The organism is Streptomyces sp. NPDC001339 (assembly GCF_042895955.1).
In the GTDB taxonomy this organism is placed as follows: domain Bacteria; phylum Actinomycetota; class Actinomycetes; order Streptomycetales; family Streptomycetaceae; genus Streptomyces.
The window spans coordinates 454,539-568,899 of sequence record NZ_JBIAWT010000005.1; the positions used below are offsets into that span (position 1 = coordinate 454,539).

104 protein-coding genes, 2 tRNA genes and 1 riboswitch (2 of these 107 only partly in view) are annotated in these 114,361 nt (G+C 69.9%); of the genes, 53 read left to right on the forward strand and 53 right to left on the reverse strand.

Features of this window, described 5'->3' with window-relative positions; all coding sequences use genetic code 11:
- Together ACFY12_RS17410 and ACFY12_RS17415 are read left to right on the forward strand one after the other, a co-directional pair.
- On the forward strand, positions 1–652 hold the 3' portion of the coding sequence (locus ACFY12_RS17410; protein ID WP_390716632.1) for an SDR family oxidoreductase. The gene continues 281 nt to the left of window position 1, outside the view; only the last 652 of its 933 coding nucleotides appear in the window; its start codon lies beyond the left edge, outside the window; its stop codon occupies positions 650–652.
- Between the two features lie 74 nt (positions 653–726).
- On the forward strand, positions 727–921 hold the full coding sequence (locus ACFY12_RS17415; protein WP_390716633.1) for a hypothetical protein: 195 nt from the start codon (positions 727–729) through the stop codon (positions 919–921).
- 205 nt (positions 922–1,126) lie between these two features.
- Here ACFY12_RS17415 and ACFY12_RS17420 read toward each other — a convergent pair whose 3' ends face one another.
- Together ACFY12_RS17420 and ACFY12_RS17425 are read right to left on the reverse strand one after the other, a co-directional pair.
- On the reverse strand, positions 1,127–4,549 hold the full coding sequence (locus ACFY12_RS17420; RefSeq protein WP_390716819.1) for a S41 family peptidase: 3,423 nt from the start codon (positions 4,547–4,549) through the stop codon (positions 1,127–1,129).
- A gap of 282 nt (positions 4,550–4,831) precedes the next feature.
- A complete protein-coding gene (locus tag ACFY12_RS17425) occupies positions 4,832–5,731 on the reverse strand; it encodes an alpha/beta fold hydrolase (protein WP_390716634.1) in 900 nt (299 codons plus the stop codon).
- Between the two features lie 243 nt (positions 5,732–5,974).
- On the opposite strand from ACFY12_RS17425, the gene ACFY12_RS17430 reads away from it, so the two are divergent.
- The 4 genes from ACFY12_RS17430 (at position 5,975) to ACFY12_RS17445 (ending at position 8,484) form a co-directional block, all read left to right on the forward strand.
- The gene (locus ACFY12_RS17430; RefSeq protein WP_390716635.1) at positions 5,975–6,379 is read left to right on the forward strand and encodes a VOC family protein; all 405 of its coding nucleotides are present in this window, start codon (positions 5,975–5,977) and stop codon (positions 6,377–6,379) included.
- Positions 6,380–6,608: 229 nt separating this feature from the next.
- A complete protein-coding gene (locus ACFY12_RS17435; RefSeq protein WP_390716636.1) occupies positions 6,609–6,926 on the forward strand; it encodes a WXG100 family type VII secretion target in 318 nt (105 codons plus the stop codon).
- Complete coding sequence (locus ACFY12_RS17440) at positions 6,926–8,140, forward strand: DUF4258 domain-containing protein (RefSeq protein ID WP_390716637.1); 1,215 nt, start codon at positions 6,926–6,928, stop codon at positions 8,138–8,140. The genes ACFY12_RS17435 and ACFY12_RS17440 overlap by 1 nt, the downstream gene beginning before the upstream one ends.
- Complete coding sequence (locus ACFY12_RS17445; RefSeq protein ID WP_390716638.1) at positions 8,137–8,484, forward strand: hypothetical protein; 348 nt, start codon at positions 8,137–8,139, stop codon at positions 8,482–8,484. Before ACFY12_RS17440 ends, ACFY12_RS17445 begins: the two co-directional genes overlap by 4 nt.
- A gap of 129 nt (positions 8,485–8,613) precedes the next feature.
- Here ACFY12_RS17445 and ACFY12_RS17450 read toward each other — a convergent pair whose 3' ends face one another.
- Together ACFY12_RS17450 and ACFY12_RS17455 are read right to left on the reverse strand one after the other, a co-directional pair.
- Positions 8,614–8,835 (reverse strand): DUF397 domain-containing protein, encoded by a 222-nt coding sequence (locus ACFY12_RS17450; protein WP_390716639.1) that lies wholly within the window; start codon positions 8,833–8,835, stop codon positions 8,614–8,616.
- The gene (locus tag ACFY12_RS17455) at positions 8,828–9,703 is read right to left on the reverse strand and encodes a helix-turn-helix domain-containing protein (RefSeq protein WP_390716640.1); all 876 of its coding nucleotides are present in this window, start codon (positions 9,701–9,703) and stop codon (positions 8,828–8,830) included. Before ACFY12_RS17455 ends, ACFY12_RS17450 begins: the two co-directional genes overlap by 8 nt.
- A 450-nt stretch (positions 9,704–10,153) precedes the next feature.
- Between ACFY12_RS17455 and ACFY12_RS17460 the strand changes: the two genes are divergently transcribed.
- The 4 genes from ACFY12_RS17460 (at position 10,154) to ACFY12_RS17475 (ending at position 12,832) form a co-directional block, all read left to right on the forward strand.
- On the forward strand, positions 10,154–10,414 hold the full coding sequence (locus tag ACFY12_RS17460) for a hypothetical protein (RefSeq protein ID WP_390716641.1): 261 nt from the start codon (positions 10,154–10,156) through the stop codon (positions 10,412–10,414).
- Between the two features lie 36 nt (positions 10,415–10,450).
- A complete protein-coding gene (locus ACFY12_RS17465) occupies positions 10,451–10,669 on the forward strand; it encodes a hypothetical protein (protein ID WP_390716642.1) in 219 nt (72 codons plus the stop codon).
- Between the two features lie 373 nt (positions 10,670–11,042).
- Positions 11,043–11,942, forward strand: a complete 900-nt coding sequence (locus ACFY12_RS17470; RefSeq protein ID WP_390716643.1) for a hypothetical protein — start codon at positions 11,043–11,045, stop codon at positions 11,940–11,942.
- Positions 11,943–12,028: 86 nt separating this feature from the next.
- Positions 12,029–12,832, forward strand: coding sequence for a HEAT repeat domain-containing protein (locus ACFY12_RS17475; RefSeq protein WP_390716644.1), 804 nt, complete (start codon positions 12,029–12,031; stop codon positions 12,830–12,832).
- A gap of 106 nt (positions 12,833–12,938) precedes the next feature.
- On the opposite strand, the gene ACFY12_RS17480 is transcribed toward ACFY12_RS17475, so the two are convergent.
- From ACFY12_RS17480 to ACFY12_RS17495, 4 genes are all read right to left on the reverse strand, one after another.
- A complete protein-coding gene (locus ACFY12_RS17480; RefSeq protein ID WP_390716645.1) occupies positions 12,939–13,388 on the reverse strand; it encodes a hypothetical protein in 450 nt (149 codons plus the stop codon).
- 155 nt (positions 13,389–13,543) lie between these two features.
- Positions 13,544–14,869, reverse strand: a complete 1,326-nt coding sequence (locus ACFY12_RS17485; RefSeq protein ID WP_390716646.1) for a hypothetical protein — start codon at positions 14,867–14,869, stop codon at positions 13,544–13,546.
- Between the two features lie 3 nt (positions 14,870–14,872).
- Positions 14,873–15,616 (reverse strand): ATP-binding cassette domain-containing protein, encoded by a 744-nt coding sequence (locus tag ACFY12_RS17490; protein ID WP_390716647.1) that lies wholly within the window; start codon positions 15,614–15,616, stop codon positions 14,873–14,875.
- A gap of 83 nt (positions 15,617–15,699) precedes the next feature.
- A complete protein-coding gene (locus tag ACFY12_RS17495; protein ID WP_390716648.1) occupies positions 15,700–16,098 on the reverse strand; it encodes a hypothetical protein in 399 nt (132 codons plus the stop codon).
- Positions 16,099–16,556: 458 nt separating this feature from the next.
- On the opposite strand from ACFY12_RS17495, the gene ACFY12_RS17500 reads away from it, so the two are divergent.
- From ACFY12_RS17500 to ACFY12_RS17515, 4 genes are all read left to right on the forward strand, one after another.
- Entirely contained in the window at positions 16,557–17,747 is a 1,191-nt protein-coding gene (locus tag ACFY12_RS17500) for an energy-coupling factor ABC transporter permease (RefSeq protein WP_390716649.1), read from the forward strand.
- A gap of 1 nt (position 17,748) precedes the next feature.
- Complete coding sequence (cbiQ, locus tag ACFY12_RS17505; RefSeq protein ID WP_390716650.1) at positions 17,749–18,516, forward strand: cobalt ECF transporter T component CbiQ; 768 nt, start codon at positions 17,749–17,751, stop codon at positions 18,514–18,516.
- Between the two features lie 23 nt (positions 18,517–18,539).
- Positions 18,540–19,316, forward strand: a complete 777-nt coding sequence (locus tag ACFY12_RS17510) for an energy-coupling factor ABC transporter ATP-binding protein (RefSeq protein ID WP_390716820.1) — start codon at positions 18,540–18,542, stop codon at positions 19,314–19,316.
- A 174-nt stretch (positions 19,317–19,490) separates the two neighbouring features.
- Positions 19,491–20,744, forward strand: coding sequence for a serine hydrolase domain-containing protein (locus ACFY12_RS17515; RefSeq protein ID WP_390716651.1), 1,254 nt, complete (start codon positions 19,491–19,493; stop codon positions 20,742–20,744).
- 118 nt (positions 20,745–20,862) lie between these two features.
- On the opposite strand, the gene ACFY12_RS17520 is transcribed toward ACFY12_RS17515, so the two are convergent.
- From ACFY12_RS17520 to ACFY12_RS17535, 4 genes are all read right to left on the reverse strand, one after another.
- Positions 20,863–21,714, reverse strand: coding sequence for an EamA family transporter (locus ACFY12_RS17520; protein WP_390716652.1), 852 nt, complete (start codon positions 21,712–21,714; stop codon positions 20,863–20,865).
- A gap of 100 nt (positions 21,715–21,814) precedes the next feature.
- The gene (locus tag ACFY12_RS17525) at positions 21,815–23,470 is read right to left on the reverse strand and encodes a penicillin-binding transpeptidase domain-containing protein (protein ID WP_390716653.1); all 1,656 of its coding nucleotides are present in this window, start codon (positions 23,468–23,470) and stop codon (positions 21,815–21,817) included.
- Between the two features lie 364 nt (positions 23,471–23,834).
- A complete protein-coding gene (locus tag ACFY12_RS17530) occupies positions 23,835–24,020 on the reverse strand; it encodes a hypothetical protein (RefSeq protein WP_390716654.1) in 186 nt (61 codons plus the stop codon).
- Between the two features lie 226 nt (positions 24,021–24,246).
- Positions 24,247–26,028: a dolichyl-phosphate-mannose--protein mannosyltransferase gene (locus ACFY12_RS17535; RefSeq protein WP_390716655.1), complete on the reverse strand. Its 1,782-nt coding sequence runs from the start codon at positions 26,026–26,028 to the stop codon at positions 24,247–24,249.
- 211 nt (positions 26,029–26,239) lie between these two features.
- Between ACFY12_RS17535 and rsmI the strand changes: the two genes are divergently transcribed.
- The 6 genes from rsmI to ACFY12_RS17565 all read left to right on the forward strand — a co-directional run bounded on the left by rsmI (position 26,240) and on the right by ACFY12_RS17565 (position 31,914).
- Positions 26,240–27,127: a 16S rRNA (cytidine(1402)-2'-O)-methyltransferase gene (gene rsmI, locus ACFY12_RS17540; RefSeq protein ID WP_390716656.1), complete on the forward strand. Its 888-nt coding sequence runs from the start codon at positions 26,240–26,242 to the stop codon at positions 27,125–27,127.
- 261 nt (positions 27,128–27,388) lie between these two features.
- Entirely contained in the window at positions 27,389–27,817 is a 429-nt protein-coding gene (locus tag ACFY12_RS17545; protein ID WP_390716657.1) for a hypothetical protein, read from the forward strand.
- 130 nt (positions 27,818–27,947) lie between these two features.
- A complete protein-coding gene (locus ACFY12_RS17550; protein ID WP_390716658.1) occupies positions 27,948–28,826 on the forward strand; it encodes a TatD family hydrolase in 879 nt (292 codons plus the stop codon).
- Positions 28,827–28,976: 150 nt separating this feature from the next.
- Entirely contained in the window at positions 28,977–30,131 is a 1,155-nt protein-coding gene (locus ACFY12_RS17555; RefSeq protein WP_390716659.1) for a ubiquitin-like domain-containing protein, read from the forward strand.
- Complete coding sequence (gene rsmA, locus ACFY12_RS17560) at positions 30,128–31,012, forward strand: 16S rRNA (adenine(1518)-N(6)/adenine(1519)-N(6))-dimethyltransferase RsmA (protein ID WP_390716660.1); 885 nt, start codon at positions 30,128–30,130, stop codon at positions 31,010–31,012. The genes ACFY12_RS17555 and rsmA overlap by 4 nt, the downstream gene beginning before the upstream one ends.
- Complete coding sequence (locus tag ACFY12_RS17565) at positions 31,009–31,914, forward strand: 4-(cytidine 5'-diphospho)-2-C-methyl-D-erythritol kinase (RefSeq protein ID WP_390716661.1); 906 nt, start codon at positions 31,009–31,011, stop codon at positions 31,912–31,914. The genes rsmA and ACFY12_RS17565 overlap by 4 nt, the downstream gene beginning before the upstream one ends.
- 274 nt (positions 31,915–32,188) lie before the next feature.
- Here the strand turns inward: ACFY12_RS17565 and ACFY12_RS17570 are convergent, their stop codons facing one another.
- From ACFY12_RS17570 to ACFY12_RS17590, 5 genes are all read right to left on the reverse strand, one after another.
- On the reverse strand, positions 32,189–32,818 hold the full coding sequence (locus tag ACFY12_RS17570) for a Uma2 family endonuclease (protein WP_390716662.1): 630 nt from the start codon (positions 32,816–32,818) through the stop codon (positions 32,189–32,191).
- Positions 32,819–32,875: 57 nt separating this feature from the next.
- Positions 32,876–33,640, reverse strand: a complete 765-nt coding sequence (locus tag ACFY12_RS17575; RefSeq protein ID WP_390716663.1) for an alpha/beta hydrolase — start codon at positions 33,638–33,640, stop codon at positions 32,876–32,878.
- 56 nt (positions 33,641–33,696) lie between these two features.
- Complete coding sequence (locus tag ACFY12_RS17580) at positions 33,697–34,065, reverse strand: hypothetical protein (RefSeq protein ID WP_390716664.1); 369 nt, start codon at positions 34,063–34,065, stop codon at positions 33,697–33,699.
- Positions 34,066–34,216: 151 nt separating this feature from the next.
- Positions 34,217–34,603: a hypothetical protein gene (locus ACFY12_RS17585; protein WP_390716665.1), complete on the reverse strand. Its 387-nt coding sequence runs from the start codon at positions 34,601–34,603 to the stop codon at positions 34,217–34,219.
- Complete coding sequence (locus tag ACFY12_RS17590) at positions 34,600–34,884, reverse strand: hypothetical protein (protein WP_390716666.1); 285 nt, start codon at positions 34,882–34,884, stop codon at positions 34,600–34,602. The genes ACFY12_RS17585 and ACFY12_RS17590 overlap by 4 nt, the downstream gene beginning before the upstream one ends.
- A gap of 144 nt (positions 34,885–35,028) precedes the next feature.
- Here ACFY12_RS17590 and ACFY12_RS17595 point away from each other — a divergent pair, with 144 nt between their 5' ends.
- Positions 35,029–36,837, forward strand: coding sequence for an ABC-F family ATP-binding cassette domain-containing protein (locus ACFY12_RS17595; protein WP_390716821.1), 1,809 nt, complete (start codon positions 35,029–35,031; stop codon positions 36,835–36,837).
- A gap of 291 nt (positions 36,838–37,128) precedes the next feature.
- Positions 37,129–37,881: a response regulator transcription factor gene (locus ACFY12_RS17600; protein WP_390716667.1), complete on the forward strand. Its 753-nt coding sequence runs from the start codon at positions 37,129–37,131 to the stop codon at positions 37,879–37,881.
- A gap of 46 nt (positions 37,882–37,927) precedes the next feature.
- On the opposite strand, the gene ACFY12_RS17605 is transcribed toward ACFY12_RS17600, so the two are convergent.
- Together ACFY12_RS17605 and ACFY12_RS17610 are read right to left on the reverse strand one after the other, a co-directional pair.
- Positions 37,928–38,224, reverse strand: a complete 297-nt coding sequence (locus tag ACFY12_RS17605) for a hypothetical protein (protein ID WP_390716668.1) — start codon at positions 38,222–38,224, stop codon at positions 37,928–37,930.
- Between the two features lie 59 nt (positions 38,225–38,283).
- Complete coding sequence (locus ACFY12_RS17610; protein WP_390716669.1) at positions 38,284–39,978, reverse strand: sodium:solute symporter family protein; 1,695 nt, start codon at positions 39,976–39,978, stop codon at positions 38,284–38,286.
- 302 nt (positions 39,979–40,280) lie between these two features.
- On the opposite strand from ACFY12_RS17610, the gene ACFY12_RS17615 reads away from it, so the two are divergent.
- The 4 genes from ACFY12_RS17615 (at position 40,281) to ACFY12_RS17630 (ending at position 44,841) form a co-directional block, all read left to right on the forward strand.
- The gene (locus tag ACFY12_RS17615) at positions 40,281–41,396 is read left to right on the forward strand and encodes a galactose-1-phosphate uridylyltransferase (protein WP_390716822.1); all 1,116 of its coding nucleotides are present in this window, start codon (positions 40,281–40,283) and stop codon (positions 41,394–41,396) included.
- Positions 41,393–42,388 carry a UDP-glucose 4-epimerase GalE gene (gene galE, locus ACFY12_RS17620; protein WP_390716670.1) on the forward strand — a complete coding sequence of 332 codons (996 nt, stop codon included), beginning with the start codon at positions 41,393–41,395 and terminating at the stop codon, positions 42,386–42,388. The genes ACFY12_RS17615 and galE overlap by 4 nt, the downstream gene beginning before the upstream one ends.
- Positions 42,385–43,566, forward strand: coding sequence for a galactokinase (galK, locus tag ACFY12_RS17625; RefSeq protein ID WP_390716671.1), 1,182 nt, complete (start codon positions 42,385–42,387; stop codon positions 43,564–43,566). Before galE ends, galK begins: the two co-directional genes overlap by 4 nt.
- Before the next feature lie 408 nt (positions 43,567–43,974).
- Complete coding sequence (locus tag ACFY12_RS17630) at positions 43,975–44,841, forward strand: LuxR C-terminal-related transcriptional regulator (RefSeq protein WP_390716672.1); 867 nt, start codon at positions 43,975–43,977, stop codon at positions 44,839–44,841.
- Positions 44,842–44,930: 89 nt separating this feature from the next.
- On the opposite strand, the gene ACFY12_RS17635 is transcribed toward ACFY12_RS17630, so the two are convergent.
- The gene (locus ACFY12_RS17635) at positions 44,931–45,860 is read right to left on the reverse strand and encodes an SDR family NAD(P)-dependent oxidoreductase (RefSeq protein WP_390716673.1); all 930 of its coding nucleotides are present in this window, start codon (positions 45,858–45,860) and stop codon (positions 44,931–44,933) included.
- A gap of 281 nt (positions 45,861–46,141) precedes the next feature.
- Positions 46,142–46,639, reverse strand: a complete 498-nt coding sequence (locus tag ACFY12_RS17640; protein ID WP_390716674.1) for a MarR family winged helix-turn-helix transcriptional regulator — start codon at positions 46,637–46,639, stop codon at positions 46,142–46,144.
- Positions 46,640–46,803: 164 nt separating this feature from the next.
- Here ACFY12_RS17640 and ACFY12_RS17645 point away from each other — a divergent pair, with 164 nt between their 5' ends.
- Complete coding sequence (locus tag ACFY12_RS17645; protein WP_390716675.1) at positions 46,804–47,625, forward strand: trans-aconitate 2-methyltransferase; 822 nt, start codon at positions 46,804–46,806, stop codon at positions 47,623–47,625.
- Between the two features lie 281 nt (positions 47,626–47,906).
- Here the strand turns inward: ACFY12_RS17645 and ACFY12_RS17650 are convergent, their stop codons facing one another.
- From ACFY12_RS17650 to ACFY12_RS17685, 8 genes are all read right to left on the reverse strand, one after another.
- A complete protein-coding gene (locus ACFY12_RS17650) occupies positions 47,907–48,455 on the reverse strand; it encodes a hypothetical protein (RefSeq protein WP_390716676.1) in 549 nt (182 codons plus the stop codon).
- 188 nt (positions 48,456–48,643) lie between these two features.
- A complete protein-coding gene (locus ACFY12_RS17655) occupies positions 48,644–49,279 on the reverse strand; it encodes a hypothetical protein (RefSeq protein ID WP_390716677.1) in 636 nt (211 codons plus the stop codon).
- A 15-nt stretch (positions 49,280–49,294) separates the two neighbouring features.
- The gene (locus ACFY12_RS17660; RefSeq protein WP_390716678.1) at positions 49,295–50,386 is read right to left on the reverse strand and encodes a hypothetical protein; all 1,092 of its coding nucleotides are present in this window, start codon (positions 50,384–50,386) and stop codon (positions 49,295–49,297) included.
- A 38-nt stretch (positions 50,387–50,424) separates the two neighbouring features.
- Complete coding sequence (locus tag ACFY12_RS17665; RefSeq protein ID WP_390716679.1) at positions 50,425–51,642, reverse strand: WXG100 family type VII secretion target; 1,218 nt, start codon at positions 51,640–51,642, stop codon at positions 50,425–50,427.
- Between the two features lie 87 nt (positions 51,643–51,729).
- Positions 51,730–52,020 (reverse strand): hypothetical protein, encoded by a 291-nt coding sequence (locus ACFY12_RS17670; protein ID WP_390716680.1) that lies wholly within the window; start codon positions 52,018–52,020, stop codon positions 51,730–51,732.
- A gap of 294 nt (positions 52,021–52,314) precedes the next feature.
- On the reverse strand, positions 52,315–52,971 hold the full coding sequence (locus ACFY12_RS17675; RefSeq protein WP_390716681.1) for a hypothetical protein: 657 nt from the start codon (positions 52,969–52,971) through the stop codon (positions 52,315–52,317).
- A gap of 256 nt (positions 52,972–53,227) precedes the next feature.
- Positions 53,228–53,917: a TetR family transcriptional regulator gene (locus ACFY12_RS17680; protein WP_390716682.1), complete on the reverse strand. Its 690-nt coding sequence runs from the start codon at positions 53,915–53,917 to the stop codon at positions 53,228–53,230.
- A 22-nt stretch (positions 53,918–53,939) separates the two neighbouring features.
- Positions 53,940–54,953 (reverse strand): acyl-CoA desaturase, encoded by a 1,014-nt coding sequence (locus tag ACFY12_RS17685; RefSeq protein WP_390716683.1) that lies wholly within the window; start codon positions 54,951–54,953, stop codon positions 53,940–53,942.
- Between the two features lie 385 nt (positions 54,954–55,338).
- Here ACFY12_RS17685 and ppc point away from each other — a divergent pair, with 385 nt between their 5' ends.
- Positions 55,339–58,104 carry a phosphoenolpyruvate carboxylase gene (gene ppc / locus ACFY12_RS17690; RefSeq protein ID WP_390716684.1) on the forward strand — a complete coding sequence of 922 codons (2,766 nt, stop codon included), beginning with the start codon at positions 55,339–55,341 and terminating at the stop codon, positions 58,102–58,104.
- A gap of 85 nt (positions 58,105–58,189) precedes the next feature.
- Here ppc and ACFY12_RS17695 read toward each other — a convergent pair whose 3' ends face one another.
- The 7 genes from ACFY12_RS17695 to ACFY12_RS17725 form a co-directional block, all read right to left on the reverse strand.
- Positions 58,190–58,714, reverse strand: a complete 525-nt coding sequence (locus tag ACFY12_RS17695; RefSeq protein WP_390716685.1) for a hypothetical protein — start codon at positions 58,712–58,714, stop codon at positions 58,190–58,192.
- Positions 58,715–58,820: 106 nt separating this feature from the next.
- A complete protein-coding gene (pth, locus tag ACFY12_RS17700) occupies positions 58,821–59,411 on the reverse strand; it encodes an aminoacyl-tRNA hydrolase (protein WP_390716686.1) in 591 nt (196 codons plus the stop codon).
- Between the two features lie 118 nt (positions 59,412–59,529).
- Entirely contained in the window at positions 59,530–60,111 is a 582-nt protein-coding gene (locus ACFY12_RS17705; protein ID WP_390716687.1) for a 50S ribosomal protein L25/general stress protein Ctc, read from the reverse strand.
- 236 nt (positions 60,112–60,347) lie between these two features.
- Positions 60,348–61,322, reverse strand: a complete 975-nt coding sequence (locus ACFY12_RS17710; RefSeq protein ID WP_066933071.1) for a ribose-phosphate diphosphokinase — start codon at positions 61,320–61,322, stop codon at positions 60,348–60,350.
- Between the two features lie 71 nt (positions 61,323–61,393).
- Positions 61,394–62,851, reverse strand: coding sequence for a bifunctional UDP-N-acetylglucosamine diphosphorylase/glucosamine-1-phosphate N-acetyltransferase GlmU (glmU, locus tag ACFY12_RS17715; protein ID WP_390716688.1), 1,458 nt, complete (start codon positions 62,849–62,851; stop codon positions 61,394–61,396).
- A 127-nt stretch (positions 62,852–62,978) separates the two neighbouring features.
- A tRNA-Gln gene (locus ACFY12_RS17720) sits at positions 62,979–63,053 on the reverse strand.
- Positions 63,054–63,082: 29 nt separating this feature from the next.
- Entirely contained in the window at positions 63,083–63,940 is an 858-nt protein-coding gene (locus tag ACFY12_RS17725; protein WP_390716689.1) for a hypothetical protein, read from the reverse strand.
- 155 nt (positions 63,941–64,095) lie between these two features.
- Between ACFY12_RS17725 and ACFY12_RS17730 the strand changes: the two genes are divergently transcribed.
- On the forward strand, positions 64,096–65,655 hold the full coding sequence (locus tag ACFY12_RS17730) for a sensor histidine kinase (protein ID WP_390716690.1): 1,560 nt from the start codon (positions 64,096–64,098) through the stop codon (positions 65,653–65,655).
- 156 nt (positions 65,656–65,811) lie between these two features.
- Here ACFY12_RS17730 and ACFY12_RS17735 read toward each other — a convergent pair whose 3' ends face one another.
- Together ACFY12_RS17735 and ACFY12_RS17740 are read right to left on the reverse strand one after the other, a co-directional pair.
- Complete coding sequence (locus ACFY12_RS17735) at positions 65,812–66,375, reverse strand: SUKH-3 domain-containing protein (protein ID WP_390716691.1); 564 nt, start codon at positions 66,373–66,375, stop codon at positions 65,812–65,814.
- A 33-nt stretch (positions 66,376–66,408) separates the two neighbouring features.
- A complete protein-coding gene (locus ACFY12_RS17740) occupies positions 66,409–66,906 on the reverse strand; it encodes a YwqJ-related putative deaminase (protein WP_390716692.1) in 498 nt (165 codons plus the stop codon).
- Between the two features lie 379 nt (positions 66,907–67,285).
- On the opposite strand from ACFY12_RS17740, the gene ACFY12_RS17745 reads away from it, so the two are divergent.
- The 6 genes from ACFY12_RS17745 to ACFY12_RS17770 all read left to right on the forward strand — a co-directional run bounded on the left by ACFY12_RS17745 (position 67,286) and on the right by ACFY12_RS17770 (position 77,193).
- Positions 67,286–68,296: an SMI1/KNR4 family protein gene (locus tag ACFY12_RS17745; protein ID WP_390716693.1), complete on the forward strand. Its 1,011-nt coding sequence runs from the start codon at positions 67,286–67,288 to the stop codon at positions 68,294–68,296.
- A 5-nt stretch (positions 68,297–68,301) separates the two neighbouring features.
- Positions 68,302–71,250, forward strand: coding sequence for an SUKH-4 family immunity protein (locus ACFY12_RS17750; RefSeq protein WP_390716694.1), 2,949 nt, complete (start codon positions 68,302–68,304; stop codon positions 71,248–71,250).
- Between the two features lie 278 nt (positions 71,251–71,528).
- On the forward strand, positions 71,529–72,668 hold the full coding sequence (locus ACFY12_RS17755; protein WP_390716695.1) for a cellulose-binding protein: 1,140 nt from the start codon (positions 71,529–71,531) through the stop codon (positions 72,666–72,668).
- A 206-nt stretch (positions 72,669–72,874) separates the two neighbouring features.
- Positions 72,875–76,447, forward strand: coding sequence for a transcription-repair coupling factor (gene mfd / locus ACFY12_RS17760; protein WP_390716696.1), 3,573 nt, complete (start codon positions 72,875–72,877; stop codon positions 76,445–76,447).
- 54 nt (positions 76,448–76,501) lie between these two features.
- Positions 76,502–76,756: a type II toxin-antitoxin system Phd/YefM family antitoxin gene (locus ACFY12_RS17765; RefSeq protein ID WP_390716697.1), complete on the forward strand. Its 255-nt coding sequence runs from the start codon at positions 76,502–76,504 to the stop codon at positions 76,754–76,756.
- Positions 76,753–77,193, forward strand: coding sequence for a PIN domain-containing protein (locus tag ACFY12_RS17770; RefSeq protein ID WP_390716698.1), 441 nt, complete (start codon positions 76,753–76,755; stop codon positions 77,191–77,193). The genes ACFY12_RS17765 and ACFY12_RS17770 overlap by 4 nt, the downstream gene beginning before the upstream one ends.
- Before the next feature lie 27 nt (positions 77,194–77,220).
- Here the strand turns inward: ACFY12_RS17770 and ACFY12_RS17775 are convergent, their stop codons facing one another.
- From ACFY12_RS17775 to ACFY12_RS17795, 5 genes are all read right to left on the reverse strand, one after another.
- Complete coding sequence (locus ACFY12_RS17775) at positions 77,221–78,720, reverse strand: DUF2079 domain-containing protein (protein WP_390716699.1); 1,500 nt, start codon at positions 78,718–78,720, stop codon at positions 77,221–77,223.
- Between the two features lie 535 nt (positions 78,721–79,255).
- Positions 79,256–79,441 (reverse strand): hypothetical protein, encoded by a 186-nt coding sequence (locus ACFY12_RS17780; RefSeq protein ID WP_390716700.1) that lies wholly within the window; start codon positions 79,439–79,441, stop codon positions 79,256–79,258.
- A 38-nt stretch (positions 79,442–79,479) separates the two neighbouring features.
- Positions 79,480–79,725: a hypothetical protein gene (locus ACFY12_RS17785; RefSeq protein WP_390716701.1), complete on the reverse strand. Its 246-nt coding sequence runs from the start codon at positions 79,723–79,725 to the stop codon at positions 79,480–79,482.
- Positions 79,726–79,992: 267 nt separating this feature from the next.
- Complete coding sequence (locus ACFY12_RS17790) at positions 79,993–80,310, reverse strand: hypothetical protein (protein WP_390716702.1); 318 nt, start codon at positions 80,308–80,310, stop codon at positions 79,993–79,995.
- 143 nt (positions 80,311–80,453) lie between these two features.
- A complete protein-coding gene (locus ACFY12_RS17795) occupies positions 80,454–81,704 on the reverse strand; it encodes a helix-turn-helix domain-containing protein (protein WP_390716703.1) in 1,251 nt (416 codons plus the stop codon).
- A gap of 252 nt (positions 81,705–81,956) precedes the next feature.
- Between ACFY12_RS17795 and ACFY12_RS17800 the strand changes: the two genes are divergently transcribed.
- The 3 genes from ACFY12_RS17800 (at position 81,957) to ACFY12_RS17810 (ending at position 84,401) form a co-directional block, all read left to right on the forward strand.
- Positions 81,957–83,210: a helix-turn-helix domain-containing protein gene (locus ACFY12_RS17800; RefSeq protein WP_390716704.1), complete on the forward strand. Its 1,254-nt coding sequence runs from the start codon at positions 81,957–81,959 to the stop codon at positions 83,208–83,210.
- Positions 83,211–83,369: 159 nt separating this feature from the next.
- On the forward strand, positions 83,370–83,840 hold the full coding sequence (locus tag ACFY12_RS17805) for an NUDIX hydrolase (protein ID WP_390716705.1): 471 nt from the start codon (positions 83,370–83,372) through the stop codon (positions 83,838–83,840).
- Positions 83,841–83,858: 18 nt separating this feature from the next.
- The gene (locus ACFY12_RS17810) at positions 83,859–84,401 is read left to right on the forward strand and encodes a GntR family transcriptional regulator (RefSeq protein WP_390716706.1); all 543 of its coding nucleotides are present in this window, start codon (positions 83,859–83,861) and stop codon (positions 84,399–84,401) included.
- A gap of 108 nt (positions 84,402–84,509) precedes the next feature.
- On the opposite strand, the gene ACFY12_RS17815 is transcribed toward ACFY12_RS17810, so the two are convergent.
- From ACFY12_RS17815 to ACFY12_RS17830, 4 genes are all read right to left on the reverse strand, one after another.
- On the reverse strand, positions 84,510–84,998 hold the full coding sequence (locus ACFY12_RS17815) for a hypothetical protein (protein WP_390716707.1): 489 nt from the start codon (positions 84,996–84,998) through the stop codon (positions 84,510–84,512).
- A 105-nt stretch (positions 84,999–85,103) separates the two neighbouring features.
- A complete protein-coding gene (locus ACFY12_RS17820) occupies positions 85,104–85,991 on the reverse strand; it encodes an alpha/beta fold hydrolase (RefSeq protein ID WP_390716708.1) in 888 nt (295 codons plus the stop codon).
- Between the two features lie 43 nt (positions 85,992–86,034).
- Positions 86,035–87,243, reverse strand: coding sequence for a beta-ketoacyl-[acyl-carrier-protein] synthase family protein (locus tag ACFY12_RS17825; RefSeq protein WP_390716709.1), 1,209 nt, complete (start codon positions 87,241–87,243; stop codon positions 86,035–86,037).
- Between the two features lie 32 nt (positions 87,244–87,275).
- The gene (locus tag ACFY12_RS17830) at positions 87,276–87,506 is read right to left on the reverse strand and encodes an acyl carrier protein (RefSeq protein ID WP_390716710.1); all 231 of its coding nucleotides are present in this window, start codon (positions 87,504–87,506) and stop codon (positions 87,276–87,278) included.
- A 325-nt stretch (positions 87,507–87,831) separates the two neighbouring features.
- Between ACFY12_RS17830 and ACFY12_RS17835 the strand changes: the two genes are divergently transcribed.
- Both ACFY12_RS17835 and ACFY12_RS17840 read left to right on the forward strand, forming a co-directional pair.
- The gene (locus tag ACFY12_RS17835; RefSeq protein ID WP_390716711.1) at positions 87,832–88,470 is read left to right on the forward strand and encodes a SurA N-terminal domain-containing protein; all 639 of its coding nucleotides are present in this window, start codon (positions 87,832–87,834) and stop codon (positions 88,468–88,470) included.
- A 274-nt stretch (positions 88,471–88,744) separates the two neighbouring features.
- Positions 88,745–89,770, forward strand: coding sequence for a nucleoside triphosphate pyrophosphohydrolase (locus tag ACFY12_RS17840; protein ID WP_390716823.1), 1,026 nt, complete (start codon positions 88,745–88,747; stop codon positions 89,768–89,770).
- Between the two features lie 18 nt (positions 89,771–89,788).
- Here ACFY12_RS17840 and ACFY12_RS17845 read toward each other — a convergent pair whose 3' ends face one another.
- Positions 89,789–90,934, reverse strand: coding sequence for an MFS transporter (locus ACFY12_RS17845; RefSeq protein ID WP_390716824.1), 1,146 nt, complete (start codon positions 90,932–90,934; stop codon positions 89,789–89,791).
- 342 nt (positions 90,935–91,276) lie between these two features.
- Between ACFY12_RS17845 and ACFY12_RS17850 the strand changes: the two genes are divergently transcribed.
- The 10 genes from ACFY12_RS17850 (at position 91,277) to ACFY12_RS17895 (ending at position 103,802) form a co-directional block, all read left to right on the forward strand.
- Positions 91,277–92,182 carry a LysR family transcriptional regulator gene (locus ACFY12_RS17850; RefSeq protein ID WP_390716712.1) on the forward strand — a complete coding sequence of 302 codons (906 nt, stop codon included), beginning with the start codon at positions 91,277–91,279 and terminating at the stop codon, positions 92,180–92,182.
- A gap of 276 nt (positions 92,183–92,458) precedes the next feature.
- Complete coding sequence (locus ACFY12_RS17855; RefSeq protein ID WP_390716825.1) at positions 92,459–93,676, forward strand: cytochrome P450; 1,218 nt, start codon at positions 92,459–92,461, stop codon at positions 93,674–93,676.
- A gap of 286 nt (positions 93,677–93,962) precedes the next feature.
- Positions 93,963–95,348: a transglycosylase family protein gene (locus ACFY12_RS17860; protein WP_390716713.1), complete on the forward strand. Its 1,386-nt coding sequence runs from the start codon at positions 93,963–93,965 to the stop codon at positions 95,346–95,348.
- Between the two features lie 230 nt (positions 95,349–95,578).
- Positions 95,579–95,788: riboswitch (cyclic di-AMP (ydaO/yuaA leader) on the forward strand.
- Positions 95,789–95,795: 7 nt separating this feature from the next.
- On the forward strand, positions 95,796–96,488 hold the full coding sequence (locus ACFY12_RS17865) for a transglycosylase family protein (protein ID WP_390716714.1): 693 nt from the start codon (positions 95,796–95,798) through the stop codon (positions 96,486–96,488).
- A gap of 464 nt (positions 96,489–96,952) precedes the next feature.
- Positions 96,953–98,233: a phosphopyruvate hydratase gene (gene eno / locus ACFY12_RS17870; protein ID WP_390716715.1), complete on the forward strand. Its 1,281-nt coding sequence runs from the start codon at positions 96,953–96,955 to the stop codon at positions 98,231–98,233.
- A gap of 134 nt (positions 98,234–98,367) precedes the next feature.
- On the forward strand, positions 98,368–98,820 hold the full coding sequence (locus ACFY12_RS17875; RefSeq protein WP_066933003.1) for a septum formation initiator family protein: 453 nt from the start codon (positions 98,368–98,370) through the stop codon (positions 98,818–98,820).
- A 70-nt stretch (positions 98,821–98,890) separates the two neighbouring features.
- Positions 98,891–99,448, forward strand: a complete 558-nt coding sequence (locus ACFY12_RS17880) for a DUF501 domain-containing protein (RefSeq protein ID WP_390716716.1) — start codon at positions 98,891–98,893, stop codon at positions 99,446–99,448.
- The gene (locus tag ACFY12_RS17885; protein ID WP_390716717.1) at positions 99,445–100,392 is read left to right on the forward strand and encodes an exopolyphosphatase; all 948 of its coding nucleotides are present in this window, start codon (positions 99,445–99,447) and stop codon (positions 100,390–100,392) included. The genes ACFY12_RS17880 and ACFY12_RS17885 overlap by 4 nt, the downstream gene beginning before the upstream one ends.
- 506 nt (positions 100,393–100,898) lie before the next feature.
- A complete protein-coding gene (locus tag ACFY12_RS17890) occupies positions 100,899–102,287 on the forward strand; it encodes an NAD(P)/FAD-dependent oxidoreductase (RefSeq protein WP_390716718.1) in 1,389 nt (462 codons plus the stop codon).
- Positions 102,288–102,494: 207 nt separating this feature from the next.
- On the forward strand, positions 102,495–103,802 hold the full coding sequence (locus ACFY12_RS17895; protein ID WP_390716719.1) for a class I SAM-dependent methyltransferase: 1,308 nt from the start codon (positions 102,495–102,497) through the stop codon (positions 103,800–103,802).
- Between the two features lie 61 nt (positions 103,803–103,863).
- Here ACFY12_RS17895 and ACFY12_RS17900 read toward each other — a convergent pair whose 3' ends face one another.
- Both ACFY12_RS17900 and ACFY12_RS17905 read right to left on the reverse strand, forming a co-directional pair.
- Positions 103,864–106,398, reverse strand: coding sequence for an ABC transporter permease (locus ACFY12_RS17900; protein WP_390716720.1), 2,535 nt, complete (start codon positions 106,396–106,398; stop codon positions 103,864–103,866).
- 48 nt (positions 106,399–106,446) lie between these two features.
- Positions 106,447–107,229 (reverse strand): ABC transporter ATP-binding protein, encoded by a 783-nt coding sequence (locus tag ACFY12_RS17905; protein ID WP_390716721.1) that lies wholly within the window; start codon positions 107,227–107,229, stop codon positions 106,447–106,449.
- Positions 107,230–107,701: 472 nt separating this feature from the next.
- Here ACFY12_RS17905 and ACFY12_RS17910 point away from each other — a divergent pair.
- Positions 107,702–107,783 (forward strand) — tRNA-Leu (locus ACFY12_RS17910).
- Between the two features lie 201 nt (positions 107,784–107,984).
- On the opposite strand, the gene ACFY12_RS17915 is transcribed toward ACFY12_RS17910, so the two are convergent.
- Both ACFY12_RS17915 and ACFY12_RS17920 read right to left on the reverse strand, forming a co-directional pair.
- Positions 107,985–109,154, reverse strand: coding sequence for a glycosyltransferase (locus ACFY12_RS17915; protein WP_390716722.1), 1,170 nt, complete (start codon positions 109,152–109,154; stop codon positions 107,985–107,987).
- Positions 109,154–111,952, reverse strand: a complete 2,799-nt coding sequence (locus ACFY12_RS17920) for a CDP-glycerol glycerophosphotransferase family protein (protein ID WP_390716826.1) — start codon at positions 111,950–111,952, stop codon at positions 109,154–109,156. The genes ACFY12_RS17915 and ACFY12_RS17920 overlap by 1 nt, the downstream gene beginning before the upstream one ends.
- A gap of 767 nt (positions 111,953–112,719) precedes the next feature.
- Here ACFY12_RS17920 and ACFY12_RS17925 point away from each other — a divergent pair.
- On the forward strand, positions 112,720–113,604 hold the full coding sequence (locus tag ACFY12_RS17925; protein ID WP_390716723.1) for a Bax inhibitor-1/YccA family protein: 885 nt from the start codon (positions 112,720–112,722) through the stop codon (positions 113,602–113,604).
- Positions 113,605–113,798: 194 nt separating this feature from the next.
- On the opposite strand, the gene ACFY12_RS17930 is transcribed toward ACFY12_RS17925, so the two are convergent.
- A complete protein-coding gene (locus ACFY12_RS17930) occupies positions 113,799–114,026 on the reverse strand; it encodes a DUF4287 domain-containing protein (protein WP_390716724.1) in 228 nt (75 codons plus the stop codon).
- A gap of 98 nt (positions 114,027–114,124) precedes the next feature.
- Here ACFY12_RS17930 and ACFY12_RS17935 point away from each other — a divergent pair, with 98 nt between their 5' ends.
- Positions 114,125–114,361, forward strand: partial view of a hypothetical protein gene (locus ACFY12_RS17935; RefSeq protein WP_390716725.1) — the 5' portion only. It continues 147 nt past the right edge of the window; 237 of the gene's 384 nt are visible here — the first part of the coding sequence; its start codon is at positions 114,125–114,127; the stop codon falls past the right edge of the window.

The window sequence follows — 114,361 nt, forward strand, 5'->3', positions numbered from 1 at the left end:
CGCCAACGCCGGGGTGGCGACCGGCGGCCTGTTCGTCGACTCCGATCCGGTCGCCTGGAAGCGGGTCATCGAGGTCAACCTGATCGGCAGCGCGGTCACCGGGCGGGCCTTCCTGCCCGTACTGCTCGAATCCCGCGGCTACTTCCTGCAGATAGCCTCGCTCGCCGCGATCACCCCCGCGCCGATGCTCACCGCGTACTGCGCTTCCAAGTCGGGCGTCGAGGCGTTCGCGCACAGTCTGCGCGCGGAGGTCGGCCACCGGGGCGTACGGGTCGGCGTCGGCTATCTGAGCTGGACCGACACCGACATGGTGCGCGGTGCGGACCGGGACGACACGTTCCGTGAGATGCGTGCCCGGATGCCCTGGCCGTCGAACAAGACGTATCCGCTGGGTCCCGCGGTCGACCGGCTCGTCGCGGGCATCGAGCGCCGTTCCGCGCATGTCTACGGGCAGTGGTGGCTGCGCGGGATGCAGTCGCTGCGGGGTTGTCTGCCGGCGCTCATCGGGACGGTGGGCCAGCGTGAGGTGCGGCGGTTCGGCGAGCGGCTGGACGGAGTGCGGATCGGTCTGGTCGGCGCGGGTGGGGAGGCGGACGAGAAGGCGCGCGCCGCCGCACATGTGGAGGGCGTCACGGAGGGTACCCATCCGTGATCGAAGTGCGAGCAATGTTCGGGCGTGTCACGCTGGTCGAGGCCCAACCCCACACCTCACTAGGAGTGAACAGCATGGGCATAAGGGACCAGTTCCAGGACAAGGCCAACGAACTCAGGGACCGGGCGCAGCAGGCACAGGAGAGTGCGGAGCGGCAAGGTCAGGGCCGACGGCCCCAGAGTCAGGGCCAGAGTCGTAGCCGGACCGCACCGGACCCGATGGACGAACTGCGCGAGGAGCAGCAGTACCGCTACGACGACGAGACCTGATGCGGCCGTCCTGAAACACCATGCGAACCTGAAACACCATGCGAAATGCGAAACGGCGATATGGGGCAGTGCGAGCAGGGCGCACCCGGTTGATCGGGTGCGCCCATCGTCATGTTCCCTGAGCTGTTGGGGAGTTGGCGCTATCTATTCGGGCTGCTATTCGGGATTCGGGTTGTTGGGGAGTTGGCGCTGTGCCCCCTCTGCCTCATGCCCCCTCCGCCTCCGAATCCGCCGTGCTCCCATTCCGTGCCGCCCCGTTCCGCGGTGGCAGTGCGGGTCGCCGCCGGTCCGGTACGTCCGAGAGGTCCGGAGGTGTCGCCGCCGGGTGCCGCTCCAGCAGATCCAGTGCCGTACGCACCGCCACGCCCAGTGTCGGCTGCCGCCCCTCGGCCCAGTGCAGCGGCGAGCGCAGCGCCTCGATGTCGACCTCGACGCCGTGGTTCTCCACGCCCCACCCGTAGAGCCGGAACCACGCCGCGTTCATCGGGACGGTGATCGCCGTCCCGTCGGCGAGCCGGTGCCGACCGGTCATCCCGACCACCCCACCCCAGGTGCGCATCCCGACCACCGGGCCGATGCCCTGCAACTTGAAGGCCGCGGTGATCATGTCGCCGTCGGAGGAGGTCATTTCGTCGGCGACCGCGACGACCGGGCCGCGCGGGGCGTTGCTGGTGTACGAGACCGGCTCGGCGTCGCGGGTGAGGTCCCAGCCCATGATCGTGCGGGTCAGTTTTTCGATGACCAACTCGGAGATGTTGCCGCCGGCGTTGCCCCGGACGTCCACGATCAGCGCGGGCCGGGAGACCTCCTTCCGCAGATCGCGGTTGAACTGGGCCCAGCCTGAGCCGCCCATGTCGGGAATGTGCAGATAGCCGCACTTGCCGTCGCTCAGCTCCCGTACCACGGCACGGCGTTTGGCGACCCAGTCCTGGTAGCGCAACGGCCGCTCGTCGACCAGCGGGACCACCGCGACGCGGCGGGCATGGCCGTTGCGTTCACCTTCACTTTCACGTTTCCCGTCACTGCCGCCGCCTTCACCTTCACCTTCACCTTTCCCGTCACCGTCGTCGCCGCCTTTGCCGTTGCCGTCCGGCGGGAAAAAGGTCAGCTCGACGGTGGTGCCGCCGGCCGCGGCCAGCAGCGGATACGGCCCGGTCAGCGGGTCCACCCGGCGGCCGTCGACATGCGTGAGCTCGGCGCCCTCGCGGATGCCCGTACCGGCCAGCGGTGAGCGGGCCTTGGGGTCCGACGACTCACCCGGCAGGATCCGCTGCACGATCCAATGGCCGTCCCTGCACACAAAGTTGGCGCCGAGCAGGCCGATGGCGCGCTGGTAGTGCGGTGGCCCCTCGTTGCGCCGGGCGCCGGTGACATAGGCGTGCGAGGTGCCCAGTTCGCCCAGCACCTCGCGCAGCAGATCGGCGAACTCGTCGGGGGATGCGACCCGTTCGACCATGGGCCGGTACTGCGCCAGCACCGCGTCCCAGTCGATTCCGCACATCTGCGGATCCCAGAAGTACGCCCGGATGATCCGGCCCGCCTCCTCGAACCCCTGGCGCCACTCCGCTCCCGGATCGACGTCGTGCAGGATGCGCCGCAGATCCAGGTAGACCGTGGAATCGCTGTCCGACGGCTCGGTGGCCGGTATGGCCCGCAGCTCACCTTCATCGTTGACGACCAGCCGGGTGCCGTCGCCGCTGAGCGCGAACCCGTCCAGGGAGCTGGTGAGTTCGGTGCGCCGCGCCTTGGTGAGGTCGAAGTGTTCGAGGGTGGGCCGGCTCGAGGTCTTGTCGGGGTCGGCGAAGGTCTCGCCCAGCGCGCCGGAGATGGGCCAGCGCAGCCAGACCAGCCCGCCGCCGCTGACCGGCTCCAGGGAGGAGTACTTGGACGCCGCCACCGGGAACGGTGTGACCCGGTTCTCCAGCCCCTCCACCTCCACCAGCACCGCTCCCTCCCCGGCCGTCGGCGGATTCTCGTCGGGATCCAGGCCGCCCGCCGCGGGCCGCCCTTCCGGCGACAGCGCGAAGGGGGACGGAGTGGCGGAGGACAACGGCACGAGATGAGGACGGCACCCCAGGGGGAAGGACAGATCTCCGGTGTGCACGTCGTAGACCGGGTCGAAGCCGCGCCACGACAGGAACGCCAGATAGCGGCCGTCCCGCGTGAACACCGGCTGTTCGTCCTCGAAGCGCCCATTCGTCACGTCCACGATGTGCCGGTCCGCGAGCCGGGCCATCTTGATCTGCCGCAGCGAACGGCCGATCCCCGGATGCGACCAGGTCAGCCAGCGCGAGTCGGGCGAGAACGCCAGGTCGCGCACCGGGCCGTTGGCGGAACGGATCAATTCGGTCACCCCACCGGGCCCGGCCGCCTCCTCCTCCGCACTCCGGTCCTCCTCGGTCGGCTCTTCGCCCGGCCGGGTCACGTCCACCAGCAGCAGCCGCCCGTCGTGCGCGGCCACCGCCAGCCGTTCACCGTCCGGCGAGGAGGCCATCTCATGCACCCGGCCCACCTGCCCCGCCGCCAGCCGGCGCGGCTCGCCGGCCTCACTCGCGCGCGGGAGGTTGGTGATCTCGATGGCGTCCGCACCCTCGGCATCGGTGACGTAGGCGATCCGTCCGCTGGACCCCAGCATCTCCGGCAACCTGACCCGTACGCCCGGGGTGTCGTGGATCGTCCGGGCCGGGCCGTCGCGGTGGGTGAGCCAGTACAGGCTGCCGCGTACGCCGACGGCGCTGGCGCGGCCGGTGGCGTCCACGGCGAGCGAGGTGACGTTCGAGGCGGCCGGGACCTGGTAGCCGCGGCGTCCGGTCCGCGGCCCGCCCAGCCGCACCGACAGCTTGCGCGGTACGGAATCCCGGCTCAGCTCGTCGACGAGCCAGATGTCGCCGGCGCACTGGTAGACGATCCGTTCGCCGTCGGTCGAGGCGTGCCGGGCGTAGAAATCGGCGTGATCCGTATGCCGGCGCAGATCGGTCCCGTCCGGCAGACACGAATAGACATTGCCGACACCCTCATGATCCGACAGAAACGCGATCCGCCCGCCCACGAACATGACCGAGTCGAGATGCCCGTACAGATCCGGCAGCAGCCGCGTTCCGTGCAGCCACATCCGCCCCATCGCGCCGCCCCGGTAGCGTTTCCAGGACGCCGGCTCATGCGGCGGTTTGCCGGTGAGCAGCAGCGTCTTGTGCTCACCGTCGACGTCGGCGACCGCGATATCGGCGGCCGGTCCCCAGGGCAGCTTGCGGCCCGGGCTGCCGTCGGTCGCCAGCTTGTACGCCCAGGAGTAGTACGAGAACGGCTGGCCGTGCGAGGACACCGCCAGGATGTGACCGTCCGGCGTCCATCCGCATACGCGGGCGTCCGTGCTGCCCCAGTACGTCAGCCGGCGCGCCGGGCCGCCCTCGACCGGTGCCAGATACACCTCGGGATCCAGACTGCGCCAGCTGGTGAACGCGATATGCCGCCCGTTCGGGGAGAAACGAGGATGCCCGACCCGCGTCCGGTCCACGGTCAGCCGCCAGGCCCGCCCGGGCTCCTGCCCGTCCGGCGCGATCGGCGCCACCCACAGGTCGTCCTCTACGGCGAAGCAGAGCGTGTCGCCGTGCAGGTGCGGGAAGCGCAGGTACGAGGCTGCGCCGGGCGGGGCGGGAACGCCTGGCCCGTCCGGCCCGTTCGCCGCGTCTGGCCCGCTCGATGCATCTGGCACGTTTGGCACGCGGCGCAACTGCCCAGCCGCCGGATCACTCGCACTCGACTCCGGCCCCGGTCCGACGCCCTCGCGTGCATCGCTCACCCATCCATGGTTTCGGGAGGGCGTGGGGGCGGCAAGTCGGCCGGGTGAATATGAGCCGGGGCTGGACCTACGGGCTACGGGCTATGGGCTATGGGCTACGAGCCACGAGAGCTACGAGCCCGAGTGCGGAGTCGCGCGAGACCCAGGATGCCCAGGAGGCACAGGAAAATCGTCCGTGTCGTCAAGGAAATCGATGACCGCACGTGCCATACCCGTTTGCTCATCGTCATGAACCCAATGCCCGGCATCGGGAAACTCGACGAGTCGAGTATGTGGCCTCCGCGCGGTCATTTCCCGAGCCAGCTCCCCCGGAAGGAGCGGGCTCCTGCCACCGTGCAACACCAGGGCGGGGCACTCGGACGCAAGCCAGTCAGACCACCAATCACCCAGGCCACTCTCCTGCACCGCCATCATCTCGTCCCAGTCGAACAGCATCCGCCACTGCCCTTGACGACCGGGATCCGCAACGGCAACAGCACTCTGCATGAAGTAACCACTGTCCGGGGCACCGGCGTGCTCAATGGCACGTGCGAGTTGCGCCCGCGTCGCAGCCCTCATCGGCCACCCACGGACATCCAGCACGGGCTCAGCGATCTCCGGGCGGCACATCACCGGCCCGACGTCTTCGACAATCAGCGCCCTGACCAGGTCGGGACGCCGTGCAGCCAGCTGATACGCGGTGATCCCGCCGAGCGAGTGCCCCAGCACAACGACGGGTGCCACCCCCAGATGCTCCACAAACCGGACGGCATCCTCGACGAAGTCCTCACGCGTGTAGCTGTCGGTGTGATCACTCAAACCGTGACCACGCTGATCCGGCGCGATCACCCGAACCCGAGACCCGAGCTCCTCAGCCAGCCCCGCGAAGATCGCCCCACGCCCGAACGCCCCGTGCAGCGCGACAAGCGGCACTCCATCACCGCCAAAATCAACGTACTTGATGTTGTGACCACCCAGACGGACCGATAAATTCTGCCGCCCGGAAAGAGGCCTTGTTGCTTCCACGTCCACGATACGACTCCTCCCGTCTCGCCTTCAGGATCAGCCACACGGGCAACCCTGACCAAGGGTCTAACTCAGCGCGTAGCCTGCGGAGTTTACGGGGCCTGGCGGAGTCGCGAGGCAGAGCGAGCGGCTCCACCACCCCCACCCACCACCCCCACCCCGAGCCCATGAGCGGCGTCTGATGCCGTGCCCGTGAAGTTTCGCCTGGTTGGGGTGGCCCGGCGAGGTGGCTGACGGCAAGATCGTCGGATGCCTTATCTCGGACTGGTGACCGTGGTCGTGCGTGATTACGACGAGGCCATCGCTTTCTACGTGGACGTCCTGGGATTTGAACTCGTGGAGGACACGCGTGTCGATGACGGGAAACGCTGGGTTGTGGTCGCTCCGCCAGGCGCCAGGGGGACGGCGGTGCTGCTGGCCCGAGCCGCAACCGGTGGGCAGGAGGCTCGTATTGGCGACCAGACCGGCGGACGCGTCGGCTGGTTCTTGAACACCGAAAACTTCGAGCATGACTATGAGCGCATGCGGGCAGCCGGCGTCGTATTCGAAGAAGCACCGCGGCACGAGCCCTACGGCACGGTTGCCGTCTTCAGGGATCTGTACGGGAACCGCTGGGACCTGATCCAACTGATCCGCGGTCGGGGAGACCGGTGACACGGGCTGAGGAGAGCGGCGGCCAGGAACCTCGGGGTGCCGAGCGTTGGCGTTGTGCCAGCGCAGATGGGTGTGCAGCGCGCTGGTCTGGACGGTGGGCCGCGTGGCTGGATTGCGCTCCCATCGGGGCGGTTGTCAGTGCCGTATGCCATCGTCACTACCTGGGAGCCGGACGCATTGTCAGCGGCTCGCGCCCAGTGACAGAAAGGCGCCAAGGGGGAGGCATCACATGACCGGCGACGGCTTTGACATAGACACCGACCAACTGAAATCCGCCGCTCCGACATTCCACCGGGAGTCCGTCGCCTTGCAACAAGCGACGGCCAAACTCCGGCACGCACTCGACGGGTTAGGGGAGCCGTGGGGTGGTGACGAGCAGGGCAAGAAGTTCGAGCACGCCTACGCGCCACACCGGGCGCAGATCGAGAAGGCCGCCGCGGCGTTGGTCAAGGGCCTGTCCAGCATCACCAAGGCCATGAACGACATGGCGGCCAACCACGAAGACGCGGACCAGTCCGCCAAGTCCGGCTTACAGGGCGGTAAGTGATGGGTGCCGCCGACAAAGCCAAGGAGATCGTCCAGGACCTCACCGGCATGTGGTTTCCGGAAGGCGACGAGGACGAACTCCGCGAAGCCGCCCGCGCCTGGCGCACGTACGCCGATGACGTCGAGGACTGCACGGCCGCCTGCCACAAAAAGGCCCAGGACGTCATCGACACCAACAAAGGCAAGTCGATCGAGGCCTTCGGGGCGTTCTGGCGCAAGTACCACGGCGGCGGCAAGGGCTACCTCGACGACGTGGCCACCGCCGCCCGCGACATGGCCAAAGCCCTGGACAAATATGCCGACCAGGTCGCCGAAGCCAAGAAGAAGATCGAACACGAACTGGAGATCGCTGGCGCGGTCCTGGTCGCCGGTACGGCCCTGGCGCTCTTCACCGGCGGCATCAGCGAGGTAGCCGCAGTAGGCGCCACCGAAGCCATCGTCGCCGCGGCGAGCACAGCTGGCATCGCCGTCTCCGCCACCGTCGCCGAGATCGCCGGAACAGTCCTGGCCACCGCCGCCATCGGCGGCATCGAAGCCATCACCGTCGACGTAGTAGTCGCCCAAGGTGGCCGGAACCTTCTCGGCGACCAACACGGCATCAATCTCGCCGAGGTCAAAGATGCTGGTGTCACTGGCATCTTGCTGGGCGGCGCCTTGGGCGGCGCGGCCCGCGGGGCCAAGGTCATCCGCGACGGCGGTGGCATCCGCCACATCCTGCCTGACGCTTCCTTTGTTAAGCCCCAGTTGGCAATGGCCGAGGGGGCGCCGGTGGCGACTGGGGGCCGTGCTGGAATGCTGCGACGCGAGGCACAGCAGCCCCATTCGACCGCTGAGCCGCGCGACTACACCGCGCGCTACCCAGTTGGCCGCCGCGGCAAGCACGAGGACACGAGCATTCGCTCGCGCGATGCGGACGATAAGGCCATCAACCGGGGCAGCAGGGAGGTCAAGGTAGCGGTTCCTGACGGTGCGACGGCCACGAATGCTCCGACAGCTATTAACGGCCGCACCTACACGGGGCACGCCTTGGACCGGATGCAGGAGCGCGGGATCATGCCGTCTGTGGTCGAAGACACGGTCAGAAACGGGGAGGTCGTTGCTGGGAAGATCCCCAATACGACAGCACACTACAATCATGCGGAAGGTGTCACGGTCATCACGAACTCTGAGACGGGTCGCGTGGTGACGGTTGCCGGAGGGATCATCAAGCAGTGAACAGTGAAATGGAATGGTGGGCAAACCAACGCCACCTCGTGGAACACAGTCTGGCGAGATTTGAGCGCGAACAAATGTCCCTCAAAACCCTGGCTGACGACCTGATGTCCTTTTCGCAGTCCTTTTCTGACCGCGGAGTGGAGGCCTTGGGAGATTTGTCCGCTGACTTGCAGATGTCCCCAACCGAATGGTTGGAGAAATTCCAGTCTGCCGCCTTTGGGGTGGAAGTCATCTTCTCGGTTGCCGTTGACCAGAACTGGGATGCTCTGCCTGCGGAGCAGGTGGCGGCCCTTGACGACCAACTCGAAGCGTTGGCAGACCTTCTCTCGCGCCTTCCTGCATAGCACCTCTGACGAGGGACCATCCTCTTCGTGGTAGGCAAGTGAGGCCTCGGCGTAACGGGCTGTTGCTCGGCGGATGGCTCTCGCGTACCCACGAGGTCGCGACGGTTCCCTAGCAAGAGAACGGGATTCTCAGCCGTCGGCCGAGATGGCCCGGACTGTGTCGATGAATGACGCGAATGCCGCCACTGGGAAGGTCAGCGCGGGGCCTCGCCGGTGTTTGGAGTCGCGGACGGCGATTCGGCCGTGGAAGTCCGCCACCTCCACACATTCGTTGCCCTCGCCTCCGCTGTGGCTGCTTTTGAACCAGGCGGTGGCGGGTATCCCGGTGCGGGACGGCGAGCGATCAGTCATGGGACAGCTCCTGACGTGCTGTGGCCAGCAGCCGCAACGACGCTGAGGTGTCGGCTGCTTGCGAGCGAAGGTAGTCGAACGTGAGTTTATAGGCGGCCACGTCTTCCGCGTCGTCGAGATACAGGCCACGCCGCCGCATCTCGATGTAGACCACGGCCATGGAGTTGAGCGGGTTCCGTTCGTCGTTCCGGCCCAGGATGACGAAGTGGCCAGCACCGGCCGCATGGGCTCCGGCGCTGAACGGCAGGATTTGGATCTCGACGGCAGGGCTCTGTGCCACGTTGTAGAGGTGGTCCAACTGCCGTGCCATGACACCCGCGTTGCCGACGGTGCGGCGAATCACGGCCTCGTCCAGCACAACCCACAGGTGCAGTGCGGGTTCCCGGCGGAGGATGCCCTGGCGTTGAATCCGGGCTTCCACCATGTGCTCGATCACATCGTTTGGGCTGCGGACCTCGCGTGCCTGGTGGATGGCGAGGGCGTACTCCCGGGTTTGGAGTAGGCCGGGGATGACGGTGTTTGCGTAGAGGTGCTCGTACTCGGATTCGTGCTCGAAGGAGACCAGCGGGTCCATCCATTCCGGAACCGCGCTGTTCCCGACCCACCAGCCGTCGGCTTGTGTCCGTGCGGCTTCCACCAACGCGTCGCGCTCACTCTCGGATGCGTCACAGGCATCGGCGATCGCCTTCACCGTGGCCCACCGGATCCGGGCGCGGTCCTGCCACATCTCGTAGCGGCTCACCGTCGCCTTGCTGACGCCGGCCCGCTCAGCAACCTGCGCTTGGGTCAGGCCGCATCGTTCACGCAGCGAGATCAGGCCACGGGCGATCTGCATGCGTCCGGCCGGGCCTGTCAGTGTCGCGGTCATCCTTGCCCTTTCCTTCCTGCTCGCCGTTGATCTGCGGCGTCCAGTGATGGATCAACGCGGCGAGCGTATGCAGCAAGAGCTGGCACGGGTGGGTCGTCCGCCGTGCGTCACCCACATTGGTGAACTCTCCTCACGAGTCAGCCATTCATTGGACTCCAATGAGAAGCTTCTCATGAGTCCATCACCTGCTTCTTGCAAGGGAGTTGAGGTCATGCCGGGAAAGAGTGTGCTGATCATTGATCGACTACGGTCGTGGTTCGCCCCGCGTGGCCGACATCGGGCCGATCCACTGAGCCACCCTCCCCGCTCTTCCTGCGCTGCCAGGCCGAATGCCGTGATGCATGCAGTCCGGCGCCCGGGCCCGTACGCCACAGATGCCCCGATCGACGGGCGGGGAACGGCCATGGTCCGCCCGTACCTGCTCACCTGCGAGCAGTGGGAGGTGGCGCGGTGAACGGCGATAGCGCCTCGTTGCGGCGGTTGCCGTGGACCGGTGAAGACGGCAGGCCCTGCTATCTCTCCACGGATGGCGACGGGCCGCTGTCCCGGCTCGCTGACCGAATCGAGGCCGCACAACTCGGCCCGTCGGACCGGCTGCTCGGTCGCACTCAGGGCGAACGTGCCGGGCTCGGGAAGCGAACGACTTCTGAATCTGAAGATGGCTCCCCGGACACGACTGGCGGGGCTTCTGCTCAGCCGTCGCGTGAGTAACCCACGGCGTACCTAACCCCTTTGAGGAGACATGTCTTGATCTCACACGTCACCATCGACCAGCGCGACATCGCCTACGACCCCCGCGCTCAGCAGGCCGCGCTGCCAGTCACCATCCACGACCGTGACGGTGCGACGCGGCCGTCGGTCCTTGTCATGGACCCGGGACAGATGGAGCTGTACGCCATCCAGCTGGAGCAGGCCATCGCCAAGCGTCAAGCGTCGCGGGAATCGGTGGTCGGTGAGCGGCGTTGACGCCGACCGCCTCGGCGGCAACTGCATGCGAAGAGTCCTGACCCGGCCTTGATCGGTTTGGGCTCACGAGGGAGCCGGACGGCAGCGTCCGCCCGTGGTTCGAGCGGCCGGCGCGCGTGCTGTCGTTCGGCTGATGCCCGGGGGGGAGAGGGCCGGGAGACGACGCTCAGCGTGCGAGCAACCGATTGGTGCATGGCGGGGCAAGTCGGTCTGTGATCTACCTCTCTTTGCCGTCTCTATACACAATCGAGACGCCATGCAAAGATCATAAAGACCAACGTCGGGGCATTTAGGTGTACTTGCCCCGCTGTTATAGCTCAAAAACGAGGGAATCTCTGTGCACATATCGGCACGCCGTTCTGTCCGTACCTCGGTGATCTCGTCCATCGCCGCTCTCACCGCCGGTGCGGTCTTCGCGACCATGGCTCCCGCCCACGCCGCCACCCACGACCCCGCCGGCGATGCTGCCGCCCGTGCGAAAGCGGCCGCCCGCGCAGCCGCAGCGGCCGCCCGTGCCGCCGCGTTGGTGGACAAGGCCACGGGGGCCGCGCGGATCGCGGCTCCCCGGTCGGCTGCCGACGGAAGCCTGACGGCGGAGGCCTCGGGTACTCGGGTGGATCTGCCTGCCACCAGCGCGGGAAAGATGACGGTGACGGATCCCGCCGGGGCGCAGATCAAGATCGGCCTGCCCGGCTCGAACGCGGCGAAGGCCCACGCGTCCACCGGCGGCACCGTGGTCTATCCGCAGCTGGAGGGCGGGGCCGTGGACGTTGCCGCACAGGTCACGACGGAAGGCAGCGCGAGCGCCCTGATCACGCTGAAGGACGCGTCCGCTCCCACCGAGTACCGCTTCCCGCTGGACCTTCCCAAGGACGCCGTCCCCATCATCACCGAGGATGGCAGCCTGGTCATCGCCGACGGTACGACCGATGGTGAGGGAGAAATCATCGGGGCGTTCGAAGCGCCCTGGGCCAAGGACGACAACGGCAAGGCAGTCGCCACCAGTTACCGCCTCGACGGCAACGAACTTGTCCAGACGATCCAGACCGACAAGTCCACCGCCTATCCGGTGGTAGCCGACCCCAAGTGGTGGGACAAGACCAAGAAGTGGGCCAAGAAGGCTGGTAAGACGGCCTGGAAGTACACCAAGAAGTACGGCGTCAAGTGCGCCAAGGGCGCTTGGCACGGAGCCAAGAACCCCAGCGCGATGACCGCTCAGCAGAAGGCCGCGTTCGCCGCCTTGGGCTGCGTGTTCTTCGCGGCGAAGAAGTAGATGCTTCTTTCTTCGCCTCTCTCCGCCCACGGCGCGCGGGAATGGAGGAAGGGGAGCGGGAAGGGATGCAGGAAGGGAAGGGTGGCATGACAACCGGGAGCCTCGAAGAGGCCGAGGCTATTCTGCTCGGCGACCGGAAGAAGGAATTCTCCGGAGCTCTGCTGGACCTCCACAGGATCGGCGGCCCACGAGCGGACACCGCCGTCATGCGGTTCGTCGCGCGCATGTCCGCGCTCGACCACCTCGACGACCTGTATGAACCCGATCTCCACGGACTCGCGGTCCGGGTCGCGGCAGAGCTGGACCCGGACCGGGACGTGGAGCCCTTCCGGGACCTGCTGGAGCCCCGTCCCCCGAAGAACCGTCTGGTCCGGAAGGTCATGAGCTGGGGCGCCCTGGCGTACCCCGACACCTTTCCGCGATCGCCGTGGGGTTACACCCGGCTCAAGCGCCTGAGCCCGCCGCCCGTTGAGCGGTACACCGTGCGGCTGGGGGTGGACAGCGCCACGGTGCGTGTCTCCGCGGTCATGGCCCTGGGCGACACGGCCGATCCGGCCGCCCTCGACCCGTTGGTTGCGGTCCTGGATGATCCGTCAACTCAGCTCCGGCTGCTGGCGATCCAGTCCGTACGAAGGCTGCACCACGCCGGAGCGGCTTCGACGCTGGACGGCCACCCGGCCGAGGCCGGGCTGGTCGAGGCGCTGGGCGACCGGCGTCCTCAGATCCGGGACGCGGCCGTGCAGGCACTGATGCTGTGGGGGCGCGCAGAGCGAGTGCACCAGGCGGCTTCCACCGCCGATGCCTCGCTCGCCGAAGCCCTTCGGTGCACGCTCTCCAGGGCGGTTGATCCGCTGCCGCAGACCTGGCCGGGGGACGGTACGACCCTCTGAGAGGGCAACGACCCTCTGAGAGGGCAAGGGGAATTCGGCCGCCGCTACCGCACGACCTTCGCCCCCTGCCCGGGAGATACGGGCAGGGGGCGAAGGTCGTGGTTGCTCAGCGCAGCGCGGGGCTGCCTGCCAGCCGACTCGGGTGGTCGCGATGGGACAGGGCGATGCCTGTGGTGAGGAGGGCAAGGGCCAGTGTGGTGGCTGACGTTGAGGTAGCGGTGTCGATCGGCCAAGCCCATGGGAGGGGTTTGCTGGCCGCGTCCAGGCCCAGGAATGTGCAGAGGAACGGGAAGCTGACCGTCACGATGGGTGCGACCCGGGCGCCGAAAGCCCAGCGCGTCACCAACGCGAGCCCTGAATAGCCGGCCAGGTTTCTGGCCAGGCCGAGGCCGGAGGGGTCGTTGTCCGATACGTGGTGCAGGAGTCCGAAGGCGTATGCGGTGGCCACGCCGGACAGCAGGAGTGCGGAATTCAGGAGGGAGACGCGGCGTACGGCGGCGCCTTGGCCGGCTTTCTCTCCTCGCTCCAGGCCCATCAGGAGGCAGAGTGTGGGCAACAGGGGAATCAGGAGAGGGATGGGGACCGGGAAGGTGAAGCCGCCCACGGAACTCGGCAGGGGGATGGATGAGGAGTGGGATACGGAGGCGAGTACCAGGCTCAGAGCGAGGAGCCCTGTGTAAGGTCCGACCCACTGGACCCGGAACCACCAGATCACTGGACTTCCTTCGCCTGGACGGCCTTTGTCCGGGCGGCCTTTGTCTGGGCAGCCTTTGTCTGGGCGGTGGAAGGTGCTTTGGCTTCCAGCAAGGGCACGGTGGAGCAGTTGTGCGTGCTGGCGAGGTTGTAGGTGTACCAGCGGAGTTGGTCTTGTACGGGGAGCTTTCTCACGCTGTCGGCCAGGGCGAGTGCGTCGGGGGCCATGCCCGCGTGTGAGAGCTCCTGTGTGCTCATTCCTCCGGTGAGGGACAGCCAGGCCTGGAGCGGCTTGTACGCTTCGCCGCCGGGATAGCTTCCGTTCTTCACGCACTCGGGCAGGTTGTGAGTGAGCATGCCGGTGGCGATGGTGAGGGGCATTTCGCCGGCCGGGGTTCGATCGTCCATGGAGAGTCGGATCGAAGGCGAGGGACTGCCGCTCGTGCTGAGAGTTGTGGCGGGGTGAAGGCCTGCTGCCTGGAGGGCGCGGTATGCCGATGTGGCGCTCTCCAGGATTTCCTGGCGCTTGACTTCCTGCTCGGGCCAGAGGCACAGCTGGGGTGCGTTGCCCTCGCACCGGCTGTCGGAGCGGTCCACTGCGGGAATCGCCGTCATGGAACGGACCATGAGGACGCCGCCGAGAATTCCGCCGGATATGAGGGCAAGGGCCACTACCAGCGTAAGGAGGCGTCGGCCCAGGTGGATGAGGAGCAGGCAGGCGAGGACAACGGTGCCCAGAACGAGCATGGGTGTGGTGATGGCCCGTAGGTCCAGCGTCTGGTTCACCGTGCAGCAGTTGTTGATGCCGCCACCCGTGAGGTGGCGAAGCCAGAACGGTTCCATCGCCGGCGGATACGCCATGACGACGTAACTCACTGCAATCGCGAGGGGCAGTGCGAGGGCGTTCGGCAGTGAGATGCCCAGGACGTATCCGGCGAACGAGTAGCCGAGGATCGAGACCAGCCACATCGCCGGGAGCAGTGTGATGGTGGAGAGGAAGGGGAACTGCGATCCCGGGAGGAGGAGCACCACCGCGAGTACCATGCCTGCCACGCCCACGGCGAACACCGGGAGCAGGGAATTGACGGCGATGCGGAGAGCGGATCTGGCCGGTGCTCCCTCGTGGACTTTGGCCGTCTTCGCCCGATGGCCCTCCCATGCGCCACACGCAGCGCATATCGGCGCTATCAGGAAGAGCAGGTGGCTGGCTTTGCTGATGCTCGTCGACCAGTACCCGTTGACGTAGTTCAGCTGCTGGCTCTCCACCTGCCAAAACACCAGCGGGAGGACGACGATGAAGCCGTAGAGCGAGGCCGAGGAGCGCAACTGGCGAATCCAGGGCATGTCTTAATCATCTCCGCTAATGATGTTTCCGTACGCGGATTCAGCTTTACGCTCCGCGGACGTGTTCGGCTCCGCGTGCGCCAGGAAGTCCGATACGGATCCCTGGTGGACGCGCTGCCCGTTGCTCAGCACGATCACGGACTCGAAAATATCGGCCAGGTCCTCGGTCTGGTGGGTGGAGATCACCACCTGTACATCCTGTGCGAGGTCTTCAACGACCTTGCGGAAGGATCCGCGCTGTGCGGGGTCGAGGCCGGCCGTAGGCTCGTCCATCAGCACGACGTCGGCTCGATGGACCAGTGTCTGAGATATTCCCAGCCGCCGCAGTTGGCCACCTGACAGGTGGTGACTGGGGCGTTCGCTGAGATCGAGCAGGTTCATACGGGACAGGGCGGATGTGGACTCCGCCCAGGCATCCGCCTTGGAGAGCCCTTTGAGCCATCCTGCGTAGGCGACCTGTTCCCGGACTCGGAGGCCGGGGACCGGAGTGATGTCTTGCGGGAGCCAGCCGATACGCATGCGCCAGTCCCGTCGGTGTTTCCGGTGCGATGTGTTGATATCGCCGAATTCTATTCGGCCGCTCCACGGCGAGTGGATGCCTGCGGCCAGCTTCAGCAGGGTCGATTTACCTGCGCCGTTGGGGCCGAGGAGGACTGAACTGCCGCGATCGATTTCCAGGTCGAAGCCGGAGAAAATGGACCTGCCCTTGCGGTAACCAAAGGTGCAGTCTCTGAATGTCAGGTTCATTGATCTCTCCGGTGACGGGTGGCTGGTGACTGGGGAGGGGGCCGGGCCGGGTCACACCCTCCCCAGTGCACGTCTCAGGTGTTTCAGCCGCCGCTGATGACCGTCAACTTCTTGATCTTCAGCGTGTCGCCGTTATCGAGGTTCTCCAGCACGTAGTACCACGTGTCGTCCCTCGACAGCGCAAGGTGACTGGTGGACGTGTTGCACTTGTTCGTGAACCTGGCCAGCGTGGTGTCGGGCGCCATGGAAACGTCGTTCTTCTGGGCGATCTTGGCCGACTTGAACCCGCCGGAATTGGTGGAGCAGCCGTCGAGGCTGATGAGCTGCCAACCCGGTCCGTTGTGGTCGAAGAAGCGACGGGTTTCCTCGCCCTCCCCCCAGACGTGGTTGTTGGACTCCCACGCGTAAGCCGGCGCGCAGGTGACGAACAGTGCCGCCACGGCGCCCGTGGCAAGCGCGATGGCGTTCTTGGATATCCGCATCACAAATCCTCTCTCCCCCTGCATGAGGGACTACGGATACGCCGGGGATGAACCCCGAATCGAACAGGAGTGTTTCACGCCAAAGTTTGCACGGTCAAACGATAAGGCTCCCGGTTGGGCCCAGCCTGTTTGAATGGATGCTTTGTCCAACTCTTTGCCGCTTGTGGGTTCGTGGGTAATTTCTCTATTCCTGTGGCGCGAAGGGGGAGTTCTGTCCGTTGCGCGAGTCGGCGGGGCGGGAGGTAAGGGGGGAGAGGTGGGTTGATTGCGGTGGAGCAGGGTGAAAGTCGTTATTGCCCGGTGGTGGGTTTAATGAGTTCATTGGCTGGTGAGGGGCGTCCGGCGATGTGGTGATTCCCGCCGCGCGGCTCCAGGTTCCGCGCCTATGGCGCTCTTGCAAACGCTTTGCAGTAGCCCTCACCATTGGCTGGATTGCAGCGCCTGAGTGGAGGCATGTCATGCACGTACCCGATGGGTTCATCAATGCGCCGGTGTCGGTGGCGACCGGTGTGGTAGCCGCTGCGGCGGTCGCGGTCAGCCTGAGGGGGGCCCGGCGCGAACTGGCGGGTGTGGAGCGGGGCGTCGGGGCCGGGGCGGAGCACGGTGCCGGGGCGGGCGCGGAGCGGACGGCGCCGTTGGCCGGGCTGGTGGCGGCGTTCATTTTCGCCGTGCAGATGCTGAATTTTCCGGTCGCGGCCGGGACCAGCGGGCATCTGCTGGGCGGGGCGCTGGCGGCGATCCTCGTGGGGCCGTATACGGGTGTGCTGTGTGTGTCGGTGGTGCTGCTGATGCAAGGAGTGCTGTTCGCGGATGGTGGGTTGACCGCGTTGGGGGTCAATGTCACTGATATGGCGATGGTGACGACGGTGGTTGGCTATGGGGTGTTCCGAGGGGTGGTGAAGGTGCTGCCGCGGCGCAGGCAGTCGGTCACTGTTGCGGCGTTCGTTGCCGCTCTGGTCTCGGTGCCGGCCGCCGCGGTCGCCTTCAGTGCGCTCTATGCGCTGGGTGGGACGGCGGAGGTGCCGATCGGCAAGGTCTTCGCCGCCATGGTCGGGGTGCACGTACTGATCGGGGTGGGGGAGGCGGTGATCACCGCGTTGACGGTGGGGGCCGTGATCGCCGTACGGCCTGATCTGGTGTACGGGGCGCGGGGGCTGGCCAAGCCGCTGGAGTTGCGGATCTCGCCGCTGGCGACGGCGGGAGGCGCCTCCGAACCGGCCACCGCGGCCACCCCCACCACCCCCACCATCCCCACCACGCCGGACGCCCTCGCCGCCCCGTGTCGTCGCTCCGCCCGCCGCCTCTGGCTGGCCGGGCTGGCCGCTGCCCTGGTGTGCGCGGGCGGCCTCAGCTACTACGCCTCCACCAGCCCCGACGGACTGGAGAAGGTCGCCCATGACCAGGGCATCGACGCCAAGGCCAAGGAGCACGCGGTCAAGGACTCGCCGCTGGCCGACTACAGCGTGAAGGACATCGCCGATCCGCGGCTGGCGGGTGGCCTGGCCGGTGTCATCGGGGTCGGGGCGACGCTGGCGGCCGGGACCGGCGTCTTCGTGATCGTCCGTCGTCGCAGGAGCACGGTGGCGCCCACGGCCGGACCCACGGCACCCCGCCCGGCCGCCGAGACCCCCACCGCGGAGAACGCCTGAGATGGGCGCCGGCCATGCCCACCGGCTCTACCGGCACGCGCAATCTCCCGTGCACGCCCTGCCGGCACACTGCAAGATCGCCGCGGTCTTCTGCTTCGTCCTGATCGTCGTCGCCACCCCGCGCGCGGCGGTCTGGGCGTTCGGGCTCTACGCGCTGCTGATCGCGGCCACCGCCGCGGCCGCCCGCGTCCCCGCCGGATTCCTCCTCACCCGGCTGCTGATCGAGGTGCCGTTCGTCGCCTTCGCCGTCCTGATGCCGTTCGTCGCCGAAGGCCCGCAGGTCGACGTCATGGGCATCGGCCTGAGCCAGTCCGGTCTCTGGGGAGCCTGGAACATCCTCGCCAAGGGGACGCTGGGCGTCGCCGCGTCCGTGCTGCTCGCCGCCACCACCGAACTGCGGGAACTGCTGCTCGGGCTGCAGCGGCTGCGGATGCCCCCGCTGCTCGTCCAGATCGCCTCCTTCATGATCCGCTACGGCGATGTGATCACCGACGAGATGCGGCGGATGCGGATCGCCCGGCTCTCCCGCGGCTTCGAAGCACGCGGCGTACGCCACTGGGGCGTGCTCGCCAAGTCCGCCGGTGCGCTGTTCATCCGCTCGTACGAGCGTGGCGAGCGCGTCCACCTCGCCATGGTCAGCCGCGGCTACACCGGCACGATGCCCGTCACCGATGCCGCCACTGCGACCGCCACCCGCACCCACTGGACCCGCGCGGCCGCCCTGCCCGCCGCCGCGCTCGCCGTCTGCCTCCTGGGATGGATCCTTTGACCACCATGACCAGCATGATCAGCATGACCACCGCCTCGCACCCGTCGGCCGACGCACCGTCCCTCGCCGTCTCGGGGCTCGCCTACGCCTACCCCGACGGCCATCAGGCGCTCTACGGCGTCGACCTGACCATCGGCCGTGGTGAGCGGGTCGCCCTCCTCGGGCCCAACGGCGCCGGCAAGACCACCCTCGTACTCCACCTCAATGGCATCCTGGAGGCCGGCGCCGGCACGGTCCGTGTCGCCGGGCTGCCGGTCGCCAAGGGCAACCTCGCGGAGATCCGCCGCCGGGTTGGCATCGTCTTCCAGGACCCGGACGACCAGCTGTTCATGCCCACCGTCCGCGAGGACGTCGCCTTCGGGCCGGCCGCCGCGGGCCTGCGCGGCGCGGAACTCGCCGCACGCGTCACCGAGGCGCTCGACCGGGTCGGCATGGCGGACTTCGCCGACCGGCCGCCGCACCACCTCTCCTTCGGGCAGCGGCGTCGGGTGGCCGTCGCCACCGTCCTCGCCATGCGCCCCGAGATCCTCGTCCTGGACGAGCCGTCCTCCAACCTCGACCCGGCCTCCCGTCGCGAACTCGCCGACATCCTGCGGTCGTTGGACGTCACCGTGCTGATGGTCACGCACGACCTGCCGTACGCGCTGGAACTGTGCCCGCGCTCCGTCGTGCTCTCCGGTGGTGTGCTGGTCGCCGACGGCACCACCCAGGAGCTGCTGTGCGATGAGGAACTGATGCGCAGCCATCGGCTGGAGCTGCCCTTCGGCTTCGACCCACGGTCGGTCACCGTCCCCCGGTGACGCACCCGGTGACGTCCCCGATGACGCCCCGGCGACACTCCCTGTGACGTCCCCTGCGCCGTCCCCCGGTGACGCACCCACACCATCCGCCATGTGACGAACGCCACGGGCCGCCGCCCTGGTCATCAGCACCGATCCGGGCGTTGCACCATGGATGGGTCACGAAAGCGACGGATGAGTGGGAAGCGGGAAACAGTGGTGGACGTCCAGGGCACGGTCGAGGACGGTTTCGAGCCGGTCCGGGACGCCTTCGCAGCCAACTTCGCGCAGCGCGGAGAGCGGGGGGCGGCGGTCGCCGTCTACCGGCACGGGCGGAAGGTCGTCGACCTGTGGGCCGGTACGAAGGACGGGGACGCCGAAGGCACCGCGGATGCGGCGGATGCGGCGGGTGCAGTGGGTGCAGTGGGTGCCTCGGAGGGGGCCGCGCCGTGGGAGGCCGGTACGGCTCAGGTGATCCGGTCCGCGACCAAGGGCATCGCCGCCATCGTCCCGCTCCTGCTGCACCAGCGCGGACTGCTCGACCTGGACGCCCCCGTAGGCACGTACTGGCCGGAATTCAAGGCCGCCGGCAAGGAGCGGGTGCTCGTCCGCCACCTCCTCTCGCACCGCGCCGGCCTGCCCGTCCTGGACACCCCGCTCACCCCCGCCCAGGCCATCGACGGGGTCAGCGGGCCCGCCGCGCTGGCCGCCCAGGCCCCTGTCTGGGAGCCCGGCACGGACCACGGCTACCACGCGCAGACCTACAGCTGGCTCATCGGCGAACTGGTGCTGCGGGTCACCGGACGTACCCTCGGCACCTGGACAGCCGACGAGATATCCGGGCCGCTCGGCCTCGACCTGTGGATAGGCCTGCCGGAGGCGGAGCAGTCCCGGGTGGGCCGGATCGCCGCCGTCGAGGCGCCGCCCGCGCCCGCCGCCTCCGGCCTCCGCGTACGCCCCAAGCGGGCGGTCGCCGACGCGTACGCCGATCCCGCCTCCCTCACCAGCCGTGCCTTCGCCGCGATCTCGCCGGCGCCGGACGAGAACGCACCGGAGTACCGGGCCGCCGAGCTTCCCGCCTCCGCGGGCATTGCCACCGCCCGCTCCCTCGCCCGCTGCTACGCGGCGTTGACCGGCGCCGTCGACGGCCGGCCCCGCCTCTTCGCGCCCGCGACCCTCACCCTCGCCCGCACCGAGGAGTCCGCCGGGCTCGACCGCACCCTCCTCGTCACCACCCGCTTCGGCCTCGGCTTCATGCTGCACGGGCCCGCCTCGCCGCTGCTGGGACCGGGCTCGTTCGGCCACCCGGGGCGCGGGGGCGCGCTCGCCTGCGCCGACCCGGAGAGCGGGGTCGCCTTCGGGTACGTCACCAATGGCATGCAGCGGAACGTGACGGCGGATCCGCGTGCGCAGGCGCTGCTGCGGGCGGTTTCGCGCGTCATCGGATGACGCTCACCGGCCTCACGCCGTGTGCGGCCAACGGCCTCACGCCGTGCGTAGCCACCGGTAGCCACCGGGCTCACGCCGCGCGCAGCCACCGGCCTCACCCCATGTGTGGCCACTGGCCTCAACCCGTATGCAGCATCAGGCCGATCCCCAGCACCATCAGTGCCGCCGCGGCGATCCGTGGGGCACCGAAGCGTTCCTTGAAGAAGAGGGTGCCGATGGCGGCGCCGACGATGATCGAGGACTCGCGCAGGGCGGCGATGGGGGCCAGGGGCGCGCGCGTCTGGGCCCACAGGACCACGCCGTAGGCGATGACGGAGATGGCGCCGCCGGTCAGGCCGCGGACCGCGAACGGGCGGAGCTCGGTGAGGAGCCGGCCGCGGCGGACCGCCAGCGTGTAGCCGGGGATGACCAGGCCCTGGAGGACCAGCAGCCAGGCGACGTAGCCGAGGGACGTGCCGGAGGCGCGGACGCCGACGCCGTCGACGGTGGTGTAGGCGGCGATGGACAGGCCGGTGGCCAGCGCCGCGACGATGGCCGGCCAGTGCGGCGGGGCGCCGGAACCCCGGATGCCCCACAGGGCCACGCCGACCAGGCCCGCGGAGGCGAGGGCCACCCCGGCCAGGGCCCAGCGGCCGGGGAACTCGTGGACGAAGACGGCCGCGAGCACGGTGACGACGAGGGGGGCGGTGCCGCGGGCGATGGGGTACATCTGGCCGAAGTCGCCCAGCCGGAACGACTGCATGAGCAGCACCTGGTAGACGACGTGCAGGACGACGGAGGCCAGGAGGCAGGGCCAGGCTCCGGAGGCGGGCAGCGGCGCGACGGCGGCCAGGGCGGCGCCGCACACCGCACCGCCGCCGCCGACCAGTGTGAAGGCCAGCAGCTGGTCGCGTATGCCGTGGGCGATGGCGTTCCAACTGGCGTGGGTGACGGCGGCCATCAGGACGGCCGCGACGACGAGCGGGGTCACGACGCGCGCTCGGCGGGCACGGAAACGGTCATGGCCCGCACGCTAGCGAAAGCTGTACGGGCCATGCGATGGGGATACCGGCGGGAATCCCAGGGGCGGTTCAGCCCGCGGTGAGGATGGCGCGGACCACCGGGCCCGCGTTGCTGCCGCCATGGCCGCTGGCCGGCACGACGGCGGCCGCCGCGACGTCGTCGCGGTAGGCGGTGAACCAGGCGTTGGGCTTCTCCTGGCCGTCGACCTCGGCGGATCCGGTCTTGGCGCCGATGTCCCCGCCGACACCGGACATCGCCTCGGCGGCCGTACCGGAGGTCGCGGTCAGCTTCATCAGCGACTTCAGGCCGTCGAGGGTGGACGGCTTCATCGTGCGGGGGGCCTTGGCGAACGCCCGGTTGTCCAGCGACTGGGCGACGATGTACGGCTGGTGGAAGGAGCCGGCCCGGACCGTCGCGGCGAACGTGGCGACGTTGAGCGGGTTCATCCGCACCCCGCCCTGGCCGATCAGCGAGGCCGCCATCTGCGCGTCGCTCTGCACCGGCACCGAGCCGTCGAAGGTGGGGATGCCGGTGTTCCAGTTCAGCCCGATACCGAAGACGTCCCGGGCCTCCTTCGTCAGATCGTCGTTGCCGAGCTTCGACGCCTGCGAGATGAAGGCGTTGTTGCAGGACGCGGCGAAGCTCTGCGCGAAGGTGCCGTCCTTGATCTCGGTCTTGTTGAGGTTCTGGAACTTCCAGCCGCCGACGGTCACGAACTTGGGGCAGGGGTGCTTCTTGCCGGGGTCGGTCAGGCCCTTGTCCATCAGCAGCGCCGCAGTGACGATCTTCATCGTGGAGCCGGGGGCCAGCGAGCCCTGGGTGGCCAGGTTGAAGCCCTTGGCCGGGGAGTTGGCGAGCGCGAGGATCTCACCGGTGCTGGGCTTGACGGCGGCCGCGGCGGCGGACTTCTTGCCCTCGACGGCCTTCTCGGCGGCGGCCTGGAGCTTGGCGTCCAGGGTGGTCTTCAGGGTGCCGGGGGTGCCCTTGGAGAGCACCTTGAGGGTTTTGTCGGGCTGCTGCTCGTCGGGCTTGGCGGCCTTGGCGCGGTGGATGAACAGCTCGATGCCGGGCTTGCCGCCGGTCTTGTCGCCGTACTTGGCGCGCAGGCTGTCCAGGATCCCGGCCAGCGTCGGGTGTGCCTCGGGGGTCAGCTCGGTGCCGTTGCGGTCCACGGCCTTGATCGGCGGGGCCTCGGCCTCCCCGGTCCGCAGCTCGTCACCCTTGGCCAGGCCCGGGTGCAGCACGGTCGGCCGCCAGGCGATCTGCGGCTTTCCGGTGGTCTTGTCGCGCTGCACGGTCGCCGAGGTGCGGTACGAGTAGGGCGCCTTGGTGCCGTTGTGGTCGATCTGCGCAGTGACGGTGTACGGGACCGTGCTGCCGGACGGGGTGCCCGGTGTCACCGTCACCTTCGAGAACTTCGCCTGTTTGGCGAAGCTCTCCAGGGCGGCCTGGGCGGCCGCCGGGTTGTCCGTCAGCCCGGCCGCCGTGGCGGCGTCCCCGGACTGCCAGGCCTTCAGGAACTCGTGACCCGCCGTCTGCACCTCCTTGGCGGACGGCGGACCGGTCGGCACCGTGGGCGCGTTCTCACCCGTCTTGGCGTCCGCCGCCGTGACCTGCGTACGCGGCGTGTCCTCCGAACCGCCGAACAGCGCGAGGCCGCCCGCGACTCCCGCTACCAGGGCCGCCGATCCGCCGATCAGCCCGTACTTCACCTCTCGGCGCATGCCACCGATCCCCTCCCAGGAGCCTCGTTCGTGAATACGCACACAAGAACGTGCTTCGCACTCTAAGGGACACGGGGGAGGTATCGAATCTCGATCAGGGCACGGTCCTGTGACGCGCTGTTGTAACGCTGTGACAGAACTGTCGCACGCGCCCCGTGATTCTCCGGCGGCACACTCACCTGACGCCCGGTCATCCCAACGTGCCCACGTTCACACCCGCGGCGGACTCGGCGAACTTGGCGGACTCGGCGGACTCCGCGGGTCGGCGGACTCCGCGGGCTCGGCGGGTCGGCGGACTCCGGCGACCGGCGGCAGCGCGGACCTCACTCGTCGGCGGCCTGTTTCAATCCGTTTTCAATCCGTTTCAGTCCTTCTTCTCCCCTGTGTCGAACGAGGTTTCGCTGCCCAGGCCACCCTGACAGTCCTCGAGGACGGGGATGGTGAGGACGCTGAACTGACTGCATTCGCTGGGCTGGGCGGCGGCCACGGGAGCGGCGGCGGTGAGCAGCGCGATGGCGCAGCCGGCAAGGGCGAGAGAGCGAAGGCGCATGGATGTGGACCTCTCCGATCGTGATCATTCTGACCCCCTGCGTCGGAAGATACGACCGGTTCGGCGCGGGCGCGCGACGAGCGCCGCCGGCTGGGTGAGGGCGCTCATGGCGGTGGGGGCGCCGCCGTGGGCCGCGCCCCCACCTGCCCTCGCGTGAGCCTGCCTCCGTGTGCACCTGCCCCCACTTGCCCCACCTGCGTCTTCCCGTCAGAAGCGCCCTGGACACCTAGACCCAGGTGTCCAGCCACATCCGGTGGTGCCACGCCGATTTCGGGATCGGGGTGCCGGTGTAGATCGGATAGAAGTAGATGAAGTTCCAGATGATGAGGAGGACGAGGACGCCCGCGCCCACCGCGCCGACCGTCCGGCGGCGCTCGCCCGGGGCGGGGCCCGCCTCCGCCGGAGCGGCCGCGCCGCGGGCCTGAGGCGATGGGCCGACGAGGGCGCCGATCATCATCGCCAGCGCCAGGCACAGGAACGGAACGAACACCACCGCGTAGAAGAGGAAGATGGTCCGTTCCTGGTAGTGGAACCACGGCAGGTAGCCGGCGGCGACGCCGCAGGCGATGGCACCGGCCCGCCAGTCCCGCTTGAAGAGCCAGCGGTACAGGACGTAGAGGAGGGCGAAGCAGGCCGCCCACCACAGCAGCGGGGTGCCCAGCGCCAGCACCTCCCGGGCGCAGCCCTCGGCCGCGGTGCAGCCGGCCTGGCCGGCCTTGGGGTCCTCGTAGAAGTACGAGACCGGGCGGCCCAGGACGAGCCAGCTCCAGGGGTTGGACTGGTAGGTGTGCGGGGTGGTCAGGCCGGTGTGGAAGGAGAAGACCTCGGTGTGGTAGTGCCACAGGCTGCGCAGCCAGTCCGGCAGCCAGGTCCAGCCCGCCCGTTGGCCGTCCGCCGTGGTCGCCCAGTCGCGGTAGTAGCCGCCCTTGGTGGCGAGCCAGCCGGACCAGGACGCGAGGTAGGCGGCGAGGGCGACGACGACCGTCGAGCCGAACGCCGGCAGCACATCGCGGCGTAGCACCGCCAGGAACGGGTGCCGGGCACCGGCCGTACGGCGCCCCGCGACGTCCCACAGCACCGACATCAGCGCGAACGCCGCCAGGAAGTACAGGCCGTTCCACTTGGTCGCGGCGGACACGCCCAGGCACAGCCCGGCCGCGATCCGCCAGGGCCGCCAGCCGAGCCGCAGCCGGTCCCCGACCTCCGCGTCCGGGCGCGCCGTCCCCTCCGGGCCGAGGGGCAGCGCCGCCGCCAGCCGGGCCCGGGTACGGTCCCGGTCCACCAGCAGGCAGCCGAACCCGGCCACCACCCAGAACATCACGATCAGATCGAGCAGGGCGGTACGGCTCATCACGAAGTGCAGCCCGTCCACCGCCAGCAGGGCGCCGGCCAGGCAGCCCAGTGCTGTGGAGCGCAGCAGCCGCCGTCCGATCCGGCAGACCAGCAGCACCGACAGCGTGCCGAGCAGGGCCACCATGAACCGCCAGCCGAAAGGATTCATTCCGAACGCCCACTCGCCGAGCGCGATCAGCCACTTGCCCATCGGCGGATGAACGACGTACGAGTGCTCGGGCGAGAGCAGGATCTGCGGCGGGTGGGCGATCAGCGCGTCATTGGCATTCTTGGCCCAGGTGCCCTCGTAGCCGTACTGGAGCAGCGACCAGGCGTCCTTGGGGTAGTACGTCTCGTCGAATATCACCTTGCGCGGGCTGCCCAGGTTCCAGAACCGCAGCATCCCCGCGCACAGCGCCACCAGCAGCGGACCGGCCCAGGCCGACCAGCGCGTCAGCCGGGCCGCGGCCTGCGGGCCCAGGCCGAACACCGCCCACAGGCGGCCTTCCGGCCCGGGGAAGGGGGGCACCAGCCGCGTCCGGACATCGGCCTGCGGGCGGGCCGGGTATCCGAAGCGGCGCAGCCGCCGCTGCCATCCGGCGGGCTGCCGGCCCGGCTCCGGGGCGCGGTGCGCGGCGGCGTCGGTCGCGGTGGTGTCACTTGTCACTCGGCCCATCGTAGGGAAGCGCCCTGTGGACCGGTCGGAGGGAAGGCCGCCGAACGGCAGGAAGCCGCGGGGAGCCGTGTGGAGCGGTGGCGTGGAGGGGGACGGGAGGACGGGGGCGCCGGCGGACCCGGGCGCGGACGGGAGGACGGGGATGCCGGCGGACCGGGGCGCGGGGGACGGGGATGCCTACGGACCGGGGCGCGGCTGGGAGGATGGACGGGTGACTGGAACGCTCGTACTTGCAGGAACGCCGATCGGTGACGTCGCGGACGCCCCGCCGCGGCTCGCCACCGAGCTGGCCGCCGCCGATGTGATCGCCGCCGAGGACACCCGGCGGCTGCGCCGGCTGACCCAGGCGCTCGACGTGACGCCGGCCGGCCGGATCGTCTCGTACTTCGAGGGCAACGAGGCGGCCAGGACGCCCGAGCTGGCCGATGCGCTGGCCGGCGGGGCGCGGGTGCTGCTGGTCACCGACGCGGGGATGCCGTCGGTCTCCGACCCCGGCTACCGCCTGGTCGCCGCGGCCGTCGAGCGCGGCATCAAGGTCACCGCGGTACCGGGTCCCAGCGCGGTGCTCACCGCGCTCGCCGTCTCCGGGCTGCCGGTGGACCGCTTCTGCTTCGAGGGGTTCCCGCCGCGCAAGGCCGGGGAGCGGCGCTCCCGGCTGCGCGAGGTCGCCGACGAGCGGCGCACTCTCGTCTACTTCGAGGCACCGCACCGGCTGGACGACACCCTCGCCGCGATGGCGGAGATCTTCGGCGCGGAGCGGCGGGCCGCGGTCTGCCGCGAGCTGACCAAGACGTACGAGGAGGTCAAGCGCGGCACCCTGGGCGAGCTGGTGCCCTGGGCGGCCGAGGGCGTACGGGGCGAGATCACCATCGTCGTCGAGGGCGCCCCCGAGAGCGGCCCGCAGGAGCTGGATGCCGGGGAACTGGTGCGCCGGGTGCGGATCCGTGAGGAAGCCGGGGAGCGGCGCAAGGAGGCCATCGCGGCGGTCGCCGCGGAGGCGGGGCTGCCCAAGCGGGAGGTCTTCGACGCCGTCGTGGCCGCGAAGAACGCCGCGAAGGACGCCGCGAAGGACGCCCCGAAGGATGCAGCGGCGGGCTAGGGCCTGCCCCTCTCGGACAGGCCCTGGGGGCCTGATTCCGTGAAAACCAAGAGGTAGGGGCGGATAACCGACGCTTCGGAAGGTAAAAGGCTGCCCTGAAAGGTAAAGCGCTGGGCGGTGGAGTCGGACGTTTTATATGGCTGCTGCCAAATCTGGGCCAATTGGATGCCTGAACCGCTGCGTTTCGGCCGGGAAGGGAGTCCACTGGGGGCGGGACGAACGGTCCCCGGACACCTTGTCCCGCGGACAAGAGGAGCGCAGATGACTGAGATCGCACAGACCACTGGCATCGAGCCCGCCGCCTATGAGGCGTACGCCTTCGCCTGCATGCGGTGCGGCCATGGCTGGGAGCAGGCGTACGAGATAGTCCACCACATCGACGGCAAGGGCGAGCCGCATGTCGTCTACTACGCGGACGGCGAGCGGGTGCCGTCTCCGCTGACCCGCCCCAGTTGCCGGAACTGCGGCGGTGATGTCGTACGCATCATGCGCTCCGGTCAGGTCTCGAAGGTCTCCCATGCGATCGAGAACATGCATCAACGCCGGCACGACGGTGCGAAGGCCCAGAAGGGCGGGCGGGCCGAGGACGCAGCCGGGGGCGGGGAGGCCACGGGCCGCGGCAAGCACCACTGGCACCTCTCCGACCTGCTGCACCCTTTCCAGCACCACCACAACAGCAACCGCAAGTGAGTGCCGACAGCAACCGCGAGTGAGTCCCGCCCCGGGGTCCTCAGCAGCAACCGCAAGCGAGCCCCGGCCCGGGGTCCTCAGCAGCAACCGCGAGTGACCCCTGATCCGGGGTCCTCGTAGGATCACGGCCATGGCACCGCAGGACGACAAGAACACCCCGCCGCCGCTGCCCGAACCGCTTCGGGTGCCGGTCGCCGACTCGCACACCCACCTCGACATGCAGGCCGGCACCGTCGACGAGGCGCTCGCCAAGGCCGCCTCGGTCGGGGTGACCACAGTCGTCCAGGTGGGCTGCGACCTGGCCGGCTCGCGGTGGGCGGCGGACACCGCGGCGGCGTACGAGAGCGTCCACGCCACCGTCGCCCTGCACCCGAACGAGGCGCCCCGGATCGTCCTGGGGGATCCGGACGGCTGGTCGCGGCAGGGTGCCCGGGCGGCCGGCGGGGACGCCGCGCTGGACGAGGCGCTCGACGGGATAGACCGGCTCGCGGCGCTGCCGCAGGTCCGCGGCGTCGGCGAGACCGGTCTGGACTACTTCCGTACCGGTCCGGACGGGATGGCCGCCCAGGAGCGGTCCTTCCGCGCCCATATCGAGATCGCCAAACGGCACGGCAAGGCCCTGGTCATCCACGACCGGGAGGCCCACGAGGACGTGCTGCGGATCCTCCGCGAGGAGGGCGCGCCCGACCGGACGGTCTTCCACTGCTACTCCGGCGACGCCGCGATGGCGGAGGTCTGCGCCGCGGCCGGTTACTTCATGTCCTTCGCCGGCAACGTCACCTTCAAGAACGCCCAGCCGCTGCGCGACGCGCTCGCCGTCGCCCCGCCCGAGCTGGTCCTCGTCGAGACCGACGCGCCGTTCCTCACCCCGGCGCCGTACCGCGGACGGGCCAACGCCCCGTACCTCGTTCCGGTCACCCTCCGGGCGATGGCGGAGGTCAAGGGGATGACGGAGGACGCACTGGCCACCGCCGTCGCGGCGAACACGGCGCGTGCCTTCGGGTACTGATCCGGTCCTGATAAGTCCACCCACGTACCCCAAAGTGACCACTTTCCGTATCTGAGCAACTTTGGAGAGTCACCTCCGCTCCGCTACATTCCGCCCGTCCACCGCATCCGTGGACCCGTCCACCGCATCCGTGGGTATGGGGAGCGCGCCGTGAGCCAGTCACCGAGCAGTCACCGTGCCGCACGCGGGCATCGCAGACGCCGCCCCGAACGCCCCGAGGGGCTGCGCCGACTGGTGCCCCGGGCGCTGGTCGTCGCGTTCCTCGCCGGCGGCACCACGGCGTTCATCGCGCACGACAAGGCGGTCCGGCTCAACGTCGACGGCAGACCGCGCACCCTGCACACCTTCGCCGACGACGTGCACGAGCTGCTGGGCGACGAGCAGCTCGACGTCGGTGACCACGACATCGTCGCGCCCGCCCCCGGCTCCGGCCTGACCAGCGGTGCGGAGATCGTCGTCCGCCACGGCCGCCCCGTCGCACTCACCGTCGACGGCCACCGCCGCACCGTGTGGACCACCGAGGACACCGTCGACGGCGCACTCCGCGAGCTCGGTGTCCGCGCCGAGGGCGCCTACCTCTCGACCTCCCGCGCCCGGCGGATCGCCCGGCACGGCATGGAGCTGGCGGTACGCACCGAACGCTCGGTGACCTTCCTCGCCGACGGCCGTACGTACGCGGTCCGCACCAACGCCGCCACCGTCCGCGAGGCCCTCGCCGAGGCCGGCCTGGCCCTGCGCAACCAGGACACCACCTCGGTGCCGCCGGAGAGCTTCCCGCGCGAGGGCCAGACCATCTCCGTGCTGCGCATCACCGGTTCGCGGAAGGTCCGCGACGAGGCCATCCCGTTCCGTACGGTCCGACGGGCCGACGCCCAACTCGCCCGCGGCACCGAGTCGGTCGTCCAGCAGGGGCGCCCCGGAGTGCGGCGGGTCACCTACCGGCTGCGCACCGTCAACGGCGTCAAGCAGAAACCGAAGCGGCTGCACATCGAGGTCGTGCGCCCCCCGCTCCCGCAGATCGTGCACATCGGGACCCAGGAGCTGCCCACCTCCGTCCAGGGCGTCGACCACCTCGCCTGGGATGCGCTGGCCCGGTGCGAGGCGGGCGGCCGGCCGGACGCCGTCGACGCCTCCGGCACCTACGGCGGCCTCTACCAGTTCGACGTCGGCACCTGGCAGGCCCTCGGCGGCCAGGGCCGCCCCCAGGACGCGCCCGCCGCGGAGCAGACCTACCGCGCCAAGAAGCTCTACGTGAGGCGGGGGGCGAGCCCCTGGCCGGTCTGCGGCCGTAAGCTTCACGGGTGAGCAACAGCGCCAGCCCCACCGACGAGCACGGCCCCCTCCTGGGCCCCGCCGACATCCGCGAGCTGGCCGCCAGGCTGGGCGTACGCCCCACCAAGCAGCGCGGCCAGAACTTCGTCATCGACGCCAACACCGTCCGCCGTATCGTGCGGACCGCCGGTGTCCGGCCCGACGACGTCGTCGTCGAGATCGGCCCCGGCCTCGGGTCGCTGACCCTGGCGCTGCTGGAGGCCGCCGACCGGGTCACCGCCGTCGAGATCGACGACGTCCTGGCCGCCGCGCTACCGGACACCGTCGCGGCCCGGATGCCCGACCGCGCCGACCGCTTCGCCCTCGTCCACAGCGACGCCCTGCACGTCACCGAGCTGCCCGGGCCCGCCCCCACCGCACTGGTCGCCAACCTCCCCTACAACGTCGCGGTCCCGGTGCTGCTGCACATGCTCGCGGAGTTCCCCACCATCGACCGGACCCTGGTCATGGTCCAGTCCGAGGTCGCCGACCGGCTCGCCGCTCGCCCCGGCAACAAGGTCTACGGCGTGCCCTCGGTCAAGGCCAACTGGTACGCCGAGGTCAAGCGGGCCGGCGCCATCGGCCGCAATGTCTTCTGGCCGGCCCCCAACGTCGACTCCGGCCTGGTCTCCCTCGTACGCCGCGACAAGCCGATCGCGACGACGGCGAGCCGCGAAGAGGTCTTCGCCGTCATCGACGCGGCCTTCGCCCAGCGCCGCAAGACCCTGCGCGCCGCCCTCTCCGGATGGGCCGGCTCGGCCGCCGCCGCGGAGGCCGCACTGGTCGCCGCGGGCATCTCCCCGCAGGCCCGCGGCGAGGCGCTGACCATCGAGGAGTTCGTCCGCATCGCCGAGAACAAGGGAGCCGGCCAGTGACCGCACCCGTCACCGTCCGGGTTCCGGCCAAGGTCAACGTCCAGCTGGCGGTCGGCGCCGCCCGCCCGGACGGCTTCCACGACCTGGCGAACGTCTTCCTCGCGGTCGGCCTCTACGACGAGGTCACCGCCACCCCGTCCGACACCCTGCGGATCACCGCCGAAGGCCACGACGTCGACCAGATCCCCCTGGACCGGACGAACCTCGCCGCCCGCGCCGCCGAACTCCTCGCCGCCCGGCACGGCATCGAGCCGAACGTCCACCTCCACATCGCCAAGGACATCCCGGTCGCCGGGGGCATGGCCGGCGGCAGCGCCGACGCCGCCGGCGCCCTGCTGGCCTGCGACGCCCTCTGGTCCACCGGCACCTCCCGCGACGAACTCATCACCCTCTGCGCCGAGTTGGGCAGCGACGTACCCTTCAGCCTGGTCGGCGGCGCCGCCCTGGGCCGCGGCCGCGGCGAACTGCTGACCCCGCTCCCCGTCGGCGGCACCTTCCACTGGGTCTTCGCCGTCGCCGACGGCGGCCTCTCCACCCCCGCCGTCTACCGCGAGTTCGACCGCCTCACGGCAGACACCCACATCCCCGCCCCCGAGGCGTCCCCCGCCCTCCTCACGGCACTGGAGTCCGGCGACCCCATCGCCCTCGCCGCCTCCCTCACCAACGACCTCCAGCCCGCCGCCCTCTCCCTGCGCCCCTCCCTGGCCGCCACCCTGGCCGCCGGCACCGCGGCCGGCGCCCTGACCGCCCTGGTCTCCGGCTCGGGCCCGACCACCGCGTTCCTGGTCAAGGACCCGGAGTCGGCCCGGCAGGTGGCGGAGGCCCTGGAGACGTCCGGTACCTGCCGGTCTGCCCGTGTGGCGGCCTCCCCGGCGCCCGGCGCGATGCTCCTCCAGCCCTGAAGCCTCCGGCTGTAGCGCCAGGGCCTGGCCCATCGGACAGGCCCTGGTCGGCTCACGTCGACAGGGCCAGGGCGAAGAAGCCGTCGGTCTTCAGGACCTGGTCCACGTGCACGGCCAGGTCCTGGGGCATGCGACGCCGGCGTAGAAGCAGGGAACGCTCTCCGAGCCGTCAATGTCCTTGCGCCGTACCACGATTCACCGCCGTAGGGTCGACTGATCCGCTTCCGCTGCTCCGCACCGCAATTCCCCGTGTCGCGGTCGGGAGCCCAAACCCTTAGAGCTCGTCGATGGCGGTCAGGTCGATGTCGATGGCGTAGGGCCTGTCGACCTTGATCCGGTCGCGGTGCATGCCCGCGTGCACGTACGCCCTGGTGACCGGGTCGAGTTCGTAGACGTGGATGACGGGCCTGTCGCCGGTTCCGTTCTGCTCGACGCGCCAGAAGTTCTCGATCCCAGCGGCGGCGTACTTCCACGGTTTGGTCGTGCGGTCGCGGGACTCTGATTCCGGGGAGACGACCTCAATGGCGAGGATCACGTCCTCGGCATGGTGGCGCGTCTGGTTCGGTCCAGTGACCGAGCCGGCCCGGACCACGCTCAGATCGGGTTCGGGACCATTGCGCTTGTCGAGGATGACGGTCATCTCCCGCCGCACGCGGAATTCGTCCGGGACTGCGGCGCGCAGACCATGCTCCAAGAGGTACGTCGCCAGCGTGTGGAAAGCCCGCTGCGGACGCACGAAGACCAGACTCCCGTCGATCAATTGGGTGTGCGGCGGGAGATCCGGCAGCGTGAACAGGTCGTCCACCGTCCAGCCGTCCACCGGCGGCCTCGGCCACTTCGGCGTCGGCTCGACGAGTGGCTCGGCAGCCGTGGGGATCGGCTCGGCAGCCATGGTTCCTCCCATGGACGGGATTCTGTCGACCTGCTAGTCCACGGTAGCGGCCGTATCCCGATCACGTCATCACAAAGAGTGACTGCTCCCGCGCGAGTCGCCCCCGGCAGCCGCCAGCACCCCCGCCACCAGCTGCCCCGCACGTACGGCATGCCCCGCAACGGTCGGTACGCAGCGGTTTGCCGTCGGGTCGTACTGGGTCATGATCACGCCCGCGTGGTCGGTGTCCGGTTCCTGGAGCGTCACCGTCCGTCCGGCGACTCGTAGGGTCTCGGCGAGGTCGCGAGTGTGCTGGGCGTCCAGGACTGTGTCCCGGCTGCCGTGGACGAGGTGGACCGGTACGGCAGGGGTCCGGCCTGCGGCGAGGTCGGACAGCGGGGCGGTGCCGGTGGTCCGCGCCGGGAGGTCGTAGCGGCCTGCCAGGCCCACCACCGCCCGGGGGCGCCAGCCGTCCGCGGTCTCGGGCCGCAGGGCGATCCCCAGCGCGGCTCCGGCCCCCGCCGACCAGCCGGCCAGCGCGATCGACTCCGTGTCGCCGCCCAGCCCACCCGCTTCCTTGCGGGCGAAGGCGAGGGACTCCAGCAGGTGTGCCCGGCCGCCGTCCGGGGCGTCCGAGCGCCAGTCCGGTACCAGGACCAGCAGGCCGCGTGTCGCCGCCGTGCGCGCCAGTGGTTCGAGGACGTCCCGCTCGTCCGGTCCGATGCCATGCCACAGCAGGACGGTCGGTGCCGGGTGCGGCGCCCCCACCGGACGGTAGAGGTCCAGCCGCTTGCCGCTCGGGCAGTAGATCAGCCCGTGTTCCGTCTCCACTGCGGTGCCCGTGTCCGATGTCATGGCGGGGACGCTATCCAACGGGATCCAACGGGATCCATCGAGGCGGCGTTGGGGGCTCAGGAGCCCGCGATGGCCAGTGACACCACCCAGGCCAGGGCCAGCACGCAGGGCGCGGCGACGAGGCAGGCCGCGCCCGCCGTGCGCCGGCTGCCCAGGCCCACCACCGTCAGGACGGCGGCCGCGAAGGCGGCGAAGAGCGGCAGGGAGGCGACGGTGTTCTGGCCGCCCGTGGTGCAGATCAGGCGGGCGTCGCCGCCGTAGCAGCCGTCGCTGGCCATGGCGAGAAACGGTGCGAACAGCGCGGTGAACCCGGCGCCCGCGAACAGGAGCAGGCCGATGACGAGACGGCCGGCGAAGGCGAAGCCCTCACCGGTTCGTGCCTCGTCGGGTGCCGGGAGGGTGGCTGGTGCCTGGTCGTTGTTCATGGGGCACAAGGTAGGTCCGCCGTACGCTCCCGCCATCGGTACGGCTACTCACCTGTCTACTCATGTGCCGGAGGGCGGGCCGCCCAGCTCGACGAGGCGTCTGGCTCCGCACTTGATCGCCCGGACAAGTCCTTGCCGTCAGCGGTGGAGATCAGCGGTGGAGATCGAAAACCGGGACGCCGCGCCCTTCGTACGCCTTCGCGTCGACTGTCGCGACCAGCGCATCAGCACCCCACTCCGGCAGATGTCGTGCCGCGTGAATTGCGGCGGCGACCCCGAGAGGCACACCGTCCCGGTGCAGGTGGGCGACGGACAGCATGGCCGGATAGTCGAGGTCGACGGTGTGGAGGACCTCCAGCTGCCCTACGTGCTCCGCGATGCCCAGATGCTCCCGGTCCGCTTCAAGGGCCGCCAGCACCGGAACCCACAGTTGTGTCTCGGGCTCGAAATGCGCGCGGTGGATTAACGCCGACACTTGGCGGTTCCCGGACAGGGCCAGAAGGGTCGGGGTGTCCAGGACGAGATGGTGCTGGATCACGCGGCGGCCTCGTCGGCTTCGCCGGTCTCGCCCGATACCTGAGCGAAAGCCTCTCGCAGGCGCCGGCCCATCGCTGCGCTCTCCTCGTCGGACACCGTGACCCCGAAGTTCTCCGCCAGGTATGCGCGCGTCTGTTCCGCCCGCTCCCGGCGTTCCTCGTCGGTCAGTGTGGATTCCGCGAATTCCTGGACCAAGGAGCGGATCGAGGACCCGCGAGACTCGGCGATCACCGCGAGTCGGTCGCGCACCTCGGCGGGTACACGGATCATCACGTCAGCCATGCCCTGAGTATAGGGCGCTGTATACGGCGATGTATACGTGCTGTGGGTTGGCGTCAGAAACTCCGGAAGGGGCGGGGCAGGGCGCCGACTACGCTGGGGAGGTCGATCGATGTGAAGCGCATCGATGGGAAGCGCAGGAGTGAGATGGCCGTCAACCTCGTCAATCTGGAAGCCGTCAGCAAGGCGTACGCGCTGCGCGCGCTGCTCGACGGTGTCTCCCTCGGCGTCAACGAGGGGGACCGGATCGGCGTCGTCGGGCGCAACGGCGACGGGAAGACCACCCTGATCCGGATTCTCGCCAAGCTGGAGGGCGCGGACGAGGGGCGGGTCACCCACAGCGGAGGGCTGCGGCTGGGTGTGCTGACCCAGCACGACTCGCTCGATCCGCAAGCCACCATCCGGCATGAGGTGATCGGTGATCTCGCCGATCACGAGTGGGCCGGGAACGCGAAGATCCGGGATGTGCTGACGGGACTGTTCGGTGATCTGCATCTGCCGGGGTTCACCGAGGGGTTGGACACCGTCATCGGGCCGCTCTCGGGTGGTGAGCGGCGGCGGATCGCGCTGGCCAAGCTGCTGATCGCCGAGCAGGACCTGATCGTGCTGGACGAGCCGACCAACCACCTGGATGTGGAGGGCATCTCGTGGCTGGCGCGTCATCTGCGGGCGCGGCGGTCGGCGCTGGTGGTCGTCACCCACGACCGCTGGTTCCTCGACCAGGTGTGTACGCGGATGTGGGACGTTCAGCGTGGTGACGTGCACGAGTACGAGGGCGGGTACAGCGACTACGTCTTCGCGCGGGCCGAGCGGGAGCGGATCGCGGCCTCTGAGGAGACCAAGCGGCAGAACCTGATGCGCAAGGAGCTGGCGTGGCTCCGGCGCGGCGCCCCGGCCCGTACGAGCAAGCCGCGGTTCCGGATCGAGGCGGCCAATGAGCTGATCGCGGATGTCCCGCCGCCGCGGGACAGCGCCGAGCTGATGAAGTTCGCCAGCTCGCGGCTGGGCAAGACGGTTTTCGATCTGGAGGACGTGAGCGTCCAGGCCGGGCCGAAGGTACTGCTCAAGCACCTGACCTGGCAGCTGGGCCCGGGCGACCGGATCGGTCTGGTCGGGGTGAACGGCGCCGGCAAGACCTCGCTGCTGCGGGCGCTGGCCGAGGCGGCCCGTACGGAGGGTGAGGCGCAGCCGGCGGGCGGCCGGATCGTCGTCGGCAAGACCGTCAAGCTGGCCTATCTGTCGCAGGAGGTGGGCGAGCTCGACCCGGCCTGGCGGGTGCTGGAGGCCGTGCAGGCGGTGCGGGAGCGCGTCGACCTCGGCAAGGGGCGGGAGATGACCGCCGGGCAGCTCTGCGAGAAGTTCGGGTTCACGAAGGAGAAGCAGTGGACGCCGGTCGGCGACCTGTCGGGCGGTGAGCGGCGGCGGCTGCAGATCCTGCGGCTGCTGATGGACGAGCCGAACGTGCTGTTCCTCGACGAGCCGACCAACGACCTCGACATCGAGACGCTGACGCAGCTGGAGGACGTGCTCGACGGCTGGCCGGGCTCGCTGATCGTCATCAGCCACGACCGGTACTTCATCGAGCGGACCACGGACCGCGTCTTCGCACTGCTCGGCGATGCCACGCTGCGGATGCTGCCGCGCGGGCTGGACGAGTACCTGGAGCGTCGCCAGAAGCTGATCGAGGCCGCGGTACCGGCGGCGCCCGCGCCGCAGTCGGCGGCCGCCGCACCCAAGAAGTCCGCCGCTGTCACCCGCGCCGCGCAGAAGGAACTCCAGCGGATCGAGCGGCAGTTGGACAAGATCGGGGGCAAGGAGAGCGCGCTGCACGCTCAGATCGCCGAGCATGCGACGGACTTCGAGAAGGTCGCCGGGCTCGATGCCCAGCTCCGTGAGCTGACCGCTGAGCGGGAGGAGTTGGAGATGCGCTGGCTGGAACTGGCGGAGGACGCGTAGCACTTCAGCGCGGCGCACGCGTAGCACTCCAGCGCGGCGCACGCGCAACGCTCCCTCGGAGGGGGCGCGTAGGTGCGGCTGATCCCGGCCAACCGGGTGCCGGATCCCGGCTGATCGAGTGCCGGATCCCGGCCAACAGGGTGCCAATCGGCCCCGGTTGGCCGGGATTCCAGCATTCCGGGGGTCTTCTCCCCGGTAGGGGGCGCGCTTCGGCAGCCGAGCGTGTAGCTTCCCGGGACGAGTGGCCCGGACGGGTCGCGGTGGGGCGCGCCGAAGGGGAGGGGCTGGTCGATGGGCGTACGGCTCATGGTGGTCGACGATCACCGTCTGCTCGCGGAGGCGCTCGCCTCGGCGCTGAAGCTGCGCGGACACCGCGTACTGGCGGCCGCCGCGCCCAGCGCCGGGGCCGCGGACCTGGTGGTGAGCCGGGCGCCCGAGGTCTGCCTGCTGGGCACCGCGGCGCCCGCCCAGCCGGGGGCGTTCGACCCGGTCGTACGGATCAAGAAGGAGCGGCCGCAGGTCTCGGTGGTGGTGCTGGGGCCCGTGCCGAGCCCGCGGGGGATCGCGGCGGCGTTCGCGGCCGGCGCCTCCGGGTACGTACGCAACGACGAGCGGATCGAGGGCGTGGAGCGCGCCATGATGAAGGCGCGGGCGGGGGAGTCGGCGGTCTCCCCGCAGCTGTTGCAGCAGGCCTTCGAGGAGCTGCTGCACCCCGCGGCACAGCCGGACGACGAGGGGGCACGGCTGCTGGAGCTGCTCACCCCGCGTGAGGTGGAAGTGCTGATGCGGGTCGCGGACGGGGAGGACACCCGGCTGATCGCGGCCGGCATGGACATTGCGCCGAGTACGGCGCGGACGCACGTCCAGCGGGTGTTGATGAAGCTGGAGGTGGGGTCGCGGCTGGAGGCCGCCGCACTGGCGGCGCGTACCGGGCTGCTGGACCGGGCGGGTGGTGGTGGCGGCGGTGGCGGGCGTGCTGCGCGGAAGGCGGGGCCGGAGGCGGGCGGGGAGGCGGGGCCGGGAGATCCGCCACCTTCGGAGTAAGTCGCCATCAGGGACGGTCGGTTCAGCTGCTTCCGGGAGGGTCGGTTCAGCCGCTTCCGGGGCGGCCGTCGTTCTCCGCCCCGACCGCCATTTCTGCCGGCCGGAGTTTCAGCCAGACCAGGAAGAAGAGGCCGAGGGCGAGCATGCCGAGGCCGGTCCACAGGTTGATGTTGATGTCCTGGGCCTTCTTCAGGTCCGCGTCGGACGCGTTCAGGCCGGCGAGGGTGACGATCACGCCGTAGACGACGAACAGGCCGCCGATGACGCGTCGTACGTCGAAGAGGCGCGCGGCGGTCGCTGACGTCCGCTCCAGCTCTTCGACCTCGTGGTGGTGGTCACTCATGGTGGGTCAACTCCATTGATTTCCCATGCTGTTCATGATCAGGAGGCGTTCAGGAGGATTCAGAAGGAGAAGGGGACGTAGCAGGCGGCGGCCAGGACGACCGCGCCCCAGCCGAGCAGGGCCGGTTTGCGGTACCAGGCGTCGTCGCCCTCGGCAGCCGGTTCCTCCCTGCCGTCCACGTCCCTACCGTCCATACCGGGTGACCTGGTGCCGTAGACCAGGCCGGCCAGCGAGTCGGCGGGCTTGGGCTTGGTCACCAGGGTGACGGCGACCATCACCAGCGCGCCGACGACGAAGGCGACGATCGAGGAGACGAAGTTGGCGCCCTGGTCGGAGGGGAGGGAGATCACGCCCTGCTGGTAGAACCAGAAGTAGTTGACCATCGCGGCCACGGTCCCGGAGAGCAGCCCCCAGAAGCCGGCCGCGGCGCTGGTCCGCTTCCAGAACATGCCGATGACGAACACCACGAACAGCGGCACGTTGAAGAAGGAGAAGAGCGTCTGGAGGTAGTTCATGATGTTGCTGAAGGACGAGGCGATGAAGGCCGTGCCCATGCCGATCAGCACCCCGACCGCGGTCACCACGCGGCCCGTCGCGAGGTAGTACGCGTCCGCGCGGCCCTTCTTCAGGTACGCGGCCCAGATGTCGTGGGTGAAGACGGTGTTGAAGGAGGAGACGTTCGCCGCCATACCGGCCATGAACGCTGCCGGCAGGCCGGTCACCGCGATGCCCAGCACGCCGTTGGGGAGCAGGTCGCGCATCAGGACCGGTATGGCGTCGTTGTACTGGAGGCCATCCGCGGACTTTCCCAGCGTCGGCTCCATGACCAGGGCGATCAGGCCGGGGACGATCACGACCATCGGGATGAGGACCTTGGGGAAGGCGGCGATCAGCGGGGTGCGCCGGGCGGCGGAGAGGTTCTTGGCGGACAGCGCGCGCTGCACCTCGGCGAAGTTCGTCGTCCAGTAGCCGAAGCTCATCACGAAGCCGAGGCCGAGGACGATGGTGAGCCAGTTCGCGCCGAGCGGGTTGCTCTCGCCGATGCCGGTGCCCTTCCAGGCGGTGAGGAACGCCTCGCCGTGCGAGGAGGACAGCGAGTGGTTCAGGCCGTCCCAGCCGCCGACGCGCTTGAGGCCGACGACGGTCAGCGGTATCAGCGCGGCAAGGATCACGAAGAACTGCAGCACCTCGTTGTAGATCGCCGAGGAGAGGCCGCCGATGGTGATGTACGCCAGGACGAAGAAGCCGGCGACCACGATCGCCACCCACTGCGGCCAGCCGAGCAGCGCCTGGAGCACGATCGCCATCGCGTAGAGGTTCACGCCCGCGATGAGTACGGACGATACGGCGAAGATGACCGAGGAGAGCAGGTGCGAGGAGGGGCCGAAGCGGTGCAGCAGGAACTCCGGCACCGAGCGCACCTTGGAGCTGTAGTAGAACGGCATCATCACCAGGCCCAGGAAGACCATCGCCGGGATGGCGCCGATCCAGTACCAGTGGACAGTGTAGGTGCCGTACTGCGCGCCGTTGGCGGCCATCCCGAGGATCTCGGTGGCGCCGAGGTTGGCGGCGACGAACGCCAGGCCGGTGACCCAGGCGGGCAGTGACCGCCCGGAGAGGAAGAAGTCCAGGCTCGTCCTGACACTCCGTCGTGCCGCGAATCCGATGCCGAGGACGACGATGAAGTAGAGGGCCAGGATCGTGTAGTCCAGGGCGTTGGTGGGGAGCCGGAGCCCTTCAGCCAGGGTGATCACGGTGGGAACTCGCTTCCTCGGGCGATCGGAACGCAAGCGATCAGAACGCACAGAAAGCTACGCCGAGACCTCGGGAAACTGAAGACTTTTGTTGGATTGAGTTGTTGGATCTTGAGGGATGCGTGCGAGGGGGCTGGGGTGCGGGGCTGGGGGCTGGGGCCCGGGTCGCGGCTGGCCCTGCTGGTCGCGGCGGCTGCGTTGACGCGATTGTTTAGTTGTGCTTCATTGTGTTTGTTTGTGTTGAGGTGGCGGAGTCGGGTGAGGAGCGGCTTTCCGTGCAGAACGTGAAGAGCGTGAAGAACGTGAAGAAGACGACGACGCGGCTCGCGGATGGCCGGGAGCTCATCTACTACGACCACGACTACGACGCGCGGGGCGGCGCTGTACGGGACGCCGTCGACCGGCGCCCCCTCGCCCCCGTCGCCACCGCCTCCGAGATCCGCCACGACCGCCTCCTCGGTGACTCCGTGGCCATCGCCTCCCACCGCCAGGCCCGCACCTACCACCCGCCGGCCGACGAGTGCCCGCTGTGCCCCTCCCGCGGCGGCCGGCTCTCGGAGATCCCCGCCGCCGACTACGACGTCGCCGTCTTCGAGAACCGCTTCCCCTCCCTGGCCGGCGGTCACGGCCGCTGTGAGGTCGTCTGCTTCACCTCCGACCACGACGCCTCCTTCGCCGACCTCACCGACGCACAGGCCGCCCTGGTCCTGGACGCCTGGACCGACCGCACCGCCGTACTCTCCCAACTCCCCGGCGTGGCACAGGTCTTCTGCTTCGAGAACCGTGGCGAGGAGATCGGCGTCACCCTCGGCCATCCGCACGGCCAGATCTACGCGTACCCCTTCGTCACCCCGCGCACCGAGCGCATGCTCGCCTCGCTCGCCGCCCACCGGGAGGCGACCGGCGGCCGGAACCTCTTCGATGACGTCCTCGCCGACGAACGCGCCGACGGCCGCCGTATCGTCCTCGACGGCACGCACTGGCTGGCCTTCGTCCCGTACGCCGCCCACTGGCCCTACGAGGTGCACCTCTACCCCAAGCGCCGCGTCCCCGATCTGCCCGCCCTCGACGACGCCGCGCGCGCCGAGTTCCCACGGGTCTACCTGGAGCTCCTGCGGAGGTTCGACCGGATCTTCGACCAGGGGCGCGGGGCCCCGCCTGCCCCGCCCCTCACGCCGTCCGCCCACCCGGCGCCGGCGCCGACCCCGACCCCGTACATCGCGGCCTGGCACCAGGCGCCGGTGCGCGCCGAGCAGCGCGCCGAATTCGCCCTCCACCTCGAGCTGTTCACCATTCGCCGGACATCCGGCAAGCTGAAGTTCCTCGCGGGTTCCGAATCCGGCATGAACGTGTTCATCAACGACGTGCCGCCGGAGGCCGCGGCCGAACGACTGCGAGAGGCAGCGAGCGAGTCATGAGCAAGTACCTGGTGACGGGTGGGGCCGGCTATGTCGGCAGCGTCGTGGCGCAGCACCTGCTGGAGGCCGGCCACACGGTGACCGTCCTCGACAACCTCTCGACCGGCTTCCGGGACGGCGTCCCCGCGGGCGCCGAGTTCATCGAGGGCGACATCCGTACCGCGTTCGACGGGGAGCGCGGCGCCGAGCGGGCCGAGTGGTTCGACGCCTCGTACGACGCGGTGCTGCACTTCGCCGCGTTCTCGCAGGTCGGAGAGTCCGTCGCGAAACCCGAGAAGTACTGGGACAACAACGTCGGCGGCACCATGGCGCTGCTCGCCGCGATGCGCTCGGCGGGCGTGCGCACGCTCGTCTTCTCCTCCACCGCCGCGACGTACGGGGAGCCGGTGCGCACCCCGATCACCGAGACCGACCCGACCGCCCCCACCTCCCCGTACGGCGCGAGCAAGCTCGCCGTCGACCACATGATCAGCGGCGAGGCCACCGCCCACGGGCTGGCCGCGGTCTCCCTGCGCTACTTCAACGTGGCCGGTGCCTACGGCAGTTGCGGCGAGCGGCACGACCCCGAGTCGCACCTCATCCCGCTCGTCCTCCAGGTCGCCCAGGGCAAGCGCGAGGCGATCTCCGTCTACGGCGACGACTACCCGACCCCCGACGGCACCTGCGTCCGCGACTACATCCACGTCGCCGACCTGGCCGAGGCCCACCTCCTCGCCCTCGACGCGGCGGCCCCCGGCGAGCACCTGATCTGCAACCTCGGCAACGGCAACGGCTTCTCCGTACGCGAGGTCATCGAGACCGCCCGCAAGGTCACCGGGCACCCCATCCCGGAGGTCGCCGCTCCGCGCCGCGACGGTGACCCCGCCGTCCTGGTGGCCTCCGCCCGGACCGCCATCGACCGGCTGGGCTGGCGGCCCCGCCGCGCCGACCTGGCGGGGATCGTCGCCGACGCGTGGCAGTTCGCCCGGCGAAGGGCGGAGGAGTCCGCGTGACAGACACGGAGCATGCCGCACCCCGGACGGCAGTGGCCTTCCGCGAGGTGTACGGGGCGGAGCCGACCGGTGTCTGGGCGGCCCCCGGCCGCGTCAACCTGATCGGTGAACACACCGATTACAACGATGGTTTCGTGCTGCCGCTGGCCCTCCCGCACACCACACTCGCCGCCGCGGCGCCCCGTACCGACGGAGTGCTGCGGCTGCACTCCGGCGGCGCCGACGGCGGAGTCGTCGACCTGCGTATCGACGAGCTGCGCCCGGCGCCGCCCCAGGCCGGCTGGGCCGCCTACCCGGCGGGCGTCGTCTGGGCGATGCGGGAGGCCGGGCTGCCCGTCGGCGGTGCGGATCTGCACTACGAGAGCACGGTGCCCACCGGTGCCGGACTCTCCTCCTCCGCGGCCCTGGAGGTCGCCACCGCGCTCGCCCTCGACGACCTCTTCGCGCTGGGCCTGGAGCGGCAGCGGCTGGCCCGGATCGCCCAGCGCGCCGAGAACGCCTTCGTCGGGGTGCCCTGCGGAATCATGGACCAGACCGCCGCGGCCTGCTGCACCGAAGGGCACGCCCTGTTCCTGGACACCCGCGAACTCACCCACCGCCAGGTGCCGTTCGACCTGCCGGGCGAGGGACTGCGGCTCCTGGTGGTCGACACCCGGGTGAAGCACGCACTGGGGGACGGCGCATACGCCGAACGGCGCGCCGGCTGTGAGCGTGCCGCGCGGGCGCTCGGGGTGCGGGCCCTGCGCGACGTGGCCCCGGCGCAGCTGCCCGACGCGCTGGCGCGACTGGCCGGCGCACCGGACGTAGCCGATGTCCAGCCCCTCGTCCGGCACGTCGTCACCGAGAACCACCGGGTGGCCGAGGTCATCGCCTGCCTGGACGCGGGCCGTCCCCGCGCCATCGGCCCGCTGCTGACGGCCGGTCACGCCTCGCTGCGCGACGACTTCGCCGTCTCCTGCCCGGAGCTCGACCTCGTCGTCGAGGCCGCCACCGCGGCCGGTGCCCTCGGGGCCCGGATGACCGGCGGCGGCTTCGGCGGCTCGGCGGTCGTGCTCGTCGAGGAGGCGGACGCGGTGGCCGTCGGCGCGGCGGTCACCGAGGCGTTCGCGGCTGCCGGGTACACCGCCCCACGGCTCTTCGAGGCCGTCCCGAGCGCGGGAGCGCACCGGATCAGGTAGCGCACGGGAGGCGGGAGCAGTGGCGCACGGGGTCGGGCAGGGCATGAGGTCGGGTAGCGCACGGGGTCGGGCAGGGAGTGGGGTCGGGCAGGGCGTGGTGGACGGCGCTCCGGAGGGCGCGCCGGGCGGCGTGCGACCACCGGGCCGTCACCGGGCCGCCACCGGAACGTCGCCAAATGGCCTGACGGGGACAGGAGTTTCGCCAATCGCCTTCCCTTGCCGCACACCGTCCGTACTCTGAGATCCTGCACCGGTGGGGGCCGGTGCTGATCAGGGGGGCGAGACCGTTCGGGTACGGCGCGCCGGGTGGGGTAGTCATGCCAGCACGGCGGCGGCCGTGCGGTTGAGGCGATCTTCAATCCGGGCGTCGTGCCCGCTATGGTCCGTTCACCGAGACAGGGGGTCTCTGTGCAACGCATCCGGGTTCTGGTGGTCGACGACCACCGCATCTTCGCCGAATCCCTGGCAGCCGCGCTCGCCGCGGAACAGGACGTGGACGTCGCGGCCGCGGGCAGCGCTCCCGCGGCCCTGCGCACGCTCGACCGGGCGGCCACCGACGGCCGCCGGTTCGACGTACTGCTCGCCGACGCCGACCTCGCCGCACCGCTCCTCGCGGTGCCCGCACAGCCGCCGGGCCCGGCCCGCGAGGCGGTGCCGGCGGCTCGTGAGGCGGTGCCCATGGCTCGTGACGCGGCGGCGCCCACGGCCCGTGACGCGGCGGTGCGCCCGGCGCGTGAAGCGGTCCCGCGCAACTGCCCGCGGGACGGGATCGCGCTGGTCTCCGGGCTGCGCAGCAGCCACCCGTACCTGCGCACGGTCGTCCTCGCGGACCGCGACGACCCACGCCGGGCCGCCGCCGCGCTCCAGGCCGGTGCCTCGGGCTGGGTCGCCAAGGACTGCTCGCTCTCCCGGCTGCTCGCCGTGATCCGCGGTGTGCTGCGTGATGAAACGCATCTTCCGCCGGCGCTACTGACCGGTGTCCTGCGGGAGTTGACCGCCGCCCGCAAGCACCGGTCGGAGAGCGAGCGGCTGGTGGAGTCGCTGACGCCGCGGGAGCGCGAGGTGCTGCGCTGCATGGTGGCGGGCCTGGGGCGCAAGGCCGTCGCCGAGCGGCTGTTCCTCTCCCCGCACACGGTGCGGACGCATATGCAGAACGTGCTCGGCAAGCTGGGGGTGCACTCGACCCTCGCGGCGGTGGCGCTGGCCCGCCGGGCCGGGGTGGGCCCGGTCGAGCTGGAGACGGCGGCCGCGGCGGCCTCGGTACCCGTTCCGTAGGGGCGTTTTCGTAGAGGCGTTGTCCGGCAGCGTCAGACCGGTGGGGCGGCGTCAGACGGGTGGGGCGGCGTCAGGCCGGTGGGGCAGCGTCAGGCCGGTGGGGCGGCGGCGCGGCGGCCGCCGTCCACGACGAGGCTCGTGCCAGTGATGAACGACGCCTCGGGGGAGAGCAGGAAGGCGATGGCGGCGGCGACTTCCTCGGGCCGCCCCAGCCGCCGCGCGGCCGTCTCCGCGGCGGCGCCCTGCGGCTCCTGCCCGCCGGACGCGGCCAGTACAGGACCTGGCAGCACGCTGTTGACCCGCACCTCCGGCCCGTAAAGGACGGCCAGTTGACGCCCCAGACGGGTCAGTCCGGCCTCAACGGCGGCGACCTCCTCGGGCCGTCCCACCGACCCCGTCGACCCTGCCGGCCCCGCCACCCCCGCCGCCCCCGCAGACCTCACCGGTGTGGGAACCGGCGAGGTCAGCACCACCGCGCCGGCCCGCACCCGAAGATCCTCCACAGCGGCACGGAAGCCGAGGAAGGCACCGGCCAGGCACACCGCGAGCCGCCGGTCCCGGTCCCCGGCAGCGGCCTCGCCCCCGGTGGAGGCCTCGTCCGCGGGCAGCTCCCCGTAGGACGGGTCTCCGTAGGACGGGTCTCCGTAGGACAGGTCTCCGTAGGGCGGGTCCCCGTAGGGCAGGTCCTCGTATGGCGTGCAGACATTGCCGACCACCAGGCCGTCCACCGGCCCATAGCGCCGCCGTGCCGCTTCCACGGCCCGTCGCCAGTCGTCCTCCGCGGCCATATCGCAGTGCGCGTACGAGGCCCGGCCGCCGGACGTGCGGATGCGCCGCGCGAGGTGCTCACCGCGCTCGTCGTCGATGTCCAGCAGCAGGACGGCGGCGCCCTCGGCGGCCAGCCGGTCGGCGGTGGCTGCCCCGATCCCGGCCGCGGCCCCGGTCACCAGGACCGTACGGCCATCGAACCGCCTGCCGTACGGGCCGTTCGCCGGGTGCGGTGCGTGCTGCTGGTCCATGACGTGATCCAAGTGCACCGGACGAGGGGCGGGCAAGGGGACGTAAAAGGGGAGGGGCGCCCCCAAGCGAAAACGGGCGCGCAATTCATGCCCGCGCGCCCTCAGTTATCGCCTCGTCCGACGGCGGCCTCGTCCGACCGCGCCCGCGCCGTATGCTCCGGGAGCACGCGCCCGTGTCCCGCTTCGAGAAGTTTTCGCACGCCTGCGCACGAGGGTTGCCGTGCACCCGGGCGGAATGCTGTCGACCGCTTAAGCCGACGGCCTGGCCGGGGCAATCGGGATCAGCTGGGAAGGTTGTCGAACGGTCCCGTCAACCGCCGCAGCAGTCCGGCCAGTTCGGTGCGCTGCTCGCGGGAGAGTTCGGCCAGGATGGCGCGTTCCTGCGCCAGCAGTCCGGCCAGCGACTGATCGGCCTTGTCGCGGCCCTCGGCGGTCAGCCTGACCAGCACTCCTCGCCGGTCACTGGGGTCGGGCAGCCGCTCGACGAGGCCCTTCTTGGCGAGCCGGTCGATGCGGTTGGTCATCGTCCCCGAGGTGACCAGCGTCTGGGTCAGCAGGGCCCCCGGGGAGAGCTGATACGGCGCTCCGGTGCGGCGCAGGGCCGTCAGGACGTCGAACTCCCAGGGCTCCAGTCCCACCTCGGCGAATGCGATGCGGCGGGCCCGGTCGAGGTGTCTGGCCAGCCTGGAGACACGGCTGAGGACCTCGAGTGGCTCCACGTCGAGGTCCGGGCGCTCCCGGCGCCATGCTGCGACCAATCGGTCGACCTCGTCCTCCATGACGATCAGTGTAGAGGGTCTGTCGACATGAAGTCTCTTGACGTCAAGATATATTTTCCTGGACTATGGGGCATCGTCGGCGAGACTCGGCCATTGGCCGAGACGGCCTGCTTCGGGCCGTGCCGGCTTTGAGACAGCCCTGCACCAGCAAAGGGGTTCAGAACATGTACGAAGCGCCCATCTGGGATCCGCAGCAATACCTACGCCACGCCGGGCACCGTACCCGCCCCTTCCACGACCTGATCGCCCGGATACCAGAACTCCCCGTGCGGCGCCGCCCCGCCCGTATCGCCGACCTCGGCTGCGGCCCGGGCAATGTCACCGCCGAACTCGCCGTCCGCTGGCCCGACGCGCACATCACCGGGTACGACAACTCCCCGGAGATGCTGAAGGAGGCCGAGACCCATGCCGGCCCCACCCCCGGTGGCGGCCACCTCGACTTCGCACCCGCCGATGCCGCCGACTGGGTCCCCGACGAGCGGTTCGACCTGATCGTCTCCAACGCGGCCCTGCAGTGGGTCCCCAACCACCCCGAGTCCTTCGCCCGCTGGCTGGACGCCGTCACGCCCGGTGGCACCTTCGCCTTCCAGGTCCCCGGCAACTTCACCTCGCCCAGCCACGCCCTCCTCGGCGCACTGTGCGACTCCCCGCGGTGGCGCGACCGCCTCGGCACCCACGGCCGGCGCTTCGTTCACATCCTCGAACCCGCCGACTACCTCGAGCACCTCACCGACCTCGGCTGCACCACCGACGTCTGGGAGACCACCTACGTCCAGCTGCTGCAAGGCGACGATCCGGTCCTCGACTGGGTCAAGGGCACTGCCCTCCGCCCCGTCCTGACCGCCCTGGAGGACGATCCGCCCGCCCAGGAAGCCTTCCTCGCCGAATACCGCGACGCCCTCCGCAAGGCCTACCCGGCCGGCCGCCACGGCACGGTCTTCCCCTTCCGCCGCATCTTCGCGGTAGCCCACAAACCCGCCTTGTGACCTCCCCGCCGCCCCCCGTTCTCCGACCGATCGCCCTACCGATCGCCCTGCCGACCCTCCCGGCCGACACGAGGCGACTGCCGTGATCACCGGCCTCGACCACCCCCTTCGCGGCTCGCGCGGGACACTGGTTCGAGGCCGGTACGGCTCACCTCCCGAGCTGCCGTCGCTTCCACTCCGTCGACCCGGCCGGCACCAGCACGCGGAGGCGCCGAGCCCGCGCCCTACCTGACTCCCTGCCCGAAGGCGGAGTCGGCCGGCTCCACCTCGGCATCGACCCGTCAGGGAATGGGGTCCTTGTGGCCGAGCGTCCCCGGAAACAGCTCCAGGAAGTACTTGTCGTCCGGGATCGTCAGCGTTCCCCATGATCCATCGGTGAATCCGAACTGGAAGTCGGTGGACCGCTTGCCGTGCCGACGCGTCCACGCCAGCTGGCCACGGGGGAACGCCTCACCCGCCGCCACGGCGTCGCCGAGTTTCGAACCGCCGCGCCGCCGCTGTACGTACACGAACCGCAGATGGCTTCCCGTAAGTACGAGTACGGTGAGCACGCCCATCCGGGAGCGGGGCTGCGAGGCGGCCAGCCACCGGCCCGCCAGGCTCTCCCACTCCCCGAAGAACAGGCCGTTCTTCTTCTGCCGCAAGGCCCGCGCCGCGGGGTCACCCGTGGCCTTCACCTTGCCCTCCTTGGGCTCGGTGTTGGTCGCGGCGGTGAAGAAGAACGAGAGAAATCCTCCCGCCTTGTCCCCGGCTATCGCCTCTCCGCCGCTCAGCACCTCGGGGCGCAGGGCGGTCGGTACGTCGGCATCGTCCTCCCGGTCCGTTGACATGGGCCGGTGCACATCGAACCCACCGAGGAACTGCTCGTTCCCGGGCAGCACCGATGCGACTCTTTCGTACAACTCCGGCCTCAAGGGCATCTGACTCCTCCAGTCTCATGACGTGCTGCGCTCATCCGAACACGGAATCCGCAGTGGCCCTTCTCTGGAGGCGAATCACGCAGAGAGGGTGCCGACGGCTACGGGATCGGGTCACCCTCGCCGAGCATGTGCGGGAAGAATCGCGCGCGTTCCTCCGCGTCGGGGCCCAGCAACGTCCCCCACGAGCCGTCGGAGAAACCGAATTGGACCTCGTTGAAGCTGCTGTCTTTCAGTCGGGTCCAGGAAAGGGCATCTCGGCGGAAAGACGCACCCAGTTCGATCGCCTCGTCCAGTTTCCCGTTCCAGCGGTTGTACTGGGCGTATACGAACTGGAAATTCCTTTCGGTGAGCGCGACCGCGGTGATCACGCCCACCTTGGCTCGCGGCTGAGCGGCTGCCAGCCACTGGCCGGCCATGCTGTCCCAGCCGCCGAAGAACGGAGATTTCCTCTTCTGGCTCTTCGCCCTCTTGGCCGGATCGAGCGCCGTATCGGCTCGACTACTGGGTGACGGAATATCGGCGGTTGCGGCCCGGAAGAAGAAATTCCCGAGCTTTCCCAGGAAATCTCCCGAGCTGGACCGCCCGTCGGTCAGCACGACGGGCCGCCGCCTGTCCGGCACGTCGCAGCCGTTCGTACCGCTGGACAACGGCGAGCGCGCCGTGGTGAACCCACCCAGGCAAGCCACGCCCGCGGGCAGTACCGCGGCGACCTTCTGTTCCAGATCGGCCCGCAACGCTCTCCGCTCCTCTCAGCCGAACAGGGAATCGGACGTTGCGGAGGCGCGGGCACACGGCGCGGTTACCTCAGCGGTGAACGTGCCGGCTCCGGTATCCACGGATGCGGTGAAGGCATAACCCGCCGACCGCTCGGGTGCCTCGTCCCCGGCCCATACGTGGACTCTTTCCCCGGTGCCCTCCTCGTCCGGCCGCCATCCTTGCGAGGCGAAGGACTCGATCACCCGCGGCAGTGCGGGCAGGAGATCGTCGCTCGCCACGTTGCCGATGTACCAGTCGTGCCGTGCCGAGCACGCGGACCGCATGCCCTTGGCCCAGCATGAGGAACACGTGAGGGAAGTGACCTCTCCGCCGCCCATGCTGCCGCGCAGGGCGACAGCATCCATCAACCGGCTGGAGTGCCAGTACAGTTCCTGCTTCACTTCTTCCGCCGGCTCGACCACGGCCGGGGCGCTTTGCCGCATGGCCCGGTAGTCCTCGACCTCCTGGTCCGTTCCCCAGTCGACGGTGTTGAGGATTTCGGTGAAGAGCTCGGCATGCAGCCCCCAGTCCTCGCCCACCTGCGAGCTGAGCTCGAAGACCAGCATTTCGGAGGTGTCCGGCAAGGGGATATAGGCCTGCATCTGCGACTGCGTGACCGGCAGTTCGTGGCCCGATGCCGACCATTCCGCGTCGATGACGAACGAGGACGTGCCCTCACGGGTGAGGGCGGGGCCGCACGTCAGCTCCACGGTTTGGCAGTCGTCGTCCGGATACTTCCGTTCGAGCAGCTCGCGGGTCGTGCGCAGTGCCCCGGCCTCGTCTTCGCTGTCGTGCGTTATCTGGCTGATGACGATGGTCGACAGGCTCGGCCGTCCGTCCACCTCGAGCGGGCAGAGACCGGCGTAGATGACGTTGGCTGCCGCCATCGGCTCCAGTTGGGCCGAGAGGCCCAGTGCGAAGCGGTACTGGTACGCCGGTGGGTGATTCGGCAGGAGTTCCGTGGCCAGGGTGTACAACTGGTCGGCCGCTGTTTCGTCATCCATGGCATTCACGGGAAGTTCGTGAACGAACGGCGGCATTATCCAGCCTATGTGCAGTCTGGATGATTTCTGCTGCGACAGCATAAGAGTCGTTGTTCCGTTTCGTTGTTCAGCGAGGGATCCTATTTTTCTCCCGAATGTCCGGAGATCTGTTTCTCCGCGCCATGGATGAACGACCCCGCCTTGATGGGCAGCTGTATACCGGCCTCAAGTTTTGCTGGTACTCCCTCCGGGAACTTTCCCTTGAGGAGGTAATTGATACCCTTTTGGCTGAGGGGGGACCGCACTCCTTCGTAGACTTTTTCGCCGAGTTTGTATCCCCGGGTCAGGCCCTGGGCTCCAGCGGCCACCTTCCCCAGCCCGCCGGCCCCGGCGATGCTCGCGGCGCGTGAGCCGATTTTGGCGCCTGCGAACGCCGACTTCGCGATGCCGCCGACACCCGGGATGACACCGAGCGCATCGAGGCCGATCTTCCACCCCGGGGTGCCGTTCCCACGGGCGTTACCGATCCAGTGCCCCGCCATGGCACCGGCGGCACAGACCGCGGAGGCGCCGGCCAGGACGGCACCCACCGCCGTACCGAGGACGGGCACGAACTCGCAGGCCAGCGCTGCGGCGGCCAGCCCGGACGAGATGGTCGACAGGAGATCGGCATGCTCGACGAGCCAGTCGGTGAATGCCCGGAAGCCGGCCTTCAGGCCGTCGATGGCTCGGTTCCACCAGTGGATGTCCGGCGGGTGGTTCTCCGAGGCCTTGAGGATCGCGCGTTCCGCCTCGCCCGCGCGGTCCTTCCACTGGGCGTAGATGCGCTCCGCCTCGCGGACGAGATCGTCCAGCTTGTCCTGGGAGCTGTTCGCCTTGTCCCGGGCCGTTTCCATCTCGTTGTCGATGCGCTTGGCTTCCGCCGCGTCCATCGGCCGCCCGAACATCGGCTGGTACTTCACGTACAGCTTGTTGTAGTGATCGCTGTCCGCCTCGGCCTGCTTACGGGCTGTTGCGGCCTCCGCCTCGATCTTTCCGGCCTTGTCCTGGAAACCCTGCAGATGGGTGTGCCAGCCCCGCAGCGCCTTGGCGCAGTCGTGCATCGACTCGGTGCCCTGCCGCAGGTACTTGGGCAGTTCGCCGAGCTTCTTCGCGAAATTCTGCGCCGCCTCACCCTCCCAGGCGCCGTCGCTCTTGCCGACCGACTTGAGCAGATGGTCGAGCTCTTCCAGCTCGTCGCCCACGGATTTCACATCCGAGGCGAGCGCCTGGATGGCGTGCAGATCTCCCTTGGCCGGATTGAAGCCGACCCCGGGCCAGGCCGAGTCGTCTTCGATGAACATGCTGCGCCAGGACATGCGTTTTCCCCCTGTGGTGATTCTGCGATCAGGCCTGTTGCTGGGACCGGGAATGAAGTGAGGAGTGGAATGGGGAGGGAGTGGCGGTTACTTCTTCCCCATTGCCTTGGCGTTCTCTTCTTCGCCCGCCTTGTAGGCGTCCAGCGTTGCCTTGAGCCTCTCGCTGATGTCCTTGGAGGCGTCCGCGATCCGCTTGATGCCGTCGCCCCACTGCCCCTGGAATTCGTCACAGGCGTCATCGAGGCCGTCCGTACCCAGTGCCTTCGGGCCCACCTTCTTCAGGCGCTTCTGGGCATCGCGCATGCGGTCGTCCGCATCCGAGAGCTTGTTGAGCATCTGCTGGACTCGCCCGATGTCTATCTTGAAGTCCGTCGCCATAATGCGATTCCCCCTTGGCTCGGCTATTTCCTCGGCGCGACGATTCCGGACCGGCGCACACGCCGGATAACCGTAGCGTGATCATCCGATGGGGTGAAATCGCAGAGGTAAAAAGAGGGTAATTTGGAGCAATCCTGGGGAGGCAAAGCTGTAGCAATGAGATGGATGGCCTGGTATGGGGTATATCGGAAATTTCGCTGAATGCATCGATTGTTCCGTACGCTGCTTGCGGTAGCGCCGCATGGGGCAGGTGCTGCATGGGGCAGGGCGCGGCGTCGTTGCCCAGTCTTGGTGCTACGCCCCGTACAGCGCGGCCTGTGCGTAACTGAGGTGCACATCCAGCAGCTCGGAATCCGTGCGATACCAGACGGGCCGGAAGTCGAGGGCGACCTTCCTCGCGCCTCCGCCGGACCGCAGGCGCCAGCGGGCGCGACGGGGCTTGTTCCACAGTGAACCGCCCGGACGCAGGTCGCCATTGAGGAGAAATACCAGCGCCCATATGGCCCAGAACGGCGAGAATGCCCAGTATGCGATCCAGCCGAGAGTCGTGCCTTTGTAGGCGACCGCGCTGCACTGCTTGCCCGCGTCCTCGATGTGCCACGCCTGTCGAATGCCCAGGGGAGAACGGCCATGGATGATCCGGCCGATGAAGCGGCCGTGTCCGTCATGCACCGCGTAGGCGGTCTGTGAGTCGGCGGCTCCCGCCTGGGGTGCCTGGGGTGTGATCGTGCACAGGGTGTGGGCAGGTTCTGCCGTTGTGGTGAGGGTGAAGGCCGGATTGCGGTCGTCGCTTCCGCTGTGGCGATGGACCCGGGCCAGTGGTGTTTCGGCGCCGGAACCTGGCTTTCCCGGATCGGTCCCCTGGAGAGTCCCCCATGCCTCATATCCGGGCAGCGCGGTGAATCCTTTCGCGATTCTGCCTTGCGAAATGCGGAACTGTATCTCGGTCATTCGGCCTGCTGCTCCCGTTTCGGCTCGCCTCGTTCCGTAAAGGCCGCAAAGTCCTCTTTGGGCCTGGTGGCTCCGGATGACGTTTCGCGGTTCTGGTGAGGCGGGTAAACAAACGCTGGCCGACCAGTGTGTCAGACGACGATCACGAGATGGGCGATATCAAGGCGCCGCCGACTGAGGCGCCACTGTTCGACACGCCGAACCCCGTCGCCCCCGTTCCGCTCCCCTTCCCCTTCCGCTCCCCTTCCCCTTCCCGTCAGGCCTTCCGATGCCCTATCAGCCGCGGCTTGGGCTCCAGGCCGTCCAGGCCGTGCCACGCCAGGTTGACGAGGTGGGCCGCCACCTCGGCCTTCTTCGGCTTACGGACGTCGAGCCACCACTGGCCGGTCAGCGCGACCATGCCGACCAGAGCCTGGGCGTAGAGCGGGGCCAGCTTCGGGTCGAAACCGCGGGCCTTGAACTCCAGGCCGAGGATGTCTTCCACCTGCGTGGCGATATCGCTGATCAGCGAAGCGAAGGTGCCCGTGGACTGCGCCACGGGGGAGTCGCGGACGAGGATGCGGAAGCCGTCCGTGTACGTCTCGATGTAGTCGAGGAGGGCGAACGCGGCCTGTTCGAGGAGTTCGCGGGGGTGGCCGGCGGTCAGTGCGCCGGTCACCATGTCCAGCAGCTGCCGCATCTCGCGGTCCACGACCACCGCGTACAGGCCCTCCTTGCCGCCGAAGTGCTCGTAGACCACGGGCTTGGACACGCCGGCCTTCGCGGCGATCTCCTCGACCGACGTGCCCTCGAAACCGCGCTCGGCGAACAGGGTGCGGCCGATGTCCAGCAACTGCTCCCGGCGCTCGGCGCCGGTCATCCGGACCCGGCGCGCCCGCCGCGTACCCGCGGTCGGGGAAGGCTTGGCCTTGCTGTTGCCTGCGCTGCTGCTGTTGTCGTTCGCCACTCGTCAATGATGCCTTCCCCGGCTACCCGCGGGCGGCACTCCCGGCGGCGGTGGCCTCTTTACGGCGGGCGTCGAGCCGGGACGCGTTCGGCCACCGCACGTCGTACGCCCAGCCCGCCCGCTCGCACCAGCGGATCAGACGGGCGCTGGAGTCCAGCTGCCCCCTGAGTACGCCGTGCCGGGCGCAGGTCGGGTCCGCGTGGTGCAGGTTGTGCCAGGACTCGCCGCAGGACAGGACCGCGAGCCACCACACATTGCCGGAGCGGTCACGGGACTTGAAGGGGCGCTTGCCCACCGCGTGACAGATGGAGTTGATCGACCACGTGACGTGGTGCAGGAGCGCCACCCGGACGAGCGAGCCCCAGAAGAAGGCGGTCAGAGCGCCCTGCCAGGACCAGGTGGCCAGGCCGCCGACCAGCGGCGGGATGAGCAGCGAAATCGTCGTCCACAGGACGAACTGGCGGGAGACCGTACGGATCGCCGAGTCCTTGATCAGATCCGGTGCGTACTTCTGCTGCGACGTCTGCTCCTGGTCGAACATCCAGCCGATATGGGCCCACCACAGGCCCTTGAGCAGGGCGGGCACCGTCTCCCCGTAACGCCAGGGGGAGTGCGGGTCACCCTCGGCATCGGAGAACTTGTGATGCTTGCGGTGGTCGGCCACCCAGCGGACCAGCGGGCCCTCCACGGCCAGCGACCCCATGACCGCCAGCGCGATACGGAGGGGGCGCTTCGCCTTGAACGCGCCATGCGTGAAATAGCGGTGGAAGCCGATCGTGATGCCATGGCAGCCGATGAAGTACATCACCGTCATCAAGGCGATATCCAGCCAGCTCACCCCCCAGCCCCAGGCCAGCGGCACCGCGGCCACCAGGGCCACGAACGGGACGGTGATGAAGAGCAGGAGCGTGATCTGTTCGACCGACCTGCGCTGCTCGCCGCCCAGCGTGGCGGACGGCAGCGCGGCGCCGCTCGCCGGAGCGGACGAAGCGGTGGAAATCGGTGGATCTTCTACGGCTTCAGGACCAACGGTCATGGTGTCCCTCGTCGGGGGCTCGGGGGCACGGCTACGGCTACGGGACCGTAACCTACGGTCTCGTAAGTATGGCAGCGCCACCGCCACGGGCAAGGCCGTGACAGACCCCACACCACCGAGGGCGTGTCTCCCCGCCCACGGGGAAGACCCGCAGAGAAGACACCACCGGAGACACCGGCCCACGACGCGGATGCCCACGCACCGGACGGTGTGATCCGCCGACACCGGGCAGACCTATCCTGGGGACGTCGGACAGCGCGGTCCGCAACCCGCCCGCAGCAGACCAGCCCACCTCCCCCAGCTCACGCTGGGAGGTCCCCCAGCCGCCACCGCCCTCCGACGAGACGCGGTGCGACGCCCCTGATCGCCGCAAGGAGCCGCACCAGTGAGCAGTGCCGACAACACCCCCGCCGCGCCCGCACCCACCCAGGCCCCCGACACCGGCGCCGGCGACACCCCCGCCCTGCGCGCCGACATCCGCCGCCTCGGCGACCTCCTCGGCGAAACCCTCGTCCGGCAGGAAGGACAGGAGCTGCTGGACCTCGTCGAACAGGTCCGCGCCCTGACCCGCTCCGACGGCGAAGCCGCCGCCCGGCTCCTCGGCGACACCGACCTGGCCACCGCCGCCAAGCTCGTCCGCGCCTTCTCCACCTACTTCCACCTCGCCAACGTCACCGAGCAGGTCCACCGCGGCCGCGAACTGCGCGCCAAGCGCGCCGCCGAAGGCGGCATCCTCGCCCGCACCGCCGACATGCTCAAGGACGCCGACCCCGAACACCTCGCGGCCACCGCCGCCAACCTCGGCGTCCGCCCCGTCTTCACCGCCCACCCCACCGAAGCCGCCCGCCGCTCCGTCCTCACCAAGCTCCGCCGCGTCGCGGAACTGCTGGAGTGCGCGAATCCCGCCGACAGGCGGCGTGTGGACCTCCGGCTCGCCGAGAACATCGACCTCATCTGGCAGACCGACGAGCTGCGCGTGGCCCGCCCGGAGCCGACGGACGAGGCCCGCAACGCCATCTACTACCTCGACGAACTCGGCCGCGGCGCCGTCGGCGACGTCCTCGAGGACCTCGCCACCGAACTCGAACGCGCCGGCGCCAAGCTGCCCGCCGGCACCCGCCCCCTCACCTTCGGCACCTGGATCGGCGGCGACCGCGACGGCAACCCCAACGTCACCCCCCAGGTCACCTGGGACGTCCTGATCCTCCAGCACGAACACGGGATCACCGACGCACTGGAGCACATCGACGAACTCCGCGGCGCCCTCTCCAACTCCATCCGCAACTGCGGCGCCACCGAAGAACTCCTCACCTCCCTCCAGCGCGACCTCGAACTCCTCCCCGAGATCAGCCCCCGCTACAAGCGGCTCAACGCCGAAGAGCCCTACCGCCTCAAGGCCACCTGCATCCGCCAGAAGCTCATCAACACCCGCGAACGCCTCGCCCACGACACCCCCCACACCCCCGGCCGCGACTACCTCGGCACCGCCGAACTCCTCGACGACCTCACCCTCATCCAGACCTCCCTGCGCGCCCACCGCGGCGGCCTGATCGCCGACGGCCGCCTGGAGCGCACCCTCCGCACCCTCGCCGCCTTCGGCCTCCAGCTCGCCACCATGGACGTCCGCGAGCACGCCGACGCCCACCACCACGCCCTCGGCCAGCTCTTCGACCGCCTCGGCGAAGAATCCTGGCGCTACGTGGACATGCCGCGCGACTACCGCCGCAAGCTCCTCGCCAAGGAACTGCGGTCGCGCCGCCCCCTGGCCCCCACCCCCGCGCCCCTCGACAAGGCCGGCGCCAAGACCCTCGGCGTCTTCCGCACCATCCTCAAGGCCAAGAAGACCTTCGGCCCCGAAGTCATCGAGTCCTACATCATCTCCATGTGCCAGGGCTCCGACGACGTCCTCGCCGCCACCGTCCTCGCCCGCGAAGCCGGCCTCATCGACCTGCACGCCGGCTGGGCCAAGATCGGCATCGTCCCCCTCCTGGAGACCACCGACGAGCTGAAGATCGCCGATCAGCTCCTCGACGAGATGCTCTCCGACCCCTCCTACCGACGCCTGGTCTCCCTCCGCGGCGACGTCCAGGAGGTCATGCTCGGCTACTCCGACTCCTCCAAGTTCGGCGGCATCACCACCAGCCAGTGGGAGATCCACCGCGCCCAGCGCCTACTCCGCGACGTCGCCCACCGGCACGGCGTACGGCTCCGCCTCTTCCACGGCCGCGGCGGCACCGTCGGGCGCGGCGGCGGCCCCTCGCACGACGCCATCCTCGCCCAGCCCTACGGGACGCTGGAAGGCGAGATCAAGGTCACCGAACAGGGCGAGGTCATCTCCGACAAGTACCTGGTGCCCTCACTGGCCCGGGAGAACCTGGAGCTGACGGTCGCCGCCACCCTCCAGGCCTCCGCGCTGCACACCGCGCCGCGCCAGTCCGACGAGGCCCTCGCCCGCTGGGACGCCGCCATGGAGACCGTCTCCGAGGCGGCCCACGGCGCCTACCGCCGCCTCGTCGAAGACCCCGACCTGCCCGCGTACTTCTTCGCCTCCACCCCCGTCGACCAGCTCGCCGAACTGCACCTGGGGTCGCGGCCCTCGCGCCGCCCCGACTCGGGCGCCGGCCTCGACGGCCTCCGGGCCATCCCCTGGGTCTTCGGCTGGACCCAGTCCCGCCAGATCGTCCCCGGCTGGTTCGGCGTCGGCACCGGCCTCAAGGCCGCCCGCGAAGCCGGACTCGACACCGTCCTCGGCGAAATGCACGAGCACTGGCACTTCTTCCGCAACTTCCTCTCCAACGTCGAAATGACGCTGGCCAAGACCGACCTGCGGATCGCCCGGCACTACGTCGACACGCTGGTGCCGGACGAGCTGAAGCATGTCTTCGACGCGATCAGGGCCGAGCACGAGCTCACCGTCCAGGAAGTCCTGCGGATCACCAAGGAAGCCGAACTCCTCGACTCCAACCCGGTGTTGAAGAAGACCTTCCACATCCGCGACGCCTACCTCGACCCGATCTCCTACCTCCAGGTCTCCCTCCTCCACCGCCAGCGCACCGCCGCCGAACGCGGTGAAGAAGCCGACCCCGTCCTCGCCCGCGCCCTGCTCCTCACCGTCAACGGAGTCGCCGCCGGCCTGCGCAACACCGGCTGACACCCGCCGACTTCCCCCTCGCGCACACCACGGCGGCCCGTCCTCACCCACAGGACGGGCCGCCGTCGTACATCCCCCCACCGCGCTACATCGCCGCGAAAGCCGCCCCCAACAACACCGCCCCCAACAACCCCATCACCCACGCCGTACGCCGCAACCGCATCCCCCCGGCCACCACCAGCGCCGCCAGCAACAACGACCCCGCAAACGGCACCCACGCATGCAACACCCCGGCCGCACCCGTCCGCACCGCATCCGCCGAACCCGGCTTCAGCACCACCTCGACCCGCCCACCGACCTTCGGCGCCACCGCCCGCGCCATCGACACCCCAGGCCGCACCCGCCCCTCCCCCTCCAACGGCACAAACCGCCCCGAACACCGCTCACCCGCACACGCCGACACCGTCAACGTGCCCCGCTCCTTCGCACCGACGAGCATCGCGTACCGCGCCGTGTTCCACGACGTCCACACACCCGCCACCAACAGGAGCAGCGCCAGCAGCCCCATCAACCCCGTCCTGGCGACCAGCAGCACCCCATAGGTGCTCTCACCGAACCGCCGGGCACGACTCCGTCTCACCGAACTGGTGCGCGCACTGCTCTTGGGCATGGCGGCGATCCTTGGCCATCCACCAGCACCCGGTCAACCTAAGGAAACAGTTCGTCCGAGCCTGACCGGCCCTGCCCCCTTCACGAGGTGTACGCCCTCTGCAGTCTTACGAGTTGTACGTGCCCTGCGCCCGTTCCAACCCGTCCGCCACCAACGTCTCCACCGCATCCGCCGCACGGTCCACGAAGTAGTCCAGCTCCTTGCGCTCCGCCGACGAAAAGTCCTTCAGCACGAAATCCGCCACCTGCATACGACCCGGCGGACGACCGATCCCGAACCGCACCCGGTGATACTCCCGCCCCAGCGACTTGCTGATCGACTTCAGGCCGTTGTGCCCGTTGTCGCCACCGCCCAGCTTCAGCCGCAGCGTGCCGTAGTCGATGTCCAGCTCATCGTGGACCACCACGATCCGCTCCAGCGGCACCTTGTAGAAGTCCCGCAGCGCGGTCACCGGCCCGCCCGAGAGGTTCATGAACGACATGGGCTTCGCCACCACCACCCGGCGGCTCCCCGGCCCCGGCGCCCCCACGCGCCCCTCGACGACCTGCGCCCGGGACTTGTGCGCCTTGAAACGCCCGCCCATCCGCCCCGCGAGAAGGTCGGCCACCATGAAACCCACATTGTGGCGGTTGTCCGCGTACTCCGGCCCGGGGTTGCCCAGGCCCACGATGAGCCAGGGGCTCGTGTCGTCACTCATCCATGCCTTCTTGGTCCAGGAACGGCCCAGCCGCCACCCGGTGCCTCGGCGGCACCGGCGCGGCGGCTGGGACACACACTCACACGTGGTGAGGAGTGTAAGGAGAGAAGAGAGAGGCTCAGGCCTCGTCGCCCTCGGCGGCCTCCTCGGCCGGAGCCTCCGCCTGCGCGGCGAGGACCTGCAGGACCACCGCGTCCTCCTCAACGGCCAGCGTGGTGCCGGCCGGCAGGGTGATGTCCTTGGCGAGCACCGAGGCACCGGCGTCCAGACCCGCCACGGAGACGGTCACCGACTCCGGGATGTGGGTGGCCTCGGCCTCGACCGGCAGGGTGTTCAGCACGTGCTCGAGCAGGTTGCCGCCCGGGGCCAGCTCGCCCTCGGTGTGGATCGGCAGCTCGACGTTGACCTTCTCGCCCTTCTTCACGGCCAGGAAGTCCACGTGCACCAGGAACTTGCGGATGGCCTCACGCTGCACGGCCTTGGGGATGACCAGCTCGCTCTTGCCGTCCAGCTCCAGACGGATCAGGGCGTTCGGGGTCTTCAGGGCCATCATCAGCGCGTGGCTGTCAACGGCGACGTGCTTCGGCTCCGCACCGTGACCGTAGATGACCGCCGGAACCTTCGCCTCACGACGGGTCTGGCGGGCAGCACCCTTGCCGAAGTTGGTACGCAGCTCGGCGGCAAGCTTGATCTCAGCCATGATTGCACTCCTCGTAGTTGTGAATGATCCACTGGCCGTCACCCGGCCCACGACAGACCTGCTACGAAGAGCGCGTCGATAACGGACCGCCGTACATAACGAGTACGGCCTCCCTCGCCGAGCAACTCCGTGAGTCTACCCGGCGGGGAGGCCGCCCCCAAGTCGATCAGCCAGGCGGGCCGATCACTCAGGGGTCACTGCTTGTCGATCACTGCTTGTCGATCACTGGTCGTCGATCACTGCTCGTCGAAGAGGCTCGTCACCGAACCGTCCTCGAAGACCTCACGAATCGCCCGCGCGATCGTCGGCGCCATCGACAGCACCGTGATCTTGTCCAGCTCCAGCTCGGACGGCGTGGGCAGCGTGTTCGTAAAGACGAACTCACTGACCTTCGAATTCTTCAGACGGTCCGCCGCCGGACCGGACAGCACACCGTGCGTCGCGGTCACGATGACATCCTCCGCCCCATTCGCGAACAGCGCATCCGCCGCGGCACAGATCGTGCCACCGGTGTCGATCATGTCGTCGACCAGCACACACACCCGGCCCCGCACATCACCGACCACCTCGTGGACGGTGACCTGGTTGGCCACATCCTTGTCCCGGCGCTTGTGGACGATCGCCAGCGGCGCACCCAGCCGGTCACACCAGCGGTCGGCGACCCGCACCCGGCCCGCGTCCGGGGAGACCACGGTCAGCTTGTCGCGGTCCACCTTCGCGCCCACGTAATCCGCCAGCACCGGCAGCGCGAAAAGGTGATCCACCGGACCGTCGAAGAAGCCCATGATCTGATCCGTGTGCAGATCAACCGCCACCACACGGTCCGCACCCGCGGTCTTCATCAGATCCGCGATCAGCCGCGCCGAAATCGGCTCACGACCCCGGTGCTTCTTGTCCTGACGCGCATAACCGTAGAACGGAACGATCACCGTGATGCTCCGGGCCGAAGCCCGCTTCAGCGCATCAATCATGATCAGCTGTTCCATGATCCACTTGTTGATCGGAGCCGTATGGCTCTGAATCAAAAAGCAGTCCGCACCACGTGCCGACTCCTGATAGCGGACATAGATCTCGCCGTTGGCGAAGTCGAAAGCCTTCGTCGGGACCAGCCCCACACCCAGCTGATGCGCGACCTCCTCCGCCAGCTCGGGGTGGGCGCGGCCGGAGAAGAGCATCAGCTTCTTCTCGCCGGTCGTCTTGATCCCGGTCACAGCAAATCTCCTCGAATCACAGTTTGCCTGCGTTCAACACGGTACGCCCCGCACAACGCACCCTTGCACCCTCACCGCTCGTCCTCGGACTCCGGACAAGCAGCCGCAGCAGCCTGCGCGGCGGCACTTCCAGGCCGCTTACGCGCGACCCAACCCTCGATATTCCGCTGCTGGCCACGCGCGACCGCCAGCGAACCCGGGGGCACATCCTTGGTGATGACCGAGCCGGCCGCCGTATAAGCGCCGTCCCCGATCGTGACAGGAGCCACAAACATATTGTCCGAGCCCGTCCGGCAATGCGAACCGATGGTCGTGTGGTGCTTCGCCTCACCGTCGTAATTCACGAACACGCTCGCCGCGCCGATGTTGGAGAACTCACCGATCGTCGCATCCCCCACATACGACAGATGCGGAACCTTCGTCCCCTCACCGATCGACGCGTTCTTCATCTCCACGTACGCACCGGCCTTCGACTTCGGGCCAAGATCCGTACCCGGACGCAGATACGCATACGGGCCCACATTCGCCCCCGCGCCGATACGCGCACCCTCGGCCACCGAGAACGACACCACGGCACCCGCGCCCACCGCCGTGTCCTTCAGCCGCGTCTGCGGACCCACCTCGGCACCGGCGGCGACAGACGTCTCACCGAGCAGCTGCGTCCCGGGGTGAACCGTCACGTCCTGCTCGAACGACACCGACACATCGACGAACGTCGAGGCCGGATCGACCACCGTCACACCCGCGAGCATCGCCCGCTCCAGCAGCCGCCCGTTCAGCAGCCGGCGCGCCTCCGCCAACTGCACCCGGTTGTTGATCCCCAGAATCTCGCGGTGATCGGCGGCCACCGCCGCACCGACCCGATGACCCGCCTCACGGACGATGCCGAGCACATCCGTCAGGTACTCCTCGCCCTGACTGTTGTCCGTCCGCACCTTGCCCAGCGCGTCCACCAGCAGCCGCGCGTCGAACGCGAACACCCCGGAATTGATCTCCCGGATCGCCCGCTGGGCCCCCGACGCGTCCTTGTGCTCGACGATCGCGGTCACCGCGCCCGTGGTGTCGTCGCGGACGATGCGGCCGTAGCCGGTGGCGTCCGGGACCTCGGCGGAGAGCACCGTCACCGCGTTCTTGTCCGCCGCGTGCGTGTCCCCGAGCTGCTTGAGGGTCTCGCCGGTCAGCAGCGGCGTATCACCGCAGACCACGATCACGGTGCCGTCCAGGACGACCCCGTCGCCGCTCAGCTCCTCCAGCGCCGTACGGACGGCGTGCCCGGTGCCCTTCTGCTCATGCTGGACGGCGGTACGCACCGCCGGATCGACCTCGGAGAGGTGGGCCCGCACCTGCTCACGGGCGTGGCCGACGACCACGACGAGGTGCTCGGGGTCCAGCTCGCGGGAGGCGGCGACGACGTGTCCGACGAGGGACCGGCCGCAGAGGGTGTGCAGGACCTTGGGCGTCGCCGACTTCATGCGGGTGCCCTCACCCGCTGCGAGAACGACGACGGCTGCCGGGCGGTTGGCGCTCACGGGATGCCCTTCGGCTTCTTGGTTACTTCGGGTGGTGGTCATCCGAAGGATACCGGGGCGTTTCTCGGGGGAAACGACGGCGGGTCCTGACCTTGTGGTCAGGACCCGAACTTCGTGTTGTTGTAGCTGGCTCCCCTGCCAGGACTCGAACCCGGACATAAGGCACCAAAAGCCTCAGTGCTGCCAATTACACCACAGGGGAGTGTAAAGCGGGCTAAACCGGACATTCCGTCAGGTTGATCGCCGCTCGGCACCCAACACTATGCCGTACCACCAGCCTTCGATGCGACGGTATAGCTCTGCGCTTTGCAGCACCCTGATCACCAGGCAGCCGTGGTACCCCTCACCGACGTTCTTGCGGTTGGTCTTGGGGGTGTGCTTTTTGAGGGTGGTCTTCTGGAACGTCGCGGCGTCGACGCCGACAAGATCGGCCCAGTAGCGCTTGGCGCCTTCGACGTCAGCGCTCTCGTGGATCATGACTCGGAAGGTCAGTCGCTCTCGTTCCACGCCGAGCATGCGCAGCCAGGCCAGGAAGACCTGGATGACGCCTGGGTCGCTGTTGACGAAGTTGACGCTTTCCCTCCGGTCGTACGGCTTGCTTTTGGCGCCTTCTGCCCAGTAGAGGGCGACGCCGGTCAGGAAGAGGCGGTCCTCGGTGAGCTCGCCGATCTGGCTGATCGCCTCCGTCTTGGTCTGCTCGATCTGTCGGTCCCGGGCCTCGCGGTACGGCGCCCACCGCGCCTCGCGCATCTGATGCATCGCCTCCGGGGATTTCCTGGGCTTGGGCAGGTCGCGTACCCAGAGCGACACCGAGCTCTTGGCGACGTCCAGCTCCGCCACGATCTCGTCATAGGCGCGCCCCTGCCTGCGGAGCTCGCGGGCCTTCTCGCGGAGGTCGTCCTTGGCGTTGGGGCGTTTGGTCCACTCGGGAGGTGGTTCGCCTTCCAGGAGGTGGGTCAGGGCGGCGTCGGTGAGGGGTACGCCCAGTCGTTCGCGGATCTGGCGGCGGCTGAGACCTGCCCGGCGGAGGGCGACGGCCTGGGATCGTAACGATGCGTAATCCGGGTGCGCGCGGTGTGTGTTCGACATGGGAACAGGGTGCTGTGTGCGCGGGTGCGGAAGTGTCGAAAATGTGGGCGATTCAACAGTTCGAGTGGTGACCGGCGGTAACGGCTCGTATCGGGCCAGAAGTGTGCTGGGAAAAGGGCCGGGGGAAAGGAGGGGGCGCCCGTACGCTGGTCGGTATGACCACGACGGGGGCAAGCGAAAGTGTGGGCGTGCGCGGTGCACCGGTGACGGGGCCGTGGTGGTGGGCCCGGCGGCGGAGTGCCGTGCTCGATGTGTCGCTGGCGGCGGCTTCGGCTGTCGAGTGCATGGCCGAGGGCGTGGATGTTGCGCAGAAGGCGCAGCTGCCCGCGTTGCTGGGGGTGCTGTTCGGCCTGCTGGTGGGGTCGGTGTTGCTGTTGCGGCGTCGGTGGCCCGTGGTGGTCGTGCTGGTGTCGATAGCGGTGATGCCTGCGCAGATGGGCGGGCTGCTGGGTGTGGTGGGGCTGTACACGCTCGCCGCGTCGGAGGTGCCGCGCCGGATTACGGCGTTGCTGGCGGGGATGACGGTCGTGGGGACGGTGGCGACGACGTTCCTCACCATGCGGCAGGACATGGCGGCGCAGGAGGACTGGGATCCGTCGGTGTGGTTCGTGCCGGTGGCGTCGGTCGCGCTGGGGCTGGTGCTGACGGCGCCGCCGGTGTTGTGGGGTTTGTACGTGGGGGCCCGGCGGCGGCTGGTGGAGTCGTTGCGGGAGCGGGCGGACGGGCTGGAGCGTGAGTTGTCGCTGCTGGCGGACCGGGCCGAGGAACGGGCGGAGTGGGCCCGTAACGAGGAGCGGACGCGGATCGCGCGGGAGATGCACGACGTGGTGGCGCACCGGGTGAGCCTGATGGTGGTGCATGCCGCTGCGCTGCAGGCGGTGGCGTTGAAGGATCCGGAGAAGGCGTCGAAGAACGCGGCGCTGGTCGGGGACATGGGGCGGCAGGCGCTGACGGAGCTGCGGGAGATGCTGGGGGTGCTGCGTACGGCCGAGGGGACGGCGGGGCGTGGTGCTTCGGGTGCGGATGCGCCGGAGCGGCTGGCGGCGGTGGCGTCGCGGGTGCGGGCGAATGCGGAGTCGCGCTCGGAGGCGGATGCGGAGGGACGTTCGGCGGCGCGGTCGGGGGAGGCCGTGGCGATGGGGGTTTCGGGGGCATCGGCGTCGGCGTCGGTGTCGGTGTCTGGGGCTGCGTCTGGGGCTGGGTCGGTTTCCGGGGTGGTCTCCGGGGCCGGGGCGGGTGTGGGTGCGGAGGGGCCGTGTCTGGCTGATCTGGGGGCTTTGGTGGGGCAGTCCCGGGCGGCCGGGATGGTGGTGGATCTTTCGGTGGACGGGGCCGCTGAGGGGGACAGGGCTGCTGACGGGGACGGGCCCGTCGAAGGCGGGGCGGCGGCCGGTGTGCGGCGGCGGTATGCGGGGCGCGTGGAGCAGACGGTGTACCGGGTGGTCCAGGAGGCGCTGACGAATGTGCACAAGCATGCGCCGGGGGCGCGGGCGCGGGTGCGGTTGGCGCATCGGGAGGGGGAGCTCGCGGTGCAGGTGGAGAACGGGCCGTGTGAGGGCAATCCGGCGTCGGCGGGGTTGCCGAGTGGGGGGAACGGTCTGGTGGGGATGCGGGAGCGGGTGACGGAGCTGGGGGGTGTGTTCGTCTCGGGTCCGACGGAGGCCGGTGGTTTCCGGGTCTCGGCGGTGGTGCCCGACGCCCGCGTCGCCGGCTGATGTGCCCTGTGCCGTAGGTGCTGTGCTGCCGTGCTGTCTGCGCCGTAGGTGGTCGGTCACTCGCTTATGCCGTCGGTCACCCACTGATGTCGCCGGTCACCCACTGATGTCGCCGGTCACCTGCTGATGCCGTCGGTCACCCGGTGACGTCGCCGGTTACCCGGCGGTGTGGGTGGTGATCGCCAGCCGGGCCGGCTGTGTGCCGAGGACCAGGGTTCCCAGTGCCGCGTCGATGTCGGCGCCCAGGTACCAGTCCCCGCTGTGGTCGAGGCTGTAGACGCGTCCGTAGGTGTCGATGGCGAGGGTGGCCTGGGCGTGGGTGGTGCCGCCGGGGGCGGTGAGTTCTTCGCGGCCGAGGGGGGCGACGTCGGTGTTGAGTGCGCGTCCGAGGTCGCCGAGGGTGCGGGCGAGGTGCAGTCCGTGCAGGGGGTCGATGGTGAACGGGGTGGGGGCGATGTGGCGGCTGGGGCCGGGGCTGGTGATGTGGAGGCCGCCGAACTCTGCCCAGGCTTCGACGGCGGCGGGGAAGAGGGTGTGGCGGTGGCCGGCGGGGGAGGTGTGGGCGCGGAGGGTGTCGGCCCAGTTTTCGGCTTGTTCTATGTCCCAGCGGCCGGGTTGCCAGCCGGCTTGCTGGAGGGCGACGTCGACGGCGGCGGGGAAGCGGGTGGAGCCGGTGCGGTCGTGGGCGGGGGTGCGGGGGCCGGGTGCGGTGGGCGGCATGGTGGCGGGTCGGCTTCCGATGGGGGGAGCGGGTCAGCTTCCGATGGGCATGACGCCGAAGTGGGCGAGGAGGGCGTCGCAGGAGCGGCAGGGCGGGGCGTAGCTGCCGTGCTGGGGGTCGCCGTCTTCGCGGATGTGGCGTGCGGTGATTTTGGAGTGTTTGAGGGAGCGGCGGGCTTCGCCGTTGGTGAGGGGTTTGCGGGAGGCGCGTTTGGAGCGGTTGGCTTCGACGGCGGTGAGGTGGCGGGAGAGGAGTACGGCTTCGGGGCAGCGGCCGGTGAAGCGTTCGCGCTGGCCGGTGGCGAGGGCGTCGAGGAAGTCCTGGACGAGGGGGTGGAGTGCGGGGGGTTGTTCGGATTTGCTCGCGGTGCAGGTGAGGGTTTGTCCGCGTACGGACAGGGCGGCGCCGATGGTGGGGAGGATGCCGTCGCGGCGGTGGTGGAGGGCGGGTGTGTCCGGGGTGCCGGCGGTGCCGCTCCAGCCGATGCGCGGGTCCCCGGGTCCGGTGCTGTGGCGTGCGGTGGTGCTCATGTGTGGTGCTTTCCCTCCCTGCAATCCCCCGGTTGCGGGGGTCAGCCTGCCAAATGTGCTGGGTGTTGCGGTAGTCGGGCGGGTTGTCGGCGATGTCACGCGGGGTGGGCGGGGTGTGGGGCGCGGGGTATCGGGGCTGGTGGGCGGGGTGGTGCGCGGGGGGCTCGGAGGCGGCGGTCCGGCGGGTGACGCCGGTGTGTCGTGGGGCTGACGGGCGGGGGTGCGGTAGGGGCTGACGGGCGAGTGCCGTGGGCGCTGACGGGCGGTGTGGCGTGGGTGCTGACGGGCGGGGTGCCCGGTGGGGGCGCTGGGCGGAGGGGGTGTTGCGGTACGGCATAGGCTGTGCCTCACATCCAGCTTCAGCCAGGGGGCAACCGCGATGACGACAGGTCGGCCAGGGCTGGGGGCTCTTCCCGGCCCTCAGGCGGCGGCGGGACGGGCCGCGCCACCGAATTCGGCCTATGCCGGGCAGGTCGTGCGTTTTCCGGATCCGGTGCGTGCTGCGCGGTATCCCGCGGGGGTGCGGGTGGACGAGCGGGGCTTTCCGGAGTTCACGCCGTACGCGCGGGCGGCCGCGGAGATCGCCGAGCCGCCCGAGGGCTTCGGTGTGGACGAGCTGCGGCTGACGGATTTCGTATCGGCGAATGCGGCGCTGCACGCGCAGGGGCACGAGCTGTGGATAGACGTGCCGTCGGTGGCGACGCCGCACGGCTGGACGTGGCATCACGTGGCCGGTACGCGGCGGATGGAGCTGATCCCGGTCGAGGTGAAGGCGTTGCTGCGGCACCACGGCGGGCTGGCGACGGCGGCGGTGGCGCATGACAAGCGGGGCACGCGGCCGTTGCAGGAGACCCGTCCGGTGCACTTCGGGCTGCCGCTCCGTGAGGTGTCGGTGGGCGAGGAGCAGGTGGTGCAGGCCGAGGAGGCGCTGGGCTATCGGCTGCCGGGTGCGTACCGGTCGTTCCTGAAGGCGGCGGGCGGCTGCGCGCCGGTGGGTGCGGCGCTGGACGCGGAGTTGGGGCTGCTGGTGGACCAGCCGTTCTTCACGGTGCGCGATGACGCCGCGGTGAACGATCTCGTCTATGTGAACAAGTGCCTGCGGGATCACTTCACCAAGGACTATCTGGGTGTGGGGTTCGCGCAGGGCGGGGTGATCGCGGTGAAGGTGCGGGGTGAGGCGCGCGGTTCGGTGTGGTTCTGCGCGTATGACGATGCGCGGGATCAGGACGGCTGGACGGTGCAGGACCGGGTGGAGCGGCTGTTGCTGCCGTGCGGTGCGGATTTCGATGAGTTTCTGCAGCGGCTGGTGGGCAATCCGCCGGAGCTGGAGACCGTGGCGAACCTGATGGTGGACGGTGGCTTCGCGGCCGCTGTTCCGGTGGGGGGCTGACCGGCATGGTGACGTTCGCGCAGGCGCAGGAGCGCGCGGAGCGGTGGGTGAACGGCGATGTGCCGGCGGAGCTCCACCGCGAGGTGCGGGTGCGGGAGTTCGACCTGGGCTTTGTGGTCTGGGCGGAGGACCGGGGTGGGGGTCCCCCCGGTGCCGAAGGCTCTGAGGGAGGGCCGGCGGCGGAGGGCGGCCGGTCCCGGCTGGTGATCGCCCGGGACAGCGGGGAGACGACGCTGTGGCCGGGGCTGCCGGTGGGCGAGGTGATCCGGCGGTACGAGGAGGAGTACGGCGCTCCGGCGGACGGCGGTGGCGGCGGTGCGGCGGAGCCGCCGCAGCGGATCGACCTGAATGCCACGTCGTTCCTGCTGACGCCGCCGGAGTGGCTCCAGGAGGCGGCGGACGCGAGAGGCGTCCCGGACCGGCGGCGCGACGGTGCGACGGAGGGGGCGGGGACGGGCGCGGGCGCGGTGGCGCCTGCCGCGCCGACGGCGCAGGCCGTCCCGTCGCAAGCCGTCCCGTCGCAGGACACTCCGCCGCAGGCCGTCCCGGTACAGGCCGCTTCGCCGTCGGCGGCCGCGCCGTCGGCTGGTCCCGCTGGTGGCGCCGCTGGTCCTGCTGGTGGCGCCGGTGGTGCCGCGGCGGCGGTTCCGTGGGCGGCGGCGGACACCACGCATTCCGACGAGGGCGCCGAGGACCGTTCGGTGGGGCTGCCGCAGACGGTCTTCGCGCCGCCGCTTGCGGGTTTCGAGGAGGCGGACGACGCTCCGTCGACGCCGCGCTCCCGCCCGGATGCCAAGACCGAACTGCTGCAGGGCGGCAGCCAGTTGCCGCGTACGCAGGTGGCGCCGGCGGTTCCTGAGGGGGCACCGGCTGTTCCGGTGGCTCCGGCCGTTCCGCCGGTTCCGGAGGCTCCGCCGGTTCCGCCGGCTCCGGCACTGTCGGAGCTGCCGCCGCCGTCCGGTGTGCCGGTCGCCGATGTGCCTCCTCCGCCGGGTGTGACGGCCGGGGGGCCGTCGGCCACGTCCGGGCCCGGCGTGCCGCCTCCGCCTCCGCCTCCGGGTGTGCCGGGAGAACCCGCGGCGTCCGGCCCGGGTGCGGCCGGTGTGCCGGCCGGCGGGTACGTACCGACGCAGCTGGTGTCACAGCTGGATGCGGCGGACGTGGATCTCAGTGCGGTGGACGGGCCGGGGGGATCGGACGGGGCCGGAACGGATGGTACGGCCGACGGGCCCGGCTCCGGCTCCGGTTCCGGGGCCGGCTCCGGTTCCGTCGGTGCCACCGACTCCCGCGGTTCTGGTCCCGGTGGCCCTGGGGCCGGTGGGCCCGGAACGGGTGGCCCCGGTGGTGGGGTGCATGCCGCCGCGACGATGCTCGCCGATGGTGCGGCCCTCCAGGCGAGCCTTGGCGGCGGCGCGGGCGGTCAGGCCGGTCAGGCTGCTCCCTCGGGCCGGCCGCGGCCCGCCGTTGGCCCCGGCGGTCCCGGTGGCCCTAGTGTTCCTCCGCCGTCGGCGCCGCCCGGCGTGCCGGGTGTGCCGGGTGTGCCCGGCGTTCCTGGTGAGTCCGGCGCCCCCGCGGGTGGGCGGTCCGGTCAGGGCGGCGAGGTCGGTCCGCCTCCGCCGCCGCCAGCCCCGCCCGTGGCAGGCGACGCCGGTGGCGGCGGTGTGCATGCCGCGGCGACGATGCTCGCCGGCGGTGCCGCGCTGCCCGGCCCCGGCGGTTCGGGCGCCCCCGGGATGCCGTCTCCGCCCCCGTCCGTGCCCCCGGCGCCGTCGCCCGGCCCCGTTGCCCCGCCGGCCGCTCCACCCGGTCCGCCCGGCCCGCAGGGCCTTGCCGGTCCCACTGGTCCCGGCGGTCCCGCTGGTCATGGTGGTGGCGGCCCCGTTGGCCACGGCCCAGGTGTCGCTGGTGCCGCCGCTGCCGCCGGTGCCCCCGGCGCGTACGGCTATCCGCAGGGCGCCCCCAGCGGCCAGCCGACCGTCGGCCCCGGCTATATGGCCGTACTGAGCTACCGCGCGCCGGACGGCTCGGAGCAGAAGATCGTGCGCCGCTCGGCCCCCGGTACGCCGCATCCGGAATGGCAGCTGCTGCACGAGCTGCGCGGGATGAACGTCCCGCCGCAGCAGGTGCTGGAGCTGCACACCGAGCTGGAGAGCTGTGATCTGCCGGGTGGCTACTGCGCCCGGATGATCCGGGACAACTGGCCGCAGGTGCGGATCAGTCACACCGCCGCGTACGGCAAGGACCACGCCTCGCGCCAGCAGGGCGTACGGCATCTCATCGAGCATCAGGGCGAACTGCACCAGGTCGCGGACGGCCCGGCGCGGCCGGCACCGGTCCGGGTGCCGCTTCCGCATCCCTCGCAGGTGCCGCCGGCGCCGCCGGTCCCGCCGCAGGCGATCGGGCAGGAGCTGGAGCAGGCCTTCGGGCCGCAGGGGATCTTCCGTTTCGACCAGCGGGCGGTCTCCCGGCACGGTGTGCCCGATGTGGTGGCGCAGATGCTGGTGTGGGCCGGAATGCCGGTCGACTTCGGCCCGTTCTTCTGGGCGCAGGCGCAACCGGGCCGTCCGGTGCCGACGTTGGCGGAGCTGGCGGCGGAGCGCGGGGTGCAGCCGGCGCCGGATGCCGGGTCGTACCTGGTCATGGGCAGTGACTTCGGCCGCCAGCTGTGTGTGCAGTACGGGTCCGCGAACATCGTGGCGGTGCCCCTGGAGGCCGGCCCGGGCGGGCAGCCGGCCGTGCCGCAGTTCGTGAACACAGGGCTGCCGGAGTTCGTCCGCTGTCTGGCGATGCTGGGGCGGATGTGGCGGCTGCGGTACGGGCTGACGCCGGAGCAGGCGGGGCGGTGGACCGTCGACTTCCAGGCGCAGCTGGTCGCCCTGGATCCGCCGGCGCTGGGGTCGCCGGAGACCTGGTGGTCGGTCCTGCTGGAGCAGATGTGGGACGGCCTTCTCTAGGCTCTGCCCAGGTCCTGCCCAGACCCTGCCGACCCTGCCCCGCGGCGCCGGCCCACGACGCCCGGTACGCGCGCCCACCGTTGCTCCCCCACGCCCTTGAGGAACTTGAGGCAGTGGGGGAGCAATGACGAAAAGCCGGAGACGCGGATGATCCAATTCCGACTTCTGGCGATAAATGACGCATCCTAGGTGGGGTGAGTTGGGTGAAGTGCCGCACCGGCGCGGCTCCGCACCCGTCCACACGACACCGCGCGTAACTCCACAGAGGGGCTTCAGGGATGAGTGCATCGGTTTCGCCTCACGGGTTCGAGACCGTACGAGGGCGTGGCTACCGCCCGGAGGACGTGGACCGCCGCTTCGAAGGACTCTCCATCGACCGCGACTCGTGCTGGGAGCGTGCCGCCCGGCTCACCGTCCTGTGCGGTGAGATGGAGGCCGAACTCGACGCGCTGCGTGCCCGTGTGGAACAGCTGCCGGAGCCGGCGTACGAGACCCTCGGCAGAGACGCCCTGCTGATCCTGACCACGTCGGAGTCGGAGGCGGCCCGGCTGCGTGCCGAGGCGGAGCACGCCGCGAAGGAGGCCCGCGAGGAGGCCGACGCGTACGGGCGCGAGGTGCGGGACGCGGCGGATGGGGCGGCGTCCGCGCTGCGCACCGAGGCGGACGAACTGTCCCGGCGTACGGCGGAGCGGGCGGAGCACGAGGCCACCCGGCTGGTGGCCGCGGCGGCCAAGGAGGCCGAGCAAGTGCGCGCGGAGGCGGGCGAGGAGCTTGCCGAGATGATGCGCCGTACCGAGCAGATGCTGAGTGACCAGGAGAAGCAGCAGGCCGAGGAGTGGGACGCGGCTGGGCGGCGGATCGCGGAGCGGGAGGCGGAGCTGGAGCAGGTGGTCACGCAGCTGGACGCCCATGGGCAGGGGATCATCGCCGAGCACCGCCGGCTGCAGGCGGAGGTCGAGGAGGCCGCCCGGCACCAGCAGGAGGCCGCCGAGGACCGCGGAGCGGAGCTGCTGGCACAGGCGAGGGTCGAGGCGGAGCGCATCGAGCGGGCCACGGAGCGGATCCTTCGGGAGCATGCGGAGCGGCGTGAGGAGGTCCGCTCCCATATGACGCATGTCCGTAACAGCCTGGCGGCGCTGACCGGGAAGGCGCCGGAGCCGGAGGGGGCGGGGGACGCCGACCTTGGCTCCGCCTCGTCCGACGCATCTGCCCCATCTGCCCCATCGGCCTCGTCCGCGGGATCCGAGCCGGGCAAGGGGCCCAAGGAGCACAAGGAGTCCAAGGAGTCCGGGGAGCCCGCCCCGTCAGCGGCAGCCGCGTGGGCCGCGGGGTCCACAGGATCCGCGGGACCCGACCCCGACAACGAAGACACGCTGGAGACCCGCCTCCCCCGCACCCGCGGCAGCGCCGAAGGCTGACCGTCCCGCCCCATCCCCTGCCGCCCGCCCAGGCACCACCCCCAGGCACCACCACCCCGGCACCACCGCCCAGGCGCCGCCGCCCGGGCCCCCTCCGCGCGGGCGGCAGGCTGTCGGTGGTCGGGCGTATCGTGGGCAGCGCCCGCCCGTGACACGTCGCGGGCCGTTCGCGTTGTTCGCCTCGCCTGCTGGGACGGAACTTTTTCATGAGCCTCACTGGTCTGCTCGACGCCGTCGTACGGGATCCGGCGCTCGCCGAAGCGGTGCAGGCCGCGGCCGACGGGCGCCGTCGGCAGGTGGATGTGGTGGGCCCGTCGGCCGCCCGCCCGTTCGTGATCGCCGCGCTGGCCCGGGAGGCGCGGCGGACCGTGCTGGCGGTGACCGCCACCGGCCGGGAGGCCGAGGACCTGGCCGCCGCGCTGCGCAGCCTGGTGCCGGCCGGCCAGGAGCACTCCGTCGTGGAGTTCCCGGCCTGGGAGACGCTGCCGCACGAGCGGCTCTCCCCGCGCTCGGACACCGTCGGCCGCCGTCTCGCGGTGCTGCGCCGGCTCGCCCATCCGCGGGCGGACGACCCGACCGCCGGCCCCGTCTCCGTCGTGGTCGCGCCGATCCGTTCCGTGCTCCAGCCGCAGGTCAAGGGCCTGGGCGACCTGGAGCCGGTCAGTCTGCGGACGGGCGAGTCGGCCGATCTGGAAGAGGTCGTCGAGGCGCTGGCGGCCGCCGCGTACGCGCGCGTCGAACTGGTCGAGAAGCGCGGTGAGTTCGCGGTCCGCGGCGGCATCCTCGATGTCTTCCCGCCGACCGAGGAGCACCCGCTCCGGGTCGAGTTCTGGGGCGACGACGTCGAGGAGATCCGGTACTTCAAGGTCGCCGACCAGCGCTCCCTGGAGGTCGCCGAGCACGGCCTGTGGGCACCGCCGTGCCGTGAGCTGCTGCTCACCGAGGACGTACGGGGACGGGCCGCGGCCCTCGCCGAGGCGCATCCGGAGCTGGGCGAGCTGCTCGGCAAGATCGCCGAGGGCATCGCGGTGGAGGGCATGGAGTCGCTCGCGCCGGTGCTCGTCGACGATATGGAGCTGCTGCTGGACGTGCTGCCCGAGGGTTCGATGGGTGTGGTGTGCGATCCGGAGCGGGTACGGACCCGGGCCGCCGACCTGGTGGCGACCAGCCAGGAGTTCCTCCAGGCGTCCTGGGCCGCCAGTGCGGGCGGGGGAGCGGCCCCGATCGACGTCGGCGCGGCCTCCCTGTGGGGTATCGCGGACGTCCGCGACCGGGCCCGTGAGCTGGAGATGATGTGGTGGTCGGTGACGCCGTTCGCGGCCGGCGGCACCGAGCCCGGCGCCCCGGACGAGGAGCCGTCCGCCGAGGACGGCGACACCCTCAAGCTGGGCATGCGCGCCCCCGAGACCTACCGGGGCGACACCCAGCGGGCGCTGGCCGACACCAAGCAGTGGCTCGCCGACGGCTGGCGCACGGTGTATGTGACCGAGGCGCACGGCCCGGCGGCCCGTACGGTCGAGGTCCTCGGCGGTGAGGGGATCGCCGCCCGCCTCGACGCCGACCTGCCCGCGGTCTCGCCGTCGGTCGTCCACGTCGCCTGCGGCTCCCTCGACAACGGCTTCATCGACCCGTCCCTCAAGCTCGCCGTGCTGACCGAGACCGACCTGTCCGGCCAGAAGGCGGCCGGCAAGGACGGGGCGCGGATGCCGGCCCGCCGCCGTAAGCAGATCGATCCGCTCACGCTCCAGGCGGGCGACTTCATCGTCCACGAGCAGCACGGCGTCGGCCGCTATATCGAGATGGTGCAGCGCACCGTCCAGGGCGCCACCCGTGAGTACCTCCTCGTCGAGTACGCGCCCGCCAAGCGGGGCCAGCCCGGCGACCGCCTCTACATCCCCACCGACCAGCTGGAGCAGGTCACCAAGTACGTGGGCGGCGAGGCCCCGACCCTGCACCGGCTGGGCGGTGCCGACTGGACGAAGACCAAGGCGCGTGCCAAGAAGGCCGTCAAGGAGATCGCGGCGGATCTGATCAAGCTCTACTCCGCCCGGATGGCGGCCCCCGGCCACGCCTTCGGCCCGGACACCCCCTGGCAGCGCGAGCTGGAGGACGCCTTCCCGTACGCGGAGACGCCCGATCAGCTGACCACCATCGCCGAGGTCAAGGACGACATGCGGAAGTCGGTCCCGATGGACCGTCTGATCTGCGGCGATGTGGGTTACGGCAAGACCGAGATCGCGGTCCGCGCCGCCTTCAAGGCCGTCCAGGACGGCAAGCAGGTGGCCGTTCTGGTGCCCACCACCCTCCTCGTCCAGCAGCACTACGGCACGTTCACCGAGCGCTACGGCCAGTTCCCCGTCAACGTGCGGGCGCTCTCCCGCTTCCAGACCGACGCGGAGGCCAAGGCGACCCTGGAGGGGCTGCGGGAGGGCGCGGTCGACATCGTCATCGGCACCCACCGCCTGTTCTCCTCCGAGACCAAGTTCAAGGACCTGGGGCTGGTCATCGTCGACGAGGAGCAGCGCTTCGGCGTCGAGCACAAGGAGCAGCTGAAGAAGCTCCGCGCCAACGTGGACGTCCTGACGATGTCCGCGACCCCGATCCCGCGCACCCTCGAAATGGCGGTCACGGGCATCCGCGAGATGTCCACGATCACCACCCCGCCCGAGGAGCGCCACCCGGTCCTGACCTTCGTCGGCCCGTACGAGGAGAAGCAGATCGGTGCGGCCATCCGGCGTGAACTGCTGCGCGAGGGCCAGGTCTTCTACATCCACAACCGCGTCGAAACCATCGACAGGGCCGCCGCGCGGCTGCGCGCGATCGTCCCCGAGGCCCGGATCGCCACCGCGCACGGCCAGATGTCGGAGAACGCGCTGGAGCAGGTCGTCGTCGACTTCTGGGAGAAGAAGTTCGACGTCCTGGTATCGACCACGATCGTCGAGTCCGGTATCGACATCTCCAACGCCAACACCCTGATCGTCGAGCGCGGTGACAACTTCGGCCTCTCCCAGCTCCACCAGCTGCGCGGCCGGGTGGGCCGGGGCCGCGAGCGCGGCTACGCCTACTTCCTCTACCCGCCCGAGAAGCCGCTCACCGAGACCGCCCACGAGCGCCTGGCGACGATCGCCCAGCACACGGAGATGGGCGCCGGTATGTACGTCGCGATGAAGGACCTGGAGATCCGCGGCGCGGGCAATCTGCTGGGCGGTGAGCAGTCCGGCCATATCGCCGGCGTCGGCTTCGACCTGTACGTACGGATGGTCGGCGAGGCCGTCGCCGACTACCGCGCCTCCCTGGAGGGCGGCGTGGAGGAGGAGCCGCCCCTGGAGGTCAAGATCGAACTTCCGGTGGACGCGCACGTCCCGCACGACTACGCGCCCGGCGAGCGGCTGCGCCTCCAGGCGTACCGCGCCATCGCCTCCGCGTCCACGGAAGCGGATATCGCCGCCGTCCGCGAGGAGCTCACCGACCGCTACGGCAAGCTGCCGGAGCCGGTCGAGAACCTCCTCCTGGTCGCCGGCCTGCGCATGCTCGCCCGCTCCTGCGGGGTCACGGACATCACCCTCCAGGGCAGCAACATCCGCTTCGGCCCGGTCGAACTCCGCGAGTCCCAGGAGCTCCGCCTCAAGCGCCTCTACCCCCGCACGGTCCTCAAGCCGGCCACCCGCCAGATCCTGGTGCCGCGCCCGACCACCGGCAAGATCGGCGGCAAGCCCCTGGTCGGCCGCGACCTGCTGGCCTGGGTGGGGGAGTTCCTGGCGACGGTTCTGGGGTCGTAGAGGAGCAGCCGTGGGCCAGTGGACCATGTAGTACACGAGTAGTACGTTAGGGGTATGGAGACGACCACTGCTCGTGAGTTCAACCAGCAATCCGCGAAGGTGCTGGCCGCGGCTGAGCATGGACAGGCCATAGCGGTCACGAAGAACGGCCGGCACATCGCCACCCTGGTCCCGGTGGGGCAGGCCGAGCCCGTGCCTCCGTACCCCACCGACCCCATGGGTGATGAAGACGATCTGCCGCTGTTCGACGGCCCCGCGGACCTGTCCGCGCGAGTCGACGAACTGCTGGCTGAAGGGTTCGGCGAGTGAGCGTCCCGGTGGCGATCGCCGACACCTCGGCGCTCCTCGCGATCTTCAACCGCCATGATGCGGAGCACGCCGCATGCCGGACGGCCCGGTCCCGGATCGGCCATCTGGTGATCTCGCCCATGGTGCTGGCCGAGCTGGACTACCTGGTCATCACTCGAATCGGCGCAGACGCCGCGATCCGTGTGCTCGACCACATCATGGAGAAGGGAGATCTGCGGCGCTACGAAGTCCCCGAAGTGGCTCCGCATCTGAGGGTCGCCCGGGCTTTGATGGCGCGGTACAAAGACCTCGAGATCGGCCTCACCGACGCGATGAACGCCGCCTTGGCGGCCGAGTTCCGCACCGATGCCGTGCTGACGCTGGACCGTGAACACTTCCGGGTGATCCGGCCGCTGACGGGCCACGCCTGCTTCCGGCTGCTGCCCGATGACCTGTGAACCGGCCTGCTCCCGTTGGTGTGACGGTCAGCGCGGGGACGTCCGCTTGAGGACCACGATGTCCCGGCCGCCTCCGAGGACCGCGTACCTCGACTTCGGGTGGCGGGCCGTCGCGTCGGCGAGGACCTGCTCCGGGGTGTGGTCGTCGCGGAGTTCGTCGGCGATGTAGTCGGGCGCCAGCCCGCCCGTGGCGCCCATCCAGAAGACCCGCGTGCGGTCGGTGAGCCGGCTCAGCGGGCGGATGCCGGACTCCACGGTGGCGCCGTCGGGTATCCGCTCCAGCAGCTTCGCCGCGGCGGTGGCCTCCGGCGGCGTGCGGTAGGTGGCCGTCTCGGTGAGCCGGGCCAGCGGCAGGGTGGTGGTGAGCGCGAGAGCGGCGGCCAGGACGGCGGCCGGCAGGTGGTGGGCGTACGTCCGCAGCCAGGGCCGGACAGAGGCCCGGGCCCGGGGCAGGGCGTCGACCAGGGCGAGGAAGACCACCGGCATCAGGACGGCGTTGTAGTGCCAGTCGGTGCCCCAGTAGTGCGACTCGTGGGAGAGAAACCGCCAGCCGAGGGTGGGCAGCGCGACCAGGAGGAGAGGGGAGCGCAGCGCGAGGAGCCCGGTCGTGGGCAGCAGTACCCACAGCGTGGTGTTGAGTGCGGTGCCGAGCGGGATGGTCGCGCCGCCGTTGTCGGCCCCGAACTTGCTCCAGTAGTCGTACGAGCCCGAGCCGTTGAAGGCAGGTATGAACACGCCGAGGGTGACGGCGGTGGCGGTGAGTCCGAAGGCGACCAGGGCGATGGGCAGCGGACTGGCCCGGCGGGTGCGCAGCAGGGCGAGGGCGCCGATGGCGGCGGCGGTGACGCCGAGGTCCTCCTTGACCAGGACGAGCGGCGCGGCCCAGCACACCGCCGCGGTCCATCGCCCGCGCAGCACCGCTTCGAGGGCGAAGGCGATCAGCGGCAGCGCGAAGGCGATCTCGTGGAAGTCGAAGTCGACGGCCTTCTGCACGCCCCAGGACATGCCGTACGCGATGCCGATGGCCAGGCCCGGCAGGCGGCCGAGGTGGCGGGCGGCGGCGCGGGTGACCGGGACCGTGGAGAGCGCGAACAGGGCGGCCTGGGCGATCAGCAGGGTCAGGGGGGAGGGGAAGAGCCGGTAGAGCGGGGCGAGCAGGACCAGGACGGGGCTGAAGTGGTCGCCGAGGATGTTGGTGCCGGGGCCCTTGAGGTCGACTATCGGCGCCTGGAGCTGGGCGTAGCCGCGTATCGCCTGTTCGAAGATGCCCAGGTCCCAGGAGGACGTGGACAGCGTGCGGAAGCGCCACAGGGCCAGCAGCGTGAAGGCGAGGAAGAAGAATCCGGCGGTCCAGTACGGATCGAGCCGGGGCGCGCGCAGCGAAGCGAGGAGGGCGCCTCGCGGGGCGGGGCCTGCGGTCGCGGTCGTGGCCGGGGTGGCGGTCCGGGGCCGCGGCACGCTGCCGCCGTCGTCCGTGCCCGTGCCCGGCCCGGGGGTACCGCCGGCCGTTGCTGCGGCCGTGTCCATGAGGGTCCTCGCTCACTCTCAACTACACGGAAAGATACTCGAACGGATGTGCCAGGCGGCCTGGCGGCCGGGCCGCCGACGGCACAGGCCGGCAGTGGTGGAGACGCGACTGCGGAGCGGTCCGTTCCCACACGCGGCCCGTTCCCGTGCGGGACGGCGGGATGGCGGGACGGCGGGACGGCGGGACGGCCGGACGGCCTGGCGCCACGCGTCGCGGTGCTGGGCCGTCGGGAGCGAGGAGGTAGGGAAGCCGCTGCGTTCAGCAAGCGGCCCCACCCCCACCACCCACCCCCACCACCCACCCCCACCACCCACCCCCACCACCCACCCCCACCACCCACCCCCACCTCCCACCCCCACCACCCACCCGGACGTTCTCAAGGCAGCCGGGCATGGGTCGGCCCCCGTCGCTGTAGTGGGCGAACGGGGGCCGATGGTGTGGCTACTGCGCTGCGGGTCGGCTGGTCTCGCGTACACAGTCCAGGCAGACCCACCCAGCGCGTGCTAGGAGCCGGGTGGCCTCGACCGCCCGCCGCTAAGGCCGGGGGGCGGTCATCATGGCGTCGAAGTACTGGAATGCCGACATCTCATAACTGGTGTGGCCGGTAGCGCCCGCGTGTCTCAGGCACCACACCTGTCCGTCGTCCGGGTCGGCGGTGTCGACGGAGTGTTCTGCGCAGGTGAGGCACTTGCCGACGTACCGGAGCCCCATGCCCGTCATGGCTGACAGCCTCCACTCAGCGAACCGATACCGGGCCCTCATGCCGTGCCCTCCGGACGGTCCGGGGCATCACTGCCCACCGCCTGCATGGCGTCGATGCACGCGGCGAGACCACGCAGCATCTCCGCCAGCTCCTCCTCGGTCAGCTCATCCACCCACGCGGTACGGGCCTTGAGATCCGCCCGCATCTGGTCGAGCTGCCGGTACAGCTCCCGATACCTGATGTACCGGTTCCACGCTTGCTCGACCCGATAGCGCAGCCGCGACCACGCGCCCGCCCTCATGACCCTGCCGCCGTTTGAAGACCCTGGTAGGCGATCGCTGCCGACTGACTATCTGTGCGTGCCCCGGTCGTCATCGGCCCTCCCGCTTCAGGTGCGGGTGACGGCGCACCTCGATGTTGCAGTCGATCACCCTCGACATGTCCCCGACGGTGCGCGCCGCCGAGCGCTGTCGGACCAGGGCGGCACACACGTCGCACCCGTCAACCGGCTCGGGCTCCTGTTGCGGAAGAGGATCTTGTAGGTGGACGGGGCGGCAGTTGCCGGGCATCAGCTCACCACCTCCACACCGTGGATCCAGCGCGGCCCTGAATCGACCCCGTACGTCGCGAGCCACAGCGCCCGCCGCCGCCCGCGCCGCAAGCGCTGCTCCTGTTGCTCTTCGGGCGTGAGGACGTACGGACGGATCAGGGCCGAGTCCTCACCCCGCAACAGCCCCGACTCACGTGCGGGCACGCGGGGAAGTGCGAGCGTCGGCGCGTCCGCGCACCCCACGGCGGGCAGCGCGTCCGTGGACCGATGGCGCCCGCGCGCGGGCAGCAACACCCGCAACAGCAGTTCGAAGATCCACGCGCTATGTTTGCGCATGTCGTCAACCTCCCAGGGGTTGGTGGCCATGCCCCCGGGCCGTCAGCAGCGGTTGCGGGGGTCTCTGGCAGCCACGTAGTCACGTGTTGACTGACCGTAGGACCCCTGCGGAGAAAGAGGGGGCACAGTTTGTGCCCCCTCGTTCATGCCGCGAGTACGCCGATCTTGACTGCTAGTTCGCTGGCCCGGCGTCGCTGTGCCGGGCTCTTTGAGTCCGTTTCTTCCAAGACGATGCGGCGGGCGTAGCCGTTGTAGCGGATCGTTTCCGGAGCCGCCTCGTAGGCCTTGTCGAGCGCGGCAAGTGCCGCTTCGGTCTGCCCATCGAGTTGATACCCGCGTGCCTCCTCGATGCGGTGCCGAGCGCGCCGGGGGCGGGAAGGGATTATTGCTGCGTCCGCAGCAGCGGCCTGCCGGACGCTTTCTGCACCCGCGTGCAGTTCGACCGCGATAGTGACCGCGTGTGCTCCCATGACTGCCTGGGAGAAGGACGTAACGGGGTGGTAGTAGTCGGCAGGCAGTCGGTCGGCCATAGTGCGTGCCGTATCCCAGTAACGCCAAGCAGTTCCCGTGTCGCCTCGGCGGGCGGCGGTATATCCGGCCTCGAATTGCAGTGCCCCCGCAATGGCGAGCACGTCGTTACTCGCATCGGGCAGGAACGTCTCCAGGTACCGGATCGTCTCCAGGTTCACAGCGTCGGCAGAGTCGAAATGGGCATGTCCGCTGTCGCGGTGAGCCTGCGCGGCCAGCCACGCCGCAACACCGATGGCATGCGGATCTTCCGATTCCTGCGCGGCAATCATGCTGCGCTCGACGACACGCCACAGCAGAGATGCATCCGGCTGGTAAGCGATGAAGAACTGACTCAGGCTGTAGACCTCTGCCATGAGCCCCTGGGCTACCCGGCGCTCGCTCGCCGAGTTGGCTTGCAGTGCCACACATTGTGCATCTCGGATCAAATCCGGCAGGAGTGCTCCGATGACATCCCTGTGATGGGGGGCGGAATGCCGGGCGCTCCACGCGCGGGAAAGCCTTTCTCGAAGATGCGCTGAGGGTGGCGCCTCTCGCTGTGTCGTCAATGGGAATGAGTCGATGGCCTGGCGGACTTGGGGCAACCGGGCGTGTCCTGGACCGGTGAACAAGTCGACTGCCATCGACTGATCACCGGTGAGGTCAGAGAGGTTCCGTACTCGGAGGGCTTCAGCGATACGCAGCACCATGGGGAGCTTGGGCATGTGCAGGCGCCCACCCTCAACTTGCTTCACCCAGCTTGGCGACTTACCAAGCAGGCCGGCCAAGACACCCCGACTCATGCCGCGACGGGTGCGCAGAATCTGCATGCGCTGGCCGAACGCGACCGGTTCCGCGAACGGTTCGGGGGTAGCATCTGAAGACACGGCCTTGCCCCTTTCTGTGCAGCTCGTCACTGCCAGAGTACGGGGTGGGGCCGTACTTGTTGATCCCTCGCAGGAGCCGCCTGGCTGTACCCGATTCGGCCCCGCCAAGCGTGGCACGGTCGTTGTCGTAGGGGTTCGTGTCCACGCCCCGGTCCACCTCCCGTGGTCGCGGGGTCGTCTGCCTTAAGTCCCTTGCAGCAGCGTCCGGTTGCTCCCATCCCATGCACCTGCAAGCCCGCCTATATTTGAGGTATGGGAGAAAATCCCGGAGACCTGTGGTCCCACCCACAGCTTGCGGCGGCGGTCACCAGCGGGGACTGGGGCGCCGTCTTCCGCACGTACCGCAAGCTCACCGGCTTGAGTCAGATGAAGCTCGGTGAACGCGTCGGCCTTGTCCAGCCGGACGTGTCCGATATCGAGCGGGGTTGCAGGAGGGTGACCTCCGTGGAAGTGCGGCAACGCATTGTGGCGGGGATCGGCGTCCCGCCCGCTCTTCAGTCCACCAGCGTGCCTCTGACCGCCGACGCGGCCCCGGTACAGGGCCTGTCTCTCCCTGGCGTGGCGCCGGACGAAGACCTGTTGGCCAGGGTGACCAGCGTGGTCGACGCCACGCATCGTGTGGACACGGCAACCCTCGACTGGCTTGACCGGCTGCTGGCCGAGCACCGACGTGCGGAAGACACGATTGGGTCCCGGCCCCTCGCGGACGTGATGCGGCAGCAGCTTCGGACGGTCGTCGACTTGTATGCGGGCGCGCGGGGCGACCTGGCGGATCGTGTGGTCCGCCTTGCCTCCGAGCATGCGCAGTTCCTGGCGTGGATGGCGCAGGACCAGGCACATACGGCTGCCGCCCTGGCTTGGTACGACCGGTCTCACGAGTGGGCGCTTGAGGCCGGGGACGCCAACATGGCAGCCACAACCCTCAGCATGAAGGCACACATGGCATGGTCCGGTGGACGCGGAATGCGGTGCGTACGGCTTGCTGAGGCGGCCCGCTGGTCGGCGCCTGGCACGTCTCTCGGCGTACAGGGCATGGCCACGCAGATGGCAGCCAGAGGACACGCACTCCAAGGCCAGGACGGCGACGCTCACCGCCTCCTCGACGAGGCGCAAGAGCTGATCAGCCGAGCGTCCGAGCACCCCGAGGACGAACCGGTGTGGATGTACTTCTACGACGAGACGTGGTTCTCCCTGCAACGCGGCATGGCGTCCCTGCATCTGCGCGACTGGCAGGCGGCCATCGACCACCTCACGGGTGGGCTTGACGCCCTGCCGGACGAGTACCGGCGCGACAAGACGTGGTACCGCGCCTGCCTGGCGCACGCGCTCGCCGGAGCGGGCGAATCGGCGCAGGCCGCATCCGTGGCCGTGGCGAGCGTCCCTGATGCCGCTGCCGTCGGCCGCCCGCACTCTTGGAACGAATTGCACACCACAGCCGCCGTATTGATGCGCAGAGGGGCGAAGGAAGGGCCCCAACTGGTCGCTGCGCTACGTGAGTACGACTAGTGCCGAGGGGGCATATGCGCCGTTGTGGGGCATGAACGCTTATGGTGCACTCGTCGTGGCACCTTCGGCGCCACGACGCCGGGGCGGATGTTCGACGGCCATGCCGAAAGTTTCAATGCCGTGTCGGATACGGCAAAACCCGCGCGGGAGGGCTGAGCAGTGGCACGGACTGAATATTACGCCGACCCGAATGCGCCGGAGCCAAACAGTTTGGTAGTCGCTGCATCGGCCGTCGTCACGGATGACGACGGGCGAATTCTGCTGCAGCGGCGGACTGATAACGACCTGTGGGCGCTTCCCGGCGGTGGGATGGACATGGCCGATTCATTGCCAGGAGCGGCCGTGCGGGAAGTCAAGGAAGAGACCGGGCTGGACGTAGAGATCACGGGGCTTGTCGGTACGTACACGGACCCGCGCCACATCATCGCGTACAGCGACGGTGAGGCGAGGCGGCAATTCAACGTGTGCTTTACCGCGCGGATCGTCGGTGGCTCACTGTCGATCTCGGAGGAGTCCTCAGAGTTGCGATTCGTGGCCCGCAGCGAGGTTGACGTGCTGCCCATGCACCACACACAGCGGCTGCGTGTTCAGCACTTCCTGGATCACCGCCCCACCCCATATCTGGGATAAGCCACGCAGGAGGACGCCGTGAGCACTGGCGAGTGGGTCAGTACCTCGATGCCGTATCTGACGCCCCGTAAGGAGGGGCAGCCCGACGCCTGGGGCGCGGAGGCTGCTGCCCGTGGTCGCCGGGGCAGGCAACGTATCGTCCATGCTGGGGAGATCGCGGCACCAGCCGAGATCGCGGACTGCCTGGGGATCGCCGAGGGCGAGAGCGTCGTCGTGCGACGCCGCGTGATGTATCTCGACGACGCGCCCTGCGAGTTGACCGACACCTATTACCCCGCCCACATCGCACGAGGAACCCGTCTGGCCGGGACGGCCAAGATTCCCGGCGGTGCGGTCTCGCTCCTCGCCGAGCTCGGGCACACAGGCGCCCGGGTACGCGAGGACGTGATTGCCCGGATGCCCAGCGACGAGGAACGTGAAGCCCTGCAGACCGGCACGGACGAACCGGTGCTCCAGCTGACACGGGTCACGCTGGACGGCGACGACCGGCCGATCCAAGTCGACAGGATGGCCATGCCCGGACACCTTCAGCGGCTGCGCTACGAGATCAGGATCGGATGACCGTGCCGGGAACCGAAGGCGGCGTGTACGGCCGGCGGTCCCTGCATGAAGACCATGAACGGCCGCGGCCCGCCCTTCTGGCGGACGACTGGACTTCCGGCACAGGCCCTAGCCGCAGGAGTGGGGGCGGTGGACGGCCACCGATGCGCTGCAGAGCATGGGCTCTTCCCCGTCCTCGGTGGTGAAGACGAAGGTCACTCCCGAGGCGGGGACGCGGATCGCGCACTGGCCTTCAAGAGTCAGCGGCTCGTAGTTCTCCCAAGGGCATCCGGCGTCGCTCAGCGCCCGCAGGACTTCGCCATAGGCGGGATAACCGGGGAACGTCTCCAGCTGGCCCGGCTCCCGCGACGGCCATTCCATCGTGGCCCAGTCCGTCTGGACGACGATCGAGTCGATCACCTGGCAGTGAGCCTGGCAGGTGGCGACCTCCAGGCTGCCGTACGCGTACAGATACGGCAGCCCGTCAGCTCCGGTCGAGGACCCCCGGTTCCACGGAGGCCCCAACACCTCGGTGACGTCCTTGAGCTGGGCTCCTATGCGCGCCGTGTCGATGCGGCCGGTCTGAGCGAAAGGCGTGAGAATGTCTAGAACGTTCATGCAGTGCAGGATTTCATGGCGGCATCCGCCCGGCCCCATGCCGTGATGACGCGGCGACGCCCCCTGGAGCAGACCCTGGCCGTTGTCCGCCCCGGCCCCGTCGGCCTACCGCATAGCAGGCTCCGCCCGTGCCTCCGGTTGGGCTGCGTAGTGCGCGCCCTCTACGGGCTGGTCGGTGAAGAAGCGGACCACCAGGTCGACGACGTCCTGGGAGCGTTCGAAGGGGAGCCAGTGGTCGCACTCGGTGATGGTGAGGAAGCGGCAGTTTTCGACGTTGGCGGCGAAGGCGCGTTGTTTCTCGGGTGCGGAGACGGTGTCGTGCTCGCCGCAGAAGACCAGCGCCGGTACGCCGCGCAGCTCGCCGGACGGCTGCATCCCCTCGGTCGCGGCGCGGTTCAGGATGGTGAATCCGTGGGTGGTGTTGGCGACGGCGTGGGTGAGCAGGCGTTTGACGTAGCGGCGGGCCAGTCTGCGGTGGCGTACGTAGCGGCGTTCGTCCTGGCAGAGCCAGAGGTTGAGGGTGAGCTCGACGAACTCCCCGGGCCTGCCGTCCATCACGCGGGTCGCGGCCTTCCGCCAGGTGTCCAGTTGCATGCTGGTGACCTCCACCGGTACTCCGCCGAGCAGGAGGCGGGCGACCCGGTGGGGGTGCCGTTGGGCGAAGGCGAAGCCGATGGCGGAGCCGTAGGAGTACCCGAACAGGTTGACGCTGACGATGCTGAGGTCGTCGAGGACCTGCTCGACCGCCCGGCACAAGGTGTCCATGCCCTGGTCGTCGCGGATCGGGTCGGCCTTGCCGGAACCCGGCAGGTCGATGGTGATCAGGCTCGTCAGGGGAAGTACCGGTTCTTCGAAGTGCTCCCATCCGTCCTTGCCCTGCAGCAAACCGCCCAGAATGAGCACCGGTTCGATCCGCTGGGCCGGCTGCCGCAGCAGACGGTAGGAGTAGGACAGCCCGTCCACGCTCAGGGCGTTGACTACTTCGTCGGTCATTCGTCTCCTTCGCGTGGATACACGCGCTGTCAAGGGCGGTGGCTCACCCGCGGCTGAGGACCAGGGCGGCGTTGTGCCCGCCGAAACCCAGTGAGGTCTTCACCGCACACTGCAACCGTGCGGGGCGGGCTTCCTTGGCCACCACCTCGACGGGAACGTCGGGGTCGGGGGATTCGAGGTTGGCTGTCGGCGGTACGAGCTGGTGCTGGAGCGCCAGCACGGTGAAGGCGGTTTCGATCCCGCCGGCGGCGCCCAGGGTGTGGCCGGTCATGGCCTTGGTCGAGGTGACCAGGGGGTGCTCACCGAGGACCCGGCGGAGCATGGCGCTTTCGATGAGGTCGTTGAGCGCGGTGGCGGTGCCGTGGGCGTTGACGTGCCCGATGTCGGTGGCGCGGACCCCGGCGTCGGCCAGTGCGGCCCGCAGGGCACGTTCGGCGCCCGCGCCTTCGGGGTGCGGAGCGACGGGGGCGTACGCGTCGTTGGCCGTGCCGTAGCCGACGACCATGGCCCTGGTGCGTGCGCCGCGCGCCCGGGCGTGCTCGGGCCGTTCCAGGACGAGCAGGCCGGCGCCCTCGCCGAGAACGAAGCCGTCCCGGTCGGCGTCGAAGGGGCGGCAGGCCGCGGCCGGGTCGTCCCGCCGGGTGGAGAGCCCCTTCATCTTGCACATACTGGCCACGATCAGCCGGGAGCAGGACGACTCCGCGCCGCCGGCGAGGGCGATATCGCACATTCCGGCGCGCAGCAGCTGACGGGCGATGCCGATCGCGTCGGTGCCCGACGCGCAGGTGGTGTTCACCGTGAGGCTCGGTCCCCGGGCGCCCAGATCGCGGCAGACGCTCGCCGCGGCGCCGTTGCCGGTGGTCAGGACGGCCAGCATGGGGGAGACCCGGCGGTGGCCCCGCTCCAGGAGTGCGGTGTGCTGCTCGTCGTACACCGGGAGCCCGCCGTTGGCGGTGCCGATGACGACCGCGACCCGGTCGCCGTCCCACGCCCGCGGATCCAGCCCGGCATCGGCCACCGCCTCGCGGGCGGCCAGCACCGCCAGTCGGGAGAAACGGTCCGTCAGGCGGCGGGTCGCGGCGTCCAGGGCGGTTTCGATGTCCAGGCCGTCGATGAGGTACACGAAGTCGGTGGGCAGATCGCGCAGCTCGGCGGGCTTCCGTACGCCGGAGGGGGAAGCGGCGTGGGTGACCTCGTGCCAGTTCGCCGCGGTGCCGATGCCGGCCGCGGTCAGTATCCCGAGCCCGGTCACGAAGGCCGGGTACGGCGTCTGCGTCCCGGCGGTCACGCGGCTGCCGAATGGACGGCCGCCAGCAGCTGTCCGAAACTGTTCCGAGGTGTCAACTCGGCGTCCTCCAGGTCGACCTTCAGGCCGTCCTCGATGAGCAACCGCAGCTCTTCCAGCGCCAACGAGTCCACACCCAGCTTGCGCAAGGGGGCGTCAGAGGTCACCGAGAGCGGATCCACTCCAAACCTCGTGGTCAACAGCGTCCTGACCTGTTCGGCGATGTCCATATCAGGCACCTTTCTAGACCTTTGTGGCCGTCTGGGCTATGTGGAACAACGCATGAAACGGTCGTTGAGTCACGCCATACGCCGACAAGGCGAACGCGCGGACGGGGGCCTCGGGATGACGACGAGGGGGCGGGGGCTCCGGGGCCGCGGAAGCCCGGAAGCCCGGAAGCCCGGAAGCCCGGACGCCCGGACGCCGGGAAACCCGGGAACCCGGTACGCCACGGATCGTAGATCGTTGGCCGAAGCAGTGGCCTGGGCCACGCCGACTTCATAACATCGATCACCAAAGGTCGAGACTCCGTCGCACGATCTGCCGGGAGGCCATGTGTTCCGCCGTAGGACAGCGCTCTCCGTAACCGCCACCGCCGCCCTGCTGGCCGCGACCCCGCTGCTCGCCGCCTGCGGAAGCGAGGCGCACCCCGGTGCCGCGGCCATCGTGGACGGCAAGCGGATCACCGTCGCGCAGCTGCAGGCCAAGGTGAAGGACGTCCGGGACGCCCAGGCCCGGTCCCCGGAGGGCGCCCAGCTGATCCTGAACACCGGCCGGCTGAGCCTGGCCACCCTCAACGGCATGATCTTCGACGAGGTGCTGGCGCGCACCGCGGAGAACGCCGGGGTGACGGTCACCCGCCGCGACCTCCAGAACTGGCGTGCCCGGGCGGAGGAGCGGGCCGGCGGTGCCGAGCGGTTCAAGGCGATGTGGCTCCAACAGGGCGTCGCCCCCGACGAGATCGACGGCATGGTCCGCAACCAGCTGCTGCTCGACGGCATCGCCGAACACCTCCGCGCCGACCGCAACACCCCCCAGGGCCAGCAGAAGCTCGCCCGGACGCTGTCCGACACCTCCCGCTCGATGGGCATCGACGTCAATCCGCGGTTCGGGACCTGGGACGACCGGCAGGTCATCCTCGGCCGTACCAAGGAGCCGTGGATCACCACTACACCCGTCAGGCAGCAGGCCTGACGGCCGGGGGCCGGGGCCGGGGGCCGGGCGTGGTGAGTACCGCGGGCCGGGCGTTGTCAGTGGCGTGCGTTACGTTCGGTGCGTGAACGCTGCTGACGCCTCCGCATCCGCTTCCGCCAATGGCGCTGCCTCCGCCAATGGCGCCGCCTCCGCCAATGGCGCTGCCTCCGCCAATGGCGCCGCCTCCGCCAATGGCGCCGCCTCCGCTACGGGGGCCGGTTCCGCCGCCCGCTCCGGCGCCGACGCCCGCCCCGAGGGCACCGGCACCGGACGCCTGGTCCTGCTCACCACCAGCCATCGGGTCGCCCCCGGACTCCTGTCCTGGCCCGCCTGGCAGATCCTGCGTGCGGCGCAGCGGGTGCTGTGCGCCGACCCGGAGCACCCGCAGCTGCCGTATCTGCGGGAGGCCGGCATCGAGGTGGAGACTGCTGCCCTGACGGCCCGCGAATTGGTCGACTACTGCGTGCCGGAAGACCACACCGCCGTCATCCTCACCTCCGCCGTCGGGGAGAGCGCGCTGACCGACGGCCTGGCGCGGCTGGCCGGCTCCGGCCGCGAGACCATGCCCGACCTGGAGCTGCTGCCCGGCTCGTACGACCTGCCCGGCGCCCGGCTGCTCGACCTCGTCCAGGTCATGGACCAGATCCGCGCCGAGTGCCCCTGGAGCAGCATCCGTACGCACCGCGATCTGGCCAAGTACGGCATCGAGGAGGCGTACGAGCTGGTCGAGGCCATCGAGGAGGGCGACCGCGAGGCGCTGCGCGAGGAGCTGGGCGATGTGCTCCTCCAGGTCGTCTTCCACGCCCGGATCGCCCAGGACGCCCCGGAGGAGCCGTTCTCCATCGATGACGTCGCGGGCACGATCGTGGAGAAGCTGGTCCATCGCCATCCCCATGTCTTCGGGGAGGAGGCGGCCGAGACGCCCGAGGACGTCAAGGCGCACTGGCTGCGGACGAAGGCGCAGGAGAAGCAGCGGGAGTCGGTGACCGAGGGCATCCCGCTCGCCCAGCCCGGCCTCGCCCTGGCGGCGAAGCTGGCGTCCCGGGTGCGCTCGGCGGGCCTGGACGTCACCCTGCCCGCCGGCGAGGGGATCGGCTACGAGCTGCTGGCCATGGCCGTACGGGCGGAACGGGAGGGCATCGACCCGGAGGCGGCGCTTCGGGCGGCGGCCCGGACGTATCGGGATGCGGTGGTGGCCGCCGAGGCATCGGACGCCACCGAGAACGAGGCGCCAGAGACCACCGAGAATGAGGCGTCAGAGGCCACCGAGAACGAGGCGCCAGAGGCCACCGAGAATTAGGGGTCGGGGCGGGGAGGCTCAAGGAAGCGGGCGGAGTCGGTCGAAGAGCCATACGGCCGTGGCCGCCGCCGCGAGGCCCGCACCCACCACGCACACCCCGCGCCAGCCGGCCGCGCCCCAGACCGCGGAGGTCAGGGCCGAGCCGAGCGCGCCGCCGGCGAAGTAGGCGGTCATGTAAGCCGAGTTGAGGCGGTTGCGGGCCTCAGGGCGGATTGCGTAGACCAGGTTCTGGTTGGTGACGTGGATCGCCTGGAGGGCCAGGTCCAGGACGATGATCCCCGCCAGCAGTGCGGCCAGCGACCATGCTCCGCCTGACCCGCCCGCCGCCAGCAGACCCCACGAGCCCAGCAGCAGGAGTGCCGCGGCGCCGGTGACGCGGTGGGCCAGGCCGCGGTCGGCCAGCCGGCCCGCGGCCGACGCCGCCAGGGAACCGGCGGCACCGACCAGGCCCAGGAGGCCGATGGCCGACTCCTGCCAGCCGTAGGAGGGGCCGGACATCAGGAAGGCCATGGCGGTCCACAGGACGGAGAAGCCCGCGAAGGACAGCGCGCCCAGTATCGCCCGTCGGCGCAGTACCGGCTCCTGGGCGAACAGCGCCAGTGTGGAGCGGAGGAGGGCGGGGTAACGCAGACCGGCCGTCGTGCGGAGGGCGGGGAGGCGGAGCCGCAGGAGTACCGCCATCAGCAGCATCAGGGCGGCGTTGATCCAGTACGCGGTGCGCCAGCCGCCCAGCTCGGCGAGGAGTCCGGAGGCCGTACGGGCCAGCAGGATGCCGAGCAGCAGTCCGGTCATGACGGTGCCGACGGTCCGGCCGCGCTCGGCGGGAGCCGCGAGGGTCGCCGCGTACGGCACGACGACCTGGGCGGCGACCGAGCTCAGGCCGGTGAGGGCGGTGCCGGTCACCAGGAGGGCGGCGTTCGGCGCGCTCGCCGTGACGGTCAGGAACACCGCCGTCGCCGCGCACAGCGTGACCGCCAGGCGGCGGCGTTCCAGCAGGTCGCCGAGGGGGACGAGCAGCAGCAGGCCAAGGCCGTAGCCGATCTGTGCGACGGTCACCACCAGGGCGGCGGTGGACGTGGACAGCTGGAGGTCGCGGCCGATGACATCCAGCAGCGGCTGGGCGAAGTAGTTGCCGGCGGCGGACAGGCCGGTGGCGACCGACATCAGCAGCAGCGTGCCGCGTGCCAGCCCGGCGCCGGCGCCCTGGTGGTGACCGTCGCTGGTCCTGCCGGGTGCGGCGGGTGTGCCGGATGTAGCGAGTGTGGCGGGTATGGCTGGTGTGTTGGATGTAGCGGGTGCGGCGGGTGGGCTTGTGGGGGTGCGGGCAGAGCCTCCGGGTGTGGTGCTGACGGGTCTCATGGTGGGTTCTCCCCCTCGTAGTTCATCGCCCGGACCATGTCGGCGGCGGGCACGTCCCAGCCTGGGATCCGCACCATCAATGAGTCCAACACATAGTTTTCATCGCATCCATCGCGGAACCGGATTGATCCCTTACCCTCTGCCGCTATGGAGCTCCAGCAGATGAGGTATGTGGTCGCGGTGGCCGAGACCGGTGGGTTCACCCGGGCCGCCGAGCGGTGTCATGTGGTGCAGTCCGCGCTCAGCCATCAGATCGCCCGGCTGGAGAAGGAACTCGGCGCGCGGCTCTTCGACCGGACCAGCCGGAGCGTGCGGCTGACCGCCGCGGGTGAGGCGTTCGTGCCGGTCGCCCGGCAGGCGCTGCAGGCGGCCGAGCGGGCCCGCGCCGAGGTGGCGGCGGCGACCGGTGAGGTACGCGGCCGGCTGGCGGTGGGGGCGATCTCGACCGTCGCGGCCGTCGATCTCGCCCGTGAGCTGGGCGCGTTCCGTACCCGTTATCCACAGGTGCGGATCAGTCTCCAGACGGGGATGAGCGATCTGCTCATCGAGCGGGTGCGGGAGGGGACGCTGGACGTCGCTTTCGTCGGGCTGGTGCCCGGCGCGCGCACGGTCGGCGTACGGGAGAAGGAGCTGGCGCGCGGTGAGCTGGTGGCCGTGGTGGCGCCGGGGCATCCGCTGGCGGGGCGGGAGTGGACCACGCTGTCGCGGCTGGCGCGGGAGACCTTTGTCGACTGGGCGGAGGGGTCGGCGGCCCGGCGGCAGCGCGATGACGCGTTCCGGGCGGCGGGGCTGACCGCGGAGGTGGCGTTCGAGGTGGCCGGCGTGGAGTCGCTGGCGAAGCTGGTGCGGGCGGGGCTGGGCATCGGCATGGTCCCGGAGGCCTTCGCCTCCGAGCTGCCGGGGCTGTGCGTCGTCCGGGTGCGGCCGGCTCCGGAGCGTACCGAGCGGGTGGTGTGGAGCGCCCTCGGGCCGTCGCCGGCGGCTATGGCGTTTCTGGCGGGGCTGGGCGTGGGGGCGGACGGGGAGCCGGAGGGGTCGGCGGCGGGGGCGTAGGGCGTCCGAGGGTTCGGCAGCGGTCGGTCCGGCGGCGGGGGCGTAGGGCGTCCGAGGGTTCGGCAGCGGTCGGTCCGGCGGCGGGGGCGTAGGGCGTCCGAGGGTTCGGCAGCGGTCGGTCCGCGCGGTGGACTGCGCACCGGTTACGGTCGAAACGTGCACGACAAGTCCGACGCCACCCCCGACGCCACACCCGGCTGCCCGACCTCCGACGCCACACCCGGCTGCCCGGCCTCCGCGCCCGCGCCCTGCCCGGCCTCCGCGCCCGCGCCCGAGCTGTTCACCTGGGAGTTCGCCGCCGATCCGTACCCCGCGTACGCCTGGCTGCGCGCGCATGCGCCGGTGCACCGGACCACGCTGCCCAGCGGAGTGGAGGCCTGGCTGGTGACCCGCTACGCCGAGGCGCGGCAGGCGCTCGCCGACGCCCGGCTGTCGAAGAACCCGGTGCACCACAGCGAGTCCGCACACGGCAAGGGCAAGGTCGGCATCCCGGGCGAGCGCAGCGCCAACCTGATGACGCATCTGCTCAACATCGACCCGCCCGACCACACCCGGCTGCGCCGGCTGGTGTCCAAGGCGTTCACCCCGCGCCGGGTCGCCGCGTTCGCGCCGCGTGTGCAGGAGCTGACCGACCGCCTCATCGACCAGTTCGCGGCCAGGGGCTCGGCCGATCTCATCCATGAGTTCGCCTTCCCGCTGCCCATTTACGCCATCTGCGACATGCTGGGCGTCCCGAGCGAGGACCAGGACGACTTCCGCGACTGGGCGGGAATGATGATCCGGCACGGAGGCGGACCACGCGGCGGAGTCGCCCGTTCCGTGAAGAAGATGCGCGGCTACCTCGCCGAGCTGATCCACCGCAAGCGCAGCGAGCCGGGCGACGACCTGATATCCGGGCTGATCCGGGCCTCCGATCACGGTGAGCACCTCACCGAGAACGAGGCCGCCGCGATGGCGTTCATCCTGCTCTTCGCCGGATTCGAGACCACCGTCAACCTCATCGGCAACGGCACCTACGCCCTGCTGCGCCACCCCGCCCAGCGCGAACTGCTCCAGAAGGCGATCGTGGCGGGCGACACCGAGCTGCTGAACACCGGCGTCGAGGAGCTGCTCCGGTACGACGGCCCGGTGGAGCTGGCGACGTGGCGGTTCGCCACCGAGGAGCTGACGCTCGGCGGGCAGCGGATAGCCGAGGGCGACCCGGTCCTGGTGGTGCTGGCCGCCGCGGACCGCGATCCGTCGCGCTTCGCCGAACCGGATGTGCTCGATCTGACCCGGCGTGACAACCAGCACCTGGGGTACGGGCACGGCATCCACTACTGCCTGGGCGCACCGCTCGCCCGGCTCGAAGGGCAGACCGCGCTCGCGACCCTGCTGACCCGGCTCCCGGACGTCCGGCTTGCCGCGGATCCGGATGATTTGCGGTGGCGTGGCGGACTCATCATGCGCGGACTGCGGTCGCTGCCAGTGGAGTTCACACCCGAGCGCCCCTGACCGAGGGGGCGGTATCCGGAGCCGAGCCCCTGACCAGGGGCGGGTCGTATGCGGCAGAGAATGTGACGGGCCGTCAGGTGCGTGACCTGTGCGTGATCTTTACTACACCGGCTTGTGACTACCCGTGACCCCGGCTACTTTGCACCGATGACCGACAGGAGTTCGAAAGAGACTCGAACCGGTCGTTGAATAACTCAACCGCCGCGCGAAAGGCATCCGCATGCGTTCCGGGAATGGCCGACACCGTCGCCCCCGTCAAGCACCGGCCATCTTTGTCACGGCGGGAGTGACCGGCTCCGCCCTCGCACTGCCCCTGCTCTCCGCCGGCGGTGCGCACGCCGCCGACACCGCCACCTGGGACAAGGTCGCCCAGTGCGAGAGCGGCGGGGTGTGGAGCGCGGCCTCGGGCAACGGCTTCTATGGCGGGCTGCAACTCACCCAGGAGATGTGGGACGAGCATGGCGGCTCGGCCTACGCGTCCCGCCCCGACTACGCCAGCCGCGCCCAGCAGATCGCGGTGGCCGAGGCGATACTCGCGGCCCGGGGGCCGGACGCCTGGCCGAGCTGCGCGGTGAACGCGGGGCTGACCACGGGCGGCCGCGCGCCGCAGGTCGACCCCGGCGGCACCGGTACCCCGACGCCCGACCCTGCGGACGGTACCGGCTCCGACTCCGGTCGCGGCTCCCGTTCCGGTACCGGTTCCGGCTCCGGTTCTCGTTCTGACTCCGGCTCCGGCTCCACGGACGGTGCCGACCGCACGGACGGTGCCGGTGCCTCGGACGGTCGCTCGGGCGCCTCGGGGGAGTGGCGCGGGAACGGCGGGAACGGTGACGGCCCGGGCGGCGCGCCGTCCGATCGGCCGTCCGATCGGCCCTCCGATGTGACGCCTTCGCCGTCGCCCTCCTCTCCTGACGGCTCCGACGCCGGCTCCAGCTCCGGCGTCGGCTCCGATGATCAGTCCCCCTCCGGCGATGCGTCCCGGGGGCCGGACCGCACCCCCGGATCCTTTGATCCCGGTGCGCCGACCGACGACAGCGACGGCCGCGGTGCCGGTGGCGGTGACGGGAGCGGTGAGGAGGGCTCGCCCTCCGCCGACCCGTCCCGTAACAGCGACCCGTCCGGTTCGACCGATCCCTCCGGCTCGCCCGACCCCGCCGGCTCGACCGGCCCCTCGGACTCCATCGACCCGTCGGGCTCCACCGGACCCTCCGACTCTCCCGCTCCCTCCGACTCTCCCGGCTCGTCCGATGGCGGCGGCCGTACGGACGATGACGCGCCCGGTCGTGCGGACAGCTCCGGCGCGCCGCACCAGGGGCCCGCCAAGGGCAAGCACCGCGGCAATTCGGACGAGAGTGAAGGGGACGGCGGGCGCTCCTCCAGCGGCCGGCACGCCTCGCGCGGCGACCGCGACAGCCGCGACGACCGTGGTAGCCGCGGTGACAGCGGCGACGGCGCGCACCGCACGGGCGGCAGTACGGGCGGCGCTACGGGCCCGGCCTCCGGCGGCGACTACACCGTGCGCCCGGGTGACAGCCTGTCAGCCATCGCCCAGGCTCATCGGCTGCCCGGCGGCTGGCCCGAGCTCTACGAGCGCAACGAGGGCGTCATCGGCTCCGACGCGGATCTGATCCGCCCGGGCCAGCGGCTCGATCTCGGGCACCCCGGGGCGTAGTTCGCCGCCTTCGTCCGATATGGGGGCACGTTCACCCGTTGCGGAGAAAGTGAGACAAGGGTCTCGTTGCGTCCGGCGAACTGAGAGTCGCCCAGCCCCGTCGGACCCGCTCCTACCTGCGGAAATGTAACCCAGCCGTGATCAAAAGCGGTCAACTTGGTTCAGAAGATGGGGTTTGAACACCAAGGGGATTACTGCTTACGGTCATGACCGCTCGCCAAAGCGGGCCCTTCGATCACACGCCGAATCCTGCCGGTGGTCGGAGGCAGTTGACGCGTAAGCGCCGTAGGCAGGAGCGGGGGAACCAAGGTAAGTGCCGGCAAGGCCCGTGACAGCGGGTCAGTCGGCTTGGGGTGAAGCCCGGTGCGCCAGACGCACCGGCCGGGCCACTCACAGTCCGAACCCGACAGCTCACCTCGCAGGCGTCGGTGAGGAAACGAACGAACCATGCTGATCAACAAGGGCAAGCACCGTCGTCCCTCCAAGGCCGTCCGCGTCGCCACCCTCGCCGGTGTCGCCGGCGCCGCCGTCGCCGTCCCGCTGATGGGTGCCACCTCCGCCAACGCCGCCTCGGTCTCCACCTGGGAGAAGGTCGCCCAGTGCGAGTCCAGCGGCAACTGGTCGATCAACACCGGTAACGGCTACTACGGTGGCCTGCAGTTCTCCAACTCCAGCTGGGCCGCCGCCGGTGGTACCAAGTACGCGGCGCGCGCCGACCTGGCCACCAAGGAACAGCAGATAGCCGTCGCCGAGAAGCTCCTCGCCATGCAGGGCCCGGGTGCCTGGGGCTGCGCCGCTGCCGGTGGCCTGACCTCCGGTGGCCCGGCCGCCGACGTCGACACCGGCTCCTCCACGCAGACCAAGTCCGCGCCGAAGAGCGAGAAGAAGGTCGAGAAGAAGGCCGAGAAGGCCGCCCCCAAGGCCGAGAAGAAGGCCGAGGAGGCCGAGCCGGCCCCGAAGTCGTACGAGGCCCCGAAGAAGTCCGACGGCAAGGGCAACTACACCGTCAAGTCGGGTGACACCCTCGCGAAGATCGCCAAGGCGCACGGCACCAACTGGAAGGACCTCTACGAGGCCAACAAGTCGGTCGTCGGCGGCAACCCGAACCTGATCTTCCCGGGCCAGAAGCTCAGCGTCTGAGCCAAGCTCGGCGTCTGAGCCGAACCGCACCGGGACCCCGCGGGCCCGGGCGGCGGGCGCCCAGCCCCACCCGGCCCCCGCCCGGCCTCGCCCCCTGAGACAGCCCCGCTGCGGCGCGCCCTCCCCCGGCGTGCCGCGGCGGGGCTGCTCGCTCTCCGGGCATCTGCGCTGGCCCGCGACGGCGTCCGCGATACTCCGCAACGGCGTCCGCGATACGCCGCATCGGCATCCGCAGTACTCCGCGACGGCGTCCGTGGTACCGCGCAGCAGCATCTGCGGTATCCCATAACGGCATGTGTGGTATACGGCAAATTTCCCCGCTAGCGAACAATGCAGGGAAACATCCGTTGAACTGCGCATTTGGGCCTCTTTTCGTCCTGCGGGGCGGGCCGACGGCGAGCGCATGCGCCCGGGGCCGTTAGGCTCATGCTGCAGAACTCCAGACACACCATGAAGGAGACAACGTGCCGTCCATCGACGTCGTCGTAGCCCGCGAAATTCTCGACTCGCGAGGTAATCCCACGGTCGAGGTCGAGGTCGGCCTCGACGACGGCAGCACGGGCCGTGCCGCCGTGCCGTCCGGCGCCTCCACCGGCGCCTTCGAGGCCATCGAGCTCCGCGACGGCGACCCCAACCGCTACCTCGGCAAGGGCGTCGAGAAGGCCGTGCTGGCCGTCATCGAGCAGATCGGCCCGGAGCTCGTCGGCTACGACGCGACCGAGCAGCGGCTGATCGACCAGGCGATGTTCGACCTGGACGCCACCGACAACAAGGGCTCGCTCGGCGCCAACGCCATCCTGGGCGTCTCCCTCGCCGTGGCGCACGCCGCCTCCGAGGCCAGCGACCTGCCGCTGTTCCGCTACCTGGGCGGCCCGAACGCGCACATCCTGCCCGTGCCGATGATGAACATCCTCAACGGCGGGTCGCACGCGGACTCCAACGTGGACATCCAGGAGTTCATGATCGCCCCGATCGGCGCGGAGTCCTTCTCCGAGGCGCTGCGCTGGGGTGCCGAGGTCTACCACACCCTCAAGAAGGTCCTGAAGGAGCGCGGCCTGGCCACCGGTCTCGGTGACGAGGGCGGCTTCGCCCCGAACCTGGGCTCCAACCGCGAGGCCCTGGACCTGATCCTCGAGGCCATCAAGCAGGCCGGTTACGCCCCCGGCCAGGACATCGCCCTCGCCCTGGACGTCGCCGCCTCCGAGTTCTACAAGGACGGCAAGTACGTCTTCGAGGGCCAGGAGCGCTCCGCCGCCGAGATGACGGCGTACTACGAGGAGCTCGTCGCCGCGTACCCGCTGGTCTCCATCGAGGACCCGCTGTTCGAGGACGACTGGGCCGGCTGGAAGGTCATCACCGACCGTCTCGGCGCCAAGGTCCAGCTGGTCGGTGACGACCTGTTCGTCACCAACCCCGAGCGCCTCGCCCGCGGTATCGAGGAGGGCTCCGCCAACGCGCTGCTGGTGAAGGTCAACCAGATCGGCTCGCTGACCGAGACCCTGGACGCCGTCGAGATGGCCCAGCGCAACGGCTTCAAGTGCATGATGTCGCACCGTTCCGGTGAGACCGAGGACGTCACCATCGCCGACCTGGCCGTCGCCACCAACTGCGGCCAGATCAAGACCGGCGCCCCGGCCCGCTCCGAGCGCGTCGCCAAGTACAACCAGCTGCTGCGCATCGAGGAGATCCTCGACGACGCCGCGGTGTACGCCGGCCGCTCCGCCTTCCCGCGGTTCAAGGGCTGAGCCCGAGCCAGTCTGAGCACGTCCCCGGCAACGGTCCCGTACCGTTGCCGGGGACGTACCTGCTTCAGCAGTCCCGTGCTTCAGCAGTCCCGTGCTTCAGCAGTCCCGGCGGCAGCCAGTGGAGGGGAGACGACGTGCCCGCGGACCGGTTCTCGACCGCTACCCGACTCAAGGCGCTCGGCGAGCAGGCCGCCGCCCGCGTTTACCGGGCCCGCCCGCCCCGCCGCAACCGCCTCACCGGCCGCGCCGCGCTGCTCGCGCTGGTGATGTGCTCCCTGGTCGTCGCGCTCGCGTACCCGATAAGGCAGTACGTCTCCCAGCGGTCCGACATCACCGAGCAGCGCCGGAAGGCCCAGGACGCCGCGGCCGCGCTCGACCGGCTGCGGGAGCAGAAGGCCCGCTGGCAGGACCCCGCGTACGTACGCCAGCAGGCTCGCCGGCATCTGCACTATGTGATGCCGGGCGAGACCGGATATACCGTCCAGGACGGCTCCGGCGCCGGCACCGCCCCCAAGGGCCCGCAGGCGGCGCAGCGTCCCTGGTACGAGAATCTGTGGAGCGACGTCGACGCGGCCGACGGCCGGTAGGCCCACGTCCTACCAGGTCCGCCTCGTAACGCCGCTCCCCGCAGGTCCACCCACCTCACCGAAAGCGCACATGGAAACCCCTCCGCCCCAGACCGAGCCCACCGAGCCCACCGCCGCGGACATCGCCGCCTTCAAGGAGCAGCTCGGCCGCCCGCCGCGCGGACTGCGCACCATCGCGCACCGCTGCCCCTGCGGCCAGCCGGACGTCGTCGAGACGGCGCCGCGCCTCGAGGACGGCACGCCCTTCCCCACGCTCTACTACCTCACGTGCCCGCGCGCGTCCTCCGCGATCGGCACGCTGGAGGCCGACGGCGTGATGAAGGAGATGACCGAGCGGCTGGCGGCCGACCCGGAGCTGGCCGCCGCCTACCGCGCGGCCCATGAGGACTACATCCGGCGCCGGGACGCCATCGACGTGCTGCAGGGATTCCCCAGCGCGGGCGGGATGCCGGACCGGGTCAAGTGCCTGCATGTCCTGGTCGCGCACTCGCTGGCGGCCGGGCCGGGTGTGAATCCGCTCGGTGACGAGGCGATCGCGATGCTGCCGGAGTGGTGGCGGAAGGGGCCGTGTGTGGCGCCTTGTGCCGAGGGCGGGGAGTGCGGGACCGACGAGGGAGCGGCCGAGTGAAGCGCGTCGCCGCCGTCGACTGCGGTACGAACTCCATCCGCCTGCTGGTCGCCGACGTCGACCCTGCCACCGGTGAGCTGACCGAGCTCGACCGGCGGATGCAGATCGTACGGCTGGGCCAGGGCGTGGACGAGACCGGGCGGCTCGCGCCCGAGGCGCTGCGGCGCACCTTCGCCGCCTGCCGCGAGTACGCCGCCGTCATCAAGGAACTGGGCGCCGAGAAGGTCCGCTTCGTGGCCACCTCCGCGTCCCGCGATGCCGAGAACCGTGAGGAGTTCACGCGCGGCGTCCTCGACATCCTCGGCGTCGAGCCGGAGGTGATCTCCGGCGGCCAGGAGGCCGAGTTCTCCTTCACCGGCGCCACCAAGGAACTCGTCGGCGGCGATCTGGCGAAGCCCTACCTGGTGGTCGACATCGGCGGCGGCTCGACCGAGTTCGTCGTCGGCGACGCCCATGTGGTCGCGGCGCACTCCGTGGACATCGGCTGCGTCCGCCTGACCGAGCGCCACCTGGTCCAGGACGGCGAGGTCGTCGACCCCCCGGGCGAGGCGCAGATCCAGGCGATACGGGACGACATCGTCGAGGCCCTCGACCTGGTCACCCAGCTCGTGCCGATCACGGGGGCCCGTACGCTCGTCGGCCTGGCGGGCTCGGTCACCACGGTGGCGGCGATCGCGCTGGGGCTGGAGGAGTACGACTCCGCGGCGATCCACCACGCCCGTATCTCGTACGAGCAGGTCAGCGAGATCACCACGCGTCTGCTGCACTCGACGCACGCCGAGCGCGCCACCATCCCGGCCATACACCCGGGCCGCGTCGATGTGATCGCCTCGGGGGCGCTCATCCTGTCGACGATCATGGACTGGATCGGGGCGCGGGAGGTCGTCGTCAGCGAACACGACATTCTGGACGGCATCGCCTGGAGCTGCGCCCTCGACGGCTGAGGGCGCGGAATGGCCGGAGGACGGTCGGCAGGTGGCCGAAGAGCGGTCGGCGGAGGCACGGGACGGGCCTTGACGACTTCTTAACGGCCCCTGTCGGCAGGGCTTTTGAGCGGGCGGGATGCCCGTCCGAGCGCCCTTCGGGGGGCCGGCGCGGGCCCCGCGGAGCGGTCCGGAAAAAAGGTTCGTGAAATCCTTCACATGAAAAAGCCTCCTGTTGGGCGAACAATCTGATCGTCCGGCCCTCATTCGAAGGTCCTAGGCCCCCTCGACCCGGAGGTTGACCGGATTCCGGTCCGTCGACGGTGTGCCGCCGGAGGGCGTGGTTCGGCCGCCCGGGGAGCGACAAGGCCTGATCAAGGGGGGTTCGCAACGCCTCGCGGCACGGTGTGGTTCCACTCTGGGCTATGGCGTCCGTCACGAAGGCGGCGGAGTGTAGCAGATACCCCCCGCGTTCTTGTGAAGGGGCTCACGAGCGACCCCCCATCTGGGGGTGGATACTCGATTGCATGAGCACCACGGAGCGTCCCAGGATCCTCGTAGTAGGCGGTGGGTACGTAGGCCTGTACGCGGCTCGGCGCATTCTCAAGAAGATGCGCTACGGCGAGGCGACTGTCACGGTCGTCGACCCGCGGTCGTACATGACCTATCAGCCCTTCCTCCCCGAAGCCGCCGCCGGCAGCATCTCCCCCCGGCACGTCGTCGTCCCGCTGCGACGCGTGCTCCCCAAGGCGGAGGTCCTCACCGGCCGGGTCACCACCATCGACCAGGACCGCAAGGTCGCCACGATCGCCCCGATGGTCGGCGAGGCGTACGAGCTGCCCTTCGACTACCTGGTCATCGCGATGGGCGCGGTCTCCCGTACCTTCCCGATCCCCGGCCTCGCCGAGAACGGCATCGGCATGAAGGGCATCGAGGAGGCCATCGGCCTGCGCAACCACGTCCTGGAGCAGCTGGACAAGGCCGACTCCACGACCGACGAAGAGGTCCGCCGCAAGGCGCTCACCTTCGTCTTCGTCGGCGGTGGCTTCGCGGGTGCGGAGACCGTCGGCGAGGTCGAGGACATGGCCCGCGACGCCGCGAAGTACTACAAGAACGTGAAGCGCGAGGACATGCGCTTCCTGCTGGTCGACGTCGCCGACAAGATCCTCCCCGAGGTCGGCCCCAAGCTCGGCGCCTACGGCAAGGAGCACCTGGAGTCCCGCGGTGTCGAGATCTACCTCAAGACCGGCATGGACTCCTGCGTCGACGGCCATGTGAAGCTCAACAACGGCCTCGAGGTCGACTCCAACACCATCGTGTGGACCGCGGGCGTCAAGCCGAACCCGGCGCTGGCCCGCTTCGGCCTGCCGCTCGGCCCGCGCGGTCACGTCGACACCGCCCCCACCCTCCAGGTGCAGGGCACCGACTACATCTGGGCCGCGGGCGACAACGCCCAGGTTCCGGACATGGTCGGCCGCAAGAACGGCAACGAGAACGCCTGGTGCCCGCCGAACGCGCAGCACGCGCTGCGGCAGGCCAAGGTCCTCGGTGACAACGTGGTCTCCGGTATGCGGGGCTTCCCGCAGAAGGAGTACAGCCACGCCAACAAGGGTGCGGTCGCCGGTCTGGGCCTGCACAAGGGCGTCGCGATGATCGTCATGGGCAAGATGAAGATCAAGCTCAAGGGCCGTCTCGCCTGGTACATGCACCGCGCGTACCACGGCATGGCGATGCCGACGTTCAACCGCAAGATCCGGGTCTTCGCCGACTGGACGCTGAGCATGTTCCTCAAGCGCGAGGTCGTCTCGCTCGGCGCCATGGAGAACCCCCGCGAGGAGTTCTACGAGGCGGCCAAGCCGGCCCCCGCCCCCGCGGCGGCCCAGTCCGGCGACAAGCCGAAGGCCAAGGCCTCCTAGTACCCCGGTCGGTACCCCGACCAGCCCGAAGGGCGTCCGCCATCCGTGGGGCGGGCGCCCTTTGGCGTGTCCGGTCTGGCGAATTCCGGGTTGTTTGCGGTTCTCTTACCGGTGAACGGGATTATCCGGGCGCCCACTTGGCGTTTACGTGGCGGGTGAAGCTATTTCGCCCGAGTGCCCCGACTCGTCAACACGGAGGTGTGCGACATGGCCGACGCCGCTGGACGGCTCACCAAGCTCGCCGAGGAGGTGCTGGGAGCCCCGCTGCCGGTGCGCATCCGGGCCTGGGATCGCAGTGAGTCCGGTCCGCCGGGCGCCCCCGTCCTGGTGATCCGCCACCGCCGCGCCCTGCGCCGGCTGCTGTTCAAACCCGGCGAACTGGGCCTGGCCCGGGCCTGGGTGGCCGGTGACATCGACGTCGAGGGCGACCTCTACGAAGCGCTCGATCTGCTCGCCGAGCTGATCTGGGAGCGCGATGCCGCCCCCGCGCCGCGGCGCGCCGCCGTCCTGCGCGCCCTGGCCCGCCCCGAGATCCGCGCCGCCGCCCGGGAACTGCTGTCCCTGGCCGGCGCTCCCGTACCGCCCGCACCACCCGCCGAAGAGGCCCGGCGCCGCCGCGGACCGCTGCACACCCTGCTGCGCGACAAGGAAGCCATCAGCCACCACTACGACGTCGGCAACGACTTCTACGAGCTGGTGCTCGGCCCGTCCATGGTCTACTCCTGCGCATATTGGGAGGGCCCGGAGTCGACGCTGGAGGACGCCCAGCGCGACAAGCTCGACCTGATCTGCCGCAAACTCGGCCTGAAGGAGGGCCAGCGGCTGCTGGACGTGGGCTGCGGATGGGGCTCGATGGTGCTGCACGCCGCCCGCGAGTACGGCGTACGGGCGGTCGGCATCACCCTCTCCGAGGAGCAGGCGGGCTACGCCCGCAAGCGGATCGCCGAGGCCGGGCTCACCGACCGGATCGAGATCCGGGTGCAGGACTACCGCGAGATCCACGACGGGCCGTTCGACGCGATCTCCTCCATCGGCATGGCCGAGCACGTCGGCCGGACCCGGTACGCCGAGTACGCGAGCGCGCTGTACGCCCTGCTCAAGCCCGGCGGACGGCTGCTCAACCACCAGATCGCGCGGCGCCCGCTCGCGGACGAGGAGACGTACCACGTCGATGAGTTCATCGACCGCTATGTCTTCCCCGACGGTGAGCTGGCGCCGGTCGGCCGGACGGCCGGCCAGCTGGAGGAGGCCGGCTTCGAGGTGCGGGACGTGGAGGCGATCCGCGAGCACTACGCGCTGACGCTGCGCGGCTGGGTCGCCAACCTGGAGCGGCACTGGGCCGAGGCGGTGCGGCTCACCTCGCCGGGCCGGGCCCGGGTCTGGCGGCTCTACATGGCGGCCTCGGCCCTGTCCTTCGAGCGGAACCGCATAGGAGTCAACCAGGTCCTGGCGGTCCGGACTCCGGAGTCGGGCGCTTCGGGGCTGCCGCCGCGGGCGCGGGCCTGGACGGCCTGACGCACGGGTGCGCCGGGCCCGTCCGGACCCGGCGCACCCGCATCACCTCTGCTTCTGCCCGCTACTCCGCCTTGATGGCGGCCAGCATGTTCAGCCGCGCCGCCCGGCGGGCCGGCCAGAGCGCGGCCAGGACGCCGACGACCGCCGCCACCGCCAGGAAGACGCCGATCCGGCCCCAGGGCAGGATCAGTTCGTACGTCGGCAGCGAGCCGCCGATCAGCTCACCGGCGGCCCAGCCGAAGAACACGCCCAGGCCGATGCCGAGGACCCCGCCGAAGAGGGAGATCACCAGCGACTCCAGGCGCACCATGCGCTTGATGCCGCGGCGGTCCAGGCCGATGGCGCGCAGCATCCCGATCTCCTGCGAGCGCTCGAAGACCGACATCGCCAGGGTGTTGATGACGCCGAGCACGGCGACGATCACGGCCATGGCCAGCAGCCCGTAGAGCATGTTCAGCATCAGATTGAACATCTGGGCGATGGCGTTGGAGACGTCCTGCTTGTCGTTGATGGTGATCGCCGGGTTCTTGCCGAGCGACGCGGCCAGGGAGTCCTTGGTGGCCTCGGTGGCGCCGTCCTTCGTCTTGACCATCACCTGCATATCGGTGGGGTGCTTCTGGTGCGGCGCCAGGGTGCCGTTGTCCAGGACGATGCCCCTGATCATCTCGTTGCCCTGGTAGACACCGGAGACGGTCAGCGTGCCCTGCTTGCCGTCCTCGAACGTCACCGGGAAGCGGGAGCCGGGCTGCCAGCCCTTCTCCTTGGCGGTGGCGTCGTCCACCACGGCACGGTCACCGCGCAGTTCGCCCAGCGAGCCCTGGGTGAAGTCGAGCTTGGTGAGCTTGCCGAAGTCCTTGCCGTTGACACCGGTCAGGTACTCGGGGGCGCCGCCGATCCGGGCGGGGGAGTTGCGCAGCGGGCTGGAGGCGGTGACCTCGTCCAGGCTCGCGAGCTTCGTCGCCACGTCGGGGGAGAGCGGCGTGCGGCTGGCCATGGAGACGACGTAGTCGGCCTTGAGCGCGTCGGTGGCCATCTTGTCGATGCCCTTCTGCACGCTGCCCGCGATCACCGTCATACCCGTGATCAGCGTCAGCCCGATCATCAGCGCGGAGGCGGTGGCGGCCGTACGGCGCGGGTTGCGGACCGCGTTCTGCCGGGCGAGCTTGCCGGAGACCCCGAAGGCGCGCAGGACGGGCGCGGCCAGCGCGATCAGCGGGCGGGACAGCAGCGGCGTCAGGATGAACACGCCGATCAGCAGGAGCGCCGCGCCACCGCTCATCATGGCCTTGCCGTCGGACATCCCCGTGGCGGCCAGCACAGCCGCCGTACCGGCGCCGGCGAAGAGCGCGCCGAGGGTGTTCCGGACCACCAGCGACTTGGTGGTGGCGGTGGCGTGGACGCTGTTCATCGCGGCGACCGGCGGGATCTTCGCGGCGCGCCGGCCGGGCAGCCAGGCGGCCAGGACGGTGACGACGATGCCGACGAGGAGGGAGACCAGGACGGTCGAGAGGGAGACCACCAGGGGACCGTCGGGAACGGTGGCGCCGGTGCCGTTCATCAGGGCGCGCAGGCCGGCGCCGATACCGATGCCGGCGGCCAGGCCGGTGACCGCGGCGACCGCGCCGACGACGAACGCCTCGGCCAGTACCGAGCGGGTCACCTGGCGGCGGCTCGCGCCGACCGCGCGCATCAGTGCCAGCTCCTTGGTGCGCTGGGCGACCAGCATGGTGAAGGTGTTGGCGATGATGAAGACGCCGACGAAGAGCGCGATACCGGCGAAGACCAGCAGGCCGGTCTTCATCCCGTTCATGCTCAGGGCGATGAACTTCGCTTCCTCGTCCGCGAGCTGCTTGCCGGTGGTGGCCTCGGCGCGGTCCTTGGGCAGCACCTTCTCGACGGCCGCCTTCAGGGCCGTCTGGGAGGTGCCCGGCGCGGCCTTGACGTCGATCTCGCTGAATTCACCCGGTGCGGCGAACAGCTTCTGCGCGGTCGGGGTGTCGAACAGCGCGAGGCTGCCGCCGGCCGCGACGGCGCCGTCGTCGGTGGTGAAGATGCCGGTCAGCTTCTGCTCGCGGACGGGGCCGTTCACGGAGATCCGGACGGTGTCGCCGACCTTGTAGCCGGCCTTGTCGGCGGTGTGCGCGTCCAGCGCGAACTCGTGCGGGCCCTTGGGGGCGACACCGCCGCGCATCGGGTAGCGGGCGTCCTTGCCGTCGTCGCCGGGGAAGTAGTTGGCGCCGCGGCTGGCGAAGCCGTCGCTGGTCAGCTCGCCCTTCTTGTCGGCGACGGCGGCGAAGCCGGAGACGGTGCCGGTGACGGAGGCGGCGCCGGGCACCCGGGCCGTCCGGTCGAGCAGCTTCTGGTCGAGCTGGGGGGTCGCGCCGGGCGCGCCGGGGCCGCCGTCCGAGGAGCGTGGCTTGATGGCGACGTCGACGTTGTCGTAGCCCTTGCGGGAACTGGCCTGGGTCGCTTCGGAGAGGGTGGAGGTGAAGACCAGGGTGCCGGAGACGAAGGCCACGCCGAGCATCACGGCGAGGACGGTCATCAGCAGCCGGGCCTTGTGCGCGAGCACATTGCGCAAGGCGGTACGGAACATGGGTTCAGTCCTGGAAGAGAGGTCCGGTGGTGGTGCTGCTGGGGCCGGTCAGCTGGTGCGGCCCTTGGCGTCGAACCCCTTCATGCGTTCCAGCACCGTGTCGGCGGTGGGGTGCGGCATGTCGTCGACGATCCGGCCGTCGGCGAGGAAGATCACGCGGTCCGCGTAGGAGGCGGCGACCGGGTCGTGGGTCACCATCACCACGGTCTGGCCGAGTTCGCGGACCGAGTTGCGCAGGAAGCCCAGCACCTCGGCGCCGGAGCGGGAGTCGAGGTTGCCGGTGGGCTCGTCGGCGAAGATGATCTCGGGCTTGGAGGCCAGCGCGCGGGCCACCGCGACCCGCTGCTGCTGGCCGCCGGAGAGCTGGCCGGGGCGGTGCTTGAGGCGGCCGCCGAGGCCGACGGTCTCCACCACGCGGTCCAGCCAGGCACGGTCCGGCTTACGGCCGGCGATGTCCATGGGCAGGGTGATGTTCTCCAGTGCGGTGAGGGTCGGCAGCAGGTTGAACGCCTGGAAGATGAAGCCGATCTTGTCGCGCCGCAGCTGGGTGAGCTTCTTGTCCTTCAGACCGGTCAGCTCGATGTCGCCGATCCGGGCGGAGCCGCCGGATATCGAGTCCAGCCCCGCCATGCAGTGCATCAGGGTCGACTTGCCGGACCCGGAGGGGCCCATGATCGCGGTGAACTGGGCCTGGCGGAAGTCGACGGAGACGGCGTCCAGCGCAACCACCTGTGTCTCGCCCTGTCCGTAGACCTTGGTGAGGTCCGTGGCGCGGGCGGCCACCGTGGTGCTGCGGCCGGCGGTGGAGACGCCGGAGTGGAGGGTGGTCACGGGAGGAGCTCCTGTCGGGACGAGGTACCAGCGGTCCGCGGGCGCCGGGGGGTGCGGACGCGGACGTCAAGCGAACGTTTCCATCGTCGGCCAGAAGAAGAGGGGTGGACGTCAACCCCTGTGACCGTCCTTGACCACCCCTGGGGCGTAGCCGGAGAGAGCCCGGTCATCCCTGGGGAGGAGACGGCCCCCGAGGGTGCGGCGCCGTCCGTGCCGGCCGGAGACCGGCACTCGTGAGAGTGAAGGGCACGGTAAGAAGGCGTCGAGTTTCCGTCAATTCGAGTCCGAAAATGCGCCACTACGGGTGTTGCCGACGAGAGGCTTCCGGCATGTGCCGAAGGCCTGTACCCAGCGCTGATGCCCCCTCAGTTGGCAATAAAATAAGACAACCTCGGGATGCGTGGCCGGTACGCGCCGTGCACCGCGGGCTACGCTCGTGCTGCCCTCTTTGAGACGGCATGGGGGACCCCAGGCCCGGGTGGTGGAATGCAGACACGGCGAGCTTAAACCTCGCTGGCCTACGGGCCGTGCCGGTTCAAGTCCGGCTCCGGGCACACTCCCGCGAGCAGCGGGTGGACGAGGCAGCCGAAGAGGCAATCGACTGAAAATTCAACGACGTTTCGGGGGCCTTGCGGCGACGCGGAAAGCCCCACGGTGACACGGAAGGCCTCGCAGCGGCGAGGAAAACGAGGAGGGCCGCCGGTGAATGCCGGCGGCCCTCCTCGTCTGTGTGCGCCAAGGCGCCCGGGTGTGCGCTAGCGCTCTATGAGCGCGAAGAGGCTCTCCCAGCGCTCGACGATCTCCGCCGTGGCGAACCGCTGGATGTTCTCCCGCGCGGCCTCTCCCATACTGTCCCGAAGGTCCTTGCCGGACATCAGGGCGTCGAGATGCCGGGCGAATTCGGTGACATTGCCCGGGGGAGCGAGCAAACCGTCCTCACCGTCCGTGATGATCTCGTGCACGCCCGGTGCCACATCGAAGGCCACACACGGCACCGCGGTCGCCATCGCCTCCATGGGGGCCAGCGGGAAGCCCTCGCCGCGCGAGCTCAGCGCGAATACCGCGCTCTCCCGCAGCGCCCCGGGGACGTCGCTGGTACGCCCCATCCACTCGATGCTGCCGGTCACTCCCAGCTCCGCGGCCTGCTTGCGCAGCGCCTCCGCCTCCTCGCCGGAGCCGTAGATCCGCAGCGTCCAGTCCGGGTGCCGCGGCGCGACCTTCGCCCAGGCCTCCAGCAGCAGGTCGACGCCCTTCTCCTCGTGCAGTCGGCCGATGCTCACCACGCACTTGCGGGACCGAGTCGACGGCACATCGGGGAAGAAAGGCAGCGGATTCGGCATAAAGCCGACATTGTCCATCCGTTGCCGGATCCAGCGGTCGGCGTCCTCGCGGGTGAGCGTCAGCATCCGGTCGACGTCCGCGTAAAACCGCTTGACGCGACCGAAGCGAGATGACTTACGACAGGTGTCGAACGATTCGTGGCTCATACCGATCACCGTCAGCCCCGCGGTATCGGCCAGCGCCACCCACTCCATCGCCCACACCTGGGTGACGATCACCACCCCGCCCGGCTCGGCCGCCCGGAACAGTGCGCTCATCTTGGCCGCCTGCTCGTGCATACCGGCTTCCCGGGCGGCCCGGCGGCGCTGCTCGACGAGGTTGAGCCGGCCCCGGATGCCCTGTGCGGGACGGACCGTCGGCGGATGCTCGGCGTAGAGCGTGGTGGTCGCGAACGGCAGGTCGTCGGCGAGCTCATGAGCCCGGCCCTCGGGCGCCGGCACGATCCCGACGAGGTGCACCCGGTGGCCCCGTTCACTGAACAGGCGCGCCATCTGGTGCGACCAACTGGTGATGCCGCCCATCTCGTTGACGCTGTTGGAGACGAAGAAGATGTCCCGCGGCTCGGCTGCGTACGGCTTGGTCATCAACGGCTCCACTGCGCGAAGAACTGATCGACGATGGTCCGGGCGGCGTCGCCACGGTCGTATTCCCCGAACTTGGCGACGAATTCCTTGCGGCTCCGCGCGTAATCCAGAGCCTGCGACTCGAACGACTTGACCGCCTCGTGGAATTCGTCCTCGGTGCGGACCACCGGGCCCGGGGCGTGCTCCAGCAGATCGAAGTACGTACCACGGCCCTCGTGCACGTATTCGTCGTAGTCGTAGGTGAAGAACACCAGCGGCCGGTCGAGCAGCGCGTAGTCGAACATCACCGACGAATAGTCCGTGATCAGCCCGTCGGCCAGCTCCAGGATCGGCGTCACGTCATGACGCGCCGAGACGTCGATGACCCGGCCCTGCACGGTCGGCGGCAGCACCACATGATTGAGGTAGTGCGAGCGCACCAGCAGGACATAGCGGTCACCGAACTGGTCGGCGAAACGCTCCACATCGAAGGGCAGGGTGAAACGGCCGTGCCGGCCCCCGTGCTTGCGGAACGTCGGCGCGTACAGCAGGACGGTCTTGTCCTCGGGAATACCCAACTCCGCGGCCAGCGGACCGCGTTCGCGCTTGCCCAGTTCCGCTTCCCGCTTCCGGGCGTGCACCAGCGCGTCATTGCGCGGATAGCCCACCCGCAACAGCGTCTTCTCCTGGAGCCGGAACGCCTTGGCGAGGGTGTGCACATCGTGCTCGGTGCGGACCAGGAAGCGGTCGAAGCGGTCCAGGGAACGCTGCTGCTCCGCCTGCTGCTGCCGGGTCTGCGCCTTCAGCGCCGGCTGGTCGAAGCCCATGTTCTTCAGCGCCGAGCCGTGCCAGGTCTGGATGTAGGTGGTCTCCGGGCGCTTGGCGAGCTTGAGCGGATAGCTCTGGTTGTCCACCCAGAACTCGGCCTGCGCCAGCGCCTTGAGGTACGGCAGCGACCAGCGCCTGACCAGCGTGACGCCCTTCGGGAAGTCCTTCGTGGAGCCGGAGTACGACCAGATCGCCTCGAAGTCCAGGCCCTGCCGGCGCATCTCCTCGTAGATGGCGCGCGGGCTGTCGCTGTACTGCTTGCCCAGATGGCTCTCGAAGACCACCGTGCGCTTCTTGACCGGCAGCCGGCTGAACACCTCGTGGTAGAGGCGGAGCTTGTTGTCCCCGGAGGTGACCTTCTTGCGCAGTGCCTTCGCCTTGCGGAGGCCGGTCTTGGCCAGCGCCCCGGGCTTGCCCTGCACCCCGCGGGTGATCAGCTCCTGCACCCGCTCGGCGTTACGGCCCTCACTGACCAGGCGGAACGCCAGGTGGCCCCGGGCCGACGCATGCGGTTCCAGGTGGTCGGCGACCATCCGCGTCAGCCGCGGCCGGACCGGCGGCCCGCCGGTCAGCGGGGTGTCGGCGACGGTGAGCCGGGTGGTGGTGCGCACCCCGTTCACGTCCAGGCGCAGCCGTACGTCCCAGATGGTGTCGACGATGCCCAGCGGACGCAGCTTGGCGGTGAGGTCCGCCGAGGCCTCCCAGTGGACGGTGTCGCCCTCGTGGCGCAGCGCCTGCACCGGGAAGCGGAAGGACTGCAGGCTGCGCCGGCGGGCGCTGAACTCCAGCTCGCCCGTCAGGCGGGCGTCCGGCGGGATCACACCGAGCGGATTGGTGATCCGCCCCGCCAGGGAGACCGAACCGCCGGACCCCTCGCACCGGGTCAGCTGGTTGCGCAGGAACAGCTGGTTGACCGGCTTCTCGTGGTAGCCGGTGTCGGTCACGTCCAGCACACCGCGGGCGAACTCGTCGTCGAGGTGGCTCGCGCACCAGTAGATCCGGCCGTTGTGCTCGGCCAGCGGCGAGGAGACCTTGTCGCGGTTGATGAGGGTGTCGACCGCCGGGATCAGGTTCTCCCAGTCGCCCTGCTGGAGCAGGTACGCGCAGATGGCCTGGATCGGCTGGACGCGCTCGTACGCCTCCGGGTCGATACCGGCGAGGTACTCCTGCGACAGCTCGGCGAACTCCCGGCGGTAGGCCTCGTCGCGGAACGGCAGGTCCCGCAGGTGCAGCACCAGGTCGTGCTTGAGGAATTTGACGTCCTTGGCGAGCCGCATCTCCGTCAGCTCGCGCTCGGCCAGCAGAGCGTCGATGCGCCGGTGGATCTCCAGCCGGTGCGCGTAGTTCGTCATTTCATGCCGCCGGTTCGTCACCGACTTCACGGCGGCCTTCGTGTACACGTTCCAGAAGTAGACCTGATTGGGGATCAGGGTGATGCGCCGCGCCGCGAGATAGGCATCGGCGATAAACATCAGGTCCTCGTAGAACATCCCCTTGGGGAAGCGGAGATCATTCTCGATGAGGAAATCGCGGCGGTAGCACTTGTTGGTGGACAGCGTGTCCCACACAAAAAGATCCGGCAATTCGGTGACCGATTCCAGCGTGCGCGTCGTGGAATACAGCCACGAATACCACTCGTCCCGCTTCTGGTTACGGGTGTCCTTGTGGAGTCGTACGCACAGACCGGAAACAATGTCCGAGCCGGTCTCCTCCGCGGCCTCCACCATATTGCGGCAGGCATTGAGTTCCAGGACGTCATCACTGTCCAGGAACATCACATAACGGCCGGTGGCGTGCTGGATTCCGGCGTTGCGCGGCTCGCCGCCCGCACCGCTGTTCTCCGGCAGCTGGAAGGCCCTGACCCGCCCGGGATGGGCGGCCGCGAGGCTCTGCGCGACGTCGTAGGAACGGTCGGTGCTGCAGTCATCAACGATCACCACCTCGACGTCCCGGAGTGTCTGGTCCAGCACGGACTGGACCGCGGTCGGCATCCGGTCGGCGTCGTTGTAGACGATGACGACTACTGAGACGTCAGGCACAGGCACCTCAACCCTCTTTCGCTGCTGGTTCCCGCCAAGAATAGACCCGTCCGCTCCCGGGGATTCCCACCAATCGCACCCATGGCGTTACGCACGGTAAGTCGCTATGTGTGCCGGGAGCGGGTGTTCCGGTGTTCGGATCTCGACCATCGTGTCATCTCGGGGATCCGCTCGCCGGACAGGGTTCCGGCTAGAGGGAAAGACGAACGCTCCGGCGAAACGGTTGCAGCTCCTCATGTGATGTGCCGATGTCCGTTGCGTGATCTCTTGCCCGATCTCCGGCCGGATCTACTGAGCGGCCCGCTTGACGATCTATTGTCCGAATCATTGCAATCGGACATTCATCAGACATTCATCGGATTCTGTATCGGAGTGACGTGGCGGGGTGGTGGGGAGCGGCGGGAAGTACCGGACGGTGCCGACCTTGCCGGGAATATGCGTTCTGGTTCGGCGGTGACTCCTGGTGGCGGACTCCGGAGCGGGGGGGGGGGGCTGGAGCTGCGAGCTGCGAGCTGGGGGGGGGCTGGGGCGAGGTTCGTCCGCTGGCCGGCCGGACTCCGCCGTTCCGGGCACGTCCGCGCCCTCCCGTACGTCCTCCTCATGGCGGACGCGTCACGTCACATTCAGGGAAAGATCGTGCTCAAGTATTAGCGACGCGCCTTTGCCAAGCCATTACGCTTGCCGTCAAGGCCGCGCAGGGCGGCCATGGAGGAGTGAGGATGAGGAGCAGCAACCCGGTCTTCTCGCGACGGGGCTTCAGTCGCGACACCGGCTACGCGGGCTTCAACGCAGCGCCGCAGGCCGGGGCCCCCACCGCGAACCCGTACGCCGGCACCAACCCCTACGCACAGGGCGACGGTAATCCGTACGCCCAGGGCGGCAACCCGTACGCCCAGGACCAGCAGCCCGTTACCCAGGCACCGCAGTACGCGCCGCAGTCCCGCCCGATGACGATGGATGACGTCGTCATGCGTACGGGCCTGACGCTCGGCACGGTCATCGTCGGCGCCACGGTCGGCTGGCTGTTCCTGACCGAGAAGCTCGGCTTCGCCCTCGGCGCCGGTCTGGTCGCGATGGTGCTGGGCTTCGTCCAGTCCTTCAAGCGCAAGCCGTCACCCCCGCTGATCCTGGCGTACGCGGCCCTGGAGGGTGTCTTCCTCGGCGCGCTCAGCGGTCACATCAACGACCTGCCCAAGCTGAGCGGCGCCCCCATGCAGGCGGTGCTCGGCACGATGGCGGTGTTCGTCGCGATGCTGGTCGCCTACAAGACGCGGATTGTGCGGGTCAACGCCCGCTTCACCCGCTTCGTGATGATCGCGACCATGGGCTTCGTCCTGCTGTCGCTGGTCAACATGCTGTTCATGGTGTTCGGCGGCGGCGCCGGCCTCGGCTTCCGCAGCGGCGGCCTGGGCATCGCCTTCGGCCTCGTCGGCGTGGTCCTCGGCGCGCTGTTCCTGGCCCTGGACTTCAAGCAGGTCGAGGACGGCATCGCCTACGGCGCCCCGCGTGAGGAGTCCTGGCTGGCGGCGTTCGGCCTGACCGTGACGCTGGTGTGGATCTACACGGAGATGCTGCGGCTGATCTCGATCCTCCGCGGTGACTGACGTCACACCTGACGCAGAACGAAGGGCCCGCAGACGCGATGTCTGCGGGCCCTTCGTTCGTTCTGTGGAGCGCTCTGTGCGTGGTGCCTCGTAGTACTCCGTTGTGCCTCGCGGTACTTCGTTGCGCCTCGCGCTATCGCCCGTGCCGCGTCTTCCGCTGTCACACGCATTGCGTATTGCGTATTGCGTATGGGTCAGAACTTCCGTGCGGCGCGCCAGAGGCCGTGTTCATGGACGATCGCCTTGGCGTGTCCGTAGGAGAGGTTGTGCTCACCGCGGAGCCAGCTGACCTTTTCGTCGAAACGGAAGAGGGCGGGGCCTTCTTCAACGGTGCGGAGCCATTCGGAGATTTCCCGGCCGGTGCAGTGCGGGATACGGGAGAGCATGTTCCGGTGGGTCTCTTCGGAGAAGAGCTGAGACATCGGCGCCTCCGGACGCGGTCGATGCTGGTTCTTCAGCACACCGTGCCTGAGCGTTCCGCCGTTGGCAACCACCCGGGAGTGGCGCATAGTCTCACGACGTGCTTGACGTGACCCCTTTGCAGACTGCCGTGGATGCCCTCGCCGATCGCCTCAGAGCGCTGCCGCAGAGCAAGCTCAGCCAAGGCGCGGCCGCCGAAGGGCTCGCGCTGGCACGCCGGTTGGCGGCCCGAGCGCAGCTGATCGAACGGCCCGGAGCGCCCCCGCGCGAACTCCCGGATGCCGGGATGTTCGCCGTCGGAGACCAGCTCGCCGTGGCCGGACATGACCTCATCGAG

Coding starts and splice junctions, on each gene's coding strand:
- ACFY12_RS17415 (WP_390716633.1), top strand. CDS start 727: ATGGGCATAAGGGACCAGTTCCAGGACAAGGCCAACGAACTCAGGGAC.
- ACFY12_RS17430 (WP_390716635.1), top strand. CDS start 5,975: ATGCCTTATCTCGGACTGGTGACCGTGGTCGTGCGTGATTACGACGAG.
- ACFY12_RS17435 (WP_390716636.1), top strand. CDS start 6,609: ATGACCGGCGACGGCTTTGACATAGACACCGACCAACTGAAATCCGCC.
- ACFY12_RS17440 (WP_390716637.1), top strand. CDS start 6,926: ATGGGTGCCGCCGACAAAGCCAAGGAGATCGTCCAGGACCTCACCGGC.
- ACFY12_RS17450 (WP_390716639.1), bottom strand. CDS start 8,835: ATGACTGATCGCTCGCCGTCCCGCACCGGGATACCCGCCACCGCCTGG.
- ACFY12_RS17455 (WP_390716640.1), bottom strand. CDS start 9,703: ATGACCGCGACACTGACAGGCCCGGCCGGACGCATGCAGATCGCCCGT.
- ACFY12_RS17475 (WP_390716644.1), top strand. CDS start 12,029: ATGACAACCGGGAGCCTCGAAGAGGCCGAGGCTATTCTGCTCGGCGAC.
- ACFY12_RS17485 (WP_390716646.1), bottom strand. CDS start 14,869: ATGCCCTGGATTCGCCAGTTGCGCTCCTCGGCCTCGCTCTACGGCTTC.
- ACFY12_RS17490 (WP_390716647.1), bottom strand. CDS start 15,616: ATGAACCTGACATTCAGAGACTGCACCTTTGGTTACCGCAAGGGCAGG.
- ACFY12_RS17495 (WP_390716648.1), bottom strand. CDS start 16,098: ATGCGGATATCCAAGAACGCCATCGCGCTTGCCACGGGCGCCGTGGCG.
- ACFY12_RS17500 (WP_390716649.1), top strand. CDS start 16,557: ATGCACGTACCCGATGGGTTCATCAATGCGCCGGTGTCGGTGGCGACC.
- cbiQ (WP_390716650.1), top strand. CDS start 17,749: ATGGGCGCCGGCCATGCCCACCGGCTCTACCGGCACGCGCAATCTCCC.
- ACFY12_RS17510 (WP_390716820.1), top strand. CDS start 18,540: ATGACCACCGCCTCGCACCCGTCGGCCGACGCACCGTCCCTCGCCGTC.
- ACFY12_RS17515 (WP_390716651.1), top strand. CDS start 19,491: ATGAGTGGGAAGCGGGAAACAGTGGTGGACGTCCAGGGCACGGTCGAG.
- ACFY12_RS17525 (WP_390716653.1), bottom strand. CDS start 23,470: ATGCGCCGAGAGGTGAAGTACGGGCTGATCGGCGGATCGGCGGCCCTG.
- ACFY12_RS17530 (WP_390716654.1), bottom strand. CDS start 24,020: ATGCGCCTTCGCTCTCTCGCCCTTGCCGGCTGCGCCATCGCGCTGCTC.
- ACFY12_RS17535 (WP_390716655.1), bottom strand. CDS start 26,028: ATGGGCCGAGTGACAAGTGACACCACCGCGACCGACGCCGCCGCGCAC.
- ACFY12_RS17545 (WP_390716657.1), top strand. CDS start 27,389: ATGACTGAGATCGCACAGACCACTGGCATCGAGCCCGCCGCCTATGAG.
- ACFY12_RS17550 (WP_390716658.1), top strand. CDS start 27,948: ATGGCACCGCAGGACGACAAGAACACCCCGCCGCCGCTGCCCGAACCG.
- ACFY12_RS17570 (WP_390716662.1), bottom strand. CDS start 32,818: ATGGGAGGAACCATGGCTGCCGAGCCGATCCCCACGGCTGCCGAGCCA.
- ACFY12_RS17575 (WP_390716663.1), bottom strand. CDS start 33,640: ATGACATCGGACACGGGCACCGCAGTGGAGACGGAACACGGGCTGATC.
- ACFY12_RS17580 (WP_390716664.1), bottom strand. CDS start 34,065: ATGAACAACGACCAGGCACCAGCCACCCTCCCGGCACCCGACGAGGCA.
- ACFY12_RS17590 (WP_390716666.1), bottom strand. CDS start 34,884: ATGGCTGACGTGATGATCCGTGTACCCGCCGAGGTGCGCGACCGACTC.
- ACFY12_RS17595 (WP_390716821.1), top strand. CDS start 35,029: ATGGCCGTCAACCTCGTCAATCTGGAAGCCGTCAGCAAGGCGTACGCG.
- ACFY12_RS17600 (WP_390716667.1), top strand. CDS start 37,129: ATGGGCGTACGGCTCATGGTGGTCGACGATCACCGTCTGCTCGCGGAG.
- ACFY12_RS17605 (WP_390716668.1), bottom strand. CDS start 38,224: ATGAGTGACCACCACCACGAGGTCGAAGAGCTGGAGCGGACGTCAGCG.
- galE (WP_390716670.1), top strand. CDS start 41,393: ATGAGCAAGTACCTGGTGACGGGTGGGGCCGGCTATGTCGGCAGCGTC.
- ACFY12_RS17635 (WP_390716673.1), bottom strand. CDS start 45,860: ATGGACCAGCAGCACGCACCGCACCCGGCGAACGGCCCGTACGGCAGG.
- ACFY12_RS17640 (WP_390716674.1), bottom strand. CDS start 46,639: ATGGAGGACGAGGTCGACCGATTGGTCGCAGCATGGCGCCGGGAGCGC.
- ACFY12_RS17645 (WP_390716675.1), top strand. CDS start 46,804: ATGTACGAAGCGCCCATCTGGGATCCGCAGCAATACCTACGCCACGCC.
- ACFY12_RS17650 (WP_390716676.1), bottom strand. CDS start 48,455: ATGTCAACGGACCGGGAGGACGATGCCGACGTACCGACCGCCCTGCGC.
- ACFY12_RS17660 (WP_390716678.1), bottom strand. CDS start 50,386: ATGCTGTCGCAGCAGAAATCATCCAGACTGCACATAGGCTGGATAATG.
- ACFY12_RS17665 (WP_390716679.1), bottom strand. CDS start 51,642: ATGTCCTGGCGCAGCATGTTCATCGAAGACGACTCGGCCTGGCCCGGG.
- ACFY12_RS17670 (WP_390716680.1), bottom strand. CDS start 52,020: ATGGCGACGGACTTCAAGATAGACATCGGGCGAGTCCAGCAGATGCTC.
- ACFY12_RS17675 (WP_390716681.1), bottom strand. CDS start 52,971: ATGACCGAGATACAGTTCCGCATTTCGCAAGGCAGAATCGCGAAAGGA.
- ACFY12_RS17685 (WP_390716683.1), bottom strand. CDS start 54,953: ATGACCGTTGGTCCTGAAGCCGTAGAAGATCCACCGATTTCCACCGCT.
- ACFY12_RS17695 (WP_390716685.1), bottom strand. CDS start 58,714: ATGCCCAAGAGCAGTGCGCGCACCAGTTCGGTGAGACGGAGTCGTGCC.
- pth (WP_390716686.1), bottom strand. CDS start 59,411: ATGAGTGACGACACGAGCCCCTGGCTCATCGTGGGCCTGGGCAACCCC.
- ACFY12_RS17705 (WP_390716687.1), bottom strand. CDS start 60,111: ATGGCTGAGATCAAGCTTGCCGCCGAGCTGCGTACCAACTTCGGCAAG.
- ACFY12_RS17725 (WP_390716689.1), bottom strand. CDS start 63,940: ATGTCGAACACACACCGCGCGCACCCGGATTACGCATCGTTACGATCC.
- ACFY12_RS17730 (WP_390716690.1), top strand. CDS start 64,096: ATGACCACGACGGGGGCAAGCGAAAGTGTGGGCGTGCGCGGTGCACCG.
- ACFY12_RS17735 (WP_390716691.1), bottom strand. CDS start 66,375: ATGCCGCCCACCGCACCCGGCCCCCGCACCCCCGCCCACGACCGCACC.
- ACFY12_RS17740 (WP_390716692.1), bottom strand. CDS start 66,906: ATGAGCACCACCGCACGCCACAGCACCGGACCCGGGGACCCGCGCATC.
- ACFY12_RS17745 (WP_390716693.1), top strand. CDS start 67,286: ATGACGACAGGTCGGCCAGGGCTGGGGGCTCTTCCCGGCCCTCAGGCG.
- ACFY12_RS17750 (WP_390716694.1), top strand. CDS start 68,302: ATGGTGACGTTCGCGCAGGCGCAGGAGCGCGCGGAGCGGTGGGTGAAC.
- ACFY12_RS17755 (WP_390716695.1), top strand. CDS start 71,529: ATGAGTGCATCGGTTTCGCCTCACGGGTTCGAGACCGTACGAGGGCGT.
- mfd (WP_390716696.1), top strand. CDS start 72,875: ATGAGCCTCACTGGTCTGCTCGACGCCGTCGTACGGGATCCGGCGCTC.
- ACFY12_RS17765 (WP_390716697.1), top strand. CDS start 76,502: ATGGAGACGACCACTGCTCGTGAGTTCAACCAGCAATCCGCGAAGGTG.
- ACFY12_RS17775 (WP_390716699.1), bottom strand. CDS start 78,720: ATGGACACGGCCGCAGCAACGGCCGGCGGTACCCCCGGGCCGGGCACG.
- ACFY12_RS17780 (WP_390716700.1), bottom strand. CDS start 79,441: ATGACGGGCATGGGGCTCCGGTACGTCGGCAAGTGCCTCACCTGCGCA.
- ACFY12_RS17785 (WP_390716701.1), bottom strand. CDS start 79,725: ATGAGGGCGGGCGCGTGGTCGCGGCTGCGCTATCGGGTCGAGCAAGCG.
- ACFY12_RS17790 (WP_390716702.1), bottom strand. CDS start 80,310: ATGCGCAAACATAGCGCGTGGATCTTCGAACTGCTGTTGCGGGTGTTG.
- ACFY12_RS17800 (WP_390716704.1), top strand. CDS start 81,957: ATGGGAGAAAATCCCGGAGACCTGTGGTCCCACCCACAGCTTGCGGCG.
- ACFY12_RS17815 (WP_390716707.1), bottom strand. CDS start 84,998: ATGAACGTTCTAGACATTCTCACGCCTTTCGCTCAGACCGGCCGCATC.
- ACFY12_RS17820 (WP_390716708.1), bottom strand. CDS start 85,991: ATGACCGACGAAGTAGTCAACGCCCTGAGCGTGGACGGGCTGTCCTAC.
- ACFY12_RS17830 (WP_390716710.1), bottom strand. CDS start 87,506: ATGGACATCGCCGAACAGGTCAGGACGCTGTTGACCACGAGGTTTGGA.
- ACFY12_RS17845 (WP_390716824.1), bottom strand. CDS start 90,934: ATGTCGGTCGCCACCGGCCTGTCCGCCGCCGGCAACTACTTCGCCCAG.
- ACFY12_RS17850 (WP_390716712.1), top strand. CDS start 91,277: ATGGAGCTCCAGCAGATGAGGTATGTGGTCGCGGTGGCCGAGACCGGT.
- ACFY12_RS17865 (WP_390716714.1), top strand. CDS start 95,796: ATGCTGATCAACAAGGGCAAGCACCGTCGTCCCTCCAAGGCCGTCCGC.
- ACFY12_RS17880 (WP_390716716.1), top strand. CDS start 98,891: ATGGAAACCCCTCCGCCCCAGACCGAGCCCACCGAGCCCACCGCCGCG.
- ACFY12_RS17890 (WP_390716718.1), top strand. CDS start 100,899: ATGAGCACCACGGAGCGTCCCAGGATCCTCGTAGTAGGCGGTGGGTAC.
- ACFY12_RS17895 (WP_390716719.1), top strand. CDS start 102,495: ATGGCCGACGCCGCTGGACGGCTCACCAAGCTCGCCGAGGAGGTGCTG.
- ACFY12_RS17900 (WP_390716720.1), bottom strand. CDS start 106,398: ATGTTCCGTACCGCCTTGCGCAATGTGCTCGCGCACAAGGCCCGGCTG.
- ACFY12_RS17915 (WP_390716722.1), bottom strand. CDS start 109,154: ATGACCAAGCCGTACGCAGCCGAGCCGCGGGACATCTTCTTCGTCTCC.
- ACFY12_RS17920 (WP_390716826.1), bottom strand. CDS start 111,952: ATGCCGACCGCGGTCCAGTCCGTGCTGGACCAGACACTCCGGGACGTC.
- ACFY12_RS17925 (WP_390716723.1), top strand. CDS start 112,720: ATGAGGAGCAGCAACCCGGTCTTCTCGCGACGGGGCTTCAGTCGCGAC.
- ACFY12_RS17930 (WP_390716724.1), bottom strand. CDS start 114,026: ATGTCTCAGCTCTTCTCCGAAGAGACCCACCGGAACATGCTCTCCCGT.